This is a genomic window from Thermodesulfitimonas autotrophica (assembly GCF_003815015.1).
In the GTDB taxonomy this organism is placed as follows: domain Bacteria; phylum Bacillota; class Desulfotomaculia; order Desulfotomaculales; family Ammonificaceae; genus Thermodesulfitimonas; species Thermodesulfitimonas autotrophica.
On the sequence record NZ_RKRE01000002.1, the window covers coordinates 629,239 to 725,084 of the forward strand.

98 protein-coding genes, 8 tRNA genes, 1 other RNA gene and 1 pseudogene (1 of these 108 running past the window's edge) are annotated in these 95,846 nt (G+C 60.2%); 66 read left to right on the forward strand and 42 right to left on the reverse strand.

The window, feature by feature from the left end:
• Window positions 1–458, reverse strand: partial view of a methylated-DNA--[protein]-cysteine S-methyltransferase gene (locus EDD75_RS06905; protein WP_123930010.1) — the 5' portion only. Its footprint begins 79 nt before the window's first position; the window shows 458 of its 537 coding nt (coding positions 1–458); it begins with the start codon at window positions 456–458; its stop codon lies off the left edge, out of view.
• On the reverse strand, window positions 433–2,883 hold the full coding sequence (locus tag EDD75_RS06910; RefSeq protein ID WP_123930012.1) for a Lon protease family protein: 2,451 nt from the start codon (window positions 2,881–2,883) through the stop codon (window positions 433–435). The genes EDD75_RS06905 and EDD75_RS06910 overlap by 26 nt, the downstream gene beginning before the upstream one ends.
• 284 nt (window positions 2,884–3,167) lie before the next feature.
• On the opposite strand from EDD75_RS06910, the gene selD reads away from it, so the two are divergent.
• Window positions 3,168–4,214: a selenide, water dikinase SelD gene (selD, locus tag EDD75_RS06915; RefSeq protein ID WP_123930015.1), complete on the forward strand. Its 1,047-nt coding sequence runs from the start codon at window positions 3,168–3,170 to the stop codon at window positions 4,212–4,214.
• A gap of 109 nt (window positions 4,215–4,323) precedes the next feature.
• On the opposite strand, the gene EDD75_RS06920 is transcribed toward selD, so the two are convergent.
• Window positions 4,324–5,655, reverse strand: coding sequence for a methyl-accepting chemotaxis protein (locus EDD75_RS06920; RefSeq protein WP_123930018.1), 1,332 nt, complete (start codon window positions 5,653–5,655; stop codon window positions 4,324–4,326).
• Window positions 5,656–6,036: 381 nt separating this feature from the next.
• Between EDD75_RS06920 and EDD75_RS06925 the strand changes: the two genes are divergently transcribed.
• Window positions 6,037–6,291, forward strand: a complete 255-nt coding sequence (locus EDD75_RS06925; protein WP_123930021.1) for an AbrB/MazE/SpoVT family DNA-binding domain-containing protein — start codon at window positions 6,037–6,039, stop codon at window positions 6,289–6,291.
• Here EDD75_RS06925 and rsmI read toward each other — a convergent pair.
• From rsmI to EDD75_RS07000, 15 genes and pseudogenes are all read right to left on the reverse strand, one after another.
• On the reverse strand, window positions 6,284–7,162 hold the full coding sequence (rsmI, locus tag EDD75_RS06930; protein WP_123930449.1) for a 16S rRNA (cytidine(1402)-2'-O)-methyltransferase: 879 nt from the start codon (window positions 7,160–7,162) through the stop codon (window positions 6,284–6,286). The two genes, EDD75_RS06925 and rsmI, sit on opposite strands and share 8 nt — an antisense overlap.
• A gap of 4 nt (window positions 7,163–7,166) precedes the next feature.
• Window positions 7,167–7,811: pseudogene (locus EDD75_RS06935) on the reverse strand (PSP1 domain-containing protein); the annotation flags it as partial.
• A 113-nt stretch (window positions 7,812–7,924) separates the two neighbouring features.
• The gene (gene holB, locus EDD75_RS06940; RefSeq protein WP_123930024.1) at window positions 7,925–8,887 is read right to left on the reverse strand and encodes a DNA polymerase III subunit delta'; all 963 of its coding nucleotides are present in this window, start codon (window positions 8,885–8,887) and stop codon (window positions 7,925–7,927) included.
• Window positions 8,875–9,501: a dTMP kinase gene (tmk, locus tag EDD75_RS06945; RefSeq protein WP_123930027.1), complete on the reverse strand. Its 627-nt coding sequence runs from the start codon at window positions 9,499–9,501 to the stop codon at window positions 8,875–8,877. The genes holB and tmk overlap by 13 nt, the downstream gene beginning before the upstream one ends.
• 2 nt (window positions 9,502–9,503) lie before the next feature.
• Window positions 9,504–11,051 (reverse strand): aminotransferase class I/II-fold pyridoxal phosphate-dependent enzyme, encoded by a 1,548-nt coding sequence (locus EDD75_RS06950; RefSeq protein ID WP_342780975.1) that lies wholly within the window; start codon window positions 11,049–11,051, stop codon window positions 9,504–9,506.
• Window positions 10,951–11,889: a thiamine pyrophosphate-dependent enzyme gene (locus EDD75_RS06955; protein WP_123930032.1), complete on the reverse strand. Its 939-nt coding sequence runs from the start codon at window positions 11,887–11,889 to the stop codon at window positions 10,951–10,953. The genes EDD75_RS06950 and EDD75_RS06955 overlap by 101 nt, the downstream gene beginning before the upstream one ends.
• Before the next feature lies 1 nt (window position 11,890).
• Window positions 11,891–13,069 (reverse strand): pyruvate ferredoxin oxidoreductase, encoded by a 1,179-nt coding sequence (locus EDD75_RS06960; RefSeq protein ID WP_123930035.1) that lies wholly within the window; start codon window positions 13,067–13,069, stop codon window positions 11,891–11,893.
• On the reverse strand, window positions 13,069–13,362 hold the full coding sequence (locus EDD75_RS06965) for a 4Fe-4S binding protein (protein ID WP_123930039.1): 294 nt from the start codon (window positions 13,360–13,362) through the stop codon (window positions 13,069–13,071). Before EDD75_RS06965 ends, EDD75_RS06960 begins: the two co-directional genes overlap by 1 nt.
• Complete coding sequence (locus EDD75_RS06970; RefSeq protein WP_123930042.1) at window positions 13,359–13,934, reverse strand: 2-oxoacid:acceptor oxidoreductase subunit gamma family protein; 576 nt, start codon at window positions 13,932–13,934, stop codon at window positions 13,359–13,361. The genes EDD75_RS06965 and EDD75_RS06970 overlap by 4 nt, the downstream gene beginning before the upstream one ends.
• A 257-nt stretch (window positions 13,935–14,191) precedes the next feature.
• Entirely contained in the window at window positions 14,192–14,461 is a 270-nt protein-coding gene (locus EDD75_RS06975; RefSeq protein ID WP_245963094.1) for a pro-sigmaK processing inhibitor BofA family protein, read from the reverse strand.
• Between the two features lie 131 nt (window positions 14,462–14,592).
• Window positions 14,593–15,195 (reverse strand): recombination mediator RecR, encoded by a 603-nt coding sequence (gene recR, locus EDD75_RS06980; RefSeq protein ID WP_123930044.1) that lies wholly within the window; start codon window positions 15,193–15,195, stop codon window positions 14,593–14,595.
• Window positions 15,196–15,222: 27 nt separating this feature from the next.
• On the reverse strand, window positions 15,223–15,531 hold the full coding sequence (locus EDD75_RS06985) for a YbaB/EbfC family nucleoid-associated protein (RefSeq protein ID WP_211328149.1): 309 nt from the start codon (window positions 15,529–15,531) through the stop codon (window positions 15,223–15,225).
• Window positions 15,532–15,621: 90 nt separating this feature from the next.
• Window positions 15,622–16,962, reverse strand: coding sequence for a DNA polymerase III subunit gamma/tau (dnaX, locus tag EDD75_RS06990; protein WP_123930050.1), 1,341 nt, complete (start codon window positions 16,960–16,962; stop codon window positions 15,622–15,624).
• A 133-nt stretch (window positions 16,963–17,095) separates the two neighbouring features.
• Window positions 17,096–17,359, reverse strand: an RNA gene (gene ffs / locus EDD75_RS06995) — signal recognition particle sRNA large type.
• A 124-nt stretch (window positions 17,360–17,483) separates the two neighbouring features.
• Window positions 17,484–17,576 (reverse strand) — tRNA-Ser (locus EDD75_RS07000).
• Window positions 17,577–17,746: 170 nt separating this feature from the next.
• On the opposite strand from EDD75_RS07000, the gene EDD75_RS07005 reads away from it, so the two are divergent.
• Window positions 17,747–18,544 carry an HD domain-containing protein gene (locus EDD75_RS07005; RefSeq protein ID WP_123930053.1) on the forward strand — a complete coding sequence of 266 codons (798 nt, stop codon included), beginning with the start codon at window positions 17,747–17,749 and terminating at the stop codon, window positions 18,542–18,544.
• Between the two features lie 50 nt (window positions 18,545–18,594).
• On the opposite strand, the gene EDD75_RS07010 is transcribed toward EDD75_RS07005, so the two are convergent.
• From EDD75_RS07010 to dnaA, 20 genes are all read right to left on the reverse strand, one after another.
• Window positions 18,595–18,688: transfer RNA gene (locus EDD75_RS07010), tRNA-Ser, on the reverse strand.
• A 63-nt stretch (window positions 18,689–18,751) separates the two neighbouring features.
• Entirely contained in the window at window positions 18,752–19,246 is a 495-nt protein-coding gene (tadA, locus tag EDD75_RS07015) for a tRNA adenosine(34) deaminase TadA (protein WP_281277479.1), read from the reverse strand.
• 153 nt (window positions 19,247–19,399) lie between these two features.
• Window positions 19,400–19,476 (reverse strand) — tRNA-Arg (locus EDD75_RS07020).
• Window positions 19,477–19,588: 112 nt separating this feature from the next.
• Window positions 19,589–19,664, reverse strand: a tRNA-Arg gene (locus EDD75_RS07025).
• A 3-nt stretch (window positions 19,665–19,667) separates the two neighbouring features.
• Window positions 19,668–19,765: transfer RNA gene (locus tag EDD75_RS07030), tRNA-Ser, on the reverse strand.
• 102 nt (window positions 19,766–19,867) lie between these two features.
• Window positions 19,868–19,957, reverse strand: a tRNA-Ser gene (locus tag EDD75_RS07035).
• A gap of 150 nt (window positions 19,958–20,107) precedes the next feature.
• The gene (locus tag EDD75_RS07040; RefSeq protein ID WP_123930056.1) at window positions 20,108–20,503 is read right to left on the reverse strand and encodes a Fic family protein; all 396 of its coding nucleotides are present in this window, start codon (window positions 20,501–20,503) and stop codon (window positions 20,108–20,110) included.
• Window positions 20,500–20,745, reverse strand: coding sequence for an AbrB/MazE/SpoVT family DNA-binding domain-containing protein (locus EDD75_RS07045; RefSeq protein ID WP_123930059.1), 246 nt, complete (start codon window positions 20,743–20,745; stop codon window positions 20,500–20,502). Before EDD75_RS07045 ends, EDD75_RS07040 begins: the two co-directional genes overlap by 4 nt.
• Before the next feature lie 523 nt (window positions 20,746–21,268).
• Window positions 21,269–22,549, reverse strand: coding sequence for a serine--tRNA ligase (gene serS / locus EDD75_RS07050; RefSeq protein WP_123930061.1), 1,281 nt, complete (start codon window positions 22,547–22,549; stop codon window positions 21,269–21,271).
• A 19-nt stretch (window positions 22,550–22,568) separates the two neighbouring features.
• Complete coding sequence (gene serA / locus EDD75_RS07055; protein ID WP_123930064.1) at window positions 22,569–24,152, reverse strand: phosphoglycerate dehydrogenase; 1,584 nt, start codon at window positions 24,150–24,152, stop codon at window positions 22,569–22,571.
• Window positions 24,145–25,299, reverse strand: a complete 1,155-nt coding sequence (locus EDD75_RS07060; protein ID WP_123930068.1) for a pyridoxal-phosphate-dependent aminotransferase family protein — start codon at window positions 25,297–25,299, stop codon at window positions 24,145–24,147. Before EDD75_RS07060 ends, serA begins: the two co-directional genes overlap by 8 nt.
• A gap of 78 nt (window positions 25,300–25,377) precedes the next feature.
• Entirely contained in the window at window positions 25,378–25,956 is a 579-nt protein-coding gene (gene pdxT / locus EDD75_RS07065) for a pyridoxal 5'-phosphate synthase glutaminase subunit PdxT (RefSeq protein ID WP_281277480.1), read from the reverse strand.
• Between the two features lie 109 nt (window positions 25,957–26,065).
• A complete protein-coding gene (gene pdxS / locus EDD75_RS07070; RefSeq protein WP_425451656.1) occupies window positions 26,066–26,947 on the reverse strand; it encodes a pyridoxal 5'-phosphate synthase lyase subunit PdxS in 882 nt (293 codons plus the stop codon).
• A 131-nt stretch (window positions 26,948–27,078) separates the two neighbouring features.
• Window positions 27,079–27,531 (reverse strand): universal stress protein, encoded by a 453-nt coding sequence (locus tag EDD75_RS07075; RefSeq protein ID WP_123930077.1) that lies wholly within the window; start codon window positions 27,529–27,531, stop codon window positions 27,079–27,081.
• A 78-nt stretch (window positions 27,532–27,609) separates the two neighbouring features.
• Entirely contained in the window at window positions 27,610–30,024 is a 2,415-nt protein-coding gene (gene gyrA / locus EDD75_RS07080; RefSeq protein WP_123930080.1) for a DNA gyrase subunit A, read from the reverse strand.
• Window positions 30,025–30,086: 62 nt separating this feature from the next.
• Window positions 30,087–31,997: a DNA topoisomerase (ATP-hydrolyzing) subunit B gene (gyrB, locus tag EDD75_RS07085; RefSeq protein WP_211328122.1), complete on the reverse strand. Its 1,911-nt coding sequence runs from the start codon at window positions 31,995–31,997 to the stop codon at window positions 30,087–30,089.
• A 103-nt stretch (window positions 31,998–32,100) separates the two neighbouring features.
• Window positions 32,101–32,352: an extracellular matrix regulator RemB gene (remB, locus tag EDD75_RS07090; protein WP_123930086.1), complete on the reverse strand. Its 252-nt coding sequence runs from the start codon at window positions 32,350–32,352 to the stop codon at window positions 32,101–32,103.
• A gap of 48 nt (window positions 32,353–32,400) precedes the next feature.
• On the reverse strand, window positions 32,401–33,495 hold the full coding sequence (recF, locus tag EDD75_RS07095) for a DNA replication/repair protein RecF (RefSeq protein WP_170157751.1): 1,095 nt from the start codon (window positions 33,493–33,495) through the stop codon (window positions 32,401–32,403).
• Window positions 33,496–33,517: 22 nt separating this feature from the next.
• Window positions 33,518–34,618, reverse strand: coding sequence for a DNA polymerase III subunit beta (gene dnaN, locus EDD75_RS07100; protein WP_170157752.1), 1,101 nt, complete (start codon window positions 34,616–34,618; stop codon window positions 33,518–33,520).
• Window positions 34,619–34,788: 170 nt separating this feature from the next.
• On the reverse strand, window positions 34,789–36,120 hold the full coding sequence (gene dnaA, locus EDD75_RS07105; protein WP_123930096.1) for a chromosomal replication initiator protein DnaA: 1,332 nt from the start codon (window positions 36,118–36,120) through the stop codon (window positions 34,789–34,791).
• Window positions 36,121–36,399: 279 nt separating this feature from the next.
• On the opposite strand from dnaA, the gene rpmH reads away from it, so the two are divergent.
• The 14 genes from rpmH to EDD75_RS07175 all read left to right on the forward strand — a co-directional run bounded on the left by rpmH (window position 36,400) and on the right by EDD75_RS07175 (window position 46,107).
• Window positions 36,400–36,534: a 50S ribosomal protein L34 gene (rpmH, locus tag EDD75_RS07110; protein WP_123930099.1), complete on the forward strand. Its 135-nt coding sequence runs from the start codon at window positions 36,400–36,402 to the stop codon at window positions 36,532–36,534.
• Between the two features lie 20 nt (window positions 36,535–36,554).
• Window positions 36,555–36,902 (forward strand): ribonuclease P protein component, encoded by a 348-nt coding sequence (rnpA, locus tag EDD75_RS07115; RefSeq protein ID WP_211328123.1) that lies wholly within the window; start codon window positions 36,555–36,557, stop codon window positions 36,900–36,902.
• 6 nt (window positions 36,903–36,908) lie between these two features.
• The gene (gene yidD, locus EDD75_RS07120; RefSeq protein WP_123930460.1) at window positions 36,909–37,133 is read left to right on the forward strand and encodes a membrane protein insertion efficiency factor YidD; all 225 of its coding nucleotides are present in this window, start codon (window positions 36,909–36,911) and stop codon (window positions 37,131–37,133) included.
• Between the two features lie 4 nt (window positions 37,134–37,137).
• Window positions 37,138–37,839, forward strand: a complete 702-nt coding sequence (locus tag EDD75_RS07125; RefSeq protein ID WP_123930106.1) for a YidC/Oxa1 family membrane protein insertase — start codon at window positions 37,138–37,140, stop codon at window positions 37,837–37,839.
• Entirely contained in the window at window positions 37,823–38,443 is a 621-nt protein-coding gene (gene jag / locus EDD75_RS07130; RefSeq protein ID WP_123930109.1) for an RNA-binding cell elongation regulator Jag/EloR, read from the forward strand. Before EDD75_RS07125 ends, jag begins: the two co-directional genes overlap by 17 nt.
• A gap of 14 nt (window positions 38,444–38,457) precedes the next feature.
• Window positions 38,458–39,843 carry a tRNA uridine-5-carboxymethylaminomethyl(34) synthesis GTPase MnmE gene (gene mnmE / locus EDD75_RS07135; protein ID WP_123930112.1) on the forward strand — a complete coding sequence of 462 codons (1,386 nt, stop codon included), beginning with the start codon at window positions 38,458–38,460 and terminating at the stop codon, window positions 39,841–39,843.
• A 1-nt stretch (window position 39,844) separates the two neighbouring features.
• Complete coding sequence (gene mnmG / locus EDD75_RS07140; protein ID WP_281277482.1) at window positions 39,845–41,725, forward strand: tRNA uridine-5-carboxymethylaminomethyl(34) synthesis enzyme MnmG; 1,881 nt, start codon at window positions 39,845–39,847, stop codon at window positions 41,723–41,725.
• Between the two features lie 75 nt (window positions 41,726–41,800).
• The gene (rsmG, locus tag EDD75_RS07145) at window positions 41,801–42,445 is read left to right on the forward strand and encodes a 16S rRNA (guanine(527)-N(7))-methyltransferase RsmG (protein ID WP_245963096.1); all 645 of its coding nucleotides are present in this window, start codon (window positions 41,801–41,803) and stop codon (window positions 42,443–42,445) included.
• Between the two features lie 86 nt (window positions 42,446–42,531).
• The gene (locus EDD75_RS07150) at window positions 42,532–43,296 is read left to right on the forward strand and encodes a ParA family protein (RefSeq protein WP_123930121.1); all 765 of its coding nucleotides are present in this window, start codon (window positions 42,532–42,534) and stop codon (window positions 43,294–43,296) included.
• Window positions 43,289–44,158: a ParB/RepB/Spo0J family partition protein gene (locus tag EDD75_RS07155; RefSeq protein ID WP_123930124.1), complete on the forward strand. Its 870-nt coding sequence runs from the start codon at window positions 43,289–43,291 to the stop codon at window positions 44,156–44,158. The genes EDD75_RS07150 and EDD75_RS07155 overlap by 8 nt, the downstream gene beginning before the upstream one ends.
• Window positions 44,159–44,160: 2 nt before the next feature.
• On the forward strand, window positions 44,161–44,496 hold the full coding sequence (locus EDD75_RS07160; protein ID WP_245963097.1) for a hypothetical protein: 336 nt from the start codon (window positions 44,161–44,163) through the stop codon (window positions 44,494–44,496).
• Between the two features lie 82 nt (window positions 44,497–44,578).
• Window positions 44,579–45,076, forward strand: a complete 498-nt coding sequence (locus EDD75_RS07165; protein ID WP_170157753.1) for a DUF4446 family protein — start codon at window positions 44,579–44,581, stop codon at window positions 45,074–45,076.
• A 59-nt stretch (window positions 45,077–45,135) separates the two neighbouring features.
• Complete coding sequence (locus tag EDD75_RS07170; protein WP_123930128.1) at window positions 45,136–45,777, forward strand: phosphoribosyltransferase; 642 nt, start codon at window positions 45,136–45,138, stop codon at window positions 45,775–45,777.
• Between the two features lie 90 nt (window positions 45,778–45,867).
• Window positions 45,868–46,107, forward strand: coding sequence for a YkuS family protein (locus EDD75_RS07175; RefSeq protein WP_123930131.1), 240 nt, complete (start codon window positions 45,868–45,870; stop codon window positions 46,105–46,107).
• A gap of 164 nt (window positions 46,108–46,271) precedes the next feature.
• On the opposite strand, the gene yyaC is transcribed toward EDD75_RS07175, so the two are convergent.
• Window positions 46,272–46,910 (reverse strand): spore protease YyaC, encoded by a 639-nt coding sequence (yyaC, locus tag EDD75_RS07180; protein ID WP_123930134.1) that lies wholly within the window; start codon window positions 46,908–46,910, stop codon window positions 46,272–46,274.
• A 322-nt stretch (window positions 46,911–47,232) separates the two neighbouring features.
• On the opposite strand from yyaC, the gene EDD75_RS07185 reads away from it, so the two are divergent.
• From EDD75_RS07185 to ypeB, 27 genes are all read left to right on the forward strand, one after another.
• Window positions 47,233–47,928: a CvpA family protein gene (locus EDD75_RS07185; RefSeq protein WP_170157754.1), complete on the forward strand. Its 696-nt coding sequence runs from the start codon at window positions 47,233–47,235 to the stop codon at window positions 47,926–47,928.
• A gap of 12 nt (window positions 47,929–47,940) precedes the next feature.
• Window positions 47,941–48,135 carry a DUF951 domain-containing protein gene (locus EDD75_RS07190; RefSeq protein ID WP_123930139.1) on the forward strand — a complete coding sequence of 65 codons (195 nt, stop codon included), beginning with the start codon at window positions 47,941–47,943 and terminating at the stop codon, window positions 48,133–48,135.
• A 168-nt stretch (window positions 48,136–48,303) separates the two neighbouring features.
• Window positions 48,304–48,588, forward strand: coding sequence for a 30S ribosomal protein S6 (gene rpsF, locus EDD75_RS07195; protein WP_123930142.1), 285 nt, complete (start codon window positions 48,304–48,306; stop codon window positions 48,586–48,588).
• Window positions 48,589–48,599: 11 nt separating this feature from the next.
• Window positions 48,600–49,025 (forward strand): single-stranded DNA-binding protein, encoded by a 426-nt coding sequence (locus tag EDD75_RS07200; protein ID WP_123930145.1) that lies wholly within the window; start codon window positions 48,600–48,602, stop codon window positions 49,023–49,025.
• A 2-nt stretch (window positions 49,026–49,027) separates the two neighbouring features.
• Window positions 49,028–49,294 carry a 30S ribosomal protein S18 gene (gene rpsR, locus EDD75_RS07205; protein WP_425451657.1) on the forward strand — a complete coding sequence of 89 codons (267 nt, stop codon included), beginning with the start codon at window positions 49,028–49,030 and terminating at the stop codon, window positions 49,292–49,294.
• Between the two features lie 183 nt (window positions 49,295–49,477).
• A complete protein-coding gene (rplI, locus tag EDD75_RS07210) occupies window positions 49,478–49,924 on the forward strand; it encodes a 50S ribosomal protein L9 (protein ID WP_123930151.1) in 447 nt (148 codons plus the stop codon).
• Between the two features lie 14 nt (window positions 49,925–49,938).
• Window positions 49,939–51,270: a replicative DNA helicase gene (dnaB, locus tag EDD75_RS07215; protein ID WP_123930154.1), complete on the forward strand. Its 1,332-nt coding sequence runs from the start codon at window positions 49,939–49,941 to the stop codon at window positions 51,268–51,270.
• Between the two features lie 164 nt (window positions 51,271–51,434).
• A complete protein-coding gene (locus EDD75_RS07220) occupies window positions 51,435–52,805 on the forward strand; it encodes an NAD(P)/FAD-dependent oxidoreductase (protein WP_123930157.1) in 1,371 nt (456 codons plus the stop codon).
• A 7-nt stretch (window positions 52,806–52,812) separates the two neighbouring features.
• A complete protein-coding gene (locus EDD75_RS07225) occupies window positions 52,813–54,096 on the forward strand; it encodes an adenylosuccinate synthase (RefSeq protein ID WP_123930160.1) in 1,284 nt (427 codons plus the stop codon).
• Between the two features lie 111 nt (window positions 54,097–54,207).
• Window positions 54,208–54,283, forward strand: a tRNA-Glu gene (locus EDD75_RS07230).
• 107 nt (window positions 54,284–54,390) lie between these two features.
• Window positions 54,391–54,465, forward strand: a tRNA-Gly gene (locus tag EDD75_RS07235).
• A gap of 324 nt (window positions 54,466–54,789) precedes the next feature.
• The gene (locus EDD75_RS07240; RefSeq protein ID WP_123930163.1) at window positions 54,790–55,422 is read left to right on the forward strand and encodes a CBS and ACT domain-containing protein; all 633 of its coding nucleotides are present in this window, start codon (window positions 54,790–54,792) and stop codon (window positions 55,420–55,422) included.
• A 25-nt stretch (window positions 55,423–55,447) separates the two neighbouring features.
• A complete protein-coding gene (scfA, locus tag EDD75_RS07245) occupies window positions 55,448–55,573 on the forward strand; it encodes a six-cysteine ranthipeptide SCIFF (RefSeq protein ID WP_245963125.1) in 126 nt (41 codons plus the stop codon).
• 272 nt (window positions 55,574–55,845) lie between these two features.
• Complete coding sequence (gene scfB / locus EDD75_RS07250; protein WP_123930169.1) at window positions 55,846–57,195, forward strand: thioether cross-link-forming SCIFF peptide maturase; 1,350 nt, start codon at window positions 55,846–55,848, stop codon at window positions 57,193–57,195.
• 200 nt (window positions 57,196–57,395) lie between these two features.
• Window positions 57,396–58,766, forward strand: a complete 1,371-nt coding sequence (locus EDD75_RS07255; protein ID WP_123930172.1) for a peptidoglycan DD-metalloendopeptidase family protein — start codon at window positions 57,396–57,398, stop codon at window positions 58,764–58,766.
• A 123-nt stretch (window positions 58,767–58,889) separates the two neighbouring features.
• A complete protein-coding gene (locus tag EDD75_RS07260; protein WP_123930175.1) occupies window positions 58,890–59,438 on the forward strand; it encodes a tetratricopeptide repeat protein in 549 nt (182 codons plus the stop codon).
• 245 nt (window positions 59,439–59,683) lie between these two features.
• Window positions 59,684–60,436 carry a peptidase MA family metallohydrolase gene (locus tag EDD75_RS11365; RefSeq protein WP_245963098.1) on the forward strand — a complete coding sequence of 251 codons (753 nt, stop codon included), beginning with the start codon at window positions 59,684–59,686 and terminating at the stop codon, window positions 60,434–60,436.
• A complete protein-coding gene (murA, locus tag EDD75_RS07265) occupies window positions 60,396–61,727 on the forward strand; it encodes a UDP-N-acetylglucosamine 1-carboxyvinyltransferase (RefSeq protein ID WP_245963099.1) in 1,332 nt (443 codons plus the stop codon). Before EDD75_RS11365 ends, murA begins: the two co-directional genes overlap by 41 nt.
• Before the next feature lie 229 nt (window positions 61,728–61,956).
• Window positions 61,957–62,142 carry a 4Fe-4S dicluster domain-containing protein gene (locus EDD75_RS07270; protein WP_123930182.1) on the forward strand — a complete coding sequence of 62 codons (186 nt, stop codon included), beginning with the start codon at window positions 61,957–61,959 and terminating at the stop codon, window positions 62,140–62,142.
• A 51-nt stretch (window positions 62,143–62,193) separates the two neighbouring features.
• A complete protein-coding gene (locus EDD75_RS07275) occupies window positions 62,194–62,955 on the forward strand; it encodes a respiratory nitrate reductase subunit gamma (RefSeq protein ID WP_123930185.1) in 762 nt (253 codons plus the stop codon).
• A 28-nt stretch (window positions 62,956–62,983) separates the two neighbouring features.
• A complete protein-coding gene (locus tag EDD75_RS07280) occupies window positions 62,984–64,438 on the forward strand; it encodes a (Fe-S)-binding protein (protein WP_123930188.1) in 1,455 nt (484 codons plus the stop codon).
• A 128-nt stretch (window positions 64,439–64,566) separates the two neighbouring features.
• Complete coding sequence (locus EDD75_RS07285; protein ID WP_123930191.1) at window positions 64,567–64,884, forward strand: TusE/DsrC/DsvC family sulfur relay protein; 318 nt, start codon at window positions 64,567–64,569, stop codon at window positions 64,882–64,884.
• A gap of 121 nt (window positions 64,885–65,005) precedes the next feature.
• A complete protein-coding gene (locus tag EDD75_RS07290) occupies window positions 65,006–66,424 on the forward strand; it encodes a cobyrinic acid a,c-diamide synthase CobB (RefSeq protein WP_123930194.1) in 1,419 nt (472 codons plus the stop codon).
• Between the two features lie 40 nt (window positions 66,425–66,464).
• Entirely contained in the window at window positions 66,465–66,782 is a 318-nt protein-coding gene (cutA, locus tag EDD75_RS07295) for a divalent-cation tolerance protein CutA (protein WP_123930197.1), read from the forward strand.
• A gap of 5 nt (window positions 66,783–66,787) precedes the next feature.
• Window positions 66,788–67,468 (forward strand): deoxyribonuclease V, encoded by a 681-nt coding sequence (nfi, locus tag EDD75_RS07300; protein ID WP_245963126.1) that lies wholly within the window; start codon window positions 66,788–66,790, stop codon window positions 67,466–67,468.
• 154 nt (window positions 67,469–67,622) lie between these two features.
• Window positions 67,623–68,309: a spore cortex-lytic enzyme gene (gene sleB, locus EDD75_RS07305; RefSeq protein ID WP_245963100.1), complete on the forward strand. Its 687-nt coding sequence runs from the start codon at window positions 67,623–67,625 to the stop codon at window positions 68,307–68,309.
• 30 nt (window positions 68,310–68,339) lie between these two features.
• Entirely contained in the window at window positions 68,340–69,704 is a 1,365-nt protein-coding gene (gene ypeB, locus EDD75_RS07310) for a germination protein YpeB (protein ID WP_123930203.1), read from the forward strand.
• A gap of 181 nt (window positions 69,705–69,885) precedes the next feature.
• Here ypeB and EDD75_RS07315 read toward each other — a convergent pair whose 3' ends face one another.
• The gene (locus EDD75_RS07315; RefSeq protein WP_123930206.1) at window positions 69,886–70,431 is read right to left on the reverse strand and encodes a HEAT repeat domain-containing protein; all 546 of its coding nucleotides are present in this window, start codon (window positions 70,429–70,431) and stop codon (window positions 69,886–69,888) included.
• A gap of 224 nt (window positions 70,432–70,655) precedes the next feature.
• Between EDD75_RS07315 and EDD75_RS07320 the strand changes: the two genes are divergently transcribed.
• The 8 genes from EDD75_RS07320 to csaB all read left to right on the forward strand — a co-directional run bounded on the left by EDD75_RS07320 (window position 70,656) and on the right by csaB (window position 77,988).
• Window positions 70,656–70,913, forward strand: a complete 258-nt coding sequence (locus EDD75_RS07320) for a hypothetical protein (protein ID WP_123930209.1) — start codon at window positions 70,656–70,658, stop codon at window positions 70,911–70,913.
• A gap of 102 nt (window positions 70,914–71,015) precedes the next feature.
• Entirely contained in the window at window positions 71,016–71,924 is a 909-nt protein-coding gene (gene cyoE, locus EDD75_RS07325) for a heme o synthase (protein WP_123930212.1), read from the forward strand.
• Window positions 71,925–72,112: 188 nt separating this feature from the next.
• Window positions 72,113–72,625, forward strand: coding sequence for a MarR family winged helix-turn-helix transcriptional regulator (locus tag EDD75_RS07330; protein ID WP_123930215.1), 513 nt, complete (start codon window positions 72,113–72,115; stop codon window positions 72,623–72,625).
• Complete coding sequence (locus EDD75_RS07335) at window positions 72,622–73,656, forward strand: efflux RND transporter periplasmic adaptor subunit (protein WP_170157755.1); 1,035 nt, start codon at window positions 72,622–72,624, stop codon at window positions 73,654–73,656. The genes EDD75_RS07330 and EDD75_RS07335 overlap by 4 nt, the downstream gene beginning before the upstream one ends.
• A 48-nt stretch (window positions 73,657–73,704) precedes the next feature.
• On the forward strand, window positions 73,705–74,367 hold the full coding sequence (locus EDD75_RS07340) for an HlyD family secretion protein (RefSeq protein WP_211328124.1): 663 nt from the start codon (window positions 73,705–73,707) through the stop codon (window positions 74,365–74,367).
• 39 nt (window positions 74,368–74,406) lie between these two features.
• Entirely contained in the window at window positions 74,407–76,014 is a 1,608-nt protein-coding gene (locus EDD75_RS07345; RefSeq protein WP_245963101.1) for a DHA2 family efflux MFS transporter permease subunit, read from the forward strand.
• A 91-nt stretch (window positions 76,015–76,105) separates the two neighbouring features.
• Window positions 76,106–76,840, forward strand: a complete 735-nt coding sequence (locus tag EDD75_RS07350) for a WecB/TagA/CpsF family glycosyltransferase (protein WP_123930221.1) — start codon at window positions 76,106–76,108, stop codon at window positions 76,838–76,840.
• Window positions 76,837–77,988, forward strand: coding sequence for a polysaccharide pyruvyl transferase CsaB (gene csaB, locus EDD75_RS07355; protein WP_211328125.1), 1,152 nt, complete (start codon window positions 76,837–76,839; stop codon window positions 77,986–77,988). Before EDD75_RS07350 ends, csaB begins: the two co-directional genes overlap by 4 nt.
• A 102-nt stretch (window positions 77,989–78,090) precedes the next feature.
• Here the strand turns inward: csaB and EDD75_RS07360 are convergent, their stop codons facing one another.
• Window positions 78,091–79,566: an O-antigen ligase family protein gene (locus EDD75_RS07360; RefSeq protein ID WP_123930223.1), complete on the reverse strand. Its 1,476-nt coding sequence runs from the start codon at window positions 79,564–79,566 to the stop codon at window positions 78,091–78,093.
• A 175-nt stretch (window positions 79,567–79,741) separates the two neighbouring features.
• Here EDD75_RS07360 and EDD75_RS07365 point away from each other — a divergent pair, with 175 nt between their 5' ends.
• The 3 genes from EDD75_RS07365 to EDD75_RS07375 are packed head-to-tail and all read left to right on the forward strand — an operon-like array spanning window position 79,742 to window position 83,338.
• Window positions 79,742–80,854 (forward strand): glycosyltransferase, encoded by a 1,113-nt coding sequence (locus tag EDD75_RS07365; RefSeq protein ID WP_170157756.1) that lies wholly within the window; start codon window positions 79,742–79,744, stop codon window positions 80,852–80,854.
• Complete coding sequence (locus EDD75_RS07370; RefSeq protein WP_123930226.1) at window positions 80,854–82,032, forward strand: glycosyltransferase; 1,179 nt, start codon at window positions 80,854–80,856, stop codon at window positions 82,030–82,032. Before EDD75_RS07365 ends, EDD75_RS07370 begins: the two co-directional genes overlap by 1 nt.
• 1 nt (window position 82,033) lies before the next feature.
• Window positions 82,034–83,338 carry a nucleotide sugar dehydrogenase gene (locus EDD75_RS07375; RefSeq protein ID WP_123930229.1) on the forward strand — a complete coding sequence of 435 codons (1,305 nt, stop codon included), beginning with the start codon at window positions 82,034–82,036 and terminating at the stop codon, window positions 83,336–83,338.
• Between the two features lie 59 nt (window positions 83,339–83,397).
• On the opposite strand, the gene EDD75_RS07380 is transcribed toward EDD75_RS07375, so the two are convergent.
• Window positions 83,398–83,901 (reverse strand): DUF4330 domain-containing protein, encoded by a 504-nt coding sequence (locus EDD75_RS07380; RefSeq protein WP_123930232.1) that lies wholly within the window; start codon window positions 83,899–83,901, stop codon window positions 83,398–83,400.
• A gap of 84 nt (window positions 83,902–83,985) precedes the next feature.
• Here EDD75_RS07380 and EDD75_RS07385 point away from each other — a divergent pair, with 84 nt between their 5' ends.
• From EDD75_RS07385 to EDD75_RS07435, 11 genes are all read left to right on the forward strand, one after another.
• On the forward strand, window positions 83,986–85,215 hold the full coding sequence (locus tag EDD75_RS07385) for an LCP family protein (RefSeq protein ID WP_211328126.1): 1,230 nt from the start codon (window positions 83,986–83,988) through the stop codon (window positions 85,213–85,215).
• Window positions 85,216–85,227: 12 nt separating this feature from the next.
• Window positions 85,228–85,671 carry a 3-hydroxyacyl-ACP dehydratase FabZ gene (gene fabZ, locus EDD75_RS07390; RefSeq protein WP_123930234.1) on the forward strand — a complete coding sequence of 148 codons (444 nt, stop codon included), beginning with the start codon at window positions 85,228–85,230 and terminating at the stop codon, window positions 85,669–85,671.
• A gap of 39 nt (window positions 85,672–85,710) precedes the next feature.
• Window positions 85,711–86,796, forward strand: coding sequence for an MraY family glycosyltransferase (locus EDD75_RS07395; RefSeq protein ID WP_123930237.1), 1,086 nt, complete (start codon window positions 85,711–85,713; stop codon window positions 86,794–86,796).
• 34 nt (window positions 86,797–86,830) lie between these two features.
• Entirely contained in the window at window positions 86,831–87,703 is an 873-nt protein-coding gene (galU, locus tag EDD75_RS07400) for a UTP--glucose-1-phosphate uridylyltransferase GalU (RefSeq protein ID WP_123930240.1), read from the forward strand.
• Window positions 87,700–88,626, forward strand: coding sequence for an NAD-dependent epimerase/dehydratase family protein (locus EDD75_RS07405; protein ID WP_245963102.1), 927 nt, complete (start codon window positions 87,700–87,702; stop codon window positions 88,624–88,626). The genes galU and EDD75_RS07405 overlap by 4 nt, the downstream gene beginning before the upstream one ends.
• Before the next feature lie 344 nt (window positions 88,627–88,970).
• On the forward strand, window positions 88,971–89,708 hold the full coding sequence (locus EDD75_RS07410; RefSeq protein ID WP_123930243.1) for a DUF421 domain-containing protein: 738 nt from the start codon (window positions 88,971–88,973) through the stop codon (window positions 89,706–89,708).
• A gap of 93 nt (window positions 89,709–89,801) precedes the next feature.
• Window positions 89,802–91,205, forward strand: a complete 1,404-nt coding sequence (locus tag EDD75_RS07415; protein WP_245963103.1) for a phosphoglucomutase/phosphomannomutase family protein — start codon at window positions 89,802–89,804, stop codon at window positions 91,203–91,205.
• Between the two features lie 92 nt (window positions 91,206–91,297).
• Window positions 91,298–91,537, forward strand: coding sequence for a YlmC/YmxH family sporulation protein (locus tag EDD75_RS07420; RefSeq protein WP_123930249.1), 240 nt, complete (start codon window positions 91,298–91,300; stop codon window positions 91,535–91,537).
• An 85-nt stretch (window positions 91,538–91,622) separates the two neighbouring features.
• Window positions 91,623–92,804 carry a methionine adenosyltransferase gene (gene metK / locus EDD75_RS07425; protein WP_123930252.1) on the forward strand — a complete coding sequence of 394 codons (1,182 nt, stop codon included), beginning with the start codon at window positions 91,623–91,625 and terminating at the stop codon, window positions 92,802–92,804.
• Between the two features lie 202 nt (window positions 92,805–93,006).
• On the forward strand, window positions 93,007–94,716 hold the full coding sequence (locus EDD75_RS07430; protein ID WP_170157757.1) for a sensor domain-containing diguanylate cyclase: 1,710 nt from the start codon (window positions 93,007–93,009) through the stop codon (window positions 94,714–94,716).
• 86 nt (window positions 94,717–94,802) lie between these two features.
• On the forward strand, window positions 94,803–95,447 hold the full coding sequence (locus EDD75_RS07435; RefSeq protein ID WP_170157758.1) for a ComF family protein: 645 nt from the start codon (window positions 94,803–94,805) through the stop codon (window positions 95,445–95,447).
• The last annotated feature ends 399 nt before the right edge of the window (window positions 95,448–95,846 follow it).

Here is a 95,846-nt window from a genome sequence, read left to right on the forward strand (position 1 = left end):
CGCCGGCCAGCGGAAAACCCACCATACCACCCCCGGCCTACCACCCGGTGGCACGGAACCACCACCGGCGTCCGGTTGCGGGCAAGCACCTGCCCCACCGCGCGCGCGGCTCCCGGGCGGTAAAGAGCCGCTGCCACCGCGCCGTAAGTAACCACTGTGCCGTAAGGAATTGCCCGGACAAACTGTAGCACCCGAAGCTGAAAAGGCGTGTAGCCCGTAAAATCAACCGGAATTTCCCCGAAATCAACTGCCCCACCGTTGAAATAAACCTTTACGAGCTGCGATAGCTTTTCCGCCCAAAGGGCCACCAGCCCCGCCGCGGAATCCGTAGCAGCGGTGCCTTTTGCGGCGGGAAAAGGCGTTGTGCCGGGAAAAAGAAGGCGGGAAAGCCCCCGCTCGCTCCAGAGAGCCGTGAAGCGGCCCACCGGCACTTTAATCTCCTGCACCATTGCCGGCATTTTTCTCCTCCTGGCCGTCGCTCTCGTCCCGCCCCGCTCCTTTCTCCTTCTCCCCCTTCGCCGCCCGGAGCTGCTGCGCCATCTCTTTGAAGCGTGCCGCGACCCTGGCGTGAACCGTCCCCTCCGGGAAAGAGCCGTCCGGTCCGCGTTCGCCGGCCGGCACGCCGGTTAGCAGCGCGATGCCCTCGTCCACGTTTTCAACAAAATAGATGTGGAAACGTCCCTCTCTTACCGCCTCCACCACGTCCTCCCGGAGCATCAGGTTATCCCGGTTGGCCGCCGGAACGAGCACGCCCTGGTCTCCTGTCAGCCCCTTGGCCTTGCAGACGTCGAAGAAGCCTTCGATCTTTTCGTTAACGCCGCCGATCGCCTGGATCTCGCCTTTCTGGTTGATGGAGCCGGTGACGGCGAGGCCCTGTCTTACGGGTAAGCCGGATAACGCCGACAAAAGGGCATAGAGCTCGGTGCTCGAGGCGCTGTCCCCCTCCACCCCCTCGTAGCTTTGCTCGAAGACGAGGCGGGCGCTGAGACTAAGCGGCGCCTCGGCCGCGTACTTTTCGTTCAGGTAGCCGCTCAAAATGAGGACCCCCTTGGTATGGATCCTCCCGCCGAGCTTCGCCTCCCGCTCAATGTCAATCACGCCCTCCCGGCCCGCGGCAACCGTAGCCGTAATCCGTTGCGGTCTCCCGAAGCTGATATCGCCGAGGGAGATTACCGCTAAGCCGTTTACCTGGCCCACCTTCTCTCCAGTAGTATCGATCTTGATCGCCCCGCGCACGATCATCTCCTGGATGCGCTCCTGGATCAGGTTGGACCGGTAGAAACGCTCCTCTATCGCCCGGCGTACGTGCGCTTCCGTTGCGTACGGGGCGCCTTCCTTACGGGCGTAGTAACAGGCCTCCCGGACCACGTCCGCAATCTCCGAAAAGCGGGTGGAAAGTTTTCGCTGGTCTTCGGCCAAGCGGGAGCCGTACTCAACGAGTTTAGCCATCGCCGAGGCGTCCAGGTGCAAAAGCGCTTCTTTTTCGCAGAGCATGCTGAAAAAGGCGGCGTACTTCCGAATATTTTCCGGTGTCCGGTCCATCTGCGTGCCGAACTCCGCCTTGACTTTGAAGAGCTCCTGAAAATCGGGGTCGTAGTGGTAGAGCAGGTAGTAAAAGAGAGGGTTCCCAAGCAGAATCACCTTTAAGTTTAGCGGAATCGGCTCCGGCTGGAGCGTCTTCGTGGTGAAAAAGCCGAAGCGCTCACTCGCGTCCTCGATGACCACCTGCCGCTCCCTGAGCGCACGCTTGAGGCCGTCCCAGGCGAAGAGGTTGCGTAAGAGTTCCTCCACAGGAACAACCAGGTAACCGCCGTTGGCTTTGTGGAGAGAGCCGGCCCGGATCATCGTAAAATCGGTAACCAGAGCGCCGAAGTAGGCCTCCCGATCGATCCGCCCGATCAGGTTGTTATAGGTGGGGTTGTATTCCATCACCACCGGTGCCCCGGTGAGTTCGCTGTTATCCACAAGAACGTTGACCTCGTAACGGCGGAAGGGGTCCTCCTTCGCCCACGGCGGGCCCTTTTGCTCCCCCTCTTGAATGCCCCGGAAAAGGGGCAGGTTCTCGATGATGTCCTCCTGCACCGCTTCCAAGTAGGATAGCACCGCGGGAATCGGGGCGTATTTTTCCGTGAGGTCCCGTACCAAAAGGCCCAGCACAAAACCGGCCACCTGCCGGTCGAGATCCCGGATCGCCTGGTTAGCCTCCCGCTCGATCTGGTGCACCTCCCGGAAGGTGCTCGCCACATCCTCCTCGATTTCCTCCCGGCGGCGGATGATCTCCCGCTGCTGCTCCGGCGGCAAATTGGCAAAATCCTTGTCTTTCACTGGCTCCCCCTCGATAACGGGGATGATATAGAGCCCCGTCGGGGTGGGCTGAATCAGGAAACCGGCATCCTGCGCCCGCTGGTTTAGCGCCGCAAAAAGCTCACTGCGGCGTTTATTGAAGCTTTCTACCGTTTCTTCCCGCTTCTTGGCGTATTCTTCGCTTTCGAAAGCCCGCGGGATCTCCCGCCGCGCTGCGGCGATGAACTCTTTCATGTCGCGGGCGAACGCCACACCCCTGCCAGGAGGTAACTCTATCGCCCGGGGGTTGTAGGGTTCCTTGAAATTATAGACGTAGCACCAGTCGGGCGGGGTGGGTTTGGTTTTCGCCAGGTTCTCTAAAAAACTCTGGACCGCCGTATTCTTACCGGTCCCCGGCAGGCCGGCCACGAAGATATTGAAGCCCCGGTCGTCAATCTCCAGGCCAAACTCGAGCGCCCGGACCGCCCGCTCCTGCCCCACAATCGCCTCGAGCGGTGCGATCTCGTCCGTCCGCGCGCAGCCGAGCTCTTCCTGAGTGCAGGCCGCCCGAACCTCTTCCGGAGTGGCTCGCCGTGCCACGATTTTTACCTCCCCAGCGTACGTTTATTGCCGCTAACGGCCGCTGTGCGGGTCTTGAGGGTGGCGCCTTATTTGCAGCTAACTAACCATTTGCTTCCCGGGGCCACGCTCTTGATAACGCACCGCCGCAAGCGTATTTACTGCGATTATATGCGACGCACCGCCGCCGCTTCAAGGATTATCTTGCGCCCGCGCGCCACACCCTAAAAGAGAAGCATCTTAATTCTTAGAAGGATTTCGGCAGCGGGCGGGCGAATCTTTAAGGTGGAAAGAGGGGATAAAGAATGGCGCCCAAACTGACGGCGCTGACGACAAGCGCCGGGTGAGCAGCCAAGATCGGGCCCGGGACGCTGGCCCGGATACTGAGCGGCCTACCGGCCACGGCCGACCCGCGCCTGCTGGTGGGCATCGAAACGGGGGATGATGCAGGCGTTTACCTGCTCACGGATGAGTTCGCCCTCATCCAGACGGTGGATTTTTTCACGCCTGTAGTGGACGACCCGTACCTTTACGGCCAGATTGCCGCCGCCAACGCTTTAAGCGACGTATACGCGATGGGCGGGCAGCCGCTTACCGCGCTTAACATCATCTGCTATCCCACCGGGTGCGGTGAATTCGAAACGCTCGCTGCCATCCTGCGCGGCGGTGCTGACAAGATCACGGAAGCCGGGGCCCTGCTCGTCGGCGGCCACAGCGTCGAAGACAAGGAGCCGAAGTACGGGCTGGCGGTAACCGGCCTCGTTCACCCCGCAAAACTCGTTACCAACCGGGGGGCCCGCGAAGGCGACCTGCTCGTGCTTACCAAAAGGATAGGCACAGGGGTGATTACCACGGCCCTGAAAGCAGACCTCGCCCCGGCAGCGGCGGTCGAAGAGGCCTGCCGGGAGATGGCTACCCTTAACCGGGCCGCGGCGGCGGCGATGCAGGAAGTAGGGGTCAGCGCCTGTACCGACATCACTGGCTTCGGCCTCCTCGGCCACGCGCTTGCGCTCGCGCGAGCGAGCGCCGTCCACCTGACGCTTAACGCAGCCGCTGTTCCCCTTCTGCCCGAAGCCTGGGAACTCGCGGCGTCTGGGCTTCTCCCCGCCGGAGCTTACGCCAACCGCGATTACGTAGCGCCCTGCGTTTCTTTTGCCGCCGGGGTACCGGAAGTTTTGCGGGACCTCCTCTGCGACCCCCAGACTTCGGGGGGCCTGCTTATCGCCGTCCCGCCCGACCGGATCAACCTCTTGCTAGCCGCGCTTAAAAGCCGCGCTGTTGCTACCGCTGCCGTCGTCGGTTCCGTCACGGCAGGAGATGCGGGAACAATCACGGTGGTCTACGAACCCTGAGGGAAAACCGGGGCCGGGAGCCGCCCCTCTTTACCCCGGCAAAAATAAAAGGTCCGGCGCACGGCCGGACGAACCCACGAGTTTTCCCTTTTGACAAGCAAACGATCCTTTAAACTTTGAAATGCTCCACCAGTGCCTGCCCCTCGCGGGCGATTTTCCCCAGCACGTCGGCCGCGGCCGTTACCTCTTCGGTCACCGCGCTCTGCTCTTCCGCCGCCGCCGCAACCCCGGTTATAGCGGTGGCGATCTCCTGGACCGACCGGGTGATCTCCTCGGCCCGTTCCGTCAGCCCCCGCACGCTCTCGATAATCATTCGGAAGGAGGCCTCGGCCTTCGCCACCGCCTCGCCACCGGTGCGGACCAGTTCGGCGCTCTCATCCATTGCGCCCACCGCGTGCTGCGTTTCGCCCTGAATCGCCACGATAAGTTTGCGGATTTCCTCCGCCGCCCGCGCCGACTGTTCCGCCAGGTTCCGGACCTCCTCCGCCACCACCGCAAACCCCCGCCCGTGCTCCCCAGCCCGGGCGGCCTCGATAGCGGCATTGAGGGCCAGAAGATTCGTCTGGTCGGCAATCTGGGTGATAAGTTCCGTGATCTGGGTAATCTCCCGGGCCTTCTGATTCAAGCCCCCGATAACCGTCTCAATCTTCTCACTCGCCGCCTCTATAGCCCGCATCTGGGTCTTGACCGCACCGAGATCCCGGCTCCCCTCGTCCGCTCTGGCGGATGCTTCCTGCGCCATCGCCACCATCCCCCGGAGGTTTTCGCCGATGCTGTCGGTGGTGGTCGCGACCTGGCTAATGGCGCTCGCGGTCTGCGCCGCTCCCGACGATAACTGTTCCATGTTGGCCGTCAACTCCGCGGCCGAAGTAGACAGAACCTCTATGTTTTGCTTGAATTTACCCACCATTTCGCGCAGCATTTCTCCTAAGTCGTTGAGCGCGATCGCCACCAGCATGTACTCGTCCCGCCGGGGGACAAGCGCTTCCTTCGCCGTCAAATTGCCGAGGCCGAGCTGGTAGGCCTTTTCCCGCAGGATGGCGATTGGCTTCCCCACCTTAAAGGCCGGGGCCAGCGCCAGACAGCCGCTCGTGAAGGTGGCAACGCCTGCCACCAGAAGGAGGTGAGGCAAGCTATGGATAAAGAAATAGGTCGCGATCAGGGCAGCATTGAGCACGAAGAGAATCGGCAGCACCACAAAAAGTTCGAAACGGACGAAAACCGTATCGTACCATTTGAGGCGGTTGATCTGCTGGTAGGCCTCGCACTTGAGACACTGGGCAAGCTTGCGGGAGAAGGATTCCTGCTGTTCGCCGCGGCACAGCGTGCCGGTAATCCGCCAGCAGCGGCGCCCCATGTTCTGGAGATAAGCCGGGCAGTTGTTCTTGTGTTCCGGCGGACAGTGCAGGTAATCCCAGCAATTAGGCTTTGGTCTGGCCATCAAACACACCCCCAGGGGTCCCGGGCACAATATCCTTGTTTATATTTCGGCAGGACGCAGCGAAAAATTTAAGCTATCCCTGAAGTTTTTTTGCCGGCAGAAAACTTTTTTCTCCCGCCGCCAAATTTCTTCTCCCGCATTACCCTTACCCCCTCCGGTCGTCTTATAACGCGGGATTGAAGCGGACTCAGAATCGAAAAGGAGTACTTACCCGCCAATTTCACTCTTTTGCCGCAAACCGTGCGTGATGAACGGGCTTTTTCAGGAAATTCCCAAAAAAATTTTGCCGCAGGTGTTGACTTTTACTGGTATGCCTGGTAAGATTTAATCGCCTTAATTCTGAGTTCTTCTGACAATCTTTGGTGAGGGAGGGAAAGCGGAGTGAAGTCAACGGGCATTGTGCGCAAGGTGGATGAGCTCGGGCGGGTGGTCATCCCTATTGAGCTCAGGCGGACCCTGGGCATCGAAGAGAAAGATGCGCTCGAGATTTATGTCGACCACGAGAAGATCATCCTAAAGAAGTACGAACCCGCCTGCATCTTCTGCGGCAACGCCAACGATGTGCAGCACTACCGCGGTCGCCTGGTCTGCCGCGAGTGCGCCCTGGCAATGTTCGAGCGGGCCAAGGCTATGTAGCGTTTTTCTTGGCCTTAATCTCAAGCGCATAAACTTCCCGCGCCGGAACACCAAAACGGCGGGCAGCTTCCTTGATGGCTGCCCGCTTTTGCATTCCCGCCGCCGTGAGCTGCCGCACCAGCTCGGGCACCTTTTCTTCCAGGGAAGCGTTTTCGGTTTTTCGGGCCGCTCCTTCCGGCGGTGCTTCCCGCCCGGCAAGGACGACGGTGACCTCGCCCTGCGGCGGCCTCTCCCGGAAGTAGGCGAGCGCTTCGGAAACCTTACCCCGGAAGACTTCCTCGTGCACCTTGGTGAGTTCACGCGCCACCGCTACCGGCCGGTCCCCGATAATCGCCAGGATATCCTCAAGTGTCGCCAAGAGGCGGTGAGGCGCCTCGAAAAAAATGATGGTGCGCCGCTCGCCGGCGAGCTCTTCGAGCGCCCGGCGCCTCCTGCGCGCCGGCAGAAAGCCCTCGAAAACGAAGCGGCTGCTGTCAAGCCCCGACACCACCAGCGCCGTCAGCACAGCACTCGGTCCGGGCAGGGCCTCCACCGGAATGCCCCGCGCCACCGCCTCCCGGACAAGCAGCGCGCCAGGGTCGGAGATGCCGGGCGTCCCCGCGTCCGAAACGAGGGCGATGTGCTCTCCTCGCGCCAGCCGTGCCAGGAGCTCCTCCCCCCGCGCTTTCTGGTTATGGCTGTGGTAGCTTAAAAGCGGTGTTTTTATCCCGTAGTGCGTCAGAAGTTTTCTAGTGTGGCGCGTATCCTCTGCCGCGATGAGATTGACCCTTGCGAGCACCGCCAGCACTCGAAGCGTAATATCCTCAAGGTTACCGATCGGTGTTGGGCAAACGTAAAGTTTCCCCTTATTCGGTTCGCCCTTCATCCTCATCAAATTCCGCCTCTTCTTCCCCGTAGTTGCGCGCCTCGTACCGCAGGCAGCACATCAACCGCCCGCAGATACCGGAGATTTTGGCCGGGTTCAGCGCCAGGTTCTGCCCCTTAGCCATCCGGATCGAAACCGGTGCAAACTCGCAGAGCCAGGTACCACAGCAGAGCTCCCGCCCACAGGGACCGATGCCGCCGAGCATCTTCGCTTCGTCCCGCACCCCGACCTGCCGGAGCTCGATCCGCGTTTTGAAAACCGCCGCCAAATCCCGCACCAGATGCCGGAAATCGACGCGCCCTTCTGCGGTGAAGTAAAAGATAATCTTGCTCCCGTCAAGGGTGTAATCTACACCGATCAGCTTCATCGGCAGGCCGTGGGCCGCGATTTTCTCCTGGCAGATGCGGAAGGCCTGCCGCTCCTTCTCCCGGTTCCCCAGCGCCTGCCGTACGTCTTCCTCCGTGGCCCGCCTTAGCACCGGCTTTAAGCTTCCCGCCTCAGCCGTTACTTCTACCGGACCGGTTACCACCGACCCGTACTCCATGCCCCGCACCGTTTCTACCACAACGCCGTCACCGGGTTTGAGTTCTAAGAAACCAGGGTCAAAGTAATATATCTTGCCCGCCTTTTTAAAACGGACCCCTACCGCCCGCAATTTTTTCACCACCTTGAAGATCGTCGCGTCTTTCAACGCCAAGGCTTGATTTTAAGCGCCGCATCCTGTGCCGTGAGGCTCCTACCCGCCCTCGCAATCAACCGTACGAAACCCTACCGCGCCCTGAATATGGCGCCCAGGCGAACGGCTATTCCCTCCACGACGAGGCGGGGGTTGACGTTGGCGCGCAACATCCTTTTGGCCGCCTCCAGCGCCGCAGCAGCCGCTAGCAGCGCAGCAACCGGTACCCGGGTTTTCTCGATTTCCGCAAGGCAATCTATATTCACCACGAGCGCCGCGTCGCCCGTGACCCGGAAGAGCAAAAGGTCCCGGTACCAGAGGCTCAAAAAGCCGAGGAGTTCCTCCGCCTCCTTGCGGGTGCGAACCGGAACCTGCTGCGCCTCCCAGAGACTTGGCCGCAGGGCCAGCCCCAGAGCCTTCGCCCTCAGGCTGCTCGTCTGCGGGTCTTCTTTAAGCAGGAGCGCCCGGCCGAGGCTCCCGCCGGAAAGACGGGCGAGCAACCCGGCCTCTTCCGCCGGGACGCCGTGCGTCTCCAGAAGCCCGGCCACCACCGCCGGGCTGAGCCGGAGGAACCGCACCTCGCAACACCGGGATAACACCGTTGGCAGAAGCGCCTCCGGGTGTGCCGTGACGAGAATAAAAACGGTGTCCCCCGGTGATTCTTCGAGCGTTTTGAGAAAGGCGTTCTGCGCCTCGAGGGTGGCGCGCTCCGCCGCGTCGATAACCACCACGTGACGCCGGTGAAAAGGCTTCCGTCCTACGGCGGCAACCAGGTGCCGGATCTGGTCGATCCCGATCGTCGCCTCGCCGGCAGCCACCGTGTGAAAATCAGGGTGGCCCGAACGGCAAAAGAGACGGCAGGAACGGCATTCCCCGCAGGCAGCGCCGTCCACTGGCGCCGCGCAGAGGAGTGCCCCGGCAAAGGCCCGAGCGGTCGTATACTTGCCGACCCCCGCCGGCCCGGTAAAGAGATATGCCGGCGCGATCCGGCCCGTCCGCACGGCCGCCCGGAGCTTCTTTATCGCGGCATCCTGGCCCCGAATCACCGCGTACACCGACCAAGCGCCTCCTTCACCAGCCGGAAAATCTCCGCCTCAACCGCTTCCGGCGCTCTGCCCCCGTCCACCACCAGGTAGCGGGTAGGATCCTGCCCGGCCAGATGGAGGTAATACTCCCGCACCCGGGAAAAAAAAGCCGGCCCGAGCCGTTCCATCCGGTCCCGCTCCCCAGGGGCCCCGACCCGCGCCAGCGCCGCCGCCACCGGAAGGTCGATGATAACGGTGCAGTCGGGAGAAAGCCCCTGCGTCACGAACGCATTGAGCGCTGATAGCAGCTCCACGGAAAGGCCACGCCCCGCCCCTTGGTAGGCAAGCGTTGAATCGGTAAAACGGTCCGCAAGCACCACCTTCCCCGCACGCAGGGCCGGAAGGATAACCCGGTCCACCAGCTCCGCCCGCGCTGCCGCGTAAAGGCATGCCTCCGCGCGCGGGTCCATCTCCCGCACTGGGTTCCTCAGGATCTCCCTTAGCGTTTCCCCCAGCGGGGTCCCGCCCGGCTCCCGCACCGTAACCACATCAAAGCCGAGCGCCGCGAGCCGCCGCGCCAGACGCTGCACCTGCGTGCTCTTCCCCGCTCCGTCGATGCCTTCAAAAGAAATGAAAAAACCCATGCTTACCCCACCACACGCAAAGCCGGGCGGTCAACCCCTTCTTCCATCCCGTGCACCGGAACGCCTTTCTCTTTGAGCTTTTCAAGGTAATTGGCCACCTCTTCGGTTACCTCTTCCCCCGGCACCAGCACCGGGATCCCTGGCGGCGCCGGGGCCACCACCGCCGCGCTCACCCGGCCCACCGCCGCTTCCAGGGGCACGCTCTCCGCCGGAGCCAGCCATGCCTCCCGCGGGGAAAGCCGCAGGGGCGGCGGCGCCGGGAAGAAGAGCCGCGCGCCGCCCGCACCGCGCCCGGCACGGGCCACCGGGTGCTGCGCGAGGACCGCCTCTACCGCCCGCGTTAGCGCCTTTATCTCCTGCTTTCCGTGGCCCGGGCTTAAGAGGAGCACCACGTTAGCAAAATCCGCCATTTCTGCTACCACGCCGTGGCGCCGCAGAAGCCTGGCCGCCTCGTAACCGGACAGCCCCGCGGCGCCGAAATTGAGAACCAGCCGGGTCGGATCGAGGCTGTAGCCCTCGCCCGCCGCGGCGAGGACCGCTACCGCCTCAAAACGGCGGAGCGCCCGCCGCGCCTCGGCTGCAAGGGAGAGAAGCCGTCGGCAAAGACGTTCCCCTGAAAGCGCAAGCTGCCGCCGCGCCGCGTCAAGGGAGGCGAGCAACAGGTAGGATGGGCTGCTCGTCATCACGAACTGGAGGGCCTGCTGCACCCGCGGCGGCGAAAGCCGCCCGCTCCCGAGGTGGAGCCAAGCAGCCTGGGTGAGCGCGCCGGCCCGCTTGTGCACGCTTTCCACCGCCGCGTCGGCGCCACACGCTATCGCCCCCGGCGGAAGCGCCGGATGGCGCCCGAAAAGAACGCCGTGCGCCGCATCGACCAGCAAGGGCAGCCCCCGGGAGTGGGCCGTAGTGGCTACCGCCCGGAGGTCAACCGCCACGCCGTAGTAATCCGGGTAAAGGGCAAAAAGCGCCCGGGCATCAGGGTAGCGCGCAAGAGCCGCCGTGTAGGCGGCCGCCGGGGGCGGTAACGGGATACCGAAATCCGCAAGGTGTCGCACCGGCAGAAAGACCGGCGCGGCGCCGCTCAGCACCAGCGCCGCCACCACCGACCGGTGGACGGCGCGGGGCAGGATGACCCTCTCCCCCGGTCCGAGAGCGGCCAAGAACATCGCCAGCACGCCCGCCGTGCTCCCGTTGGTCAGAAAGAAGGTTTCCTTTGCGCCCGCAAGCGCTGCCGCCAGTTCCTGCGCGCGCCGGATCACTCCGGAAGGCGCGTGGAGATCGTCAAGCCCCGGAACCTCCGTGAGGTCCGCCGCGAAAACCGCGCGGCCCCACCATTGGCGCAACACCGGTGGAGCCGCCTTCCCCTGAAAATGCCCCGGCGTGTGAAAACCGGCAGAGATCCTGCCCGCGTAGCTCTTTAGCGCCTCAACCAGCGGGCAGCGTGCCTGGAAATCAGCTATACAGGGTTTCCTCCTTCTGCAGCCGCTCCCATTCGCGGTCGATCTCTTCTTGAAACTGCCTGATAATCCATTCGTTCTCCGGCTTAAAAAGATGCTTGAACCTTCCCTGGGTTTTTAGAAACTCTTCAACCGGCTTTTTCTCCTTAGGCTTGAAGGTTATCTTTGTGACCCCGTTCTCCACTTCGTAAAGGGGCCAGTAGCAGGTTTCCACCGCCAGGCGGCTCAGCATTATAGCGTCGTCCGTGCGGGTGCGCCAGCCGCGGTTGCAGGGAGACAGGATGTTGATGAATTTCGGGCCCTTAATCGCGAGGGCCTTGCGCACCTTTTTCATCAGGTCGGCCCAGTGGCTTGGCGCCGCCTGCGCCACATACGGGACGTTGTGCGCCGCGATAATCCTGGTGAGGTTTTTGCGGCGCTGCAGTTTTCCCGGAATCGCGCTCCCCGCCGGGCTGGTCGTCGTCTCAGCACCGAGCGGAGTAGCGCTCGAGCGCTGGATACCCGTATTCATATAGGCTCCGTTGTCGTAACAGACGTAGAGGAGATCGTGCCCCCGCTCCATAGCCCCGGAAAGACTCTGGAGTCCGATGTCGTAAGTGCCGCCGTCGCCGCCGAAGGCAATAAACTTGATCTCCCGGTCGATTTTGCCCTTTTTCTTCAGTGCCCTATACATCGTTTCCACCCCGGCGAGCGTGACCGCGGCGTTTTCGAAGGCACTGTGGATCCACGGGACCCGCCAGGCGGTATAATCCTGAATGCAGGAGGCAACTTCGAGGCAACCGGTTGCGTTAGCGAGAACCAGCGGGTAATCGGCCGCCGCCAGGAGCACCATCTTCGCAACGATGGCCGCACCGCAGCCGGCGCAAAGCCGGTGCCCGGAGGTGAAAAGCGGCTCCTTTTTCGCGAGTTCCTTTAGTTTCAGTTCCGTAGCCATCTTACTCCCTCACTCCGATATACTCTTTTGCCACCCGTACCCTGCCCGTCCGGGCGATCTCCACCAGTTCGTTCAGCACCGCTGCGGCGTGGTCCGGTAGGAAGTCCCTACCGCCGAGCCCGTAAATCTTGTTGATAACCACGGGCCGCTCGGCAAGCGGGTAGAGGGCCGAAGCGATCTCCATGAAGACGGGACCGTAACCGCCGAACGAGTCGGCCCGGTCCAAAACCGCCACCGCTTTAAGCCCTTTGAGGGCCGCCGCAACCTCTTCATAAGGGAAGGGACGGAAAAGGCGCGGTTTTAAAAGGCCCGCCTTGACGCCCCGCTCCCGAAAAGCGTCAACCACGTCTTTTGCCGTCCCGGCCGCCGAGTTAAGGATTACCAGCCCCACCTCGGCATCGTCGAGCCGGTAGGCTTCGAAGAGGCCGTACCGCCGGCCGCTAATCCGGGCAAAATCTTCGGCAACGCCAAGGACAACGTCTTTGACCTTGGTCATCGCTTCGTGCTGGGCACGTTTGTATTCGTGGTACTCGTCGGGGAGGATGAGCGGACCGTAACTCTTAGGGTGGTCAAGATCGAGCAGGGGGTTTAAGGGCTTGTACTCGCCGACAAAACCCTTAACCACGTTGTCTTCGAACAACTCCGCCCGCTGGATCGAGTGACTGATGATAAAGCCATCGTAACAGACCATCACCGGCAGGCGCACGTCCATGTGCTCCGCGATCCGCACCGCCTGGATCATATTGTCGTAGGCTTCCTGAGCATTCTCGGACCAGAGCTGGACCCAGCCTGCGTCGCGGGCGCCCATCGCGTCCGAGTGGTCACCGTGGATATTGAGCGGCGCGGAGAGTGCCCGGTTCACCACAGCCATAAAGATGGGCAGGCGCATACCGGCAGCCACGTAAAGCATCTCCCACATGAGGGCCAGCCCGGGACCGCAGGTCGCCGTGGCCACCCTGCCCCCCGCAGCGGCGGCGCCGATGCACGCGCTCATCGCGCTGTGTTCACTCTCGACCAGGATCAACTCCGTATCCACCTTACCGTTGGCCACAAAGGCGGCAAACCGCTGCATCAGCTCCGTCTGGGGCGTAATCGGATATGCCGCGCAGACGTCCGGGTTAATCTGCCGGAGCGCTTCGGCAACAGCTTCATTTCCCGTTACGGCACCTACCCTCGCCATTACTTACTTTCCTCCTCCATGAAAATGGCCTTCTTCCCTTTCTTACCCGGACACTCAAAAGCGCAAATGCCGCAACCTTTACAGTAATCGTAATCGAAGCCGGCCATCTTCCCATCTTTGACAATCACGGCCATATCGGGGCAGAAGAGCCAACAGAAAAGGCAGTGGCTGCAATTTTCCTCCACCCAAACCGGCCGGAAGGTCCGCCAGCTTCCCGTCTTAACCTCCCGCGCGTTTCCCGCGTCGAGGATCACCGCTCCGGGAGGGAGTTCCCGCCAGCTTTTCGCCTTCATCCCTCTTTTACCTCCTCGTAGCCGCGCCTGACGGCGTTCAGGTTGCCCTCGATGATTTTTTCGGAGAATTTCTTCCCGAAGCTCTTCCGCACGTCCTCGAGGAGGTGCTCCAGGCTCACCAGGCCGGTCACCCTGACGACCGCGCCGAGCATGGGGGAATTCGGAAAGGCTTTGCCAATCGTCTCCATCGCAATCCTCGTGGCGTCAACCGTGAAGACCCGCTGCCCGGGCTTAGCACCCAGCTTTTGCCGGATCTCCTGCGGCTCCTTCGCCGTATTCACGATGAAGACCGCGTTCTCTGCCGCTCCTTCCGTGACGTCCACAGTGTCGAGCAGCGTCGCGTCGACCACGCTAACCACCTGGGGATTAAGCACCGGGCAGTGCATCCGGAGTTCCTTGGTACCGATCCGGTTGTAGGCCTTGAGCGGCGCCCCGGCCCTCTCCGGCCCGTACTCCGGAAAGGCCTGGACGAACCTGCCGCCGCTTAAGCACGCATCCGCCAGCACCTTGGCCGCCGTGACCGTCCCCTGCCCTCCCCTGCCGTGCCACCGGATCTCGACTGTATCCGCCATAAAGACCCTCCTTATGAAAATTGACACCTTTGATTGACACCTCTGGATGAGTCTCTCCTGGTAACGCGCACCGGCTTCACAGTAAAGCCCGTCCCGCTCCGCTTCGCCCGGCACCCAACCGGTCTTAGCGTTTGCCCTGCTGCACCACGGTATGCGCAAGCTCCTGTCTGAGAGGCACGTGGCAGTTCTGGAAATTCATAGCAAGAGGTCTCTTTGTTGGTTCTATGGTACCGTAAAATAGAGGCAGCGTCAAGCAACTACGCCACAAAAATGGCCAGCAGCGTGAGCAGGATAAGCCCCGGCACCGGGAAAACGCCGGCCGTGAGCATCGTCAAGGGGTTCACCGCGATATGGAGATTGAAGATCGCTCCTACCAGGTTCACCAGCGCCAGCAAAAGGCCCCCGACTACCAGCCCCACCAGAAGCCGTACCAGCAGCCGGAGCGGTGCGATAAGCGCGCTGCCGATGAGATACAGCCCCAGGAGCCCGATGCCCCCGAAAACGAGCATTTTCCAGTCCCAGTCCACCGCTATCCCCCCTCACAGAAATCAGCTTCCGGGTATCCGGAGCCGGATTTAACGCCGGCCCCCCCGTTTACCCTCCGGGAATCGGGACAATCCCCTGCTAAGCTTATTCTGCTGGGGAGGAAATTTATGCCTTACCTGATCTGGCGCCGCCCCTGAATCGCACGCAGAATCGTTTCCTCGTCAGCAAACTCAATCTCTGCGCCTACCGGCAGCCCGTAGGCCAACCTGCTCACCTTCACTCCAAGGGGTTCAAGCAACCGCCGGATGTAAAGCGCCGTCGCCTCCCCTTCCGTGTCCGGCCCCGTCGCCAGGATAACCTCGGTAACTTCTCCTTTTTCGAGCCGCGTCAGAAGCTCCTTCAGCCGCAGTTTCTCCGGGCCGATCCCGTCAAGCGGGGAGAGGGCCCCGTGCAAAATGTGGTAAACACCCCGGAAGCCGCCCGACCGCTCAATCGCCAACAGATCCCGCGGCTCTTCGACCACGCAAAGGAGGCTGTGGTCCCGCGCCGGATCAGCGCAGATCTTACAGGGATCCACATCCGTAAGGTTGCCGCAAACGGAACAGTAAACGGTCGTCTCGCGGGCTTCCTTAAGCGCCGCAGCGAGCCGCTCCGCTTGCTCCCGGGGAGCGCTCAAGAGGTAAAGGGCCAGCCGCTGGGCTGTCCGCGGTCCGATCCCGGGAAGGCGCTTGAATTCCTCGATGAGCCTGGCAACCGCCCGTGGGTACAAGGCTATAACCCTCCGAAAGCGCCGCGCGCGCCTTTAAAAAAGCCCTGGGATTCCGAGGCCCCCGGTGAGCTTACCCATCTCCCGGGCCACCATCTCCCGCGATTCCCTTAGGGCCTCATTTACCGCGGCTACGATGATGTCCTGGAGCATTTCGACATCGTCCGGGTCCACCGCCTCCGGCCGGATCTCAAGGGCAACAAGCTCCTGGCGGCCGTTTACCACGGCCCGCACCGCCCCGCCGCCAGCGGTTGCCTCGGCCGTTTTCGCGCCGAGCTCCTCCTGGAGCTTAGCAATCTGGCCCTGCAGCTTCTGCACCTGTTTCATCATCTTGTTTACATCCATCATTCCTAGGCACCTCCCGTATCTTTACCCGCCTCCGGGCAGACTATAACGTGACTCCTGAACCGCACGCCGCCGTCTAGACGCCCGCATCTATTTCCCTTTCCCAATAACCTCCATGCGCCAGCAGCCGCCGAAAAAGCGGCCTAAAACCTCCTCCACTACCGCCCTGTGCTCCTGCCGACCGAGAATCGCGCATATCTCTGGTTCCCCGGCAACCTGAAGGCACCGCCCGGAAACGGCTACCGGCCCGACGCGGCTCACGAAACCAAAAGTAACCGGGCGCAGGTCCTTTACCGCGCGGAGGATCTCCGGCCACACGGACCGCACCCGCTCGAGCGAAGGATCACCGGTATCCTCCGGGCGCGGTGCGTTTTCGGGGGTGGAGGCTTCCTTGTAGAGCGCCCGCACCACCGCCAGCTCCACCGGGAGCGTCTTGAGCGCCGCCACCCGGGACTCCTCGAGGGCGCGGCTTAATTCCTCGAGACAGCGGACCAGGCGCGGTGCCACCTCCTTCCCCGCCAGGATATGCTCCAGCATCTCCTCCCGAAGGAGCGCCAGCAAATCGCGCACGAAGAGCGTAATGTCCTTGCCCGCCTGGTCGATCTCCTGGAGAAGGCGGAGGGCCCCTGCGGCATCCCCCCGGCGGAGAAACGCCGCCATCTCCTCAAGCGCGCTCAGCCGCACTTTCCCCAACAGGTCGGCAACCGTCTCCTCCTCAACCTCACCCTCACCGAGGGCCAGCACCTGGTCGAGGATGCCCAGAGCGTCCCGCAGGCTGCCTTCGGCCGCCTGGGCGATGAGCTTCAGGGCCGCGGGCGTCGCCTGACCCCCAGTTGCTTCCAGCACCCGCTCCAGGTGCCTGGTGATAAGCTCGGCCGCGATCCGGCGGAAATCAAAGCGCTGGCAGCGGGAAAGAATCGTGACCGGCATCTTGTGGGGCTCTGTCGTGGCCAGGATAAAATAGACCCGGGGCGGCGGCTCTTCGAGGGTTTTCAAGAGGGCATTCGCCGCCTCGGTGGTAAGCATGTGGGCCTCGTCGATGATATAAACCTTGTGCCGCGCCGCTACTGGCGCGAGCTTCACCCGCTCCCGGAGCTCCCGCATCTCGTCAATGCCCCGCCGGGAAGCGGCGTCGATCTCGAGCACGTCAAGTGCGGTGCCCGCGGTAATCGCCAGGCATTCCGGGCAGGTATTGCACGGCTCGGGCGCCGGCCCGTTTCCGCAGTTGAGGGCCTTCGCCAGGATGCGCGCGGTGCTCGTCTTCCCCGTTCCCCTGGGACCGGCGAAAAGTAAAGCGTGGGCCACCTTCCCTTTTTTTAGGGCGTACCTTAAGGTCCGGGTTACGTGCTCTTGGCCGACCACCTCTGCAAAACGTTGCGGCCGCCACTGCCGGTAGAGCGCTACTGGGATTCTATCTGCCCCTTCGCTCATTGTCACGCCTCTCGTCGCCCGTGATTAAAAAGTCTTTTCGGCGCCCGCCGCCGTACTCCTCTACAAAGCGCGCCAGAAAGAAAAAAGCTGCTATACGCCTTCACAGGAACGCTAAGCAGCATGGTAAACTTGGCCGTGCACCTGCCTTTGAGCCGCAGCTTCCGGTTGTACCCGCCGCAGGTAGCTCGGGCCAGGCACCCTCACGGCACCCGGAGGATTTCCCTTAGTGCTGCTTCCGCCAGGACCTGACACGGTTCAGGAAGCTCCGTCGCGCGAGACCCAACCGTCCTCACTCCTTACGGGGGCCGCTACCACAAGCCGGGCCCGGGGGCAGGAATTCAACCCCGCTATAGCGGCTTGCGGGTACAGGGCACCGCTACCTCCCCGTTTAGCACGGCCAAACTTATTTGTCGCCAAGCCATCCGTTAGAAGTCCGCAGTTAATGGGCCCTTCCCGGAATCCGCGGCGCGAACTCCCCCCTCTATCTGCAGCTTCTAACCTCCGGCCCCTAACTTCTCAAATGGCGGAGAGGGTGGGATTCGAACCCACGAGACAGGGTTTGCCCGTCTACTCGCTCTCCAGGCGAGCGCCTTAGTCCACTCGGCCACCTCTCCGCCTGGACTTTTATCCCCGGTACTTTTAAGCTACCGGCGCTTTTCTATTATATGCTCCCGCGCCCTAAATTTCAAGCTCTACAAGCGGCAGAGCAGCTGTACCCTTTATCCGGGGCACGCCGTATGTTAGAGTAATAAGTAAGCTTCTTGGGGAGGAAAGAGGTAGAGCCTTGCACCGCGAAGACTTAAAGCGCTTCCGCTCCTGGTTTGGCGCCTATGTCTGGCGCTTTTATACCCCTGATCCCTTAATCCGACGCGGTATCCGGTACAAAGCGGCGCACACCGGGCGGGTGTGCCGGAACATCCTCCAGATTGGGCGCTCGCTGGGCCTGGGAGAGGGCGACCTGCTTCTGGCGGAAACCATCGCCCTCTTCCACGACCTCGGGCGTTTTAAACAGGTTTTCCGGTACCGGACCTTCAACGACCGGCTTTCAGAAAACCACGCTCTGCTCGGCGTGCGGGAGCTCGAAGCCGCCGCCATCCTCACCACCCTCGCGGCGGAAGATCGCGGTCTTATCCTCAAGGCGATCGCGCTCCACAACCTTCCGGCCCTCCCCCCGGGTCTTGAAGACCGGCAGCTCCTCTTCGCCAGACTCATCCGCGACGCCGATAAGCTCGACATCCTGGGGCTGTTCGCCGCCGAATGCGCCCGCGCCGGCGGGCCCGACCCGCTCCTCGTCGCTGCCCTTCCTGATACTCCGGGCTACTCCCCGGAACTCGTTCAGAGTCTTCTTCGGGGGGAATTGTGCAATTACGCCGCCACCAAAAATCTTAACGACCGGAAGCTCCTTCACCTCTCCTGGATTTATGACATCTATTTTCCGTACACGCTGGCGGCCGTCGCCAGGGAAGGCTACTTCCGGGCGATCATGCGCTCCCTCCCCGACACGCCGGAAATCAGGGCTGTGGACGCCCGCCTGCAGGAACATTTGCAGCGCGCCCTCGCCGCTTGTACCCCGACCCCTTGATTCCCCGCTTCTTCAAACAACAAAAGGGCCGTTTTGGCCCCTTCACTTTCTGGCGGAGAGAGTGGGATTCGAACCCACGAGACAGCTTTTGGGCCGCCTACGCGATTTCGAGTCGCGCGCCTTCAACCACTCGGCCATCTCTCCGTTTTTAGTTTTCGCTTGTCCGGCGTCGGTGCCGGTCCATATCTGACGGCAGCTACCCAATTTTTATTTTAAATACTGGCTGCTACTGGCGGCCGGTGTTCCCGCTTTCCGGCGCAGCTCCCGGAAGAAATGTCGCATTACCTCACGGCACTCTTCTTCCAGCACCCCGGCAACCACCTCGACCTGGTGGTTAAAGCGCGGTTCCCGCAAGAGGTCCACCACCGAACCGGCAGCTCCCGCCTTCGGGTCGGCGGCACCGTAAACCACCTTTTTCACCCGGAACTGAACCAACGCCCCCGCACACATCGGGCACGGCTCGACGGTAGTATAAACCACCGCCTCTGTGAGCCGCCAGTCACCGAGGCGCCGCGCCGCTTCCCGCAACGCAAGCAATTCCGCATGGGCGGAGGCGTCCTTCAGGTTTTCGCGCAGGTTGTGGCCGCGCGCGATGACCTCTCCCCCGACCACCACCACTGCGCCTACAGGCACCTCGCCTATCGCGCCGGCTTTCTCCGCCTCCCGCAGCGCCTCCCGCATGAAATCTTCGTCCCTACCCAACTCCGGCAGCTCACCTACGCGTAACTGAGTCCTTGCAGAAACACAAATAGAACTGGCCCTGCCAGTCCCCGCCCTTGATTACCCTCTAACCCAGCTCAATCCCTATATGTAGGGATTTCCGACCTCCGACTTCCTGCCTCCTACTTCTAAACATGGTGCGCCCGGAGGGACTCGAACCCCCGGCACGCGGTTTAGGAAACCGCTGCTCTATCCTCCTGAGCTACGGGCGCGTAACAGATGTCAGACGGAGGGTGTCGGATGCAGGAATCTTATTGGAATTTGCGCTTGCGAATTCCCGCCATTATTTTCCGACCTCTAACCTCCGGCCTCCAACTTCTAAAATGGCGCGCCCGGAGGGATTCGAACCCCCAACCTACAGATCCGTAGTCTGTTGCTCTATCCATTGAGCTACGGGCGCGAATGGCGGAGAGAGCGGGATTCGAACCCGCGACAGAGGGTTTCAAGCCCCCTGTAGTCGCTTAGCAGGCGACCGCCTTCGACCTGCTCGGCCATCTCTCCGGGTAACAGATGTCAGATGCAAGATGCCAAACACCTTGGAACTGGCTTCGCCAGTTCCTTCCCTTTTTCCAACCTCCAACATCTGGCCTCTAACCGCCAACCTGGCGGAGGGGGTGGGATTCGAACCCACGGAACCACAGAGGGTTCAGCGATTTTCAAGACCGCCTCCTTAGGCCGCTCGGACACCCCTCCTATGCTTTTTTACTATAGCATACCGGCCCGGCGGGTGTCAACTAACGCGCGCTGGGTACAAAGGCGTACCGCAAAAACGCCGCCCGACCCAAAACGCGGCCGTTATTTCCCCGGTCCGCCAAAAAGATTAGGCCGCTGCGGCCACGGCCGCTACAAAACGGCAGCTGGCCCCTCCTTCGGCCTGCTCCGGCCGCGCAGCCAAGCCGCCACCGTGCGCCAGTCGCCTTTCCCGGCCGCCGCTATCATTTCCACCAGTCCCATCGCGGACTGGACCCGCAAGCCAAACCGGTCCAGGAGCAAAAGTGCGGCGGCAAAGGCCGTGGGCGCGTTATTATCGTAAAAAGGCTTCCCGGCTAAGATACCCGTCAGGAGTACCGCGGCCTTCTCAAAGGGTGCCGGGTAGAGTTCCCTGCCTCCCACCGTGGCGCAAGGCCGCTCAAGAGCTCTCTGGAGAAGGGATAGCGCCCGCACGCCCTGCCGCCCGCCGATTTCTTTGGTAATCCGGTAGTGGAGGTAAAGCACCTCCTCAACCATCAGCGGTTTCATTTCTTGAGCTCCCGCAGCACTCCGGCGTACTCGTTGATAAATTCCTCAACCTGCTTGGCAAAATCGCCCGCTATCCCCGACCCGTCGGCTCCCGTAAAGGGCCGGAGGACGATTTCTCCGCGCTGCCGGTCGACGGAAACGGCAACCCGGCTGCCCTCGGTTAGTTCTAATTCCCGCAACATTTCCTGCGGCAGGGAAATCACCAGGCTATTACCGGCCCGGAAAACCTTTCGTACTTCCATATACCATCCTAACTACGTCGTAATTACTGTTAGTACAATTATAAATAGGCAGCTGGTGCCCTTTCAAGAAAAATTTGCTCCGTAAGTACTCGCTAATACGGTAGCGCCGGCATTTAGTTTTATGCTATACTATTATTTTGTTGAGGAAAAAATTGGTGCTTGCCAACACTATAGCGCTGGCGGCGTAACGTTTCCAAACGGTCAACACGGGCTACGCGGCACGCCTCTGCCGGAAATTTCTGACACAACTGCCGGCTCTTCCGCATAACCATTTTATTAACGGCGTCTCGGGGGCCCCGCGCCCACATGCACCAGGAGGGAGGTGCCGGGTGATGCTGCACAAACGCTTCTTCCTGCGGCCAGTTACACATTGCAAAGAGGGCTGCTGACGGCGGCCCGCAGACCGAGCAGGCTGGTTTACAGCACAAAGGGCAGCCGCTATAGCTGCCCTTTCCTATTCTCGTCGTCTGCATACGCCTTTCCCCATGATTTTGCGGCGTCCTTCTGTACCGGCAAGCCCCCCTCAGCGGGCCGGGATTCGCTTGAGTCCCCCCATGTACGGCCGGAGCACTTCCGGAACCACCACCGACCCGTCCTCCTCCTGGTAGTTCTCCAAGATCGCGGCCACCGTGCGGCCCACCGCCAGGCCGGAGCCGTTCAGCGTGTGGACGAACTCGGCCTTCGCCCTCGCGTGCGACCGGTAGCGGATATTCGCCCGGCGCGCCTGGTAATCTGTAAAATTCGAGCAGGAAGAGATCTCCCGGTACTCACCGAAGCTCGGCAGCCACACTTCGATATCGTATGTCTTCGCGGCGGAGAAGCCCAGGTCGCCGGTGCAGAGCACCACCACCCGGTAGGGCAGGCCGAGGCGCCGCAGCACCTCTTCGGCGTCCCGCAAAAGCTTCTCTAACTCCTCGTCCGATTGCTCCGGGCGGCAGAACTTCACGAGCTCCACCTTGTTGAACTGGTGCTGCCGGATAAGACCCCGGGTATCCCGGCCGGCTGCGCCCGCCTCCGCCCGGAAGCAGGCGCTGTAGGCCACGTATTTCAACGGTAAGAGGCTCCCGTCGAGGATCTCCTCCCGGTGGTAGTTCGTCACCGGAACCTCCGCTGTCGGAATTAGGTAGTAGTCTTCACCCTCGACCTTGAACATGTCCGTGGCAAACTTCGGCAGCTGCCCCGTCCCGGTCATGCTGGCGCTGTTAACCAAAAACGGCGGAAAAAGCTCGGTGTAGCCATGTTCGCGGGTGTGCAGATCAAGCATAAAGCTCACGAGCGCGCGCTCGAGCGCCGCTCCCGCACCCCGGTAAAAAGCGAAGCGCGCCCCCGAAACTTTAGCCGCCCGTTCGAAGTCGAGGATGCCGGTGCGTTCCCCGATTTCCCAGTGGGGACGGGGGGTGAAACTAAACCGGCGCGGCTCACCCCACTCATTCACCACCGGGTTTTCTGTTGCGTCCCGCCCGAAGGGAACCGAGGCGTGCGGGATGTTCGGGATGCTGAGAAGTAGCGCGCGAATCTCCTCTTCGTAACCGCGAACGACCCCTTCCAGCTCCTTTATCTGGTCACCTACGACCCGCATCTCCGCGACCAACGCCGCGGCATCCTGCCCCGCCTTCTTTAGCCGGCCGATCTCCTCCGAAACAGCATTCCGCCGGCTCTTGAGCTGCTCAACCGTCGCGAGCCTTTCGCGCCAGGCCGCATCCACTGCCAGTAGCCGCTCAAGCAATTCGTCACCGTAACCCCGTTTCTTTAACGCCTCCCGCACAATCTCGGGATTCCGCCGGACAAACTTCAGGTCGAGCATCTTTTCCTCCAAAAAATTTCTACAGGCTCACCATCTTTACGCCCATAATCCCGTCCACCTTGGCAATCTCCGTTAGGGTTTCCTCCGGCACCGGGCTGTCCACCGCCAGGAGCATGACCGCCGGACCACCGATCACTTTCCGGCCCACCTGCATCGCCGCGATATTAATATCCTGTGCCCCGATCAGATTACCTACGCGCCCGATAATGCGCGGCCGGTCCATGTGGGGGATAAAAAGCATGTGTCCTTCGAGCGGGGTATCTACCCGGTAGCCATCGATTGCCACCACGCGCGGTTCCTTGCCCCGCTGGAGGGTCCCCGCCACGGTCCGCTCCCCTTCGGGGGCGACCACCCGGACGGTGATGAGGCTGACGTAGTCCTCTTCTTCCCCCCGCCGGGTTTCGGTGACGCGAATGCCGCGCTTCTTGGCGACTTCGTTGGCGTTGACGAAGTTGACCGCTTCCTGCAAGGCGATGCTCAGCACCCCTTTGAGGACCGCCGTCGTGAGCAGGCTCACGTCGTACTGCGCTATTTCGCCGCTGAAGCTCACCTCGACCAAACCGATCCGGCCGCTAACTAACTGCGCCGCAAAACGGCCTAGTTTCTCTGCCAGCCCGATAAAGGGACCGATCTCCGCGAGCACCTCGGGCCGGACAAAGGGCACGTTTACGGCGTTGCGCACGAAGCCGCCCCGCAGCGCCACTAAGATTTCTTCGGCGATGACCTTCGCCACGCCTAACTGCGCCTCCACCGTGGAGGCGCCGAGGTGCGGGGTCACGACGACGTTGGGCAGGGAGAAGAGCGGGCTATCGGTGACCGGCTCCTGTTCAAAGACGTCCAGCGCCGCGCCGGCAACCTTTCCTTCCTTCAAAGCGGCATAAAGGGCCGCTTCGTCGACAATACCGCCGCGGGCGCAGTTGATAATCCGGACCCCCGGCTTCATCTTTTCAAAAGCCTCTTTGTTTAGGAGGTGGTAGTTCTCCTTGCTCAGCGGGGTATGGATGGTGATGAAGTCAGCCTGGCGCAAGAGGGCATCGAGAGAAACCATGCGCACGCCGAGTTCTTCTACCCGCTCCGCCGGGATGTAGGGGTCGTAAGCGATGACTTCCATCTCCATAGCCAGCGCCCGCTTCGCTACCTCCGAGCCGATACGGCCGATACCAATGACCCCGAGCACCTTGTGCCGGAGCTCCACGCCAACAAAAGACTTCTTATCCCAAACGCCTGCCTTCAGCCGGGCATTCGCCTCGGGAATGTTCCGGGCTAAAGCGAGCATCATCCCCATCGTATGCTCCGCTGCGGCGATAGTATTGCCGCCGGGGGCGTTAGCTACGATGATCCCGCGCGCTGTTGCCGCCCGCACGTCAATGTTATCGACCCCCACCCCGGCGCGACCGATGATCTTGAGTTTCGCCGCGCGCTCCAAGACCGCGGCGGTTACCTTAGTAGCGCTGCGGACGATTAGCGCGTCGTAATCGGGGATGACGGCCAGCAACTCTTCGGGAGAGAGCTTGGGCCGGATGTCAAGCTCTACATCTGGTGCGTTCTGTAAAACCGCAAGGCCCTCCGGGGCTACGCCGTCGGTAGCGAGCACCTTATACATCCTGCCCACCTCCCGCTAGGACAGCCTGCGCCGCCGCCACCCCTGCGCCTAGAGTCACCGGGTAGCCGAATTTTTGCAGCCCTATTTCAAGGACGCCCAGGGCCCCTAAGAGGTCCACCGCGTCGATGTAGCCCATGTGCGAAATACGGAAAATACGCCCCTTGAGCTGCGCCTGCCCGCCGGCCAGCAGCACCCCGTATTCCTTAAGAAGGAGCCGCCGGAGGTCGTCGGCGTTCATCCCTTCCGGCGCCCAGACGCCGGTTACCACCGGCGACGCGCACGCATCGGGTGCCAGGAGCTTTAGCCCCAGCGCCCGCACCGCCGCCCGGGTAGCCTGCGCGAAAATTCGGTGGCGCGCGTAAACATTCTCCAGACCCTCGTCCAGAATCATGTCCAGCGCGACGTCTAACCCCGCAAAAAGAGATACCGCCGGCGTGTAAGGGGTATTAAACTTCGTGAGGGACTTCTTCGCCGCCGGCAGGCTCAAATAGTAGCGCGGCGCGCGCCCTTCGTTTATCGCCTCCCAGGCCCGCGGGCTGACGCTTACCATCGCCAGGCCTGGCGGCACCATGAGTGCCTTCTGCGAAGCCGTTACCAGGATATCGACGCCCCAGGCGTCAGCCTCTATCTCGATACCCCCGAGGCTCGAAACCGCGTCCACCAAGAGGAGCGCTCCGTAGCGGCGCGTCAGCTCCCCAATCGCGCGGATGTCGTTGACCACGGTGGTTGAGGTCTCGTTGTGGGTGGCCAGCACCGCCTTGTATTTCTGGCTCTTGAGCCGCGCCTCAACCAGCGCCACGTCAACCGGATTGCCCCAACCGAACTCAAGCGCGTCCACGGCGGCACCGTAAATCTTGGCCAGCTCGGCAAATCTTTCGCCAAATTTTCCGGTTACGAGCGCCAGGACTCTATCCCCGGGATTTACAACGTTGGCCACCGCCGCTTCCATACCGCCCGTCCCCGAACAGGTTAAAACGTAAACCTCGTTCTGCGTCCCGAAAACCTTGCGCAGCTTCTCCTCGAGACGCCGATAGAGGTCCGCAAACTCCTGCGTCCGGTGCCCGATCAACGGCCGGGCCATCGCTTCCGCTACCTGCGGCGGCACGGGTGTAGGACCTGGAATGAAGAGCCGCATCTTCTTTGCCATCTCTTGGTTTTGCCCTCCAAAATAAATTATTAATAGTTAATAAGTTAATAGTTAATAAGGAAGCACAAGAAAAAGTGCTTACCTGTCCGCAGGGATCGCCAGCCCGGCTACTTCGTTGACGAAGTAGCGGTGCAGGCGCAGGTCATCGGTCAACTCCGGATGAAACGAAGCCGCTAAAAGTCTACCTTGCCGAACCAGGATAACCTTTTCCGCTAAACATGCCAGGACCTCGACTCCCGGGCCGACGCGAGTAATATAGGGCGCCCTGATGAAAACACCGCGAAACGGGGGCGGGCCCAGAACTGAAACCGTCAAATCAACCTCGAAGCTGTCCACCTGACGCCCGAAGGCGTTCCGCCGTACCGTCACATCCATCACGCCCAAGCGGGGCTGAGCCGAACCCTCGATCTCCCGGGCCAGCAAGACCATACCCGCACAGGTTCCGAAGACCGGCAATCCCGCAGCAACGCGCGCCAAGAGTGGCGCCATCAGGCCGAAGACGTTTAACAGGCGACCGATGGTGGTGCTCTCGCCGCCCGGAATGATCAGAGCGTCAATCGCTGCCAGATCCTCCGCCTTTAAAACAAGGGGGGCGCTAACCCCAAGCCGCTCCAACGCCCATTTATGCTCCCGAAAGGCGCCCTGTAGCGCCAGCACTCCCACCCGTGGGGACGAAGATTCTGTCTCCATGGATACCCGACCTTTCCCCGTTCAGTGTTTCTTATTCCTTAAAATTATTTAAAAACTGCGTTGCTGCGGCGGAAATTCACCAGCCGCGGTCCTGCATCCGCTCGTGGGGCTGGATGGTTGAGATCTCAATCCCGGGCATCGCCTCGCCTAAATCCTTGGAAACCTCGGCGAGCACCTGCGGGTCGTTATAGTAAGTCGTTGCCGCCACGATCGCCCGCGCCCGTTTCACGGGGTCTTTGGACTTAAAGATACCCGACCCGACGAAGATGCCATCCGCACCGAGCTGCATCATCAAAGCAGCATCCGCAGGTGTGGCGATACCGCCCGCCGCGAAATTCACTACCGGCAAACGTCCCGTTTCCGCGACCTCCTGCACCAGTTCGTAAGGCGCGCCCATCTCCTTGGCTGCGCGCACTAACTCATCCCGGCGCATCCCCTGCAAACGCCTTATCTCCCCCATGACGAGCCGCATGTGCCGGACCGCTTCCACCACGTTGCCCGTACCTGGCTCGCCCTTTGTCCTAATCATCGCTGCCCCCTCGGCGATCCGCCGGAGAGCCTCTCCTAAATTCCGTGCCCCGCAAACGAAGGGGACTTTGAAAGCGTGTTTATCGATGTGGTACTGGTCATCGGCAGGTGTCAATACTTCACTTTCGTCTATGTAGTCCACGCCGAGTGCCTCCAGGATCTGCGCCTCAACGAAATGACCGATGCGCACCTTAGCCATGACGGGAATGGTTACCGCGTCCATGATCCGCAGGATAACCGTGGGGTCCGCCATTCTGGCTACCCCCCCTGCCGCCCGGATATCGGCCGGCACACGTTCCAGCGCCATTACCGCGCAGGCACCCGCCTCTTCGGCGATTTTTGCCTGCTCCGGCGTGGTGACATCCATAATTACGCCGCCTTTGAGCATTTCCGCCAGGCCCTTTTTGACCGTCCAGGTTCCTTTCTCCACTGCCGCTCCCCCCATCTTCCCCTGACAAACAAGAATACCCTGCCCGACCGGTGGCCGGTTACAGGGTAATTTTATAACTTTTATTCGTCAAAAAGCAATAGGCCCCTCTTAAGGAATGAATCGCCGCGGGCCTACCTCACAATTGTTACGGGCACCGGAGACAGCTGAACAACCTTGTAGGCGACGTTACCTAGGACGAGGCTGATCATTCCAAAGCCCCGGGCACCGATGACAATCTGGTTAAAACCCCCCTCTTGGGCGCACTTGATGATTTCCTCTGCCGGCTCCCCTTCGCGGATCATAGTCTCAGGCGTGACGCCCTGCGCGCGCAAGAGCGCTGCCGTTTCCTCAATTACCCGCGCGGCCTCTTCCCGGAAAAGCGCGGTAAACTCTTTCTGAAGCGCTTCCGGTTGCTCTTTGACCCGCCAGTAAAAATGGCGTCCCGCAAAACTCCGCGGCACGGTAATAACCGTAAGGACAGTAATGGTAGCCCCGGGTATCATCCGCGCGAGCGCAGCGGCAAAGGCAGCCGCTTTACGCGCCGTTTCGGAACCATCTGTGGGACAGAGGATCTTGTAGGCCATTTTCTTCCCCCCAAAATTTTGGGCCGGCAGATTCCGCCACACTCTGAAAGTGGCTGCGCGGCCGCAAAGCAACAGCGCTTACGCCTCGTCTACCACTCGCGCCAGGGTAGCAACATTATCGTCGGGAGCCAACCGCATTACCAGAACACCGCGCGCGGTGCGGCCGAGCACTGGGATTTCCCGTACTTTAAGGCGGATCACGATACCGGCGGCGCTAACGATCATCACCTCATCGCCTTCGCCGACCGCTTCGATGTCCGCCACCCGGCCGCTCACCGCGGAGACTTTAGCCGCGATAATGCCCGTCCCGCCGCGCGACTGGCACCGGAACTCCGTCAGCGGCGTCCGTTTGCCGTAGCCCTTCTCCGTAACCAGCAGTAATTCTCTTCCCCCAGTAACGGCTACCATACCGGCCACCTCATCCCCTTCGCGCAGGCGCATTCCCCGGACGCCGTGCGCGCTGCGCCCCATCGGGCGCACAGCCGTTTCTAAAAACCTAATCGCCATCCCTTGGCGCGTTACCAGGAGAATCTCACTGCGACCGTCGGTTTCGGCAGCCGCAACAAGCTCGTCCCCCGCGTCGAGGTCGATGGCTATGATTCCGTCCCGGCGCACTGCTGCGAAGGCCTCGAGGGTTATCTTCTTAACGACACCTTTTCTGGTGACCAGGAAGACGAACCGGTCCGGAGCGAACTTCTTCACCGGTACGACGGCAGTCACACGTTCCTCGGGACCGATGCGGAGGAGATTGACTAGGGCAGTTCCCCGCGCCTGCCGCCCGGCCTCCGGAATTTCGTAAACCTTGAGGCGGTAAGCCTTGCCTCTGTTCGTAAAGAAAAGAAAGTAATCGTGGGTCCCGGCGACAAATAGGTGGCGGACAAAATCCTCCTGCCGGGGCTCCACTCCCGTGACGCCCTTGCCGCCCCGGTGCTGGCTCCGGTAAGCCGCCTCGCTCCGCCGTTTGATGTATCCCTGGTGGGTAAGCGTTACCACCACCTGCTCGTCAGGAATCAAATCCTCCGGCCGGTAGATGACTTTCGCGTCCGCTATTTCGGTGCGCCGAGGGTCGCTAAAGCGCTCTTTTACCGCTATCAGCTCGTCGCGGATGATACCGTAAATCTTGGCTTCGTCCGCCAGGACCTCTTCGAGGTAGGCGATCTTTTTTTCCAATTCTCTGAGCTCCTCGAGAAGCTTCTCCCGCTCCAGGCCGGTGAGGCGCTGCAGCCGCATGTCGAGGATGGCCTGCGCCTGCCGCTCCGTTAGATTGAAGCGTTCCATGAGTCCCCTGCGAGCCGTATCGGTGTCGGGAGCCGCCTTGATGAGCGCAACCACCGCGTCGATGTTGGCCAGGGCAATGTTAAGCCCTTCTACGATCTCCAGCCTGTCGCGCGCTTCCCGGAGCTCGAAGCGGCAACGTCTGGTGACCACTTCGCGCTGGTGCGCGAGATAGTGGCGTAAAACCTCCTTCAGCGGTAATATTTCCGGCTGACCGTTGACTAGGGCGAGCATAATCACCCCGAAGGTATCCTCGAGCTGGGTGTGTTTATACAACCGGTTCAGCACGACGTGCGGGTCAATGTCGCGCCGCAGCTCGATAACAATCCGCATACCCCGCCGGTCCGATTCATCCCGCAGGTCGGTAATGCCGTCGATCCGCCGCTCCCGGACAAGTTCCGCAATCTTCTCGAGCAGACGCGCCTTGTTCACCTGGAAGGGGATCTCGGTGATGATGATCACCTGCTTGCCGCCCTGACGCTCGATCGTCGCGCGACCGCGCACCACGATGCTTCCCCGCCCCGTGGCGTAGGCCGCCCGGATACCTTCGCGCCCCAGGATGATCCCCCCGGTTGGAAAGTCCGGCCCGGGGATTATCTGCAGTAATTCCTCAAGGCTGATCTCCGGATTGGCGATAAGCGCTAGAACCCCGTCGATTACCTCGCCGATATTGTGTGGCGGGATGTTGGTCGCCATACCGACAGCGATCCCTGCTGACCCGTTAATGAGGAGGTTCGGGACCCGCGCGGGGAGAACGACCGGCTCTTGGGTGGTGCCGTCGTAGTTAGGCACAAAATCGACGGTCTCCTTCCCTATGTCCCGGAGCATCTCGACGGCCAGGCGCGAGAGCCGCGCCTCTGTGTACCGCATCGCCGCCGGGGCATCCCCATCCACGGACCCGAAGTTTCCCTGGCCGTCCACCAGAGGATAACGGCAGGCGAAATCCTGCGCGAGGCGCACCAAGGCGTCATACACGGCCGCGTCCCCGTGCGGGTGGTAGCGTCGTAACACCTCACCTACGATGTAGGCCGACTTCCGGTGCGGCTTGTCCGGGGTCATACCGATGTCGTGCATCGCGTAAAGGATACGGCGGTGAACCGGCTTCAAGCCGTCGCGCACGTCCGGCAGCGCCCGGCCTACGATAACGCTCATCGCGTAGTCGAGGTAGGACTGACGCATCTCCTCGCCGATATCGATCGGAATTACCTTGCCCGGCAATAGACCGCGCTCCTTTCAGTTCTGACTGTGGTTATTACGCGTTAGAACAGTATGAACGGTAGTTACACATCCAGGTTACGGACGTAACGGGCGTACCGCTGGATGAATTCCCGCCGCGGCTCCACCTCGTCCCCCATCAGGGTGCTGAAGAGTTGGTCAGCCAGGACGGCGTCCTCGAGGCTTACCTGTAGAATGACCCGGTGCTCAGGGTTCATCGTTGTCTCCCAGAGTTGCTCCGGATTCATCTCACCGAGGCCCTTATAGCGCTGAATGGCAACCCCGGTCCGACCCATCTTTTCTATCAGACGTTCGAGCTCGGCATCATTATAAGCGTAAAGGACCTCCTTCCCCTTGCGTAAACGGTAAAGCGGGGGCTGCGCAATATAAACGTAACCGGCCTCGATCAGCGGGCGCATATACCGGTAAAAGAAGGTTAGGAGCAGCGTACGGATATGTGACCCGTCAACATCGGCATCGGTCATGATGATAAGCTTATGGTAGCGTGCCTTCGCAATATCGAAGTCGTCGCCGATGCCGGTGCCGATGGCGGTAATCAGGGCCCTGATCTCTTCGTTCCCGAGGATCTTATCAAAACGTGCTTTTTCCACGTTGATAATCTTGCCGCGAAGGGGCAGAATAGCCTGAAAGCGCCTATCGCGGCCCTGTTTAGCGGAGCCGCCTGCCGAGTCGCCCTCCACGATGTAAAGCTCAGCGGCTGCCGGGTCGCGCTCTGAGCAGTCAGCGAGCTTCCCGGGCAGCGTGGTATTTTCCAGCAGGCTTTTGCGCCGGGTGAGTTCCCTCGCCTTCCGCGCCGCCTCGCGGGCCCGTGCTGCGGCAAGCGCCTTCTCGATAAGGCGCCGGGCAAGAGCGGGGTTTTCCTCGAAAAAAGTGCTGAGCCCCTCGGCAACCACGGCGTCGGTAATGCTCCGGACCTCGGTGTTACCAAGTTTGGTCTTCGTCTGTCCTTCGAACTCCGGTTCGGGCACCTTTACGCTGATCACGGCGGTAAGACCCTCGCGGATATCTTCGCCGGCCAGGGTCTGGCCGTTTTTCAGCAGTCCGAACTTACGTGCGTAGTCGTTCACTACCCTGGTGAGGGCCGCCTTGAAGCCGGCCTCGTGCGTGCCCCCGTCCACCGTCCTAATGGTGTTTGCGTAGGAGAAGATATTTTCGTGGTATCCGTCGTGGTACTGCAGGGCCGCCTCTACCCATACCCCGGTCTGCTGCCGGCCAACATAGATCGGCTCCGGGTTGATGACTTCCCGGCTGCGGTTAAGATACCGAACGAAGTCTCTAATCCCGCCGTGGTGAAAAAACTCCTGCTCTGAACCGTCGCGCTCGTCCCGCAGGATTATGCGCACCTCGGGCGTGAGAAAAGAAAGCTCCCGCAAACGCTGGGCAAGAGTCTCCTGACTGAAGACTGTTTCCTCAAAAATGGAGGGATCAGGTTTAAAGTGGATGGTGGTTCCGGTGGTATCCGTGGTCCCGGTTACCGTCAACTCGGTGACGGGAACGCCCCGTTCAAAGCGCTGGTACCATACCTTTCCTTCCCGGTGCACGCGCACTTCAAGCCAATCGGAAAGCGCGTTGACCACAGAGACACCTACGCCGTGGAGGCCACCCGAAACCTTGTAGCCGCCCCCGCCAAACTTACCGCCGGCGTGAAGCATTGTCAGAACAACCTCTACCGCCGGGCGGCCGACCTGGGGGTGGATGTCGACTGGTATCCCCCGGCCGTTGTCGCTGACAATGATCGTGTTCTCGGCCGTGATCGTTACCCTTATCTCGGTGCAGAAACCAGCTAATGCCTCATCTATACTGTTATCGACCACCTCATAGACGAGGTGGTGCAGCCCGCGGGGCCCCGTGCTGCCGATGTACATACCCGGACGCCGCCGGACGGCCTCGAGACCCTCCAGAACCTGTATCTGTGCCGCGCTGTAAGCGAGTTGTTCCCTCTCTTGAGACAACATCCTGTCTCCTTTCTGGAAGATACGTTTCGCCGGGGTATTTATCCCCTACATTATAGCACGGGGAGCGAAGCCCAAAGCAGCTCTGTGGGCCGAGCGCCCTTGCTTAGTCCTCGGGCAGGACGCTTTCGGCACGCCGCTTTAACGCCTGGCAGGAAATTCCGGTAACGTAGATGCGCTCCGTGGTGATCACTATCGAGCGTTCCTTTCCCTGCTCGGTCAAGACAATAAGCCTTCCGTCGCTGCGCATAGACCGCAGAAAGCTCCGGGTAGCTGAAGAAGCAGCGGTATCGTAGGCCAAGACTGCCACCAGGTCGTTTTTCGGAATCACGGTGTCGTTGCCGATGTGTAGTAGCATCTTTAAAAACTCCTCCCCTGGTTACTTTATAACCGCCGCAGCGGTTCTTTAAACGCCGGCGTCGCCCTCCGCGGTGATGGTGCCGTTCTCCACCCGGAAGAAGGCCGCCTCTTTGAGCGCCGGCTTGCAGGTGGTGGTGATAAACGTCTGGCGCCCTTCGGTCGCCGCGAGGAGTGCGAGCCGTCGCTTGCCGTCAAGCTCAGAGAAAACATCATCGAGAAGGTAGATCACACCCTCGCCCCGTTGCTTTTCGAGTAGCTCCGCTTCCGCTATCTTGAGCGCGAGAACGGCCGCGCGCTGTTCCCCACGGGAACCATGACTCCGCAGCTGTTTACCCTCGACCAGGAGGATGAAGTCATCGCGGGCCGGTCCCACGAGCGTCTGCCCGTGTCTTAACTCGTCCGTGCGCAGGGCCGCTAGTGCTGATAGAACTTGCTCTTTGGTCGCCGCTTCGTCCTCTCTGAGGGGCACCGTGCTAGCATACCGAATAGCTAACCTTTTGCCCGTCAAAGGCCGAAAAACTTTGGCGGCTCCCGGCGTCAGTAAGGCTAAGCCTTTCAGGCGAAGATGATAGAGGCTACTCGCCGCAGCCGCCAGGGCCTCCGTCCAAACTGCGAGATCAGTCGGGGGTTCTACCGCGCCCCGGCAAGTCCTGAGAAGCGTGTTGCGCTGTTCAAGAGCCCGTTGGTAAGCACGCAAAGCACCGCGGTAACCGGGAATAAGGGTGCTAAAAAGCCGGTCGAAAAAGCGACGCCGCTCCGCAGGAGAACCCGTCACCACGAGTAGATCCTCGGGGGTGAAGAGTACTATACCCCCTCTACCGGGGAAAGCCTCGCGCGCGGTCTCCCTGCCGTTTAGGGTTAACCGTTTCCCTGCCGCGGTAATTTCTACGCCGGTCTCCACGTCGAGCTCTCTAACTGTGAGCACCGCGTGGAGCAGTGCCCTATCCCCCGCCGGGCCGATTGCCTCCTCCTCCCGCAGCGTACGGCAGGAGCTGCCGCTCAGGCAAAAGTGCAGCGCTTCAAGGAGATTCGTCTTACCCGCCCCGTTATCGCCGTAAATGATATTTCTCCCGGGTCCTGCTTCCAGGCCCGCCGCGGCGTAATTCCGAAAGTTTACAAGTCGGATCTCTTTAACCCGCACGCACCATTCGCCCGTGTAGATTTTAGACCAACCGGAGCGGTAGGACAAGACCCAGGTAGCCCGGCGCCTCAGACACCCGGACCAGCGCCGGGCCGATCTTGCCGCTAAAGGCAATCTCAACTGCGCTCCCTGTAGTGGCACGGAGGGCTTCGAGCAGATAGCCCGCATTGAAGGCAATTTCCAGGTCATCCCCGGTTGCCTCAAGCGGAAGCGTTTCCCTCATTCCCCCGTACTCCGACTGCGCTTCGACGGTTACCGTTCCCCCAGTAACTTTGATAATGACTGTGGGCGTCTCTCCCGCAGCCAGCACTTGCGCCCTTTCGAGCGCACTCACCAGCTGCGACAATGACCCTTTTACTACCGTGATGGGCGGTCCTTGCGGCACAGCGCCACGCCATTCAGGAAAGCGCCCTTCAATTAGCCGGGTTACTACTTCAATCGAGTCCACTCTAAAGCAGGCTTGGTTCGCACCTATAGAGACGGTGAGCCCTCCCCCCGTCTGACTGAGCACGCGCTCAACCTCACGCAACGCCTTAGCTGGAATCACGCTCGCCACTGCGTTCTGCGACTTCGCGGCCGTCATCTCGTAAACCGCCAGCCGGTGTCCGTCTGTTGCCGCAAGGGTGAGCGTCCCATCAACAATCTGCACCTGAACACCCGTGAAGATCGGGCGGAGCTCGTCCTTCCCGGCCGCGTAAAGAACGGCCCGTAGTGCGTCGCGGAAATCTGTCCCGAGCTCCAGTACTTCCTCAGCGGTCGCTTCACTACCTAAAAGGGGGAATTCATCTGGTAAAAACGCTGCCAGCTGCACCTCGCCGCCCTCATAAGTAAGGATGGCGTTCGGGCCCGCGGCTTCGAGCTCCATTTCGGTGTCGGTGATCCGCCGCACAATCTCTGCTAACTGGCGGGCAGGAATAACCGCTTCGCCTTCACGGTATACCTCCCGGGCGGGAGTAGAGCAGCGGATCATGAGTTCGAGATCGCTGCCGGTTATCTCTACCTGACCATTTACGGCCCGAAGAAGAAGGGCCGTAGTTACGGGGAGCGGGCTGCGTGAGGGGACCGCGCGGATGGCTGTGTTGATGGCGGTGAGAAAATTTTCTTTAGTTATCCTAAAATGCAAAGGTTGCACCCCCTGGCTTGCGGTGATTCGGCGTGGTAGCTCTTTTCAAGTTGCTCCTCATGAAGCTTGTTAGTTTTTAATACTTAATAGTCATACATAATAGCGACTGTTGATATGTTGATACCACCTCCGGTGCGCCGGGCGAAGGAGTCTATCCTTGTGGATGACTCTCAGGTGAGGTTCTTGATCTGATTGGTAAGGTCGGTTATGATGCGCTGGAGTGCCAGGTCCGCCTGAAGCTCGGTGGTGATTTTTTCGTAAGCGTGGAGAACCGTGGTATGGTCACGGCCACCGAAGCACTCGCCGATTTTGGGCAGTGAGAGCTCGGTAAGCTCGCGACAGAGATACATAGCTATCTGCCGCGGGTAGGCAACCGCCCGGTTGCGTTTTTTCGTTTTGAGGTCTTCGGGACGGAGGTTGTAATACTTCGCGACCACTTCCTGAATAAGTTCGGCGGTTATCGGGCGTGGCTGGGAAAGTTTAAAAACGTCCTTTAGTGCTGTGGCCGCCGTTTCCGGCGTTATCGGGCTGGTGGTGAGGGCGGCGTAAGCAACAATACGGGTAAACGCGCCTTCGAGCTCCCGAATGTTCGACTGAATCTTGTCGGCGATGTAGAGGAGTGTCTCGTCGGGCACGTCGATGTTTTCAAGCTGTGCCTTTTTACGAAGGATAGCGACACGTGTTTCTAGGTCCGGAGGTTGAATGTCGGAGATAAGACCCCACTCGAAACGCGAGCGGAGGCGGTCCTCAAGGGTGGGAATCTCCTTCGGCGGCCGGTCGCTGGAAATGACAATCTGGCGCGAAGATTCATATAGGGTGTTGAAAGTGTGGAAAAATTCCTCCTGAGTGCGTTCTTTTCCGGCGAGGAACTGGATGTCGTCAATAAGTAGGACGTCAACGTTGCGGTATTTTTCCCGAAACTTGATGGTTTCGTTGAGGCGCAGGGCGTCAATCAGCTCGTTAGTAAACTTCTCCGTAGTGACATAAAAGACCCGGAGGTGCGGTCCTTTGGCGGTGATGTGGTGGCCAATGGCGTGCATCAGGTGTGTTTTACCCAAACCCACCCCGCCGTATATGAACAGGGGGTTGTAGGCGCGGGCAGGCGCCTCAGCGACGGCAAGAGCGGCTGCATGGGCGAAACGGTTAGAGTTGCCCACGACGAAGTTATCGAAAGTGTACTTGGGATTAAGGTAGGTCCCGGAATAGGAGAGTTCAGGGCGCGGGCGCGCTGCCATGTAGGCGTCGATCTCGTCCGGCAAAATGAAGCGGACAACAAGCTCCTTGCCGAGGGCGCTGCTTAACGCCTCTTTCAGGAGGGGAGCGTAGCGCTGGGTGAGCCAGTCACGGGAGAAAGTGTTTGGAGCGGCTACGTATAGAGTGTTATCGCTAAAAGAAACGGGTTCAAGGGGTTTGAGCCAGTGCTCAAAAGAGTGTTTGGCAACTACCTTTTCAAGGTTAAGCATAATTTGGCCCCACGCTTGTTTAATTTCGGGATTAAGCACGCCTCTCCCTCCGGAAAAAGTTTTCACTTGCCAACAGATGCGTCCACAAGGTTATACACAACCTGTGGATAAAGGAAAACGCAGGCAGCGGTGCCATTGCCGCGCATTTTAGTTTTATCCTATCAAAGGAGGGGTAGATTATCAACAACCGATTTCGGCAGCAGGCTTGGGAGATAGGAGGCGCGGGCCTTTCGCTTGACCGCTCAGAAGTGGTAGGGTATAATTTTGCTGTACTTTTAGGGGACCGGTAATTTTGAGTTAGTCTGGAGGTGAAAAGAAGTGAAGCGGACTTACCAGCCGAAGGTGAGAAGGCGGAAGCGGGAGCACGGCTTCCTCAAGAGGATGCGGAGCCGGAGCGGTCGCAACGTTATCAAGAGGCGCCGCCTTAAGGGTAGAAAGAGGCTGACAGCGTAAGTGGGGCGGCGCTTTTGATATTGGCGGCGCGGGGAAGAAGGGGCGCGTGGAACTTAACGCGGCTGAGTGAGCAGGAGTTTGCGCGTGTTTTCCGGAAAGGGAAGCGAGCCACGGCGGGAGCAGTGGTGGTGTACCGCGCGGCGAACGGTGGGATCGGACCCCGGGTTGGTGTGGCGGTTAGCCGGAAGGTGGGAAAAGCCGTGCGGCGAAATAGGATCCGGCGGCTCCTGCGAGAGGCCTTTCGGTGCAACCCAGATTGGTTCGAGACGGGTTACGACTACGTATTGTTAGCCAGAGAGACCGCGGCGGGAGAAGGATACCAGGATATCGCCCGGCAAGTGAGGGAGGCACTGAGGAGGCTAACCTAGGTGGCTATGAAACGGCTTGTGATCCTTCTGATCCGGAGTTACCAGGTTGCACTATCACCCCTAGTGCCGCCCCGGTGCCGTTTTTACCCCACGTGCTCGTGTTACGCGGTGGAAGCGATAGAGCGGTACGGCGTGCTGCGCGGCGGGCTAATGGCGCTTAAGCGCCTCTTACGTTGTCATCCTTTCGGGCGGGGCGGTTACGATCCCGTGCCGCGTGATTTGAGGAGGTAAAACTTTGCACGGTTTCTTTGCGGGACTCGTGGACGGCATGACGCTCTTGCTGAACTGGCTTTACGGGGTAACGGGCGCTTTAGGGATTCCCAACTACGGCCTGGCGATTATCCTGCTGACCATACTGGTAAAGGTTGTACTCTACCCGCTTAACTACAAACAAATGCACTCGATGCTGGCGATGCAGCGCCTCCAACCGAGGCTGAAGGAGATCCAGGAAAAATACCGGAAAGACCCGCAGAAGTTGCAGCAGAAGGTAATGGAACTCTACCAGGAGCACGGCATTAACCCGATGTCGGGTTGCTTGCCGCTTCTCATCCAGCTACCGATATTGATCGCGCTATACCGCTCCCTTTTGAATCTTTTTAGCCGGCCAGGCGTAGAGAACCTTCACTTTTTATGGATCAGTAACCTGGGCCATAAGGGAATCACCAGCCCCACCGACATCATTTTGCCGCTTCTGGCGGGGGCGACTACCTACTGGCAGATGAAGATCACGCCGCAGGGCGGCGGGCAGCAAGAGATGCAACGGGTAATGACGCTGACGATGCCTCTCTTTATCATGTGGATCACCACTACCCTCCCGGCGGGCCTGGGGCTTTACTGGGTTGTCTATAACATCCTCACGATAATCCAGCAGTACATGATGAACCGGCGACTCTTCGCGCGGGAAAAGGAGGCTGTCGAGGGTGAGGGAAGTCGTTAAAAGCGGGAAGACAGTCGAGGAGGCCGTTGCGCAGGCGTTAAACGAGCTTGGGGCGAGGCCGGATGAGGTAACGGTAGAGGTTTTAAGCGAGCCAACGCGGGGCGTTCTCGGTTTCATAGGCGCAAAGCCGGCGGTAGTGCGGGTTGTGGTGCAGGAAGGGCTCGGCAGCAGGGCGGCGTCGTTAGTGCAGAGCATCCTTGGCGCGATGGGTCTGAGCGGGCAAGTTAGCGTGAGGGAGGACGCGGAAGCGATCTATATAGAGATCAACGGTGAAAAGCTAGGCGCACTAATCGGGCGACGGGGTGAGACGCTAAACGCGCTGCAGTACTTGGTCGCCCTGGCGGTGAACCGGGGCGAGGAGGAGAAGAAACGCGTTTTTATCGACGTGGGCGGCTATAGAAAGAAGCGGGACGAAACACTGCGAGCGCTGGCGTTGAAGCTCGCCGACAAGGTGAAGCGGCGGGGGCGGAGCATCGTCCTGGAACCGATGAGCCCGCATGAGCGGCGGATCATTCATATGACGCTCAGAGAACGCGAGGATATTTATACGTTCAGTGAAGGGGAGGAACCTTTTCGGAAGATTGTAATCTCGCCGCGGAAATAGCTGGTGGTTTATAGATGCAGGGAGATACAATTGCGGCGATTGCGACGCCTCTCGGGGAGGGAGGCGTTGGCATTGTAAAGGTAAGTGGCCCGGACGCGGTAACGATTGCGAGCAAGGTCTTCCGGCCGAAAAAAAACCGCAAGTGGGCAGAAGGACCGGCGTATCGCCTGGTATACGGACACGTGGTTGATCCGCAGACTGGGGTGGTGATCGACGAGGTCCTTCTTTCTTTTATGCGGGCGCCATATAGCTACACAACCGAGGACGTGGTGGAGTTTAACTGCCACGGTGGCTTCGTAGCGGTGCAACAGGTGCTTGAGGTGATCCTGCGTGCGGGAGCGCGGCTGGCGGAGCCGGGGGAATTCACGCAGCGGGCTTTCTTAGGGGGGCGCATCGATCTGTGTCAGGCGGAGGCGGTGCTAGACGTGATCCGCGCCGCGACGGCGGAAGGGCTTCGGGTCGCCCAGGGACAGTTAGGGGGGCGGCTCACCGCAGCGGTGCGAAAGCTACGGCAGGAGGCACTGGAGTTGCTGGCCGCTGTCGAAGCGGGGATCGACTTTCCGGATGACGTTCCCGGGCCGGAGCCGGCGGAGATCGCCCGGAGGGTGGAAAGACTTCTGAAACAGGGAGAGGTAATGATAGAAAACGCTGCGGCGGGTGCCGTTTACCGGGATGGTGTGGTAACGGTGCTTGCGGGAAAGGCGAATGTTGGGAAGTCTTCGCTGCTCAACGCGCTGGCGGGCCGCGAAAGGGCGATTGTCAGCGCGGTGCCAGGGACGACGCGCGATATCATTGAGGAGGTTGTCAACGTTAAGGGTATCCCCCTGCGGGTACTCGATACGGCCGGTATCCGCGACGCGGTTGAGGAAGTAGAAAAGATCGGTGTGGAACGCGCCAGGGAAGCACTGGGAGCTGCACAGTTGGTCATTGTGGTCTTAGACGCCGTGACCGGAATCACCGCTGAGGATGTGGCGGTTTTTGCGGCGTGCGACGGGCAGGAACGGGTGGTCGCGGTGAACAAGGTCGATGTGGCAGGCAGAGAGACGATAACCCGGGCGGAAATAGAGGCGCTGGCGGGGGAAGTTCCGGTGGTGTATGTTTCGGCGGTGACCGGTGAAGGGCTGACAGAGCTGGGGGACGCGATTGCGGGGAAGGTATTCGGCGGACGGGTACTACGGCCGGACGAGGTGGTAGTTAGCCGGGCGCGGCACAAAGAGGCGCTCCGGCGGTTCGTAGCGGCGCTACGGGCGGCACGGGACGGGGTTGCGGGGGGTCTGCCGGAGGACGTGGTGAGTCTCGATTTGCGCAGGGCGGTAGATGCGCTGGGCGAGATCACGGGCGAAACGGTGACCGAGGATGTTGTCGAGCGCATCTTTCGGGATTTCTGCGTGGGGAAGTGAGGTGTCCGGGGTGTATGCGGCGGGCGAATATGATGTGGTAGTAGTCGGTGCCGGACATGCGGGTTGTGAGGCGGCGCTGGCGGCGGCGCGCATGGGAGCGCGGACCGTGCTTCTGACGCTCAACCGGGACCTAGTGGCCCAAATGCCGTGCAACCCGGCGGTAGGCGGGCCGGCGAAGGGCCACCTGGTGCGGGAGATCGATGCTCTGGGCGGGGAAATGGCCCTTAATACGGACCGGGCGGCCATCCAGATAAGGATGTTAAATACGGGTAAGGGACCTGCGGTCAGGGCGCTCCGGGCACAGACCGACAAGGAGATATACCGCCGGGAGATGCTGCGAGTGATCGAACGGGAAACGCTCCTTTTGTTACGCCAGGCTCGTGTGGAGCGGATCGTGTTGGCAGGCGGCAGGGTACGGGGCGTACTTACCGAGACGGGCGCGTTTTTCGGGTGCCGGGCGCTGGTTGTTACCACGGGGACCTACCTGCGGTCGCGGATCGTGGTTGGCGATGCGGCTTACGCCGGCGCGCCGAACGGGCAACTTCCGGCGGTCGGTCTTGCGGAGAGTTTGAAAGAACTTGGGCTTAAGCTGGGGCGCTTTAAAACGGGAACGTCGCCGCGCGTAGCGCGCCGGAGCATTGATTTTAGCAAAATGACGCCGCAGTACGGTGATGACATCAAGGACCAGACCTTCTCTTTCCTGGGAGAACGGCGGGCGAGGGAACAGGAGCCCTGCTGGCTAACCTATACAACGCCGGAGACGCACCGGATCATCCGGGAGAACCTGCACCGGGCGCCTCTTTTCTCGGGGGTGATCAAGGGCCGGGGGCCGCGCTACTGCCCCTCTATCGAGACGAAAGTGGTCCAGTTCGAGCGGGAGCGGCACCAGGTCTTTATCGAGCCGGAGGGATGGGACTCGGGCGAGATGTATATCCAGGGGCTGAGCACAAGTCTGCCGGAGGACGTGCAGATAGCCATGGTGCGGAGTGTACCGGGCCTGGAGAACGCCGTGATCACGCGGATCGGCTACGCCATCGAGTACGATTACGTGGAGCCGCGACAGCTCTACCCGACCCTTATGGTGAAAAATATCCCGGGGCTTTTCTTGGCGGGCCAGATTAACGGGACATCCGGCTACGAGGAGGCGGCGGCCCAGGGACTCGTTGCCGGGATTAACGCGGTGCTTTTCCTGCGCGAGGAAGAGCCCCTGGTAATTGGGCGGGACGAAGGTTACATCGGGGTTTTAATCGACGACTTGGTGACGAAAGGGACGGAGGAGCCATACCGGTTACTGACGGCGCGGGCTGAGTACCGGCTCTTACTACGTCAGGACAATGCGGACCTGCGCCTTACCGAAAAAGGGCGGCGGGTCGGGCTGGTGAGCGAGGAGCGGTACGACCGCTACATGCGGCGCCGGGAAGCGATCGAACGCGAGGTTGCCAGGCTGCGAGAGGTTGTAGTACCGCGCGAGGTTGTCGCCAGGCTGCTTGCCGGAAAGGGGGGCGGGATGCCCGGGAGGAGTTACCGGGCGGCGGAACTGCTCCGCCGGCCTGACGTTTGTTACCGGGACCTGGTGGCGGCGGGGGTGCTCGGCGAGGGGGCGGCGCCCGACGTGGCGGCAGAGGCGGAGAACCAGATCAAATATGAAGGGTATATCCGCCAGCAGGTGGCGGAGGTGGCGCGTTTCCGGAAGATGGAGGAAAAAAGAATCCCGGCCGATATAGATTACGACCGGGTAGGCGGGCTTTCGAACGAGGCCAAGGAGAAACTGAAAGCCATAAGGCCGCTCTCTGTCGGGCAGGCGGCGCGGATCAGCGGGGTTTCCAGTAGCGATATCGCGGCCCTTTTAATTTATCTAAAACGCCTCAAGGAATCGGGATAAGCAGTGACATTTACGGCGGTACTACGGAGCGGCTTAACGGAACTGGGAGTTGAACTAGAGCCAGGAGCAGAGGGTTTGCTTGCGGAATTTTTTGGTTTAGTAAAGGAGGCGGCCGCGGGGCTAAATCTTACGGCGATTAAGGAACCAGAAGAGGCAGCCGTGAAGCATTTCGTTGATTCGCTGGCGCTTCTCCGGTGGGTTTCCTTGGGGGAGGGCGACCGGTTGCTCGATTTGGGCAGCGGGGCGGGGTTTCCGGGCGTGCCGCTCGCGGTGGCGGCGCCTGGTTGCCGCTTTTTTCTTTTAGAGGCCGTGCGGAAAAAGTGCTTCTTTCTTGAACAAGCAGTTAAGCGCTTGGGCTTGACGAATACCACGGTGGTGTGCGGGCGGGCGGAGGAATACGGGCGTCTGGATAGGTACCGGGAACAGTTCGGTTGGGTAGTGGCGCGGGGTGTGGCGGCGCTGCGGGAGCTCGCAGAGTACGCGCTACCATTCGTGGCTGTCGGCGGGTGCTTTGTAGCGTATAAGGGGCCACGGGCGGCGGCGGAGATAGAGGCGGCGCGGGAGGCCTTGGAATTACTCGGGGGCCGGGTAGAGGAAATGGTAACGTACAGTCTCCCTAGAGGAGGCGAGAAGCGGGTGCTGGTATTTATCCGGAAGGAAAGGGCTACACCGGCGCAATTTCCGCGGCGGGCGGGAGTAGCGCGGAAGCGGCCGCTTTGACTAGCGGCAGGAGGAGTTTGTTGGCGGGCGTTGAATTGTTAAGGCAAAAAGGGGCTATTTGAGGAAAAGGAAGGCAGGCGAGAAGGTTGAGCAGGGTAATCGCGATCGCCAACCAAAAGGGAGGCGTAGCGAAAACGACTACGGCCGTAAACCTCGGCGCCTGCCTTGCTATGCTGGGGCGAAGAACGCTTGTGGTTGACGCTGATCCGCAGGGAAACGCGTCGAGCGGACTGGGGGTTAGCCCGGCAAAGGTTTCGCGGTCGCTTTACGATGTGCTTGTTGGGGGGGTGCCGCTGCGCGCGGCGGTTGTGCGGTGCCCCTGGGTTGAACAGTTGGATGTGGTTCCGGCAAACCTGAGTCTTGCCGGCGCGGAGGTAGAACTGGTTGGTGTTGCCGGGCGGGAAAGCGTGTTGGCGCGGGGACTGGCCGAAGTGAAGAGTGATTACACCTTTATCCTGATCGACTGTCCCCCTTCGCTCGGGCTGTTGACGCTTAACGCGCTAACGGCAGCCGATTCGGTGATTATCCCGATCCAGTGCGAGTATTACGCGCTCGAAGGGGTGGGGCACCTGCTGAATACGATTCAGTTGGTGAAGAGACGGCTAAATCCGCGTTTGGAGATCGAAGGCGTTCTGTTGACGATGTTTAACGGGCGGACTAATTTGTCGATCCAGGTGGCGGAAGAAGTGAAGAAGCATTTTCGGCAGAAGGTATACCGGACCATCATTCCCCGGAACGTGCGGTTGAGCGAGGCGCCGAGCCACGGCATGCCAGTAGTGGTGTACGACCCGCGGAGCCGCGGCGCGGAGGTTTACTTCGAGCTAGCAAAGGAAGTGATGGGCGGTGAGTAAGGCGCGCGGTCTCGGACGGGGTCTGGACGCGCTCATCCCGGTGGTAACGGATGCGGGCGAGGAGCTGCGCGAGATCGAGATCGAGAGGATCCGGCCTAATCCCCGGCAGGCGCGTGAGGTCTGGGATGAGGAGGGGCTCCGCGAACTGGCGGCTTCGATCCGGGAGCATGGTTTGTTACAACCGGTGGTGGTACGGCCGGTGGGCGACGGCTACGAGATTGTAGCGGGAGAAAGGCGTTGGCGGGCGTGCCGAATGCTGGGTTGGGAGAAGATTCTGGCGCTGGTGCGCAGCTATGATGACGAGCAGACGGCCGTGGCGCTGTTAGTGGAGAATTTGCAACGTGCGGACCTGAACCCGCTTGAGGAGGCGGCCGCCTACCGGCGGCTGATGGAAGAGTTCGGGTTGACGCAGGAAGAGATCGCCCGCCGCGTGGGGAAGAGCAGGGCGGCGGTGGGGAACACGTTACGTTTGCTGGCATTGCCGGCGGGGGTAGTGGCGCTGTTGCGGCGGGGCGAGTTAAGCGCCGGACACGCGCGCGCCCTGCTGTCTTTGGGCGATGCGGGGCGGCAGGAGGAGCTGGCGCAGCGGGTGGCGGCGAAGGGATTGTCGGTGCGGCAGGTAGAGGAGCTCGTGCGGCGGGAGCAGGAAGCGGCGGCGGCAAGAGAAACCGGAAGCGGGGGCGTGGCCCTGGACGAGGAACTGGCAGGAGCGGTTGCCCAGATCGGGGCGAAGTTGCGGGCGAAGGTGGCGGTGCGGCCGCTGCGGCGGGGGTGGCGGGTGGAACTCAGTTTTAGAGAGCGGGAGGACCTTGATCGTTTTTTTGAGAAGGTCTGCGGGCAAAAAGTTTCACGTGAAACCTGACGGTGAAACAGGTCGCTATGGACGCGTTTACAAAAGGCCTTATTCTCGGGCTGTTGATCGGGGAGGGTCATTTTGGCGGTGACGGGCGCCAGCCCCACGTTACCCTGCGCATGCACGCCCGGCACGAAAAACTCTTTACCTGGCTCGTCGCTGCCGTTCCGGGTTCCCGCCTCTACGGTCCCTATAACCACGGGGGGCGCGTCTACTACCAGTGGATGGTGCGGGGCGCGCCGCTCCGGGAATTGCTGGCCCGGCTTGATCCCGGTATCCTAGCGACGCTTGATCCGCCAACGTACGAGCGGCTCCAGAAAATGAAGCGTGATTACGGGTTAGATTAAGAGTGGGCGCTGGCGTTTTTCTCTCGCTCCAGGCCACGCGTCTTCTCGTGCTTCTAAACTACCGGAGGTGGCAAAACCACAGGTGATTACAGGGGTTTTCTTTCTCCACTACGGCCTCTATATCGTTGCCGCGGCGGCCTTTCTCGGACTTCTCTCCTGCCTGCTGGCCATCAGCGCCCTGGTTAAACTCGCTGGTCTTTACCGCGCTAACCGCCTTCTTTTACGGCTGGCCCGCGATCCGGCCTTTATCGCCAACATAGAGCAGCTAGCCGGTGATCTCGAAAACCTTTCCCGGCGGGTGGATGCTCTGAGCGGCGAACAGGAGCAACTTGGTCGTCTGCTGCGCAAATGCGCGCGGACACCCGTGCTCAAGCGTTTCACTGCCTTCCCCGACGTTGGCGGCGATCTCAGCTTCAGCCTCGCCCTCCTCGACGGCGAAGGCAACGGGGTGATCCTGACCAGTCTATACGGGCGGGACGAATCCAGGACCTATGCCAAGCAGGTAACGGCAGGAGCCGCGGTCAGCCGTATTTCGAGCGAGGAGGAAGAAGTGCTCCGGGCGGCGCGCCAGCAAAGTTAAGGCCTACGCCGCATCAGCAGGGTTTCTGCCGACCATTATAAATTTGGGGGGATTAAAACATGTTTGCCGACCGCATTGATGCCGGCCGCCGTCTTGCCGCCCACCTCGCCGGCAGGACATATGAGAACGGTCTCGTTGTGGCTATTCCTCGTGGCGGGGTCGTCGTCGGCGCTGAGATTGCCCGGGCCCTCCAACTGCCGCTCGATATCATCATCCCCCGCAAGATTGGAGCCCCCCATAACCCAGAGCTGGCTATCGGGGCGGTTACTCAGGACGGCACCGCGATTTTCAATGAAGAGTTGCTGCGCCATTTTCACCTTCCCGAGGAAATCAGGGAGCGGCTGGTTGCGGCGGCCGTTGCCGAAACCAGCCGCCGCCTGCAGCTTTACCGCCACGGCAAGCCCCAACCCTCCTGGCGTGACCGGACGATAATTCTTACCGATGACGGCATCGCGACCGGCTACACGGTACTCGCGGCGCTCCGCTCGCTCCGCCGGGCCGACCCGAAGGAAATCATCCTGGCGGTGCCGGTTGCCCCCCCAGACACCATAGAGTTTCTCGAACCCGAGGTCGATGAGTTGGTTTGTCTCCTCGTCCCGGAGGTTTTTCTCGCCGTCGGACAGTTCTATTACCACTTCGACCAGACGAGCGACGAAGAGGTAATCGCCCTTCTTGAAGAACTCGGTCCGAAAGCCCAGTAGATCCGCCCGGTCTGCCGGTATATACCGCCCGGGAAAAGCCTATACTAACCGCAGAAGCGGCTATACTGACGACATAAGGGGGTAAATCCGGTGGTTAAGGTTGCGGTTGACGAGGGCCTCTCAGGTCTGCGGAATCTTCTCACAAGCGAGGGCTTCGAGGTGGTTCACCCTGAAAACGCCTCCGGTGCGGTGGCGCTGGTGACCAACGGGCTCCAGGAGAACATGCTCAATATGCAGGAGATGACCTTCCGCGGCCCCGTGATCGACGCGCGGGGGAAAACACCGGGGGAGATCCTTGCGGCGGTGCGGGCGGCGCTGGAACGGCGCTAGGACTGTTGGCGCAGCCGTACGGAACCCTCCAGAGCTATTCCGGGCGGCGCATTTCATTCACTGACCCGGGAAAGGATTACGCGCCCAGCCTCCTCCCAGAAGAGCGCTAGTACTCCCATTCATTTCTTGCCTGTCTCGCAACGTCGCTACAGCTATCCGGTCTATCACCGGCTCCTGGTCCGGACTGTTCCCCACTCCAATGCCCCGCGCGTTTTCTCCTCAGCAGCCGCTACGGCGAGAAAAGCCGCGGCGATTACTTCCGCTTGGCGCATTACCACGCTGAGGCGAGTGTTTTGGAGGACCAAATATTCCATAAAACCGCCCACATTAACGACGGCGGTAACGTGCAGGTGACCAACCGGCGGGAGCGACTTGTTTACCCCGGCGCCGGGCAGCAAAGGCCCGGTCCCCACGTTGATCTGCCCGACGTTCTCCAGATAGCCCAGGGACGCGTCTACCGCAATGATGAGGGGATTACGGTGGGCACGGTAAATTTTGCCGAGTTTCTCCTTGAGATTTGCGGCATGTACCGGTTCCGCAAGCGTGCCGTAAACGTAATAGTAGCTTCCCCCGGCCGCTACGACCTTGCTTCCTACCAGGGGCCCCAAGGAATCCCCTGTAGAACGGTCGGTGCCTATGCACAGGAGTACCTTCGGCGCGTCGCTACCCGCGCGGCAGCGCGATAGCCTCTCGCGAATATCCGCAGCGAGTAGCGCCACCGCTTGCGGATCCTCGTAGTGGATGCGGAATTTCGCCGGCACTGACTCTGCCGTGACGTGGGTAATGGCCGGAAATTCTTCCATCGGAAGCTCAAACCTCCAAAAAGGGATGACGCGACACGGATGAGAAATTTGTGCTGCTCTCCCTGGTAAACGGAAAAAACTATTATATTTATTGCCAGCAGCCGCGGGAAATATGCCCGCGGGACCGGAAGGTCTTAAGCAGGGAAAAAGGATTTTACCTCTGCGCAGCGAAGATGTCTTAGCAGGGCCGCCGGAGGCGCCCGGTAGCATGTCTCACGGCGGGTACACCACGGAAAGGAAAGCGCGCTGGTGCCGGTACCGGCCGGCCAAGAAGGCTTCTCCAAGGAGCCCTGGTCGTGGAAGGAGCGTAAAACGGGACGCTGTGAACTGGCTTGACATCATACTCCTTGCTGTCCTGGCGGTGGCGGCTTACCGAGGTCTGAAAACAGGTCTTCTGTTGAGCTGCGTGCGCCTTACCGGGCTGGTGGTAGCGTATTTTGTGGCGACGGCGTACCACCGTGCACTCGCTGACTTTTTAGAGGCCCAATGGCATCTCGCCGACCTGCTGGCAGCCTGGCTCAGCCAGTTTACCGGCTCTGGCGCAAATGTGGTTATGGCTGGGGGAGGGCAGGTTGCGGTGCCTGCTACCGTTTTCCCAGCGGGTAGCCCGCTCCTTCCGGGGGGCGGCACCGGGCTGCCGGGGAGGGCGGGTTTATACCCGGTAGCCCGGGGCATAATCGGCGCGGTATGCTTTTTCGCCCTCTTTGCGCTTACGGAACGCTTTTGGTATCTCGCCGGCAGCCGGCTGACCTTTTTCCGGCGCTGGTTCCCCTTTCTCCCTTTCGACCGCCTGGGTGGCCTTTTGTTGGGTGCTGCCTGGGGCTTTCTATGTGGCGCGGTACTGGTGCTGCTCCTTCTTCATGCAGCCGAATTTTATCGCGTCTTTAAGGGCCCAGAAAACTTTCTGGGCCGCACGCTCGTCACCTCGGCCCTCATGCCGTACTATAAGGGGCTGCTTAGGATAATGGCGGCGTTTCTGCCAGGCTCCTGGCAACATCTGGTAGCGGGTCCGTGCTGAGGTGGTACGGATTTGTTTGTCCTGCGCACCGGTGATCTGGTTCGGCTCCGAAAGCGTCATCCCTGCGGCAGTGACACCTGGGAGGTTCTCCGCACCGGCGTCGACGTTCGCCTGAAGTGTTGCGGGTGCGGCCGCATCATCCTGATCCCGCGGGAAAAGCTGCTACGCAGCCTCAAAGGCGGCAAACCTCTTGGTGGGGCGGAGTAAGGCGTCTGACGCCCGGGGTGCGGCAGGTGAAGTCCTCGGGAGCGAAAAAGGCTTGCCACCACCTGACGCCTATGGTAAAATAAGACCGCTTCCGCCACGACGGAAGGCAATAACTCCCTGCCCCGCCCTCTAAAGCGGGGCCGCCTGAGACCGAAGGGAGGTGAAGTGGTGCGGCAGTACGAGACCATGTACATCTTACGGACCGGGATCGACGAAGAAGCGACGGAGGTTGCAATCAACCGGTTTAAGTCGATCGTTGAAGAGAACGGTGGCGCCGTCGACCAGATCGACCGGTGGGGTAAGCGCCGCCTCGCCTACGAGATCGACAAGGAGCGCGACGGTTACTACGTGGTGATGCGTTTCAAGGCCGAACCGCCGGTGGCGAAAGAGCTTGACCGCGTCTTCAAGATCTCGGGCGATGTGCTCCGCCACATCATTATTCGCGAAGATTAGGTGGCGGTATAATGCTGAACCGGATCATTTTAATCGGACGTCTGGTCCGCGACCCGGAACTCCGCTACACACCGAGCGGCACGGCCGTTGCGGGCTTCACCATCGCGGTGGACCGGCCTTATGCCGCAAGGCAGGGCGAGCGCCAGACGGATTTCATCGATATTGTCGTCTGGCAGAAACAGGCTGAAGTCTGCCACCGGAACCTGACCAAGGGTCGTCTGGTAGCCGTCGAAGGGCGGCTGCAGGTTCGTTCTTACGAGGATAACCAGGGCATCCGGCGGAAGGCTGCCGAGGTGGTGGCGGATACGGTGCGGTTCCTGGACCGGCCCCGTGAGGGGGAGAAGGCTCCGGAGGGCGCCGCCCCGAATCAAGAAGGAGAATTTCCAGAACCCTTCGGGCAGGTCGTTGATTTTTCCGAAGACGACATTCCATTTTGAGGATGAGCACTCAGCGCAACGAAGGAGGTTGGGCGATGAAACGGGAACGGGGGCGTAACCGGCGCAAGAAGCGTATCTGCAGCTTCTGCGTGGAAAAAGTCCCGGTGGTAGATTATAAGGACGTAGCCCGGCTGAAAAAGTATATCACCGAGCGCGGGAAAATCCTGCCGCGCCGGATTTCCGGTAACTGTGCGCATCACCAGCGGATGCTGACGGTGGCGATAAAGCGCGCGCGCATAATGGCGCTGCTTCCCTTTGTGAGCGAGTAGCCGGGCGTGTTCTTTTGGTGGCGGAGAAGGCCTGCCGTCCAAATGCTGGTGCGGCGGCCTTAAATTTTTTTCGGGGGCGCCGCGCGCGCTCCCGGCTGCCGGGGCAGCAGGATTTCGGTGCGCCGCGTAGAACCTACAAGTTGGTGGCTTTAAGGGTGCCGGACCTTTACGGGGGGTATTGCGGTGCAGGTCGTCCTCTTAAAAGACGTTCCTTCTCTAGGCAAGGCAGGCGAGGTGGTATCAGTGGCGGAAGGGTACGCCCGCAACTACCTGATACCGCGGAAGTTAGCGGAGCCTGTCTCGCCGGGAAAACTTGAGGAGTTGCAGCGGGTCCGCCAGCAACGGGAAAAAAAGCAGGCAGAAATGCAGCGGCGGGCGGAAAAGGTGGCCGCCGCGCTTAAAGACCGGACGATTCCGGTACGGGTGAAGACAGGCGAAGGAGGGCGCCTTTTTGGCGCCGTTACCGCAAAGGATATCGCCGGGGTGCTGCAGCGGGAATGCGGTATCGCGATCGACAAGAAGCAGGTCGCGCTTCCGGCACCGCTTAAAGAGATAGGCACCTACCCGGTAACCGTCAGGCTGGCGCCGGGTGTTAGCGTTACTCTGCAGGTGGCGGTGCTGCCAGAATAATGAGGTGAGCGAAGGTGGCTACAGAGCTCCTCGAACGGCAACCGCCCCAGAACATAGATGCAGAGCAGGCCGTCCTGGGGGCCATTTTCCTGGACCCGGAAGTAATTCACCGCGTTATCGATCTCCTCAGGCCCGACGATTTCTACCAGGAACCGCACCGGCTCATTTATGAGGCGATGCTGGCGCTCAACGACGCCGGGGCGCCGCTTGACATCATCACCGTTACCGAGGAGCTGAAGCGACGCGGCAACCTCGACCGGGCTGGTGGGGCCAGCTATGTAGTAGCCCTGGCCGATGCTGTTCCTTCGCCGGCGCACGTCGAACATTACGCCCGGCTCGTGGCCGAAAAAGCCCTCTTACGGACGCTTATCCAGGCGGCGACCCGTATCCGGGACATGGGTTACGAATACGGGTCTGACCCCCGCCAGCTCCTGGGCGAAGCGGAACGAATGATCATGGAACTCGCCCAGGAGCGGGGTGGCTCCACCTTTACCCCGTTAGCGCAGATACTGGAGCAGGCCCTGCGCCACATCGAAGAGGTTTACCAGGCGCGGGGTGAGATGCTTGGCCTGCCGACAGGATTCATCGACGTAGACCGTTTGCTCAGCGGCCTCTGGCCCCAGGACCTGATCATCCTGGCGGCCCGGCCGAGCATGGGGAAAACCTCGCTGGCGCTTTCCATAGCGTTGAACGTGGCCAAGCGGGGTATCCCGGTTGGCTTTTTCAGCCTCGAGATGTCTAAGGAGCAACTCGTCCAGCGGCTGCTTACCGCAGAGGCGAAAGTAGACTACCGGCGCGTGCGGACGGCGGATCTGGAAGAGGAAGACTGGCAGAAGCTGAGCGAAGCGGCGGCACGGATCGCGCAGGCGGCGATATTTATCGATGATACACCGGGCCTCAGCGTGCGCGAGATGCGCGCGCGGGCAAGGCGCTTGCAGGCAGAGCACGGCTTGGGCCTCCTTGTAATAGACTATCTCCAGCTGATGCAGTCGCACCGGCGTGTGGAGAACCGCCAACAGGAAATAGCGGACATCTCCCGGTCCCTCAAGGGGTTGGCTAAGGAACTCAATATCCCGGTACTCGCCCTCTCCCAGCTCAGTCGGGCGGTTGAGCAGCGGCAGGATAAAAGGCCCGTGATGTCCGACCTCCGGGAATCGGGAGCACTGGAACAGGATGCGGACGTAATCATGTTTATCTACCGGGAGGAATACTACCGCCCGGAGACGGAAAAGAAAGGGATTGCAGAGGTTATCGTGGCCAAGCAGCGCAATGGTCCCGTTGGAACGGTAGAGCTGGCTTTCCTGCGGGAATTCACCTGCTTCGTTAACCTCGCGCGGGACCTGTAAGACCTGGGTCTGCGAAGGATTTAGCGCCTGTTTCCGATACACCGGGGGAGCTGGTAGCGAGCGAGTTGACAGGCGGCGCGGTTTTTAATATACTTTTCGGGGCCTAAGGCCCCGGTCTGGCGGAATAAGGGGGAAGGAGTCCTACGGAAAAGGTCTACGACGTTATCATCATCGGCACAGGTCCGGCGGGGATTTTTGCGGCCCTTGAGCTGGTGAAAAAGCGGCCGGATTTAAAGGTGGTTATGCTCGACAAGGGCAAGGACCTAAGGGAGCGCCTCTGCCTGGCAAAAACAAATGGCGGGGTCTGCCGCCACTGCAACCCTTGCGCTACGCTTTCCGGATGGGGTGGGGCCGGGGCCTTCAGTGACGGTAAACTTACGCTTTCACCGGAGGTAGGGGGCTACCTGGAGGAGTATGTCGGGCAGGACCACCTGGAGGAGCTCATCACCTACGTAGACGGCATCTACCGGGACTTCGGCGCGCCGGCGGAGGTTTACGGCTCCACCGACGGAGACGAATACGCGGATCTCGTGCGGCGCGCGGTCTTCGCCGGGCTCAGGATTGTTCCGGTGCCGATTAGGCACCTCGGCACCGGACGTTGTGCGGAGGTGCTCCGGCGGATGGAGGAGTACCTCGCGCCGCAGGTCGAGATTCGCTTGAACTGCCCGGCAACGGCGATTCTGGCCGAAAAGGGCCGGGTGTACGGGGTGAGAGTGGCGGACGGCGGGCTCTTACGTGGGCAGGCGGTGATTGTGGCTCCCGGGCGGGAGGGCGCCGCTTGGCTCCGGCAGGAAGCAAAGCGGTTGCGGTTAGAGATGGCGGTTAACCCCGTCGATATCGGCGTGCGGGTCGAGGTCCCGGCTGCGGTCCTGGAGCCGTTGACCAGCCGCTTTTACGAAGTTAAAGCGATCTACTATTCCAAAACCTTTGAGGATAAGGTCCGCACCTTTTGCATGAATCCCGGCGGGGAAGTGGTTATGGAGAATAACGACGGTGTGGTTACGGTGAACGGCCATACCCACGCCTACCGGAAGACCGGCAACACCAATTTCGCGGTACTGGTCAGTAAGACCTTTACCGAACCCTTTAAGGAACCGATTGCTTACGGGCGCCATATCGCCAGCCTGGCCAACCTGCTTGGGAACGGCGTAATCGTGCAGCGCTTGGGAGATCTTTGCGCCGGGCGGCGGACGAATCCGGAGCGGCTGGCTAAGGGCCTGGTCCGGCCCACGTTGAAAGAGGCGACGCCCGGGGACCTGAGTCTGGTCCTGCCGTACCGGCATCTGGTAGGGATCGTAGAGATGCTTCAGGCTTTCGATAAAGTGGTGCCCGGTATATACGCGCGGGACACGCTCCTTTACGGCGCGGAGGTTAAATTTTACTCCTCCCGCCTGAGCCTCAGCCCGTGCCTCGAAACGCGGGTGAAAAACCTTTTTGCGGCGGGTGACGGGGCAGGTGTAACGCGGGGACTGGTGCAGGCGTCTGCTTCAGGAGTGGTGGTGGCGCGCGAAATCTTAAACCGGCTTGGGGGGTAGGTAGACTTTGCCTGCAGTAGCTTTGGTGGGCGCCCAGTGGGGCGACGAAGGCAAGGGTAAGGTTACGGATTTCCTGGCGGCGCAGGCGGACTTCATTGTGCGCTACCAGGGCGGCAATAACGCGGGGCATACGGTGGTGGTTGGGGAGGAAGAGTTCCGCCTCCACCTCATTCCTTCCGGCATCCTCTATCCCGAAAAAACCTGTATTATCGGTAACGGCGTGGTGATCGACCCGGCAGTATTAATCGGGGAGATTGAGGAACTGACGCGGCGCGGGGTGAAGATGGCGCGGCTGCTTATCAGCGAACGGGCTCACGTCATCCTGCCCTACCACCGGATGTTAGACAGCGCGCAAGAAGTGTGGAAAGGGAACGGGCGAATTGGCACCACCGGGCGGGGTATCGGGCCCGCCTACATGGATAAGGTGGCGCGCACGGGTTTGCGCATGATAGACCTTATTAACCCTGAAGTCCTCCGGTGCCGGCTCGAGGAGAATGTCGCCCTGAAAAACGCTCTTTTTGAGCGGGTGTACGGCACGGAGACGGTTTCCTTCGCTGCGCTTTACGAAACGTACCAGGATTACGCCGCGTTTCTTCGGAAATACGTGGTCGATACCGGCGTGGTGCTTCACGAAGCGATTAGCGCGGGCCGGAAGGTTCTCTTCGAAGGGGCCCAGGGAACCCTACTTGATATCGACCACGGGACTTATCCTTACGTTACCTCTTCGAATCCGACGGCAGGTGGTGTCTGTACCGGTGCCGGGGTCGGACCGCGCGTGATCGACTGCGTTGTTGGGATTGCCAAGGCCTACACGACGCGGGTGGGTGAAGGTCCCTTCCCGACGGAGCTTAAAGACCGGCTGGGAGAGGAAATCCGTGCCCGGGGCCGCGAATTTGGCACCACCACGGGGCGGCCGCGCCGTTGTGGCTGGTTCGACGCGGTGATTGCCCGTTATGCGGTGCGGGTGAACGGGCTTGATTACCTTTGCCTCACAAAACTCGACGTCCTCACGGGCATCCCGGTGCTTAAGATCTGCCGGGCCTACCGCTACCGTGGCGAAGAGATTACCAATTTTCCGGCTAGCCTAGACGTCCTGACCGCGTGCGAGCCGGTCTATGAGGAGCTGCCGGGCTGGGACGAAGAGATCACGGGAGCGCGGCGGCTCGCGGATCTTCCAGTGAACGCCCGCCGGTATATCGAGCGGATTGAAGCGCTGGCGGGGGTGCCGGTAGCGCTTGTGGGAGTGGGGGTCCGCCGGGAAGAAACGATCGTCTGTCGGAGCATCTTTTGAGACGCGTAGGTAGGCAGTAGCTGCCGGATTTTACGGGAAAAAATCTGCCGCTGGGTTGACAAACGGCGTGCGCTCCGGGTAAAATAAAAACTGCCGTAGTGGTTTTGAAGTGGCCCCATGGTCAAGTGGACTAAGACACCGGTCTTTCAAGCCGGTAACCCGGGTTCGAATCCCGGTGGGGTCACCAATCTTGGAAGTTAGAGGTTGGCGGTTAGAGGTTGGATAGATGGAAATCGTGTAGTGATTTCCCGCGAAGATTCCCGCTTCTAACCTCCAACATCTTGTCTCTAAAGTGCGGGTGTAGCTCAACGGTAGAGCACCAGCTTCCCAAGCTGGGGGCTGCGGGTTCGATCCCCGTCACCCGCTCCACTCAAACCTAGTAAAATCAAGGCCTCCCGGATTTCGGGAGGCTTTAGATTTCTAACGTCGTGCAAACGGTTTCCTAAAGCAAGCCCCTATCTTTTGGGATCTACACCGCCTGCGTATTCGAAGGACTATTCCATGCGGGCGTTTCGCCCGCATGTGGAAGGATGAAGATAGATAGGCGGCGTTGCCGAGGCTTCTAACGCCTCTTGGTTATTAAAAAGGCTTGGAAGTATTGTTCCCCGTCTGTTGCATCAGGTATAATCAATTTTAAGAGCAATTTGGGCGGTGCCGGAAAGAGATTGCGTAGCCGGCCGAGGAGGAAAAAGCGTGTTTGTCCACGACTGCATGACCGCAAATCCCATCACCATTAGCAAAGATACCCCGATTTTCGAGGCGCTCGAAATTATCCAGAAGCATAAGATCCGCCACCTTCCGGTAACCCGTGACGGCAAACTCATCGGGCTCGTCACGGAGCGGGGGCTGCTTAAGGTTTCGCCTTCGCCGGCCTCTACCCTGAGCGTTTACGAACTCAACTATATCCTCGCGAAGGTTACGGTAGCGGAGGCGATGATCAAGAACCCGATAACCATTAGTCCTAACGCCCCGATCGAGGAGGCCGCACTGATCATGCGGGAGCACAAGGTTGGTTGCCTGCCGGTGGTGGAGGGCGATAAGCTGGTCGGTATTATCACCCAGACCGACATGGTCGAGGCGCTAGTGAACCTTTTTGGGCTGCGGCGGGCGGGCTCCAGGGTGGTCCTTGAGGTGAGCGACCGCGTGGGCGTTCTGGCGGAGATTACTTCCCTTTTGAAGGAGAAAGGGGTGAGTATCCGGAGCCTGGCGACCTTCGAACGGGAGCCAGGGCTTTACGAACTCACCTTCCGCCTGAGCGTGCCGGATGCCCGAGGACTGGCAGCGGAGCTGGAACAGATGGGCTACAAGGTGATCTCAGTTAGTTAAGGGGGGAGAAACGGTGGGCAAGCACATCAAGACGATTCTGCCCGGCAAGGAAGTGCGCCGGGGAGGCTGTGGCGAATGCCAGGCATCGTGCCAGTCGGCGTGCAAGACTTCTTGCACCGTAGGCAACCAGAGCTGCAAGCGGAAGGCGTAAGGGCGAAAAGGTTTCGCCGGGCAACTGTGAGGGCGTAATCGTGACACGAGCGAAGGTTTCGCCCTCTTTTTGTTTGGCGAGGGTTAACTCCGGGCGTTCGGGTGACCGGCAATTTAGGGCGCTACGGGTAGCCCGGTGTAGCGCCTGAGGATCGCTGGCGAACCCGTTTGCCGGGACTTTATTATAACTTTGTAATACTTGTAATGACTGTTATAACGTAATAACAACACGGGGCGCCGTACTGACCCCGTAACTTAAGTGGAGGGGCGGAAATGGTTCATCTATTTGAAATCGGCAGCCGCAAGCTGGTTTTCGATCCGGTAAGCGGTGGTCTGCACGCCGTTGATGATCTGGCGTGGGAAATTATCGGGGCCCTTGCCGGCGGGCGGGCGCTGCCGCAAGGGTCTGCGTCAGAGGCCGTGGCGGCGGTCCTTGCCGAGATAGAGGAACTGAAGGCCAACGGGTCCCTTTTTGTACCCGACCAGGCCCGGGAGCTTTATGTGCCGCCCCCTTTCGCGCCTAAGTCGCTCTGCCTCATGGTTGCGCAGGAGTGTAACCTGCGCTGCACCTACTGTTTTGCGGGCGAAGGCACTTACGGGGGGGGAGGCCTCATGTCCGAAGAAGTGGCGCTCCGGGCGATTGACTTTCTTCTGGAGCGCTCCGGGCCGGTCCGGGCGGTGGAGGTCGACTTTTTCGGCGGGGAGCCGCTCCTCAACTGGCCCGTGGTAACCGCGGTGGTCGATTACGCCACGGAGAGAGCGAAAGCCTGTCACAAGGAGATTTCTTTCACCCTGACCACAAACGCTGTTCTCTTGGACACGACAAAGAGCCGTTACCTGATAGAAAAAGGAATCAACGTTGTCCTGAGCCTTGACGGGCGCAAAGAGGTGCACGACCGCTTCCGCTGCTTCCCCGGTGGCGCCGGCTCTTACGAAAGGGTGCTGGCGAATTGCCGTAGCTTTTTCCAAGCCTGGGACGAGGTCCCGCGCCCTTCCTACTGCTACATCCGGGGGACCTACACCCGGTTCAACCTTGATTTTTCGCGGGATTTCCGTCACCTTGTTGAAGAAGGCTTCACGGCGATTTCTCTTGAACCGGTTGTGGCGTCGCCGGCAGAGCCCTACGCGCTCCGCGAGCAGGATGTCGCCCTGGCGGTTGCGGAGTACGAGCGCCTGGCCGAAGATTACCTCGCTTTCCGGCGCAGCGGGAGGCCCGTCCGTTTCTTCCACTTTGAGCTCGACCCGGCCGGAGGCCCCTGCCTAACGAAGCGGCTGACCGGGTGCGGCGCCGGCTTTTCCTACGTGGCGGTGGATGTTGACGGGCGCCTTTACCCGTGCCACCAGTTTGTGGGTGACGCTGCCTTCTGTCTAGGCGACCTTGCCACCGGGACGGTGCGGCAGGAAGTAGTTGAGGCTTTCCGTAACGCTCATGTTTACAACAAGCCAACCTGTGCGGCTTGCTGGGCACGCTTTTTTTGCGGTGGCGGCTGTCACGCGGCGGCGCACCTGGTCAACGGCGACATAATGAAGCCTTACGCTATCGGATGTATGCTGATGCAAAAGCGCGCGGAGTGCGCCCTCTACCTTTTGGCGCAGACCGCCGGGACAAATTCTGAGGAATAATGGCAGAAAGGGAGTTATGTTTTGAAAACGAGAAAGATTTGGCTAGTTTGTGGCTCCACGCGCATTTGTGATTTAAATCTGACCTGTTAAAATAAACTTGCTACTTTTTTCGTGCCTGGAGGCCGCCGTGCTGCGCCGCTTGCCGCCGGGCGGGAGGCAAGGGCGACAATAAGAGATACCTAGCGAAAGAGGTGGTTCTATTGCGGAAGATACCCTTTCCCTGGTTGCAAAAAGGCACCAGGAGCGTGAAGTGCTGGCACCGGGAAATGAAAGAACAACTGCTGGTTATTTTGGCTGCCGTTATCGTTACCTTCACGGTTATCTATCTTTCGGGTACGGGTTGGGCCGTTGCGGTGGACGGGAAAATGGTGGGGGTGGTGAAAAGTCGGGCGGTCGTTGCGGCGACCCTCGGGGAAATTTTGCAGGCGAATGCAACACTGGGTCAGCCGGGCAGGCCGGGGGGCAAGGTGACGTACCGGCGCGTCCGGGTGGCTCAGGGCGACTGCCTCACGCAGGCGCAGTTAAAGGAGCGCCTCGAGGAAGCTCTCGACCTTTATACCCGGGCTACCGTGGTCCAGGTTGACGGGCGGGACCGTTTCTTTTTCAAGGATCGCCAGACGGCCAGCGCTTTCCTGCAGGCGGTTGTGAAAACGTACGCGCCAAGGCCGGAGGAGAAGGCCGCTTTTGCCGAGAAGATAACCATAACCACGCGGCGGGTACCCGTTTCTCGCTTGATGAGCGTGGCGGAAGCTGTCGCGGTTGTGCGGCGGGGCATAGAGGAGCGGTGGCGCTATACAGTGAAGGAAGGCGATACGCTCTGGGACATCGCCCGGGCCCAGGGGCTGGCTGTTGAGGACGTAATTGCGGCCAATCCCGGGATGAACCCGGACCGGCTCTCCATCGGTCAAGTGATCAGGCTGCGCCGGGAAAAGCCGGTACTTACCGTAGTCCAGGAGTACGAGGCCGCCAAGGTAGAGCCGATTCCTTTCCCGCGGGAAATAAGGTATGACCGATCCCTCCACCGGGGACAGGTAAAGATAGTCAAGTATGGTAAGCCCGGCAAAAAAGAGATCACCTACCGGATCAAGGTAGAAAACGGGGTAGAAGTTTCCCGGACGGTTATTAGAACCACAGAACTCGTGGCTCCGGTCAAGCAGATAGAGCTGCGCGGTAGTCGCTACCTCCTCGCCTCCCGTGGTGACGGGAGAGCTTCTCTGGGCTGGCCGCTGTCCGGACCAATCCTTTCCGGCTTTGGCATGCGCTGGGGGCGGATGCACACCGGGCTGGATATCGGTAGCGGTTACGGCACCCCCGTGGGTGCGGCCAGCAGCGGGACCGTGATCCGGGCCGGGTGGTACGGCGGCTACGGCAGAACGGTAGACATCGACCACGGCAACGGCGTGGTTACCCGGTACGCGCACCTCGCGAGTATTTCGGTCGGTATAGGCGAGGTTGTGGGGCGGGGTGAAGTGGTCGGTACGGTTGGCTCTTCCGGGCACGCCTACGGGCCGCACCTGCATTTCGAGGTCATCGTAAACGGCGAACCGCGCAACCCTTTGAACTACCTCTGAACTACCGCGACAGGGTAAAATATCTGGCGAAAATGCCAGATATTTTGTTTTAAGAGGCGGCTCACTCCTTATGATACCTGTGGTATACTGGAGACGCCATGAGAAAAGAGGGGGACGCCAGCAATGCTCTCGCTTAGAAAACGAAAGAAGATTATTAAAGCCGTATTTTGGGTGCTCACCATCGCTCTTGGCGTGGGCTTGGTCGGTTCTTCGGTGATCTGGACGGCTCCTGATAAACCGGTTAAAGAAACGGCGGCACCGCAGGAAACAGTCGACGCGCAGATTGCGAAAGCTGCTGCCCGTAAAGACGTAGCCGCCTTGCTATCCATAGGGGGGCAGTGTCAGGCGCAGAATGATACCCGGCACGCCGCCGCTGCTTACCAGCAGGTGCTCCGCCTGGCGCCAGATAATACGGCAGCCCGCCTGAGCTTGGTTGAGCTCTACTTTATGAATAACGAGTACGACCGGGCGCTTGAACAGGCGGAGGCCATCCTCGAAAAGAACCCGGACCACCAGAAGGCGCTTTACTACCGGGGGCTGATCCGTGGCTTCGGCAAGAAGGATTATGCTGGTGCTGTGACCGACCTGAAGCGCTTCGTTGCGCTCGCCCGGTCCGGGCAAGAGGTAGAAGAGGCAAAAGACCTGATCAAGGAATGGGCAGCAAAACAGTGAACGGCTGCCCCGCGCGGGCACAACGTTACGCAAAATTACCACTATGAATAACCGGACGGGCTACTTATAATTATTAAATAAAAAACCAATTGATTAGTTTTATGCAGCTTGTCCGGCTAAGCGCACCGGTAAAATTTATTTTCCTAGCTTTTCTTTTTCTGTTTTTCTGGTTATTGCGGGCTCCCTTTTTCACCAGGATGTATGCCTGGGAATTTCTGAGAGAGGTTAATAGATGCCTTGTTTGCGTGCAGTATGCGGGATTCTGCCGTCTGGAGGGGAAGTTTGCCGTTATCCTTTACCCGCAAGGGGAAGAGGTCGGGGCGAAAATCGTCTTGAAGGCTGCCGAACAATTCATCCCCGAGGTGGCGCGAGAATTCGGATTTACCTCGAAAAGCCGGGTACCCATTATCCTCTACAGGAGCCAGGAAGAATTGAACCGTCCCTTTGGTTGGCCTGCTGACGAAGGAACGATGGGTGTTTACTGGGCGGGAACAATCCGCGTTTTAAGCCCCCGCGCCTGGATTTCGGCCCCGGACGAGAGGGGTCTGGAAAAAACCTTTTTCGCCAGCGGCCCGATGGCGCACGAGATGGTGCACCTGGTAGTTGATTACCAGACGCGGGGCAATTGTCCGCGGTGGCTGACAGAAGGGCTGGCGCAGGAAATCGAGTGGCGCCTGACCGGTTTTCTCTTTGAGCCCCCGCCGCAGATTTCTGGGTGGTATTCCTTCGCCAGGCTGGAAGATTTTGATGCCTTGCCGGATCAGCGCCTTGCTTACTACCAGTCGTTTCTGATGGTCCGTTACCTGTTGCGGGATGCCGGGGCGGGGAAGATCCGGGAGTTGCTCGCCGATCTCGGGCGCGGTTTCTCTTTCGAGCGGGCCTTCGGCCACGCGATGGGTTTTGACCTGCGCGAGTTCGAAGAAAAATTCATGCAGAATAGTGAATGGGGGATGCTGGTTGGACCAGAAGATCATTGTCCGCGGCGGCCGGCGGCTTAAAGGCCGGGTACGGGTAAATGGTGCCAAGAATGCGGCCCTGGCGATTCTCTGCGGCGCCACCCTCGCCGGAGAGAATGTGGTTCTCGATAACGTTCCGAACATCACCGACGTCCAGCACATCATTCAGGTGCTCTCCTTTCTCGGTGCCCGCGTAGTTTGGTGGCGCGAAGACGCCGTCACCATTAGTGTTCCTTCGCTTACGGTGCGCGAAGCCCCTTACGATTTGGTAAAGAAGCTGCGGGCCTCGAATTTGCTTTTAGGACCGCTCCTCGCCCGGTGCGGCGAAGTCAGGATACCGCTGCCCGGCGGGTGCAATATTGGCGCCAGGCCAATGGACCTCCATTTCAAAGGGCTCAGCGCCCTTGGTGCGGAGTTAAGTTTGGAAAAAGGGTATATCTGTGCCAAGGCGAAACGACTGCGGGGAGCGCAGGTTTATCTCGATTTCCCAAGCGTTGGGGCCACGGAAAATATTATGATGGCGGCGTGCCTGGCCGAAGGACAAACTTTGATTCAGAATGCAGCGAAAGAGCCCGAGGTGGTTGACCTCGCGAACTTCTTGAATAGCCTTGGGGCGCGGATTTTCGGCGCGGGAACGGACGTGATTCGGATCGAAGGGGTGAAGGAGCTGGGCAGACCGGTCCATTATAGCGTAATCCCGGACCGGATCGAAGCGGGCACGCTCATGGTGGCGGCGGTGGCCACGCGGGGCGAGGTGGAAATCGAAGGGGTTATTCCCCGGCATATTCAGCCCCTTACGGCGAAACTCCGAGAGATGGGTGCGGAGATTGTAGAGGGTGAGGACGTCTTTTATATAAAGGCGCCCGATGAACTGCGCCCGGTGAACGTGAAGACGATGCCTTATCCGGGTTTCCCCACCGATATGCAGTCCCAGGTGATGGCCTTGCTGAGCACGGTTCCCGGAACCAGCCTGATTGTCGAGAATATCTACGAGAACCGCTTCCAGGTGGCGCAAGAGCTGCGCCGGATGGGCGCCCAAATCAAGGTTGAGGGTCGGGTGGCAGTTGTTGAGGGCGTGCCGCGTCTTTACGGGGCGCAGGTCCGCGCCACGGACCTAAGGGCTGGAGCCGCGCTTGTAATTGCGGGACTTATGGCGGAAGGCGAGACGGAGGTAGTCGGGGCGGAGGTTATTTACCGGGGGTACAAGGATTTTGAGAAGCGGCTGGCGCGTTTAGGAGCAGACCTTGCGGCGGCGAACGGGCAGGAACAATTTTTTGCCTTAGGAGAAAAAAGTGACCCCGGGAGAAGGAATATCCCGACATACCGCGAATAGAAAATATGGTTAGTTTTGCTGTTCCTCGGGAACGGGAGGGGGTGAAAGCAAGCGCAGCCAGCATCCTGGGGAGGAGCGGGGCCAACAGACTCCCTGCAGCGACCGGAGCAGTTTTCTGTAAAGCTCCCATTCTATCTGGCTGCTTTGTTGTTGGTTGACCTGGAGGTAGGAATTTTTTTCGGCGAAGAATCGGTAAAACAAGTAATCTATCACAGGAGGTAAAGATGCTATGTTCGTGGTAACGCGTGACGAAGAAAAGTGCGAAGGGTGCGGCGAGTGCGTTGAGGCTTGTCCGGCAGGGATCCTCGAATTGGTAGACGGCAAAGTAAGAATTACCGACGAGACGGCGTGCCTCGGCTGCGAAACCTGTGTTACCGTGTGCCCGACTGGTGCCATTACCATTCAGGAGGTTTAAGGCCGCTGCTTCTTTACCGGCCTGCAGTTTGAGCAAAGGAGGTGCGTCGGGGTGAAGGTTTTTGTAGGGCAGGTTCTCCCTTACATTACAGTGGCAATCCTGCTCGGGGGTATTACCTGGCGTATCTGGCGCTGGATGATCGGCCAGATTGTTCATAACATCACGCTGCCACCTTTTCCTTCTTCTTGGCCAGCAGCGATCGTTTGGATCCTTTGGCAGATCGTCAGCTTCTGGAACATTTTTAAGTTTGACAGGGGACTTTGGGTTTTCGCTTGGCCGATGCATGTGGCGCTGGCCTCCATTGCCGGGGGGCATTTCCTCGGTATCTATACGCTGGGTCAGCAATTCCACCTCCTGCTTCCCTGGATAGTAACGCCGCACCAGAGCGAAGCGGCTTCCAACTTCTTAGGCACCACCTTCGGGATTCTCTTTTTCCTAATGCTGCTCGGTCTACTTTACCGGCGGCTGGCGATCGAGAAGGTGCGGGTCATCTCCGCGCCGAGCGATTATCTCCACCTGCTTTTGCTCTTAGGAATTGTCGGGGTAGGAGACTATATGCGGCTTGTGCATACCGCCAGCCTCCACTACGCCGAAGCACGGGAGTATTTAGCGGGACTCTTCACCTTCAACCCGCAACCGTTGCCGGATAACGGCTTTTTCTTCATTCATTTTCTCCTGGTCCAGATAATGCTCATTATTTTCCCCTTCTCGAAGCTGATGCATCCGTTCGGGATTTTGTGGAACCGGTGGATTTATAACCGTCCCTTCCAGCAGCCGCCGGTTGGCCTTCCCGGCGCTAAGATCAAGCTATAGACCTTGTTGCGGAAGGAGGTGAAGAGACATGCCCAAGAAGGTTTTGTCTAACGGTACGGAGGTGGCCCAGCCAGCGAGGGCACCCGACCGCCTGCTCAAGAGATTGCACGTGCGGGAGGTTCCGGATGCGGAAAAGCCCGCCGAGGCGATTAAATGGCTTGACTACTACCGTAAAAACCGCCGTTCGCTAACCTTGGCGATGGAGTCCTGCGTCAAGTGCGGGGTGTGCGCTGAGAACTGCCACGCTTACCTGGGAACCAAGGACCCGAACAACATCCCCGCGGGCCGCGCAGACCTGATGCGCCGGGTTTACAAGCGGTATTTCACCGTCCAGGGGCGTCTCTTCGGAAGTCTGGTAGGCGCCGAAGAAATGACGATGGACACGCTTGAGAAATGGTTCAGCTACTACTACCAGTGCACCGAGTGTCGCCGCTGCGGTCATGTTTGCCCGTTCGGAATTGACACCTGCGAAGTTACCATGGCCGGTCGCGAGATTCTCTGGGCCCTGGGAATGGTGCCGGAACTGCAGGGTGCTGCCTCGGCCGCGGTCTTCGAACGGGGCAACCAGGGCGGCGTGACCAAAGCTGCAGCCGTGGACACGCATAGCTTCCTCAGCGACGAGCTGGAAGAAGAGCGCGGTTTCCGGATCGAGTTTCCCGTTGATAAGCCCAATTCTGATATCCTTTACGTTCCTTCCTCGGCAGACTATCTGCTCAACCCGGAAACGCTGAAGGGTGCCGCGCAGTTCTTCGAGTATATCGGGGCCAACTGGACGATTTCCTCGTACATGCTCGAGGCCGGTAACTTTGGTCTCCTCACTGACCAGCACTCAGTTCAGCGGGAACTTGTACGGCGCCTCTGGTGGGTGGTGGCCGACCTCGGGATTAAGAAAGTGGTCTTTGGCGAGTGCGGTCACGGCTGGCGCGCCTGGAAGATGTATACCCCGAGCCTTACCGACTACGCCGTTGCCGGTGCCGGTTACTACTACCAGCGAGTGCCAATCGTCAACATCCACCAAGAAGTGGCGGCGCTCATTAAGGCGGGGAAACTGAAACTCGATCCGAAGAACAACCGGCTGGCGCCGCCGGGCACGAAGGTGACCTTTCACGACCCGTGCAACTATGTCCGGGCCGACCAGCTTGGGGAAGTCTTCCGTATTAACCTGTACGCCTCGGTGCCGGAGGTCCGGGAAATGTATCCGAACTACGAGAAGAACTTCTGCTGCGGCGGCGGGTCAGCAGTGCTTTACGATGACCCGGAGATGTACGCGCTCCGCATTAAGTTCTTCCAGAAAAAAGCCGATCAGATCCGGGCTTCGGGCGCTAACCACATCTGCGCGCCTTGCTCCATCTGTAAGGCACAGTTCTACCCGATGGTTAAGGAACACAATCTGGCGCGTGAAGACGGCACGATTATGCCGGTTAACGGCCTGATTGACTTTGTGGGGGCAGCGTTGGTCTTCAAGGGACACAGACAGATTTAGGGGGTGGTTCTTCGGATACCGTTTAGCTGATCTTCTGACAGTGCCTGTATAACGTAACAGGAAAAGGTTCTACTGTAGTTTCTGGGTGATTCCGCAAGAAAAACAAAATCTCTCGGAGGTGTCAAGGAATGCCTTTTATCGAACTTCTCGGTAAGCAGGTTGAGGTTGACGAGGACGGGTTCATTCAGGACCCGGAGATTTGGAACAAGGAACTCGCCGAGGCCCTAGCGCCGATGGAAGAGGTCAAGCAGATGACCGACGACCACTGGAAGGTGGTTATGTACATCCGGGACTACTACCTCCGGACCGGCGTGGCGCCGATGATCCGTAAGCTCTGCAAAGACACCGGCTTCAACCTGAAACAGATTTACGAACTCTTCCCGACGGGTCCCGCGAAGGGTGCTTGTAAGATTGCCGGCTTGCCCAAGCCCACCGGCTGCGTGTAAGCAGGCCTTTCCACAAAGAGGTTATCTCCTTAACCCGGGGATCCCCCCGGGTTAAGAGGTTTTTTGGGTAAAAATAATTTCTGGCGGTGCGAAAAATAGGTTTACAAGGCGGGAGACGTCCTTGGAGCAGGTTTTTAACGTTCCGCGCGTGGTAATCGGCGCGCCACAGGGTCGTTCCGGGAAGACCACGGTTACGCTCGGGCTTATCGCAGCGCTTTCCGCCCGGGGGCTCAAGGTCCAGCCCTTCAAAAAGGGCCCCGACTTTATCGATCCGGGCTGGCTGGGCCGGGTAGCGGGCCGGGTATGCCGCAACCTCGACGCCTTCTTCATGGACCGGGAGACGCTACGCTGGAGTCTTTACCGTGGCGGGGCGGGAGCGGATGTGGCGGTCATCGAAGGGGCGATGGGGCTTTTCGACGGGGTTGACCTGGCGGGAAGCGGGAGTACTGCCGAGATCGCCAAGGCTCTGGCGGCGCCGGTGCTCCTGGTGGTAAACGCGGTGCGGATGACCAGGAGCATCGCGGCCATCGTTCTCGGGTGCCAGCATTTCGACCCCGAGGTCAGTATCGGCGGCGTCATTCTCAATAATGTGGCGCGCCCGCGCCACGAAAGGATGCTGCGGGCGGCAGTGGAAAACTTCTGCGGTCTCCCGGTCGTAGGCGCGCTGCCTAAGAACCGGGCGTGGCAGATACCCGACCGGCACCTGGGGCTTATTCCGGTGGGGGAGGACGATCGCCTGTGGCAGGCTATAGAAGCCGCCCGCGCGGGGGCGGAGGAGCACCTCGATCTCGACGCGATCCTCGCCATAGCGCGGGCGGCGCCGCCGCTACCGCTTCCCGCACCGCCGATAGAAACGGGTGTGCGCCTTACGGAGCCGGTCCGGATCGGGGTTTTCCGGGACCGGGCCTTCAGCTTCTACTATCCGGAGAACTTGGAGGCCCTTGAGGAGGCCGGGGCGCGCTTGGTTTTTATCGATGCTCTTCACGACCCTCTTCCGGAGGTTGACGCTGTCTATATCGGCGGCGGCTTTCCGGAGGTTTTCGGGGCGGAACTCGAGGCCAACAGGAGCCTCCGGGAGGCGCTCCGGAGTAGGGTGGAAGAAGGATTGCCTGTATACGCGGAGTGCGGCGGGCTCATTTACCTGAGCCGGAGCCTAACCTACGCGGGTCGCCGCTTCGCCATGGCGGGCGTCTTCCCTTTTGACGTTACTGTGGACAACGAGCCCCGCGGCCACGGTTACATGCGGTTGCGGGCTCTCGAAGGGAACCCCTACTTCCCGCCGGGACGGGAGATAAAGGGGCACGAGTTTCACCATTCGGCACTGGCGGCACTGCCGCCGGAGGGCCGCTTTGGCTTCGCCGTCGAGCGGGGCTACGGGATAGACGGGACGCGGGACGGTCTTGTTTACAAGAACGTTCTCGGGGCTTACTGTCATATCCACGCGCTTGCGGTTCCCGACTGGGCGGTGGTTTTTGTCGGCAAGGCGGCAGCTTACCGGGACCAGAAGAGGAGCAAAAACCAGGCTTTGGCTCGGGTTTAGCAGCGCGGTCCGGGCATTTTACCCGGAAAGGTGGGGGAAAATGTCGGTAGTACTGGTATACATCACCTGCGCCGGCAGGGAGGAGGCGCGGGCGATCGCGCAGGAGTTGGTCACGGCGCGCCTTGCGGCCTGTGTGAACATCCTGCCGGAGATCGAATCCTTCTTTCACTGGGAAGGCCGCCTTGACCAAGCGCGGGAGACGGCTCTCGTTGCGAAGACGGTGACGGCAAAGGTTCCGGACCTGGTGGCGGCGGTCCGCAAAAAGCATAGCTATTCAGTCCCGGCCATCCTCGTCTTGCCGGTGGTTGACGGGTTTCCCCCTTTTCTGGACTGGGTGAGGAGCGAGGTTGCCGATTGAAGCAGGTGATCCCTTTTCCCTGGGATGTTTCTCCCGCAGAAGCGACGCGCTTGCAAGAGAAGCTGCGGGAGCGGGTGGTGGTTGCGGGAGGGCCGGCACCAGAGGATCTGCGCCTGGTTGCCGGCCTTGACGTATCGTTTTGCCGCCGCCGGGGCCTTCTTTTCGGCGCCGTGGTCATCCTGCGGCTCCCGGACTTGATCGTTGTGGAGGAGGGTGCGGCAGTCCTGCCACCCACGTTTCCTTATGTGCCGGGATTGCTCGCTTTTCGGGAGGGCCCGGTGCTTCTATCCGCACTACGGAAGATAGCTTCGGTTCCCGACCTTCTTGTCTGCGACGGCCAGGGAATAGCCCACCCCCGGGGCGTAGGTATTGCCAGCCACCTGGGGGTATTGCTCGGGACACCGGCTATCGGTGTGGCCAAAAGCCGCTTGGTGGGTGATTACGAGATGCCGCCACCCGCGAAGGGTGCCGCTTCACCGCTCTTTCTTAACGGGAAGGTGGTTGGTAGTGTCGTACGCACGCGGGCCGGGGTGAAGCCAGTCTTTGTTTCTCCAGGCCACCTGGTGGGGGTTGACGCAGCTACCAGGTTGGTGCTTTCGCTCTGTACCCGCTTTAGGCTACCCGAGCCGGTGCGGGCGGCGCATAACCTGAGCCGCCGGCTTTTCCAGCGCTACGCCTCAGAGTAAGACCCCCACAGGTCTTCCCTTCGGTTGCAAAGTACGCCCTTCGCTTTATATTCCTCGCGTATCCGGTAAAACTAAGGTGTAGTTGGGAACGAGGAACTACTCCTCCGGGAAGCAGAACCGGAGGTAGTCTTGCGCCTGTGCGGGAGGGGTCAAGATGAATCTGCGGCGCCTGAGCGGTATGGCTATCCTTACGGCGGTATTACTGGTTCTCTTTGCACTGGGACCACAAGCGCGTGCGGAGTATCCGACCCTTTACTGGGGGAGCACCGGATGGTATGTTTCGCAGGTCCAGTGGCGGCTTGCTTCGTGGGGGTATTACGACGGGCCGGTCGACGGGATCTTCGGGGACGGGACCTACCGGGCGGTGCAGACCTTCCAGTGGAAAAACGGGCTGGCCGTTGACGGCGTGGTCGGTCCGGCGACATGGGAGGCGCTGGGCTTTCCGGTCACCCCGGCCGCTCCCGCGGTTTCCCGGGGTTACGTTTCTGACCGTGACGCCATTACGCTTCTGGCGCGCCTGATCATGGGCGAGGCGGCCGATGAGCCTTTTGAGGGCAAGGTGGCGGTGGGTGCGGTGGTGCTGAACCGTGTCCGCAACGCCTCTTTTCCCCATACGATCGCAGGGGTCATTTTCCAGCCCGGTGCCTTCGAATCTGTTTCCAACGGGCAAATCTGGCGGCCGCTTACCAGCGAAGCCATCCGGGCCGCGGAGCTGGCCCTTTCCGGTTGGGACCCGAGCGGTGGGGCGCTCTTCTTTTGGAACCCCGCCAAGCCGGTTTCCCCCTGGATCTGGACGCGCCCGATTATCGCCCGCATTGGCCACCATGTTTTTGCCCTGTAAACTATAACGGAGGACCGGAGGGAAGGAAGGATGCGGGTTAACTCATTGACACTTTTCTTAACCGGGATCATCGCTGTGGCCATAGCGGCCTGGGGCTACAACCAGTACACGCTGCGGCGGGCTATGGAACTCGATCTCAACGCGCGCTACCAGCGGGCCTTCTACGAACTGCTAACCAACACCCAGAACCTGGAGGTACTCCTCTCCAAGAGCCTTGTGGTGAACGGGCGGGAACAGGCGGGTGCCGTTTTTTCTTCCGTCTGGCAGCAGGCGATGGCGGCTCAGGCGAACCTCGGACAGCTTCCCATTTCTACAGAGCTTACGGCGCGTACGGCGAAGTTTTTGACCCAGGTGGCGGATTACGCCAACACACTGGTCAGGCGTGCGGGAACGGGGGCCCCTGTTACCCGCGACCATTGGGAACGGCTACGGCGGCTTTACGACCAGGCCGCTGTGCTCAACCGGGAGCTGCACCGGATGGAGGCCCGGGTGGCCACTAACGGCGCCTATTTCTGGGAAATCACCCGGACCGCTGCTGCGAAGCGGGGCGTCGCCCAGGTATCCCTGCCCCAGGCGCACGCCGATTTCCGGGCGATTAACCGGGAAATGCAGACTTATCCGACGCTCATCTACGACGGGCCCTTTTCCGACCATATGGAGCGGAAGAAGCCGTTGGGGCTTACGGGTAGCGTGATTTCGGCCGCCGATGCGGAAAAGCGTGCCCTTGCCGTCATCGACCGGGTGCGTGGGACGGCTTACAGCGCAAAAACAACCGGCACGGTGAAGGGGCGCATTGAGTCCTACCGGGTGGAGGTTACGGGTAGCCGTCCGGGAGCGGACGAGAAGGCAACCTGCCTTATTAGCAGGAAGGGCGGACACCCGGTTCTGATGCTTTTGGGCCGGGATATTGGCGGTGCGCGGGTCGATCTTGCGGCGGCCGAGGAGCGGGCGGCGCATTATCTCGATAGGCTCGGTTTCCCGAAGATGCGTCTTTCCTATAGCATCCGCCGGAACGGGATGGTTACCTTCAATTTTGTGGGGGAAGAAGACGGTGTAGTGGTCTATCCCGATATGGTAAAGGTTACGGTAGCGCTCGATAACGGCCAAGTGGTGGGGCTCGATGCCACCCCTTACCTGATGGCCCACCACCCGCGGCAGGCTTTCCGTCCCTCCCTCACCCTCGAGCAAGCGCGCTCGTTCCTTAGTCCCCACTTAAAAGTAGAAAAGGGGCGCCTGGCGCTGATCCCTACCGATGCGGGTGAAGAGAAGCTCACCTACGAGTTCCGGGGAACGGTAGGCCCGAACACCTTTCTCATTTATCTCGACGCGGCAAACGGCGAGGAGGTTAAGGTGCTCAAGTTGATCACTTCTACGGCAGGTACGCTTGTTATGTAGGGTAAGAACCTGACAAGTGTGGCCATCCTACGCGAGGAAAAAGACAAAACCGGGGCTACCTACACCCCGGTTTTCTTATGGCCTGGGTGGCTGATTGTGTGGCTGCAGCGAAGCGGCTATAAATCCTTATACCCTTCCGGCAGGAAAACTGCGGCCGGCAAAAATTCTGCCCGCCGCAACTTCAAGACATGAGCACCTTTTCGGCGATTGTCTGTAACACCGGCTTTGCCGCCTTTGTTTCTTCGAGGCGCTGCAATGCGCTGGCGATAGTAGCCTGAACATGCCGCACCGACCAGTGCTCGTCCTTCATGGCCCGGAGCAAAGGCTTGACTGCTTTAGAATCGCCGAGGTTGCCAAGGGCTTCGGCCGCGTGGTGCCGCACGAGCCAGTACTCATCGAGAAGCACCTGAATCAATGGGTCCACAGCCTTCGGATCCCCGATCGTCCCGAGGGCCTGGGCCGCCCGCCAGCGGACTTCGCCCTCTGGATCTTTGAGCGCCGCGATAAGCGCGTCTACGGCTTTGGCATCGCCGATCTTTCCTAACGCCTCCGCCGCCCTTTTCCGGACGTCGTTATCAGGGTCCTTGAGCGCTTCGATGAGGGCGTCCACCGCCTTGGCGTCACCGGCGTTTCCCAGCATGGCCGCAGCTATCGCCCTGGCCTGCCAGTCTTCGTTTTTATTCCGGAGTGTCCGTATGAGGGCGTCCACCTCTCCTTTGTCCGCCATCGCCTGGCCTCCTTTAAATGTAGTTGGTTAAATCAATTATAACGTTGCCGGAAGAGAAAATTCAAGATTGCAGCCTGCGGGATGGCAAAAATATTTTGGGAAGACCATGGCGGCGGTCCCGGGCAGCTTTTAGGGTTTATCAGGGTAAGAGCCGCATTGAATCTTGTGAAAATTTCGGATGTTAATTATAATTTAGACATAGCTGAAATAGGGGGAGGAGAAGGGTGCCGCTAACGGAGCTAGCGCTAGTTGTTTTTCTCCTAAATATTCCTTTTGGCTATTGGCGGACAAGCGTCCCTAAGTACTCTTGGCGCTGGGCACTGGCGATCCACCTACCGATTCCAGTAGTGGTTTTGCTCCGTATCCTTTCGGGTATCGGGTTCATGCCGGTTTCCTACCCGGTGCTGGTTGGCGCCTTCTTCCTCGGTCAGTTTACTGGCGGCCGGCTTAAACTCTGGCGCTTAAATAACGACTCCTGGTAAAAGGCTTTATCCTAAACACGTAAATAAGCTCGCATTAACTTTTTACCGGAAACGTGGTTGGTGCTAAATTAGGCGAGGTTTAATGATCGTGAGGTGTCTGGTATGGCCGGAGGGACGCTTCCAGCAACGGCGGGCGTGATTGGCCGGTGGGAGAGGATAAAGGCCTACGTCGAGGTAACAAAGCCCCGCTCGGTTTTTTTGCTGGTTTTCACGGCGGTAGTGCCGCTGCTGGTGGCGGCGCACAAAACAGGGGCTACAGGAATCCAGGTCCTGACCGCGCTGGCCGCGGTGACCCTCGCCTGTGCAGGGGCGAACGCGGTGAGCTGTTACGTGGACCGGGATCTCGATGCCGCCATGCTCCGCACCTGCCGGCGGCCCATCCCCTCGGGCAGGATAAGCCCACCGGTAAAGGCGCTTTACTGGGGGCTCTTTCTTTTTGCGCTGTCACTCGTTCTTGGCTGGCGGCTCAATCCGGTGGCGTGCCTTTGCCTGTGTGGTGGGATGATAGGTTATGTTGGCATCTACAGCCTATGGCTCAAGCGTAAAAGCGCGTGGAACATCATCCTTGGCGGTTTTTCGGGCGGCCTGCCGGCGCTTTTCGGGTGGGTGGCGGTAACCGGGCGCATTGAGCTTCTGCCCGTCCTGATGGCGGCGCTGGTCGTTCTCTGGATCCCTAACCATATCTGGAGTCTCGCCATCTTTTACCGGGACGACTATGCCCGGGTGAGGGTGCCCATGCTTCCAGTAGTGACCGACATAGCGAAGGCGCTGCACTGCCTTTTGCTTACGGTTTTGCTTATGGTCGTGCTTTCTCTCTGGATCGGCTACATAGGGAACTGGGGGATAATTTATTGGGCTACAGCCTTCATCCTCGGTGCCGTAACCCTTGTTCTGAGTGTTTATATCTACTTCCGGCCGACGCAGGCGAACGCCTGGCGCCTCTTCAAGTTCTCCAGCCCTTATCTTTTCCTCCTTTTCTTCGGGATGCTTCTCGACACCTGGCTCCGGTAGCTGCCGGGCACCGTGCCGTTGCCCCCTACCTAGGGTACTCCACCTAACCGGGCGGCTTTGCCCCTATATTTTCGCGCCAGTTTGCCGCCGTAAATACCCATCTTTTTCGGGGCGTTTTTCTTGACGCACTGGCTGCTTTTTTGGTATAAAAAATAGTTAAATAATTTAATTATCACTGGAGGGGTGTGATGGCGGATTTAAAACGGTGTCGGGAGATGATGGAAGAAGTGATGCGGCTCTTCGCCCGGCGCCTGTATAAGGCGCTGCTCGCCAGAGCCGGGGAGGGTAGCGAATGGTCTCCCGAAGCTGCGGGAGGCAGGCGAATCCCCCTCCTGGCGGCTGCGGGCGGCGGGGCGTACTATTTCCTGCGGGCAGTAGAGGAGCGCGGGCAGGCGACCGTTTCGGAGGTGGCGGCGGATCTCGGGGTGACGCTGGCAGCCGTGACGACACTGGCCAAGAAGCTCGCGCGTGCAGGCTGGGTTACCCGGCAGCGGGACGAACGGGACCGCCGGGTGGTGTGGTTGGCACTGTCGCCGGAGGGGAAAAGGGTCTTTGCGGCGGTGGAGGCGGTGCGCGGTGAGGTTTTTTGCCGCTATTTCGGGAGTCTCGACGAGAGGGAAGTAGAAACGTTAATCAGCATCATGGACCGGGTTCGGGTGAAGCTTACGGAGGAAGGATGGGAAGGGGAGGAGCGGAAATGAAACGCGGGAGCGCATTTTACCTGGGCAGGTTGCTTGCCAAAGCGCGGTGGTGGGTGGTTGGACTGCTTTTTTGCGTTAGCCTGTTGGGGGGTAATGCGGGGTGCAGCGGGGACCGGACGGAAGCGGTAAAACCAGTAAAGAAGGCGCCGCAAGCGGCGGTTTCCCTGGACTACGGGCAGGTTTTCGCGGGTAAGGTGGTGGCCGGGGAAGAGGTGACGCTGGCCCCGAAAATTCCCGGGAGGGTAGCTGCGGTTGCGGTGGATGTAGGTGATGTGGTTCGGGCCGGGCAGGTGGTGCTACGGCTAGAAGCGGCAGAGATTGACGCGGCAGTGCGCCAGGCGGAGGCGGCGGTAAAAGTTGCCGAAGCGGGGCTCAACCAAGCGGCGCTCGGGGTGGAGCGGGCCCAGGCGGCGCTTGAGCAAGCGCAGGAAAATTACCGCTTGGCGCTGGCAAATTATGAGCGGGGGAAAGCGCTTTTGGCGGCAGAGGCAATTTCCCCGGCCGATTTCGAAAGCCGGTTTGAACAGCCGTACGTTAATGCTGCAGGGGCCTTGAAAACGGCAGAAACGGCCTACCGGCAGGCGGTAGACCAGAAAGAAAGGGTGGCGCCGGCCCAGGTAGAACAGGCGCGGGCGGCCTTGGCGGCGGCAAAGACTAACGCGGCCAACACCCAGGTTGTGGCGCCGATTAACGGCATTGTTGCGGCGCGGAATGTGGACCCCGGGGAGCTTGCCTCGCCGCAGGTACCGGCGCTGACTTTAGTTGACATCGATACTGTTTACGTCGAGGTAGGGGTTCCGGAACGGGTTGTAAGCCGGTTGAGGGTTGGTCAAGAAGTAAAAGTTGGGGTGGAAGCGGTGCGGGCCACGCCGTTTACAGGCGAGGTGGCCAGTATAAGCCCTGCTGCAGACTCCCGAACCAAGACCTTTCTTGTGAAGGTGCGGCTGAAAAATCCCGGCCACCCGCTTAAGCCCGGAATGTTTGCCACCGTGAGTTTTCCGCCGCAGGCAAAAGCTGGTTCTAAGGCGTAGCTGGCGGCGTGGAGGTTCGCTAAACAGGAGAAATTGGGGGGAGCTACTTTGGCGCGCACCAAAAAAGCGTTTTTTGCGGTCCTTTTCCTGATGGTTCTTTCCTTGGCTGGCGTAACCTTTTACTACTGGTACACGAATGCCTATTTTGTCCGCACCGAAGACGCTTACATTGACGGGACGGTGTTTAAATTAGGACCCCAGGTTGCCGGAAAGGTGTTGGAGGTGAACGTCAAAGAGGGCGATAAGGTTGATAGCGGCGCAATCCTGGCGCGTGTTGACGACGCCGCCTTGCCCCCCGGGGGCAATCAGGAGCTTACCCTGGTCAAGGCCCCGGTCGGAGGCGTTGTCTTAAAGGTCTTAACTCAACCGGGCGAAGTAGTGGGTGCGGGACAGCCGGCAGTGATGCTGGTAGACCCGGAGAGTCTCTTCCTCACCGCCAACGTGGAAGAAAAGAAGATTAACAAGGTTAAGTGCGGCCAGCGCGTCACTTTTACGGTTGACGGAATTCCCGGCCGGGTTTTTCAGGGCCAGGTGGTTGCGGTTCAGGAAGCTGTAGCCTCTACTTTCTCGCTTCTCCCAACCAGAAGTACAAGTGGGAGCTTTATCAAGGTAGCCCAGCGGGTGCCGGTGAAAATCGAGATCGAGGATTGCTCTGGCGCGCCGTTTAAGGTGGGGCAGAGTGCGGTAGTATCGATTCACCTGCGGGATTGAGTTCTTTAAGTTGCGCTGGCCCGGAAGGAGGGAGAGGGTTTGCTGAGAGAAGCAGGGCTTGGAGAAGCGGCGCACCTTCCCCTGATGGCCCTTTTCGGCCTCATTTTGGGAACCTTTATGGGGGTTTTGGACGGAACCATCGTCAACGTGGCGCTGCCGCGGATGATGGCGGTCTTCAACGCTACCACCAGCCAAATACAGTGGGTGCTGACGGTTTACCTCTTGGTCGGCGGCATGGTGATCCCCGCCACGGGTTATTTGGGTGACCGGTTCGGTTACAAGCGGATGTATCTTTTTTGTATCGGCCTCTTTACCCTGAGCTCAATGCTTTGCGGTCTGGCGTGGAACGTGAATTCGCTCATCGTGGCGCGGGCGCTTCAGGCTATCGGCGGCGGGATGGTGATTCCGCTGAGTATGGCGATTGTTTACCAGATTTGGCCCCGCGAGAAGATCGGGTTAGCGATGAGTCTTTGGGGCGTGACCATGACCCTCGCTCCGGCGATTGGTCCTACGCTCGGGGGTTACCTGGTAGACAATTTTTCCTGGCGCTTAATCTTCTATATTAACCTTCCGGTGGGCCTTTTGACCGTCCTGGTTTCTGCCTTCTTCTTAACCGAAACGGAACAGATTGCTGACCGGAAATTAGATGTTTTGGGGCTTCTCTTAAGCTCAGTTTCCTGCTTCTTGCTTCTCCTTGCTCTGGATAAAGGGCAAGATTGGGGATGGAGCGCGCAGAGTACGGTTACACTTCTGGTAGCAGCATTCTTTGGTTTTCTGCTTTTCTTTTTCTGGGAGCTGAGCGTTCCGGAGCCGGTGATCGACGTACGCCTTTTGCGGAACGGGATTTTTTCGCTGGCTTTAGTTACCTCGAGCCTCGTGTCGGTAGCCCTTTTTTTGGGTGTTTTTCTCACCCCTCTCTTCACGCAGCAGGTTCAGGGCTATTCACCGACGCAGACGGGCTTGATTCTGATGCCTGCCGCTTTGGCTAGCGGGCTGATGATGCCTCTGGCTGGAAAACTCTTTGATCGTGTAGGGGCGGCCCTCCCCGGGATTTTGGGTTTAGCACTTATTTCGCTTACTACGTACACCTTGCGCCACGTAACGGTGGATATGCCGGTGCAGTATTTGCAGCTCCTGCTTTCTGTTCGCGGTCTTGGTCTGGGCCTGGCGATGATGCCCTTGATGACGGCAGGGATGAATGCTGTGCCCCCACGTTTTACCGGGCAGGCCTCGGCTTTGATGAATGTAATTCGGCAGGTAGCGGCATCTTTCGGGATTTCCTTGGTCACCTACGTCTTTGAAAACCGGATGGTTTTTCACGGCGAGCGGTTAGCGGAGGGGGTAAGCCATCTGGCGCCGTTAGGCTACTTTTATTACTCGCAGGTGGCGGGCAAGGTGGGAGCGCTTTTGGGTCTGGCGGCGGCGCGGCCGGCCACTGAAGGCTTGTTGCAGGGGGCGATCCAAAAGCAGGCGGCTACGCTGGCGGTGGGGGATGCCTTCTTGGTGGCTACGGTTATAGCGCTTATGGCCCTACCGCTGGCCTTTGTTTTTACCAAGGGCCGCATCGATCTTGCACGGCAAGCAGCGGCGGCAGAGTTGGGAGACAGAGATGGTGGGGGGCCTCCTGCAATGGTCACGGAGGTATAGGAACCGTAGCGATACTTGGGCCCAGGCGGAATAAACATAGGAGAGCGGCGCGGCAGGAAGCGCCCCAATTCGTGGCGAAAAACTATAAAGTATGACGCAACGCATAAACATTCTTGGCGCCCCGGTTGATGCGGTTACCGTAGCGGCGGCCGTCGCGCGGGTAAGTGAACTGATCGCCCGCGGCGGAACGCACCAGGTGGTGACGCTCAACCCGGAATACCTTTACCGGGCCCAGAGAGAGCCTGACCTCCTGGCGATTGCCCGCGAAGCTTCCCTGGTTACGGCGGATGGGGTGGGAATCGTTTGGGCGGCTTCAGTCCACGGCTATAGCCTGCCGGAGCGAGTCACCGGAATCGACCTGCTGGTGGCCCTCTGCGACCGGGCGGCGGCAGAGGGGTGGCGGGTCTTCTTTTTGGGGGGGCAGCCCGGGGTGGCGGCCGCCGCGGCCAGCCGCTTGAAAGCAGAATATCCGGGGCTTATGATTGCGGGGGAGCACCACGGCTATTTTACCGCAGACGAAGAAGCTATGGTTTTGGAAAAGATTAAAGCGGCGGCCCCGCAGCTTTTGTTTGTGGGGCTGGGTGCCCCCAAGCAGGAACGCTGGATTTACAAGTACCGCCAGCAACTTGGCAACGTTGTGGCGATGGGTGTTGGCGGGAGCTTTGACGTGTTGAGCGGCCGCACCAAACGAGCGCCGGCGTGGATGCAGCGCTGGGGCTTAGAATGGCTCGGCCGCCTTTTTTACGAGCCGCACCGCTGGCGCAGGATGCTTGTCCTGCCACGTTTCGCCCTGCTTGTTCTCCGGGCGGTGAAGGGAAATCCTTGAGCCGTAAACGGTTCCTCCGGTGGAGGAAAGCGGCGCTGCGGCGGCTGGTAGAGGCAGAGCAAAGGGGTAGCAAGGTGCCCAAGGTGGTTATCTCAGGATATTACGGCTTTGGGAACTGCGGCGACGAGGCGATGCTTTTCGCCATCGTCTCGCAGCTCCGCAGGCGGGTACCGGCTGTCGAGTTGGTGGTCCTGTCCCAGCAGCCTGCCGCAACGGCCCGGGATTTTGGGGTGCGGGCTGTCGACCGCCGGGATTTTGCGCTCATTTGGCGGGAGCTAGGGGACGCCGACCTGCTGTTGAGCGGCGGGGGGAGTCTCTTTCAGGACGTGACCAGCCCCCAAAGCGTCTTTTATTACGCCGCGATCGTCCTTATGGCTTGGCTGCGGGGAAAGAAGATCTGCCTTTACGGGCAGGGCATCGGGCCGCTCAACCGCCGGATCAGCCGGATTTTAGTCAAAAAAGTAGTCGAACTGGCCGACTTGGTGACGGTACGTGACCCCGGCTCCTTGCAAGAGCTGCGCTCTTTAGGTGTCAAGCGCCCGGTCCACGTCACCGCCGATCCCGTGCTTGGGCTTACCATTCCCGAGAGCGCTGCCGCCCGCGGGAAAGAATTGCTGGGCGCTGCTGGCATTGGCATGGCACCGCTGGTCGGTATCTCGCTGCGCCGCTGGCCCCGGGTGGAAAGGGTGCTGCCCGCGGTGGCGCAGGCGGTCGCAAGGTTGATGGCCGAGGGCTGGCAAGCGGTCCTGCTCCCCCTTCATCCCGACGATTACAGGGTACTCGCGGCACTCCGAGAGGAGCTTGGCGGCGCACCCCGGCTGCTGAAAATCGAGGGTTTTCATGACCTGATGGCTATTGCCGGCCGGCTCAACTTGGGCATCGGTATGCGGCTCCATTTTTTGATTTTCGCCACGCTTGCGGGCGTGCCTGCCGTGGGATTGAGTTACGACCCGAAAGTGGCACGCTTCATGGCGGCAGCAGGTTTACCGGCAATCAGCACCGACGAGGTGACGCCGGCGAAACTGGTGGAGGCGGTGGAGGATTTGTGCGCGCGGGATGTGACGTGCGGTCTTGCCGCGCGGGTAAGTGAGCTTAAGGCGCTGGCGGAAGAGAATGCCGATCTGGTGGCGGCGCTTATGTCCCGGTAGCATCCCTTTTGCGGCCCTGAAGGGGCGCTGCTGTTATCCCGGTGACCGCTGGGGGGCTCGCTGCAAAAGGATCGGGGGTGCAGGAACGCCGGGGGCTGCCGGTCATTTTGGCGCCTGCTCTGCGGCAAGGCGCGGGAGGGCTAAAAGGAAGCCGAGGAACACCCAAAAGAGGGTGCTCATCAGCGGCGTTTCGAAGATGTTTTCCACGAGATTATGGAGGAGCACGGCGGTAAGGCCGCTAAGTAAAGCGGCGGCAAGCGTTTTCTCGGCGGGAGTTACCACGGCGGCGCAGGCGCGGTAGCCGGCACGCCAGGCGGAGACGAGCAGGAAGAAAAGTGCTCCCAGGCCGATAAGGCCGGTTTCGGCTGCCGTTTTGAGGTAAAAATTATCGACATAAAAGCTCCCGGGAATGGCGCGCGCAGCGACGGCACCGCCAAAACGGCCGAGTCCTTCGCCCGTAAGCGGGTGCTGCCAGAGCTTATCTAAAGCCGCCTGCCAGCGGGCGATGCGCCCGGAGCGCTGGCTGGAGACGAGGTAGCCGGAGGAAAAAAGGTAGAGAAGGCGCCCGGCAATGCCTGGGGAGACTGCCGGTGCGGCGAGCGCGGCTGTGGCTAAGAGCGCGAGCAGCGCGGGCCGCGTCATCGCCGCGAAGAGCACAAGCCCAAGAAAAGCGGCAAGCCAAGCGCCGCGCGAGAAGGTTACGAGGAGGCAGACGGCAACAGCGGCGCTGGCTGCGGCGTAACCGGCGCGGGAAGCCCGGGAGCCAGCGGTGAAAAAACCGGCGCACGCAAGCGGTAGGACCAGCGCAAGGAGGGAGCCCAGGACGTTGGGGCTGCCGATAACCGAGAAAGCGCGAGTCCTAACACCTGCCTCCGCCTGATCGATCCAGCTCTGGGGTACGGGGACGCCGGCGATGTACTGCCCGATGCCGTAAAGCGCGATGACGGTGCAGGTGGCGACGAAAAAGGCGGTAAGGGTTCTGACCTGACCGGTTCGGTCCGGGAGGTTAAGCGCCACAAGGAACCAAAGAACGTATTCGAGATAGACGCGGGCCCCCTCGACCGCAACGCCGGTCTCGGGGGAACGGATGAGGGCCAGGAAAATGAAGGTACCGCAGAAAAGATAGAGCGGCAGCCCGAGCTCGGAGGAGCGCCAGGCACCAATCCCGCGGTAAAAGAGGCGTCCGGCTATGAGGAGAAGTCCCAGGAAGAGGAGGATCTCATCCCAGGTGCCCGCCAGGCCCCCGGGGTCGCCGCCGCGGCGCAGGGCGAAATCGATTAGGGGATAGGCGGTAGCCGCAAAAAGCAGCAGCCAGGCTTTTTCTGCGGCCAGGGCGAGCAAGCGGCTCTCCCTCACGGTGGCCCGGCTTGCTGCCGCCAGAGGCTGTGCCGGCCGGCGCAAGGCTGCCGGAAAGCCGCTAGCGAGTAAAGAGGGCGTGGCGCCAAGCCAGAAAGGTTCACTGTGTAACCACCGGCAGATGCGGCTGTGGGCCCATGCCGCCCGGATTTTGCGGAGAAACTGACAGAGAATGCTTGTGGCGGTTAAATCTTGTGCGCTTACCAGAAATAAAACCTCCATTTTTCTTTTGCTAAATGATATTATAAGGTTTGTGGTCGAGCAAAGCCACCGGCTAAGATACGGAAAATTGCGGCGACCATTGCAAAATCAGCCAAGGCATTAACATAGCGCTGTTGCTGCAAATCGCCGGTATCCGAAGTTAGCTTCGCGACGGCTTGTGGGAGGACAGGATCTTTTGCGGCAGATAAAGGTGCTGCACGTTATCGGGGGAGGGGAGTTCGGGGGTGCCGAACGGCACATATTAACCCTTTTTAAGGCGTTTGATCCCCGGGAAGTTCTTCTCGAGGCGGCCTGCCTCTTCCCGGTGCCCTTTGCGCCCTTGGCGCGGGCGGAGGGAATGAAGGTAACCGTCCTGCCGATGCGCAGCAAGCTCGACCTCACCATCGTCCGGAAGCTGCGTGAAATCCTTTCGGGCTACGATATCCTTCACACGCACGGGGTGCGGGCCAATTTTTTGGGCCGCCTGGCGGCGCGCGGAACCGGTTTGCCGGTAGTTTCCACGGTACACAGTCTCCTTTCCCTCGATTACCCGCATCCGGTGAGCCGGTTGTTAAACTCGCTTTGCGAGCGGTATACGCGGGGAATGACGGACCATTTCATCGCCGTTTCGGCTTTCTTGGCTGCCGCCCTGGAAAAGGAGGGGGTACCCCGCGAGAAAGTAAGTGTGGTTTATAACGGCATCGCACCAGCTGCCGGGGATGCGGGGATGGAAGCAACGTTGCGGGAGCGCTTCTCCCTTCCTAAAGATGTGCCGCTGATCGCAGCGGTAGGACGACTCCACCGGGTGAAGGGGCACCATTATTTTATCGCCGCGGCCGCGCAAGTCCTGGAGCGGTACCCGCAGGCGCGCTTTTTGGTCGTCGGCTCGGGGCCTGAGCGTGCCAGCCTTGAGAGCCTGGTAGCGAAACTGGGATTATCGGGGAAAGTCTTATTCACGGGTTTTGTTGCGGACATCCGAAAACATTATGGCGAGTTTACCCTTCTCGTCCTGGCTTCCCTTTCGGAAGGGCTGCCCCTTACCGTCCTGGAAGCCTTCCTGAGCGGGACGCCCGTAGTAGCTACCCGGGTGGGGGGCTTGCCGGAGGTGATCCGGGAAGGGGAGACGGGCATCCTGGTACCGCCGGCAGATGCCGGGGCGCTTGCGGCAGGCATCTGCCGGGTGCTGGATGATCCTGCTGCGGCGCGGGCGATGGCTACGCGCGGGCGGGAGCTTGTGGAGCGCGAATTTTCCGCCCGGCGGATGGCGGCGGAGACACTGGCGGTTTACCGGAGGGTTTTGAAATCCTGATGGCGCAATTAAGGAACCAGGAAATCATCTGTGTTTCTTCGGTTGACTGGGATCCGATCTGGACGCGGAAGCAGCAGATCATGTCCCGGCTCGACCCTTCGAACCGGATCCTTTACGTTGAGCCGCCGGGGACGCTTATTTCGCCGCTGAAGGATCCTTCTTTCTGGCGCAAGTGGCGTCCGTGGGGCTGGTTTGCCGGGCGGCCGCGGCCGAATATCTTTCTCTTTCACCCGCCGGTGGTTCTCCCTTTCGGCAACCTTTACCCGCTGGTGGCCAGGGTGAACCAGTACTGGCTGGCCTTCTGGCTGCGGCAGGCCGTGCGGCGGCTCGGGATGAAGCGGCCCATTCTTTGGACCTACCTGCCGGGAACCGCTACTCTGGCGCGCTTGATCGAGCATAAACTCCTCGTTTACGACTGTGTCGACGAACACGGGGCGTATAAGGGGCTGGTGCGGGAAGAAGCGGTCTGGGAGCAAGAAAAGGAGCTTCTCCAGCGCACCGACGTCACTTTCGTTACCGCGCCCGGTCTTTACGAACGGCGGAAAGATTACGCCCGGCGCATTTATTACCTTCCGAATGCGGCCGACGTGGTGCATTTCAGTAAGGCGGCGGCCCCGGCGACGGTGGTGCCCGAGGAAATTGAGCGTTTGCCGCGGCCCCGCCTCTGCTTTGTAGGCGTCATCCAGGAATGGGTGGACACCGCGCTCCTCGCTTACGTGGCGCGGGAGCGGCCGGACTGGTCCCTGATCCTCATTGGTCCCGTGGCGCCCGGTGTTCGACTGCACGGGCTCGACCAGATGCCTAACGTTTTTTTGCTCGGGAGAAAGCCAAAAGAGGCGCTGCCGAACTACCTCAAGGGCTGTGACGTCTGTCTCAACGTTTTTCGGCCGAGCGCCCTGACGGCGAACGTGAGCCCGCTCAAATTTTACGAGTACCTCGCTTCGGGGCGTCCGGTGGTAAGCACGGATATGCCAGCAGTCCGGGAGTTCGCCGATATTGTGGCGATAGCGAAGGACGGGCCAGGGTTTGTGCGAGCGGTGGAAGAAACGCTCGCCATAGAAAACGAGGCGCGGCAAAGAGAGCGGCTGCTGCGGGCCCGGGAGCACTCCTGGGAGGCGCGGGCGGCCTTCATGGAAGAAAAGATTGCGGAAGCACTTGCAGAAAAGGAGCAGGGTTAGGATGTCGGAGCAGTACTTCAGGGAAATCGCCGTTTTTGGGCTGGGGTTCGTGGGCCTGCCCCTCTCGCTCTGTTTTACGCTCGCCAACTGCAAAGTGACCGGGGTAGACGTGAACGCCGCTTTAGTCGAAGAGATTAATAGCGGTATCACCTACCACCAGGAACGGTACAGGGGCATCCCCATCCAAGAGATCCTCCGCCGGGAACTGGCCAGGGGCTCTTTCAAGGCGACCACCGATCCCCGCGAGGCGTTGGAAAATGTCCGGGACATCATCGTTACTGTGGGGCTCCCGGTGGTAGCGGGGCAACCCGACCCCGGTCCGCTTGTAGCTTGCCTGGAGAGTATCGCGCAGGGGCTCAAGCCGGGAGACCTTGTCTTAGTGCGCAGCACCCTCGTTCCGGGCATGATGCGGGAGGTTGTGAAGCCGCTCCTGGAAAAAAGCGGACTTCAGGCGGGCCGCGACTTTTACTTAGGTTACGCGCCGGAGCGGATTGCGGAAGGCCGGGCTTTTGAGGAGTTTGTCACGATGCCGGTGGTGGTGAGCGGCATCAATCAGGAGAGCCTGGAAGAGGCGGCAGGGCTTATTGGTCTCATCACGCGCGCCGAAATCATCCCGGCCTCTTCCTTCGAGGCGGCCGAGGTCGCCAAGCTTATCGAAAACATTTCCCGGGATGTGAATATCGCCCTGGTAAACGAGCTGAGTACGGTTACGCAAGCACTTGGGCTCAACGTCTTTGAGGTGGTACGGCTGGCTAACACGCATAAGCGGGTGAAACTGCTGCAGCCGGGGCCCGGCGTGGGCGGCTACTGCCTCCCGAACGCCTACCATTACCTGGCACCCGCCGCGCGTAAGGCTGGCTTACAGCTGGAACTTATGCCGGCGGCGCGCCGGGTGAATGATGCGATGCCCCGGCGGGTGGCGGACATGGTCCTGCGGCTCCTGCCCGTGCCGCCAGCGCAGGCGCGGGTGGCCGTGCTGGGCCTGGCGATGAAGGACTATTCCAGCGACTGCCGTTTTTCCCCCGCGGTCAAAGTGGCGGAGGCGCTACAGGAGAGCGGGGTGATGGTTCGTGCTTTCGACCCGGTCGTGCCGCCGACTTACCCGTTTCAAGTTGATTCGCTGGAAAAGGCGCTTGACGGGGCGCACGGGGCCGTTATCCTGGCGCGACAGCAGGGTTTGCCGCCGGAAGACCCCACGGTTTTCGCCCGTTTCCTGGATGGGGCCGGCCCGTTTGTCGTGGATGCTAAAAACGCTTACCCGCATCCCGCGGCTCGGGAACTGCCGGTGCGGATTGTGCCGCTTTAGGCGCGAAGCGCGATGCTAAGCGACAGCAAATGACTAAAAGCGGGCAAAACGTAAAAATTTTACGGTGCCGGCTTGTCCTGGGAAGGAATAAGTGTTACTTTAATGATAGTGCCTTTGAATTCGTAGGTAAGCGATTTAAGGAAATAGTCACGCCCTGCCCGGATTTCCTGGTTGCCAAGCTTGATCTGGGCGGTAGTGATGGGGATGCTTCCCTCAAGGGTGACCACCAGGTCTTTGAAATAGGGGTCGCGGGCCGCAACCTTCCGGCCGGCGGCATCCGTTTCGGTGGAAAAGGCCGGTTCGACGGTTACGTGCTTAACCGTTACCGGAACATAGTTAGCGCCGGCAACCATCCGGTCGCCCACCTTGACCATGCGGGCGCTTTCGGGCGGGAGGGCGGGGACGCGAACGACGAACTGAACCTCCGTGGGCGGCGTGTAGGTTTTTGGGAGGAGAAGTTTGTATACTGCCCCGGCGATAATCAGAAGCACGACCAGGATTACGGTGGCGTCGATGACGTTGACTAAACCGAAAATTTTACCTTTTTCGTCTAACAGGCGCATGAAGGGCCTCCTTTTTGGGCTCATCTTTTATAATTTATAAAGGGTAAGGCGAAGATCGTCAACGAGTTTTTTGGGGGAGAAATTGTGGCCCAGAATAAACCGGGAGTAAAAAAATGGCGGCAGCCCCGCTGGCTGGCGGCAATTATTCTGGTATTCTGCCTGGCAGCCGGGATCGGGTACGCGGCGATGACTTATTCTGCCGGTTCGGACAAGGGAGGTTTGGGGGAAGACCGCGGCGGGCAGGCGAGGGCGGCCGGACAACGTCTCAACTTCCTCCTGCTCGGCTCTGACGCCCGTAACGGCGAGACGCGTGCCCGGAGTGACTCGATCATCTTTGTGAGCGCCGACCCGGAAAAGAAGCAACTGGCCCTCCTCTCGATACCGCGCGACACCCTAGTTGACATTCCGGGCCACGGACGGGAGCGGATCAATACGGCGATGCTCTACGGGGGACCGGAGCTCACCACGCGAGTGGTTTCCGATCTGATTGGTCAGCCGGTCGATTATTACCTCGTTACCAATTACGAAGGGTTTGTCGATCTGGTCGATGCCCTGGGCGGCGTTACGCTTGACGTGGAAAAAAACATGTACCACTATGACCCGGAAAAGGGCGGGCGCTTCACGATCAACCTCCGTAAAGGAGTGCAGCGGCTCGACGGCAGGAAGGCGTTAATGTACGTGCGCTACCGGAGCGACGCGCTTGGGGATATCAGCCGGGTCGGGCGGCAGCAGAAGTTCCTGCGCGCGGTGGTGGAGGAGATGATGAAGCCGCGCAATCTTGTCCGCCTGCCGGTTTTGATCCCCAAGATCAAGGACTGTATTTACACCAACTTGCCCCTTGACCAGATGCTCGCTTTAGCGCGGATGGCGCGGGAGATGGAAGGAGTCACGGTGGTAAGCGGAACGCTTCCGGGTTATTTTGCCGGTGACCCGTACTGGCATGTGGACCCGGAGGAGGCGAAAAAAGCGGTAGCCCAGCTCTTAAGCGGAGAGCCGATCACGCAGTTCGTGAAGGAGACGCCGTCAGGCGTCATGATTACTCAGGCGGTCAAGCCCAGAGAGAAAACTCAGGTGGTACAGAAGGTCTATACGGGGGACACGGTCATTGACGGCAGTTACGCTACGGTGACGGAGGAAACTTACGGTACGGTAGCGGCGCCGGAGGTGGTGATCGTGCCCGGGTCCGGCGACGGACAGCCTCCGGTCGATTCCACGCCAGCTCCCGCCCAGACGAGCGGGTCGCCGCCCGCAGCGAGCCCGTCTGGGGCTGGGACGGCAGCCACGGTATATGAGGGGACCTATAACGCTCAGTAGGGGGTTCTGTTTTTGGATTTAAAAGAGATCGAAGGGGTTCTGCCCCACCGTTATCCTTTTCTCTTTGTCGACCGGATTACGGAGCTCGAACCGGGTAAGCGCGCGGTAGGCATTAAGAACATAACCGCTAACGAGTTTTTCTTCCCGGGGCATTTTCCGGGATACCCGGTGATGCCGGGAGTGCTTATTATCGAAGCGCTGGCCCAGGTTGCCGCGGTGGCGGTGCTTACCCTGGAAGCTTACCGGGGTCGGGTCCCGCTTTTTGCGGGGATTGACGGGGCGCGCTTCAAGCGCCCCGTGCTTCCGGGAGACACGCTGCGCCTCGAGGTAGAGATTTTGAAGCTGAAGGCAGCAGTGGGTAAGGCGAGGGGGCGGGCCTGGGTAGGCGAAGAACTCGCGGCGGAGGCGGAGCTGATCTTCGCTGCAGGTGAAAGGTTGCTTGCGCCGCAGGAATAAAACGGCAGAAGGCGGCAACTTTTTGGGGGGAGAGAAACATTGCACTATGCGCTTTTCGTGCCGGTGACTGCGGCTGCGGTTACCGGCCTGACGGTTCCGGTGGCGGTGCGCCTGGCGCAACGGATAGGTGCCATCGACGAGCCCGGTGGGCGCAAGATTCATTCTCGCCCGACGCCTCGCCTCGGCGGATTGGCGGTGTATCTTGGTTTCCTTGCCGGGTTTTTGCTATTGGCGCTGATTGAAGGGCTGCCTTCGCGTTACCTTGGTCTCTTGGTTGGCGGCACGCTCATTTTTCTTCTCGGCGTGGTTGATGACGCGCGGGGCTTGAGCCCCCGGTTAAAACTTGCCGGGCAGATTCTGGCCGCCCTTGCGGTTCTCCCTTTCGGCATCGGCATCGCTTTTGTTACCCATCCTCTACATAAGGGACTTTTGCTCCACCTCGGCTTCTGGGGCGCACCGCTTACGGTTTTCTGGATCGTAGCGGTGACCAACGCTGTCAACCTTGTTGACGGTCTTGACGGACTGGCCGCTGGCATCGGCGCCATCGGCGCCCTTACCCTTGCCTCGGTGGCTGCGCTTGCCGGAGACAAGATTGCGGTTCTGCCGGCGCTGGTCTTAGCCGCGAGTCTTATAGCCTTTCTCCCCTTTAATTTTCACCCGGCGCGGATTTTTTTAGGCGATTGCGGCGCCATGCTCATCGGTTTTATCCTTTCCTGCGGGGCGATAATCGGCGTGGCGAAGACGGCGACTGCGGTGACTCTCATCACCCCGGCGGTCATCCTGGGGATACCGCTCTTAGACACCCTCTTTGCGATCCTGCGGCGCTACAAGAACGGCCGCCATATTTTTCGGCCGGACCGCGAGCACCTGCACCACCGGTTGTTAGCTATCGGACTTAGCCACCGGGGGGCGGTCCTGGTCGTTTACACCGTAAGCGCTATCCTCGGTCTGAGTGCCATTCTGCTTACCCGCCTCACTTTGGTCCAGGCGGCAATCCTTCTCCTCGCGGTTGCTACCGCGTTCGTCATTTTGGCGACGCGGTGCGGGATTGTCGGTTACCGCTGGCGGGTACGTCAGTTCCCGGCCTTGAAAGAAAAGGCCGGTGAGCGAAGCGTTGGCTTTTAAGCCAGGCAGCAATGATCTGTGAAGGGGGAGTGGTATGAAGGTAAGAAAAGCCGTAATCCCGGCGGCAGGTCTCGGCACCCGTTTCCTTCCGGCTACCAAGGCCCAGCCCAAAGAGATGCTTCCCTTGATCGACCGTCCCATCATCCAGTATATCGTTGAGGAGATTGTCGATTCCGGGATCGAGGACATTTTGATCGTTACCGGGCGGGGTAAGCGGGCGATAGAGGACCACTTCGACTGCTGTCTTGAGCTCGAGGCCTACCTGCGGGAACGCGGGAAAGAGGAATGGCTCCGGGAAATCAGGCAGATTGCGAAAATGGCGAATATCCACTACGTCCGGCAGTGCGAGCCACGGGGTCTGGGCCACGCGGTCCTTTGCGCGCGGAGTTTTGTCGGTAATGAACCTTTCGCGGTGCTTTTGGGGGATGATATTGTCAGGGGGGAAAAGCCGTGCCTTGCGCAGATGCTGGAACTTTTTGCAGAGGTTCAGGCAACGGTCGTGGCCGTGGAACGGGTGCCCTTGAAGGAGGTTTCCCGTTACGGCGTTATTAACGGGGAAGAGATCAGACCGCGCGTATTCGCGGTTCATGATCTCGTTGAAAAACCGAAGCCAGAGGAGGCGCCTTCCCGGTGGGGCATCACCGGCCGCTACATTATCTCCCCCCGTGTGTTCGACATCCTGGCCGAGACGCCTCCGGGTGCCGGTGGGGAGATTCAGCTTACCGATGCCCTTCGGGTGCTGGCCTTTGAGGATAAGGTTTTTGCCTACGCCTTCCGCGGCAAACGTTACGATGCCGGGGATAAGCTCGGCTATCTCAAGGCGACGGTGGAGATGGCGCTGGAGCGGGAGGACCTGGGTCCCGCCTTTCGCGCCTACCTGGAAAATCTTTTTGCGGGGCAGAGATGATGCGCGTACTGGTTACCGGGGGAGCTGGCTTTATCGGGTCGCACGTGGTGGCGACCCTTTTATCATCCGGCACTGCGGTCGCCGTGGTTGACAACCTGAGCACCGGCTGCCGCGAGAACCTGCCGCCGGGGGTGCCTTTCTACCAGATTGACATCACTACGCCAGCCCTCGCCGAAGTGTTTCACGTGGAACGCCCCGAAGTGGTGGTCCACCTTGCAGCGCAGGCGGTGGCGCCGCGCTCGCTCACGGACCCGTGTTTCGACGCCACGGTTAACATTACGGGTACGGTAAACGTATTGGAGTGCGGGCGAAAAGCCGGAGTCCGGCGCGTCGTCTACGCCTCTTCGGCTGCCGTTTACGGTGACCCGGCATACCTCCCGGTGGACGAAAACCACCCGATTCGGCCCCTTTCCCCTTACGGTGCTTCCAAGTACGCCGCCGAAGTTTACCTCTGGACTTACCAGCGGCTTTACGGCATCGAGGGGGTGGTGCTCCGCCTGGCGAACGTCTACGGCCCAGGCCAGGACAGCGCGGGGGAGGGGGGCGTGGTCGCCATTTTCTGCCGGAGGCTCCGGCGCGGCGAACCGCCGGAAATTCACGGGGACGGCGGGCAGACCCGGGACTTTATCTACGTTGCGGATGTGGCGGCGGCAGTTGTTGCGTCGCTTACGCGCGGGGCGGGGGAAGTCCTTAACATCAGCACCGGTCGGGCGACTTCCGTGCACGACCTCTGCCGGTTGCTCCTGCAGGCTGCGGGGAAAGAATTGGCCCCGGTTTACAAAGCCTCGCGCCCTGGCGATATCCGCCACAGTGTCCTGAGCAACGAGCGGGCCAAAGAGGCGCTCTTGTGGGCGCCGCGCTACGACCTGCCCACGGGCTTACGCGAAACCTACGCTGCTTTTGGCGCTCCCGGCGGCGGATAACGGGTTGCCGTAAATGATGCAGCCCTTAAGGAAATTTAACGGGGCGGCCTGGACGGCCCCTTTTCTTTTGCTTTTTTTTTCGCCCGGGCGCGCTTTCGCTGCAGAATGCGCAGATAGGCCCGGAGTATCCGTTCCTCTGTGGCAAGCCTTTCTTGAAGCCGCATTTTTACCCTCCGGAAATGTGGGCGTCTGCCGGCCTTGGCGGGCCTATGTTAATTATTGCCATTTTCGCTCCGGTTCAGTCGGTAGCGGGGCGTTTTCCTTTACCGGCGGGCGCTTTGCATAAGGCTTTCCGTAGAGGCGAATTTTAATAGCGATGAGACGAAAACTGCGGGGGTGCGCTTATGAACCCGTTCTTGGAAATTCTCCTGCGGGCCCTCGGTGCCTTTGCAGGGGTGGTCCTGGTTACGCGGCTGGTGGGAAAGTCGCAGGTGGGGCAATTGACCATCTCCGACTACGTCAACGGGATCGTTATCGGTTCTATTGCGGCAAGCTTAGCAACCGATATCAAGACGAGCCCTTGGTACTACGCTCTGGGACTTATCGTCTTCACCACGCTGACAATCTTGACGCAGTGGCTGGGTCTCAAATACCGCCCAGCGCGGAAGATTTTAGGCGACGAGCCGACGGTCGTCGTGCATAACGGAAAGATCCTCGAGCGTAATATGCGGCGGATGCGGTATAACGTCGACGACCTGATGATGCAGCTACGCGAGAAGGGCTATTTCAACATCGCCGACGTCGAGTTCGCGGTTGCGGAACCGAACGGGTCCTTAAGCATCCTGCCTAAGTCGGACAAGCGGCCCGTCACGCCTTCCGATCTGGGCATCGCCACCAAATACGAAGGGGTACCCTCCGAGCTTGTTGTGGACGGGGTGATTATTAAGCAGAACCTCAAACAAAACAACCTTACCGAAGAATGGCTGCTCAAAGAGCTGGAAAAACAGGGGATTTATTCCCTGAAGGATGTGCTCTACGCGGGGCTGGACACGGAGGGTAAGCTCTACGTGGACAAGAAGCAGGACGAGCTCGAGCATCTCACGGACATCAGCGACAAGCTACCCGGGAAAATGGGGCAGTAAGGGCCTGAAAGCTGTGGTTAGGAGCAGGATTTTTTACTGCCGGGGTCGAATTTGGCTTGAAAATTCCTGGAAGCCACGATGGGAGGGAAGTGTTTGGCGAAGATTAGCTTTGGAACCGACGGCTGGCGGGGGATAATCGCCCGCGATTTCACTTTTGCGAATGTGGAAAGGGTGGCGGCGGCGATCGCGGCCTACCTCCGGGAAGCGGGGCTTGCGGAGCGAGGAGTGGTGGTCGCTTATGATAACCGCTTCCTGGCGGACCGTTTTGCGGCGGCTGCGGCCGACGTGCTGCGGCGCTGGGGGATTCCCGTCTTTTTTTCGGAAGGGGCGTTGCCCACGCCGGTGGCGGCCTTCGCGATTAAAAACCGTAACGCAGGCGGAGCGGTGATGCTTACGGCAAGCCACAACCCGCCGGAGTACTGCGGGATAAAGTTTATTCCTGAATATGCGGGCCCGGCCCTGCCCGACATCACCCACCGCATCGAGGGCTTCCTGGCCGAACCGGTTGCCCCACCAATGGTATCCCCGGCCCCGCAGCAGCCGCTTGCGCCGCGCGAGGACTACTTTCGCCATCTCTTGCGGTTGGTTGACGGAGAAGCGATCCGCCGGGCGGGCCTAAAAGTCGTTGTAGACCCGATGTACGGGGCGGGAATCGGCTATCTTGAGGCGCTCCTGGAACAGTTAGGGGCAACGGTAACCACGCTTCATAACCGGCGGGACCCCCTTTTCGGCGGCGGCCTGCCGGACCCGGTCGCAGCCCGTCTGGGGGAGCTGCGGGAGCTGGTACTTGCCAAGGAGGCGCATCTGGGACTTGCTCTGGATGGCGATGCTGACCGCCTGGGCGTTATTGACGCCGACGGCACCTTTATTTCGCCCAACCAGATTCTGTCGCTTGTCTGCTACCACCTGCTTGAGAAACGGGGCTGGCGGGGCCCCGTGGTGCGGACGGTGGCAACCACGCACCTCGTTGACCGGATCGCGACGGCGTACGGGGAAGTCGCTTACGAGACGCCAGTAGGGTTCAAGTACATCGGCGCCTACCTGCGCGAGCACGGCTGTGTCTGCGGCGGGGAAGAGAGCGGCGGGCTTTCGATCCGCGGTCATGTTCCGGAGAAAGACGGGATTTTGGCGGGCCTTCTGACCGCAGAGATTGTTGCCACCCACGGCAAATCGTTAGGCGCTTTGCTGGCAGACCTTGCCACCCGCTTCGGCCGTTTGGTAAGCGCACGGGTTGACTACCACACCACACCGGAAGAAAAGGAGCGCATCCGCCGCCTCCTGAGAGACTTTTGCCCGGCAGAGTTTAACGGCGCGGCGGTGGTCAAGCGCACGACAACTGACGGCGTTAAGATTGAACTGGCGAGTGGCGCCTGGTTCCTGATCCGCGCTTCCGGTACAGAGCCTGTTTTTCGCGTCTACGCTGAGGCAGCCACAACCGATGCGGTTACCGCCCTTCATGAAGCAGTGCGGCGGGAACTGAAACTTCCGGCGGCGTAAAGGCGGGATGCTTCCGAGTTTTCGAAGCCTCCACGCCGCGCACGTAACCATTTCTCCCTGGCCTGCATACCGGTAAAGGGGAGGTGGGAGCTTTGTTCAAAGCTTCTGAACTCGCGCGGCGGGATTTCATCAATATTGTTGACGGGCGCCGTCTCGGACCTGTCGTTGACCTGCATATCGACGAGAAAGGAAGCGTAACCGCACTGGTGGTCCGGAAGGGGAGGCGGTATTTTGGCTTGTTCCGGTGGGGGCGTGACCTGATCATTCCCTGGCAGCAGGTGAAAAAGATCGGGGTGGATGCTGTTCTGGTCGAAATGATGCCTCAGGAGTGAAGGCGAACGCGAGCTTGCGCTTATTGACAGGGCTGGTGACCGCTGCTAAAATTAACGGTGAATTTTGGTCGAGGGAGCGTGCACGATGACGAAGCGCCTGTTTACGTCGGAATCGGTTACTGAAGGGCACCCGGACAAGATGGCCGACCAGATATCGGATGCGATTCTCGATGCGATTCTGGCCCAGGACCCCGAGGCCCGGGTGGCGTGCGAAACCTTGGTCACCACTGGCCTCGCTTTTGTAGCCGGGGAGATTACGACCAGGTGTTACGTGGATATCCCCACGATAGTGCGCGAGACGATCCGGGATATCGGTTATACCCGGGCGAAGTTTGGTTTTGACAGTGAGACCTGCGCCGTAATCACCAGTATTCAGGAACAGTCGCCGGATATTGCCCTCGGTGTGGACAAGGCGCTGGAGATCAAGAGCGGGCAGGACCAGGATCCCTACAGCTCGATCGGCGCGGGCGACCAGGGCTTGATGTTCGGTTATGCTACCAACGAGACAGAAGAGCTGATGCCTCTTCCCATCGTCCTGGCCCACAGGCTGGCCCGTCAGCTGGCTGCAGTTCGCAAGAACGGTGAGCTGCCATACCTGCGGCCCGATGGGAAGACCCAGGTGACGGTTGAGTACGACGGTGACCAGCCGGTGCGGGTCCACACCGTACTTGTTTCCGCCCAGCACCACCCGGACATCGACCTGCTGACGATCCGGGAGGACATCCTTACCAGGGTTATCCGTCCGGTTATCCCGCCGCATTTACTTGACAGCGAGACGCGCTTTTTGGTGAATCCCACCGGCAGGTTTGTCGTTGGCGGCCCGCAGGGAGATACGGGGCTTACGGGGCGGAAGATCATGGTCGATACCTATGGGGGTATGGCTCGCCACGGGGGCGGCTGCTTTTCGGGAAAAGACCCTACGAAAGTGGACCGCTCGGCAAGCTACGCCCTGCGTTACGTAGCGAAGAACGTTGTGGCGGCGGGCCTGGCCGACCGCTGTGAGATCCAGGTTTCGTACGCCATCGGTGTCGCGCGCCCGCTTTCCATTAGCGTTGAAACCTTCGGCACCGCCAAGGTACCGGAAAAAAGGCTGGTAGAGCTGGTTCACAAGCACTTCGACCTGCGCCCGGCCGCAATCATCGACCACTTCGACCTGCGCCGGCCGATATACAAGCAGACGGCAGCCTACGGCCATTTCGGCCGGACCGATATCGACTTGCCGTGGGAGCGGACCGATAAGGCTGAAATCCTGCGGGCAGAAGCGTGATCCAGACGGACGGCGGCGGCCAAGTGCCCCGTCGCAGCCGTAGGCCTCCTTTTTCCTTTTGCGCTTTCCTTTTCCCGGCCTTTAAACGCGAGCCTTAGACCTTTCGCCGACCATTGCCTTTTTTATGCCGGTTGAACACCGGCATTTTGCTTTTCCGGCAGGGAAAGGAAGATTGTTGTCGAACTAAACGATGGTGGGAAATGTGCGGCGACGAGCGGTTTTGCACCTAGCTTACACCTGGCTGGTGATTCTGCTCGCTTTTTCTCTGCTTTACGGGACAGCCGGGGCGCTTGATCTCGATGCCCTCTGGGAAATAATGGTCACCGGCCTTCTCTGGTTGACCGCCGAGGGCTTGACCGTTTCCTTGCCGCAGGGGCAGCTATCTGCGGGGTGGGCGGTGGCGCTCACCCTTTTTTTGACGCACGGTCTTCCTGCCGTGATTTGGACGGGCTGGACGGTGACCCTTTTAGGACAGCGGCTCTTTGGCCGGGGAGAACCCTGGCGCGCCAGCCTTTTTAACAGTGCCCAGTGTGTGGTGGCTTTCTGGGTTGCTTACCTGGTTTACCTTGAGGCCGGGGGTGCGGTTCACCACAGAGAGGCCTTTACCAATACCTTATCGGTTCTCGCTTTCACGGCTACCTATTTTGTGGTCAATCACCTGCTAATCTACCTCTACCTTCTGCCGCGGCGGCGTTACCATCCGTTGATGCTTTGGCGGGAGACGCTCAAATGGGACGCGGTTACCTATCTTTTTACGCTCCCGCTGGCCTACATTATGGTCATTCTCTGGAAGGCAATGGCTTTCTGGGCGGCGGTGCTCCTTTTCATTCCGGTCCTGATTCTGCAGTTCGTTCTCCGCCTTTACGTGGTGCTCTGGCTCACCAACCGGGAGCTCTACGCGCTCTACCATGTTGCGCGGCGCCTCGGGGAGACCCTTTCCCTGGAAAAAACGCTTGATTTCATTCTCGAAACCGTCCGGCGGGTGGTCTCCTACCGCACCGGGGTGATCTATATCTGGTCGGCCACGCGCCGCGCTTTCGTGCCCGCCGCCGTGAGTGGTCCTTTTTCGCGGCGGATAAAGGAAAGCCTGGTTGGGCCAGAGAGTATACTGGGCTGGGTTGCGGAAAACCGGGAGCCCGAAATCATCTTCGACACCCGGGAAGACGTGCGCTTTAAGAACGAGGGGAGTTTTCTGGCGGCAGAGCGTTCCCTGGTGGTCATCCCGCTGGTGGCCGAAGATGAGGTGCTGGGGATTTTTGTCTTAGGGGAGCGGCGCCCGTACGCCTTTGACGAACGTGCTCTCTCACTGCTCACGATAATCGGGGGACAGGCCGCGGTGGCCATCAGGAACACGCAGCTTTTCAACCAGATCGAGCACCTGGCGCAAAGCGACCCGGTCACGGGGGTACTCAACCGGCGCTATTTCTTGCTCCGGTTGCAGGCGGCATGCGAGACGGCCCTGGAACGGGACGAGCCGCTGGCAGTCATTCTGGCCGACATCGACAACTTCGGCCGCTTTAACGAAGCTTACGGTCCAATTGTCAGCGATGCTGCCCTCCGCGAGGTGGCCCGGGTGATCAGAAATGTTGTAAGGACACACGACTTAGTCGCCCGGTACGGCGGCGACGAGTTTGCCGTTCTCCTGCCGGGGGCGGCGGAAGGGGTGGCGAAAACAATGGCGGAACGTCTCCGGCAGGCAGTTGAAGGCCACCTTTTCGGGGTAGAAGGCGTTTTTGAGCCGCTGCGGCTCAAGATTAGTCTTGGACTGGCCGTTTTCCCCTCTGATGGTGCGGATCTCACGGCCATCCTGCAGAAAGCAGCGCGGGCGCTCAAAGAGGCAAGCTCCCAGGGGGGCAACACCGTCGTAGCTGCGGGCGGCATAAGGGACGTGGGGTATTTTCGGCCGCAATGAAGGCGTCCTGGTTTGGCAAGGCTCTTCTTAACCTTCTTTTCCCCCTGCGGGGTTGTCCGCTTTGCGGTTCGCGGGAGGCGGCAGGGTTGTGCAGCCGCTGCCGGTGCTTTGTAGCGGCGGCCGCGGCGGAGCCCTTTTGCCCCATCTGCGGTCGCTTTTTCCGGGGCCCCGGGACGGGGGTATGCCGGGAGTGTGCCTCCCGGGAGTGGCCGTTCGTTTTTTGTCGCGCGGCGCTCCCCTACGAGGGAGCACTACGGAAGGCTGTACACCGTCTAAAGTTCGGCGGCCGCCGGGCCGCCGTTGATTACATAGGGGACTTGCTGGCGGGGGTCTGGGAGCGGGAGCCGCAGTACCGGCAGGGAGAGATCTTGGTGCCGGTGCCGTTAAGTCCGGAGCGGCTGGGGGAACGCGGCTTTAACCAGGCAGCACTGCTCGCGGCGGCGCTTGGCGAAAAGTGTGGTGTCAGGTACTTGCCGGTGCTGGCAAAAGATGCCGGAGCGCCACCACAGGCGCAACTCGGCAGGAGCGCCCGCCACGTAAACGTGACCGGGGTCTTCAGCGTTGTCGACCGGAGGGCAATCAGCGGGAAAACGGTCGTAGTAGTGGACGACGTTTTAACCACAGGCAGCACTATGGCGGCGGTTGCTAGCGCACTGCTCGAAGGGGGCGCGCGCCAGGTTTTCGGTCTGGTCCTCGGCGCGGGACGCACTTTTCCGCGAAATGCCCGCTAGACCGGTTACCGGCCCTTCCGGCGGTGGCAGGGGCTTTCGACAAATATAACAAATTTTTTTCGGTGTTTCCACAGGCGAAAGCCTCGGTAGAACAGTTATACACAGATTTATGCACATTATCCACAGGTTTTTATTGCGCGGGGAGAGCTCCGTTTTCTTCGGGACACCGGGAGGATCTTCCCCAGAGATATTCACATAGGCGCCCTTAACCGGCGTAGAATCCTAGCGGCAGACGCTCCGGCGCGGTTTATGAAAATCGCTTGACAATGGTCCGGGGGCTATGCTAAGATAAAACTCCGGAGCCGGTCTTTGAAAACTGAACAGTGGTAGAGCGTATGGATGCCGCGTCCTTTGAGGGAAAGCAAGGAAGATGGATTGAGCCCTCATTAGGTTTTAGTG

Bases quoted from the DNA above. Each gene is read 5' to 3' on its own strand.
- EDD75_RS07280 (WP_123930188.1), top strand. From the start codon at position 62,984: ATGCCCAAGAAGGTTTTGTCTAACGGTACGGAGGTGGCCCAGCCAGCG.
- EDD75_RS06920 (WP_123930018.1), bottom strand. From the start codon at position 5,655: ATGGCCAGACCAAAGCCTAATTGCTGGGATTACCTGCACTGTCCGCCG.
- EDD75_RS06960 (WP_123930035.1), bottom strand. From the start codon at position 13,069: ATGGCGAGGGTAGGTGCCGTAACGGGAAATGAAGCTGTTGCCGAAGCG.
- ypeB (WP_123930203.1), top strand. From the start codon at position 68,340: ATGCGGGTTAACTCATTGACACTTTTCTTAACCGGGATCATCGCTGTG.
- EDD75_RS07045 (WP_123930059.1), bottom strand. From the start codon at position 20,745: ATGGAAGTACGAAAGGTTTTCCGGGCCGGTAATAGCCTGGTGATTTCC.
- yidD (WP_123930460.1), top strand. From the start codon at position 36,909: ATGAAACGGCTTGTGATCCTTCTGATCCGGAGTTACCAGGTTGCACTA.
- EDD75_RS07285 (WP_123930191.1), top strand. From the start codon at position 64,567: ATGCCTTTTATCGAACTTCTCGGTAAGCAGGTTGAGGTTGACGAGGAC.
- scfB (WP_123930169.1), top strand. From the start codon at position 55,846: ATGGTTCATCTATTTGAAATCGGCAGCCGCAAGCTGGTTTTCGATCCG.
- EDD75_RS06970 (WP_123930042.1), bottom strand. From the start codon at position 13,934: ATGGCGGATACAGTCGAGATCCGGTGGCACGGCAGGGGAGGGCAGGGG.
- EDD75_RS07360 (WP_123930223.1), bottom strand. From the start codon at position 79,566: ATGGAGGTTTTATTTCTGGTAAGCGCACAAGATTTAACCGCCACAAGC.
- EDD75_RS07315 (WP_123930206.1), bottom strand. From the start codon at position 70,431: ATGGCGGACAAAGGAGAGGTGGACGCCCTCATACGGACACTCCGGAAT.
- serA (WP_123930064.1), bottom strand. From the start codon at position 24,152: ATGTATAAGGTGCTCGCTACCGACGGCGTAGCCCCGGAGGGCCTTGCG.
- sleB (WP_245963100.1), top strand. From the start codon at position 67,623: ATGAATCTGCGGCGCCTGAGCGGTATGGCTATCCTTACGGCGGTATTA.
- rsmI (WP_123930449.1), bottom strand. From the start codon at position 7,162: ATGAGGATGAAGGGCGAACCGAATAAGGGGAAACTTTACGTTTGCCCA.
- cutA (WP_123930197.1), top strand. From the start codon at position 66,465: ATGTCGGTAGTACTGGTATACATCACCTGCGCCGGCAGGGAGGAGGCG.
- cyoE (WP_123930212.1), top strand. From the start codon at position 71,016: ATGGCCGGAGGGACGCTTCCAGCAACGGCGGGCGTGATTGGCCGGTGG.
- EDD75_RS07380 (WP_123930232.1), bottom strand. From the start codon at position 83,901: ATGCGCCTGTTAGACGAAAAAGGTAAAATTTTCGGTTTAGTCAACGTC.
- EDD75_RS06955 (WP_123930032.1), bottom strand. From the start codon at position 11,889: ATGGCTACGGAACTGAAACTAAAGGAACTCGCGAAAAAGGAGCCGCTT.
- EDD75_RS07200 (WP_123930145.1), top strand. From the start codon at position 48,600: ATGCTGAACCGGATCATTTTAATCGGACGTCTGGTCCGCGACCCGGAA.
- EDD75_RS07260 (WP_123930175.1), top strand. From the start codon at position 58,890: ATGCTCTCGCTTAGAAAACGAAAGAAGATTATTAAAGCCGTATTTTGG.
- mnmE (WP_123930112.1), top strand. From the start codon at position 38,458: ATGCAGGGAGATACAATTGCGGCGATTGCGACGCCTCTCGGGGAGGGA.
- dnaX (WP_123930050.1), bottom strand. From the start codon at position 16,962: ATGAGCGAAGGGGCAGATAGAATCCCAGTAGCGCTCTACCGGCAGTGG.
- metK (WP_123930252.1), top strand. From the start codon at position 91,623: ATGACGAAGCGCCTGTTTACGTCGGAATCGGTTACTGAAGGGCACCCG.
- EDD75_RS07375 (WP_123930229.1), top strand. From the start codon at position 82,034: ATGTCGGAGCAGTACTTCAGGGAAATCGCCGTTTTTGGGCTGGGGTTC.
- EDD75_RS07170 (WP_123930128.1), top strand. From the start codon at position 45,136: ATGTTTGCCGACCGCATTGATGCCGGCCGCCGTCTTGCCGCCCACCTC.
- EDD75_RS07370 (WP_123930226.1), top strand. From the start codon at position 80,854: ATGGCGCAATTAAGGAACCAGGAAATCATCTGTGTTTCTTCGGTTGAC.
- EDD75_RS06965 (WP_123930039.1), bottom strand. From the start codon at position 13,362: ATGAAGGCGAAAAGCTGGCGGGAACTCCCTCCCGGAGCGGTGATCCTC.
- yyaC (WP_123930134.1), bottom strand. From the start codon at position 46,910: ATGGAAGAATTTCCGGCCATTACCCACGTCACGGCAGAGTCAGTGCCG.
- EDD75_RS07270 (WP_123930182.1), top strand. From the start codon at position 61,957: ATGTTCGTGGTAACGCGTGACGAAGAAAAGTGCGAAGGGTGCGGCGAG.
- EDD75_RS07040 (WP_123930056.1), bottom strand. From the start codon at position 20,503: ATGAAACCGCTGATGGTTGAGGAGGTGCTTTACCTCCACTACCGGATT.
- EDD75_RS07350 (WP_123930221.1), top strand. From the start codon at position 76,106: ATGACGCAACGCATAAACATTCTTGGCGCCCCGGTTGATGCGGTTACC.
- EDD75_RS07330 (WP_123930215.1), top strand. From the start codon at position 72,113: ATGGCGGATTTAAAACGGTGTCGGGAGATGATGGAAGAAGTGATGCGG.
- galU (WP_123930240.1), top strand. From the start codon at position 86,831: ATGAAGGTAAGAAAAGCCGTAATCCCGGCGGCAGGTCTCGGCACCCGT.
- tmk (WP_123930027.1), bottom strand. From the start codon at position 9,501: ATGGGTTTTTTCATTTCTTTTGAAGGCATCGACGGAGCGGGGAAGAGC.
- remB (WP_123930086.1), bottom strand. From the start codon at position 32,352: ATGCTACTACACATCGGCAACGACACCGTGATTCCGAAAAACGACCTG.
- EDD75_RS06985 (WP_211328149.1), bottom strand. From the start codon at position 15,531: ATGGATGTAAACAAGATGATGAAACAGGTGCAGAAGCTGCAGGGCCAG.
- serS (WP_123930061.1), bottom strand. From the start codon at position 22,549: ATGCTCGACCTGAAGTTTGTCCGGCGGAATCCCGAGATTGTGCGGGAG.
- EDD75_RS07060 (WP_123930068.1), bottom strand. From the start codon at position 25,299: ATGGCAAAGAAGATGCGGCTCTTCATTCCAGGTCCTACACCCGTGCCG.
- EDD75_RS07410 (WP_123930243.1), top strand. From the start codon at position 88,971: ATGAACCCGTTCTTGGAAATTCTCCTGCGGGCCCTCGGTGCCTTTGCA.
- gyrB (WP_211328122.1), bottom strand. From the start codon at position 31,997: ATGTTGTCTCAAGAGAGGGAACAACTCGCTTACAGCGCGGCACAGATA.
- EDD75_RS07335 (WP_170157755.1), top strand. From the start codon at position 72,622: ATGAAACGCGGGAGCGCATTTTACCTGGGCAGGTTGCTTGCCAAAGCG.
- EDD75_RS07405 (WP_245963102.1), top strand. From the start codon at position 87,700: ATGATGCGCGTACTGGTTACCGGGGGAGCTGGCTTTATCGGGTCGCAC.
- rpsR (WP_425451657.1), top strand. From the start codon at position 49,028: ATGAGCACTCAGCGCAACGAAGGAGGTTGGGCGATGAAACGGGAACGG.
- EDD75_RS07075 (WP_123930077.1), bottom strand. From the start codon at position 27,531: ATGGCCTACAAGATCCTCTGTCCCACAGATGGTTCCGAAACGGCGCGT.